The organism is Dellaglioa sp. L3N (genome assembly GCF_054941095.1).
The window spans coordinates 1,667,311-1,782,653 of sequence record NZ_CM142928.1 but is presented as its reverse complement, the minus strand read 5'-3'; the positions used below and the strand labels follow the sequence as shown (position 1 = coordinate 1,782,653).

At 34.2% G+C, this 115,343-nt stretch carries 107 protein-coding genes, 1 pseudogene and 1 riboswitch (2 of these 109 only partly in view); of the genes and pseudogenes, 76 read left to right on the top strand and 32 right to left on the bottom strand.

What is annotated here, in order from left to right; genetic code table 11:
- Nucleotides 1-2,802, top strand: the 3' portion of a protein-coding gene (locus ACVPPR_RS09130; protein ID WP_462304237.1) for a YhgE/Pip family protein. Its footprint begins 315 nt before the window's first position; 2,802 of the gene's 3,117 nt are visible here — the last part of the coding sequence; the start codon falls outside the window, past its left edge; its stop codon occupies nt 2,800-2,802.
- Nucleotides 2,803-2,862: 60 nt separating this feature from the next.
- On the opposite strand, the gene ACVPPR_RS09125 is transcribed toward ACVPPR_RS09130, so the two are convergent.
- A complete protein-coding gene (locus tag ACVPPR_RS09125; RefSeq protein WP_462304236.1) occupies nt 2,863-3,468 on the bottom strand; it encodes a TetR/AcrR family transcriptional regulator in 606 nt (201 codons plus the stop codon).
- Nucleotides 3,469-3,638: 170 nt separating this feature from the next.
- On the opposite strand from ACVPPR_RS09125, the gene ACVPPR_RS09120 reads away from it, so the two are divergent.
- The 8 genes from ACVPPR_RS09120 to ACVPPR_RS09085 all read left to right on the top strand — a co-directional run bounded on the left by ACVPPR_RS09120 (nt 3,639) and on the right by ACVPPR_RS09085 (nt 11,244).
- Complete coding sequence (locus tag ACVPPR_RS09120; protein ID WP_462304235.1) at nt 3,639-5,051, top strand: MDR family MFS transporter; 1,413 nt, start codon at nt 3,639-3,641, stop codon at nt 5,049-5,051.
- Nucleotides 5,052-5,141: 90 nt separating this feature from the next.
- Nucleotides 5,142-5,378: a hypothetical protein gene (locus tag ACVPPR_RS09115; protein WP_462298543.1), complete on the top strand. Its 237-nt coding sequence runs from the start codon at nt 5,142-5,144 to the stop codon at nt 5,376-5,378.
- 247 nt (nt 5,379-5,625) lie between these two features.
- Nucleotides 5,626-6,405 carry an AzlC family ABC transporter permease gene (locus ACVPPR_RS09110; protein ID WP_462304234.1) on the top strand — a complete coding sequence of 260 codons (780 nt, stop codon included), beginning with the start codon at nt 5,626-5,628 and terminating at the stop codon, nt 6,403-6,405.
- A 2-nt stretch (nt 6,406-6,407) separates the two neighbouring features.
- A complete protein-coding gene (locus ACVPPR_RS09105) occupies nt 6,408-6,740 on the top strand; it encodes an AzlD domain-containing protein (RefSeq protein WP_462298545.1) in 333 nt (110 codons plus the stop codon).
- Between the two features lie 128 nt (nt 6,741-6,868).
- A complete protein-coding gene (locus ACVPPR_RS09100) occupies nt 6,869-7,825 on the top strand; it encodes a hypothetical protein (protein WP_462304233.1) in 957 nt (318 codons plus the stop codon).
- Between the two features lie 100 nt (nt 7,826-7,925).
- Entirely contained in the window at nt 7,926-8,987 is a 1,062-nt protein-coding gene (locus ACVPPR_RS09095) for an ABC transporter permease family protein (protein WP_462304232.1), read from the top strand.
- Nucleotides 8,988-9,653, top strand: a complete 666-nt coding sequence (locus ACVPPR_RS09090; protein ID WP_462304231.1) for an ABC transporter ATP-binding protein — start codon at nt 8,988-8,990, stop codon at nt 9,651-9,653. It abuts the gene before it with no gap.
- A gap of 322 nt (nt 9,654-9,975) precedes the next feature.
- Complete coding sequence (locus ACVPPR_RS09085) at nt 9,976-11,244, top strand: ISL3 family transposase (protein WP_462304230.1); 1,269 nt, start codon at nt 9,976-9,978, stop codon at nt 11,242-11,244.
- Between the two features lie 67 nt (nt 11,245-11,311).
- On the opposite strand, the gene ACVPPR_RS09080 is transcribed toward ACVPPR_RS09085, so the two are convergent.
- Nucleotides 11,312-13,687, bottom strand: a complete 2,376-nt coding sequence (locus ACVPPR_RS09080; RefSeq protein ID WP_462304229.1) for a phosphoketolase family protein — start codon at nt 13,685-13,687, stop codon at nt 11,312-11,314.
- 145 nt (nt 13,688-13,832) lie between these two features.
- The gene (locus tag ACVPPR_RS09075; protein ID WP_462297906.1) at nt 13,833-14,555 is read right to left on the bottom strand and encodes a GntR family transcriptional regulator; all 723 of its coding nucleotides are present in this window, start codon (nt 14,553-14,555) and stop codon (nt 13,833-13,835) included.
- A gap of 172 nt (nt 14,556-14,727) precedes the next feature.
- On the opposite strand from ACVPPR_RS09075, the gene ACVPPR_RS09070 reads away from it, so the two are divergent.
- The 4 genes from ACVPPR_RS09070 to ACVPPR_RS09055 all read left to right on the top strand — a co-directional run bounded on the left by ACVPPR_RS09070 (nt 14,728) and on the right by ACVPPR_RS09055 (nt 19,192).
- On the top strand, nt 14,728-15,804 hold the full coding sequence (locus tag ACVPPR_RS09070) for an AI-2E family transporter (RefSeq protein WP_462297908.1): 1,077 nt from the start codon (nt 14,728-14,730) through the stop codon (nt 15,802-15,804).
- Complete coding sequence (locus ACVPPR_RS09065) at nt 15,788-16,993, top strand: MalY/PatB family protein (RefSeq protein ID WP_462304228.1); 1,206 nt, start codon at nt 15,788-15,790, stop codon at nt 16,991-16,993. Before ACVPPR_RS09070 ends, ACVPPR_RS09065 begins: the two co-directional genes overlap by 17 nt.
- 71 nt (nt 16,994-17,064) lie before the next feature.
- Entirely contained in the window at nt 17,065-17,751 is a 687-nt protein-coding gene (locus tag ACVPPR_RS09060) for a 2,3-diphosphoglycerate-dependent phosphoglycerate mutase (protein ID WP_462297911.1), read from the top strand.
- Nucleotides 17,752-18,025: 274 nt separating this feature from the next.
- Nucleotides 18,026-19,192, top strand: coding sequence for a serine hydrolase domain-containing protein (locus ACVPPR_RS09055; RefSeq protein ID WP_462304227.1), 1,167 nt, complete (start codon nt 18,026-18,028; stop codon nt 19,190-19,192).
- 281 nt (nt 19,193-19,473) lie between these two features.
- On the opposite strand, the gene ACVPPR_RS09050 is transcribed toward ACVPPR_RS09055, so the two are convergent.
- Together ACVPPR_RS09050 and ACVPPR_RS09045 are read right to left on the bottom strand one after the other, a co-directional pair.
- Entirely contained in the window at nt 19,474-19,992 is a 519-nt protein-coding gene (locus tag ACVPPR_RS09050) for a GNAT family N-acetyltransferase (protein ID WP_462304226.1), read from the bottom strand.
- A 16-nt stretch (nt 19,993-20,008) separates the two neighbouring features.
- Nucleotides 20,009-20,461 carry a MarR family winged helix-turn-helix transcriptional regulator gene (locus ACVPPR_RS09045; protein ID WP_462304225.1) on the bottom strand — a complete coding sequence of 151 codons (453 nt, stop codon included), beginning with the start codon at nt 20,459-20,461 and terminating at the stop codon, nt 20,009-20,011.
- A gap of 277 nt (nt 20,462-20,738) precedes the next feature.
- On the opposite strand from ACVPPR_RS09045, the gene ACVPPR_RS09040 reads away from it, so the two are divergent.
- Together ACVPPR_RS09040 and ACVPPR_RS09035 are read left to right on the top strand one after the other, a co-directional pair.
- Nucleotides 20,739-21,740 (top strand): agmatine deiminase family protein, encoded by a 1,002-nt coding sequence (locus ACVPPR_RS09040; protein WP_462304224.1) that lies wholly within the window; start codon nt 20,739-20,741, stop codon nt 21,738-21,740.
- Nucleotides 21,741-21,876: 136 nt separating this feature from the next.
- A complete protein-coding gene (locus tag ACVPPR_RS09035) occupies nt 21,877-23,112 on the top strand; it encodes an MFS transporter (RefSeq protein ID WP_462304223.1) in 1,236 nt (411 codons plus the stop codon).
- Between the two features lie 66 nt (nt 23,113-23,178).
- Here the strand turns inward: ACVPPR_RS09035 and ACVPPR_RS09030 are convergent, their stop codons facing one another.
- Nucleotides 23,179-24,060, bottom strand: a complete 882-nt coding sequence (locus ACVPPR_RS09030) for a polysaccharide deacetylase family protein (RefSeq protein ID WP_462304222.1) — start codon at nt 24,058-24,060, stop codon at nt 23,179-23,181.
- A 286-nt stretch (nt 24,061-24,346) separates the two neighbouring features.
- On the opposite strand from ACVPPR_RS09030, the gene ACVPPR_RS09025 reads away from it, so the two are divergent.
- On the top strand, nt 24,347-25,417 hold the full coding sequence (locus ACVPPR_RS09025) for a GRP family sugar transporter (protein WP_462304221.1): 1,071 nt from the start codon (nt 24,347-24,349) through the stop codon (nt 25,415-25,417).
- Nucleotides 25,418-25,591: 174 nt separating this feature from the next.
- Here the strand turns inward: ACVPPR_RS09025 and ACVPPR_RS09020 are convergent, their stop codons facing one another.
- Nucleotides 25,592-25,957, bottom strand: a complete 366-nt coding sequence (locus ACVPPR_RS09020; protein WP_462297930.1) for a DUF805 domain-containing protein — start codon at nt 25,955-25,957, stop codon at nt 25,592-25,594.
- Nucleotides 25,958-26,265: 308 nt separating this feature from the next.
- Between ACVPPR_RS09020 and ACVPPR_RS09015 the strand changes: the two genes are divergently transcribed.
- The 4 genes from ACVPPR_RS09015 to ACVPPR_RS09000 all read left to right on the top strand — a co-directional run bounded on the left by ACVPPR_RS09015 (nt 26,266) and on the right by ACVPPR_RS09000 (nt 30,906).
- A complete protein-coding gene (locus tag ACVPPR_RS09015; protein WP_462297932.1) occupies nt 26,266-28,080 on the top strand; it encodes a glycerophosphoryl diester phosphodiesterase membrane domain-containing protein in 1,815 nt (604 codons plus the stop codon).
- Between the two features lie 236 nt (nt 28,081-28,316).
- Entirely contained in the window at nt 28,317-29,189 is an 873-nt protein-coding gene (locus ACVPPR_RS09010; protein WP_462304220.1) for an ROK family protein, read from the top strand.
- A 13-nt stretch (nt 29,190-29,202) separates the two neighbouring features.
- Nucleotides 29,203-30,087 carry a fructokinase ScrK gene (gene scrK, locus ACVPPR_RS09005; RefSeq protein ID WP_462304219.1) on the top strand — a complete coding sequence of 295 codons (885 nt, stop codon included), beginning with the start codon at nt 29,203-29,205 and terminating at the stop codon, nt 30,085-30,087.
- Nucleotides 30,088-30,102: 15 nt separating this feature from the next.
- Nucleotides 30,103-30,906: a Cof-type HAD-IIB family hydrolase gene (locus tag ACVPPR_RS09000; protein WP_462304218.1), complete on the top strand. Its 804-nt coding sequence runs from the start codon at nt 30,103-30,105 to the stop codon at nt 30,904-30,906.
- A 58-nt stretch (nt 30,907-30,964) separates the two neighbouring features.
- Here the strand turns inward: ACVPPR_RS09000 and ACVPPR_RS08995 are convergent, their stop codons facing one another.
- Nucleotides 30,965-31,366, bottom strand: a complete 402-nt coding sequence (locus ACVPPR_RS08995) for a pyridoxamine 5'-phosphate oxidase family protein (protein ID WP_462297944.1) — start codon at nt 31,364-31,366, stop codon at nt 30,965-30,967.
- 197 nt (nt 31,367-31,563) lie between these two features.
- On the opposite strand from ACVPPR_RS08995, the gene ACVPPR_RS08990 reads away from it, so the two are divergent.
- The 8 genes from ACVPPR_RS08990 to ACVPPR_RS08955 all read left to right on the top strand — a co-directional run bounded on the left by ACVPPR_RS08990 (nt 31,564) and on the right by ACVPPR_RS08955 (nt 42,484).
- Nucleotides 31,564-32,115: a PadR family transcriptional regulator gene (locus tag ACVPPR_RS08990; protein ID WP_462304217.1), complete on the top strand. Its 552-nt coding sequence runs from the start codon at nt 31,564-31,566 to the stop codon at nt 32,113-32,115.
- On the top strand, nt 32,112-33,683 hold the full coding sequence (locus tag ACVPPR_RS08985) for an MFS transporter (protein ID WP_462304216.1): 1,572 nt from the start codon (nt 32,112-32,114) through the stop codon (nt 33,681-33,683). Before ACVPPR_RS08990 ends, ACVPPR_RS08985 begins: the two co-directional genes overlap by 4 nt.
- A gap of 812 nt (nt 33,684-34,495) precedes the next feature.
- Complete coding sequence (tyrS, locus tag ACVPPR_RS08980; protein ID WP_462304215.1) at nt 34,496-35,758, top strand: tyrosine--tRNA ligase; 1,263 nt, start codon at nt 34,496-34,498, stop codon at nt 35,756-35,758.
- A 306-nt stretch (nt 35,759-36,064) separates the two neighbouring features.
- Entirely contained in the window at nt 36,065-37,906 is a 1,842-nt protein-coding gene (gene tdc / locus ACVPPR_RS08975; RefSeq protein WP_462304214.1) for a tyrosine decarboxylase, read from the top strand.
- Between the two features lie 69 nt (nt 37,907-37,975).
- Nucleotides 37,976-39,364 (top strand): tyrosine-tyramine antiporter, encoded by a 1,389-nt coding sequence (gene tyrP, locus ACVPPR_RS08970; protein ID WP_462304213.1) that lies wholly within the window; start codon nt 37,976-37,978, stop codon nt 39,362-39,364.
- A gap of 84 nt (nt 39,365-39,448) precedes the next feature.
- Entirely contained in the window at nt 39,449-40,822 is a 1,374-nt protein-coding gene (nhaC, locus tag ACVPPR_RS08965) for a Na+/H+ antiporter NhaC (RefSeq protein ID WP_462304212.1), read from the top strand.
- Between the two features lie 41 nt (nt 40,823-40,863).
- Complete coding sequence (gene thiD / locus ACVPPR_RS08960) at nt 40,864-41,670, top strand: bifunctional hydroxymethylpyrimidine kinase/phosphomethylpyrimidine kinase (RefSeq protein WP_462304823.1); 807 nt, start codon at nt 40,864-40,866, stop codon at nt 41,668-41,670.
- A 70-nt stretch (nt 41,671-41,740) separates the two neighbouring features.
- Complete coding sequence (locus tag ACVPPR_RS08955) at nt 41,741-42,484, top strand: SDR family oxidoreductase (protein WP_462297948.1); 744 nt, start codon at nt 41,741-41,743, stop codon at nt 42,482-42,484.
- Nucleotides 42,485-42,535: 51 nt separating this feature from the next.
- Here the strand turns inward: ACVPPR_RS08955 and ACVPPR_RS08950 are convergent, their stop codons facing one another.
- A complete protein-coding gene (locus tag ACVPPR_RS08950) occupies nt 42,536-42,946 on the bottom strand; it encodes a peptide deformylase (RefSeq protein ID WP_462297958.1) in 411 nt (136 codons plus the stop codon).
- Complete coding sequence (locus tag ACVPPR_RS08945; protein WP_462297959.1) at nt 42,943-43,818, bottom strand: LysR family transcriptional regulator; 876 nt, start codon at nt 43,816-43,818, stop codon at nt 42,943-42,945. Before ACVPPR_RS08945 ends, ACVPPR_RS08950 begins: the two co-directional genes overlap by 4 nt.
- A gap of 118 nt (nt 43,819-43,936) precedes the next feature.
- Here ACVPPR_RS08945 and ACVPPR_RS08940 point away from each other — a divergent pair, with 118 nt between their 5' ends.
- The 10 genes from ACVPPR_RS08940 (at nt 43,937) to ACVPPR_RS08895 (ending at nt 52,387) form a co-directional block, all read left to right on the top strand.
- Entirely contained in the window at nt 43,937-44,671 is a 735-nt protein-coding gene (locus ACVPPR_RS08940) for an SDR family oxidoreductase (protein ID WP_462304211.1), read from the top strand.
- A 1-nt stretch (nt 44,672) separates the two neighbouring features.
- Nucleotides 44,673-45,236, top strand: a complete 564-nt coding sequence (locus ACVPPR_RS08935; RefSeq protein ID WP_462304210.1) for a sugar O-acetyltransferase — start codon at nt 44,673-44,675, stop codon at nt 45,234-45,236.
- 45 nt (nt 45,237-45,281) lie between these two features.
- Nucleotides 45,282-45,413, top strand: coding sequence for a hypothetical protein (locus ACVPPR_RS08930; RefSeq protein WP_462304209.1), 132 nt, complete (start codon nt 45,282-45,284; stop codon nt 45,411-45,413).
- A gap of 16 nt (nt 45,414-45,429) precedes the next feature.
- Nucleotides 45,430-46,341 carry a ribokinase gene (gene rbsK, locus ACVPPR_RS08925; protein ID WP_462304208.1) on the top strand — a complete coding sequence of 304 codons (912 nt, stop codon included), beginning with the start codon at nt 45,430-45,432 and terminating at the stop codon, nt 46,339-46,341.
- Between the two features lie 142 nt (nt 46,342-46,483).
- Nucleotides 46,484-47,494 carry a ribose utilization transcriptional repressor RbsR gene (gene rbsR, locus ACVPPR_RS08920; protein WP_462304207.1) on the top strand — a complete coding sequence of 337 codons (1,011 nt, stop codon included), beginning with the start codon at nt 46,484-46,486 and terminating at the stop codon, nt 47,492-47,494.
- Between the two features lie 138 nt (nt 47,495-47,632).
- Nucleotides 47,633-48,538: a ribokinase gene (gene rbsK / locus ACVPPR_RS08915; protein ID WP_462304206.1), complete on the top strand. Its 906-nt coding sequence runs from the start codon at nt 47,633-47,635 to the stop codon at nt 48,536-48,538.
- 17 nt (nt 48,539-48,555) lie between these two features.
- Nucleotides 48,556-48,951, top strand: coding sequence for a D-ribose pyranase (rbsD, locus tag ACVPPR_RS08910; RefSeq protein WP_462304205.1), 396 nt, complete (start codon nt 48,556-48,558; stop codon nt 48,949-48,951).
- A gap of 24 nt (nt 48,952-48,975) precedes the next feature.
- Nucleotides 48,976-50,466: a sugar ABC transporter ATP-binding protein gene (locus ACVPPR_RS08905; protein WP_462304204.1), complete on the top strand. Its 1,491-nt coding sequence runs from the start codon at nt 48,976-48,978 to the stop codon at nt 50,464-50,466.
- On the top strand, nt 50,459-51,439 hold the full coding sequence (locus ACVPPR_RS08900) for an ABC transporter permease (protein WP_462304203.1): 981 nt from the start codon (nt 50,459-50,461) through the stop codon (nt 51,437-51,439). The genes ACVPPR_RS08905 and ACVPPR_RS08900 overlap by 8 nt, the downstream gene beginning before the upstream one ends.
- Nucleotides 51,440-51,451: 12 nt before the next feature.
- Entirely contained in the window at nt 51,452-52,387 is a 936-nt protein-coding gene (locus ACVPPR_RS08895; protein WP_462304202.1) for a D-ribose ABC transporter substrate-binding protein, read from the top strand.
- 184 nt (nt 52,388-52,571) lie between these two features.
- Here the strand turns inward: ACVPPR_RS08895 and ACVPPR_RS08890 are convergent, their stop codons facing one another.
- Nucleotides 52,572-54,422: an FAD/NAD(P)-binding protein gene (locus tag ACVPPR_RS08890; protein ID WP_462304201.1), complete on the bottom strand. Its 1,851-nt coding sequence runs from the start codon at nt 54,420-54,422 to the stop codon at nt 52,572-52,574.
- A 168-nt stretch (nt 54,423-54,590) separates the two neighbouring features.
- On the opposite strand from ACVPPR_RS08890, the gene ACVPPR_RS08885 reads away from it, so the two are divergent.
- Both ACVPPR_RS08885 and ACVPPR_RS08880 read left to right on the top strand, forming a co-directional pair.
- Nucleotides 54,591-55,262: a YoaK family protein gene (locus ACVPPR_RS08885; protein WP_462304200.1), complete on the top strand. Its 672-nt coding sequence runs from the start codon at nt 54,591-54,593 to the stop codon at nt 55,260-55,262.
- 18 nt (nt 55,263-55,280) lie between these two features.
- A complete protein-coding gene (locus ACVPPR_RS08880; protein ID WP_462304199.1) occupies nt 55,281-55,874 on the top strand; it encodes a YdeI/OmpD-associated family protein in 594 nt (197 codons plus the stop codon).
- 51 nt (nt 55,875-55,925) lie between these two features.
- Here the strand turns inward: ACVPPR_RS08880 and ACVPPR_RS08875 are convergent, their stop codons facing one another.
- The 7 genes from ACVPPR_RS08875 to ACVPPR_RS08845 form a co-directional block, all read right to left on the bottom strand.
- A complete protein-coding gene (locus tag ACVPPR_RS08875) occupies nt 55,926-57,332 on the bottom strand; it encodes a glycoside-pentoside-hexuronide (GPH):cation symporter (RefSeq protein WP_462298085.1) in 1,407 nt (468 codons plus the stop codon).
- A gap of 38 nt (nt 57,333-57,370) precedes the next feature.
- Nucleotides 57,371-57,610 (bottom strand): hypothetical protein, encoded by a 240-nt coding sequence (locus ACVPPR_RS08870; protein ID WP_462297972.1) that lies wholly within the window; start codon nt 57,608-57,610, stop codon nt 57,371-57,373.
- A gap of 356 nt (nt 57,611-57,966) precedes the next feature.
- Complete coding sequence (locus ACVPPR_RS08865) at nt 57,967-59,028, bottom strand: linear amide C-N hydrolase (protein WP_462304198.1); 1,062 nt, start codon at nt 59,026-59,028, stop codon at nt 57,967-57,969.
- 47 nt (nt 59,029-59,075) lie between these two features.
- Nucleotides 59,076-60,065 carry a DMT family transporter gene (locus tag ACVPPR_RS08860; RefSeq protein ID WP_462304197.1) on the bottom strand — a complete coding sequence of 330 codons (990 nt, stop codon included), beginning with the start codon at nt 60,063-60,065 and terminating at the stop codon, nt 59,076-59,078.
- A 39-nt stretch (nt 60,066-60,104) separates the two neighbouring features.
- On the bottom strand, nt 60,105-60,851 hold the full coding sequence (locus ACVPPR_RS08855) for a glutamine amidotransferase (protein WP_462304196.1): 747 nt from the start codon (nt 60,849-60,851) through the stop codon (nt 60,105-60,107).
- 127 nt (nt 60,852-60,978) lie between these two features.
- Nucleotides 60,979-62,001, bottom strand: a complete 1,023-nt coding sequence (locus ACVPPR_RS08850; protein ID WP_462304195.1) for a LacI family DNA-binding transcriptional regulator — start codon at nt 61,999-62,001, stop codon at nt 60,979-60,981.
- Nucleotides 62,002-62,125: 124 nt separating this feature from the next.
- Nucleotides 62,126-62,710, bottom strand: coding sequence for a TetR/AcrR family transcriptional regulator (locus tag ACVPPR_RS08845; protein WP_462297977.1), 585 nt, complete (start codon nt 62,708-62,710; stop codon nt 62,126-62,128).
- Nucleotides 62,711-62,940: 230 nt separating this feature from the next.
- On the opposite strand from ACVPPR_RS08845, the gene ACVPPR_RS08840 reads away from it, so the two are divergent.
- Nucleotides 62,941-64,095: a YhgE/Pip domain-containing protein gene (locus ACVPPR_RS08840; RefSeq protein WP_462304194.1), complete on the top strand. Its 1,155-nt coding sequence runs from the start codon at nt 62,941-62,943 to the stop codon at nt 64,093-64,095.
- A gap of 74 nt (nt 64,096-64,169) precedes the next feature.
- Here ACVPPR_RS08840 and ACVPPR_RS08835 read toward each other — a convergent pair whose 3' ends face one another.
- Nucleotides 64,170-64,874, bottom strand: coding sequence for a GntR family transcriptional regulator (locus tag ACVPPR_RS08835; protein ID WP_462304193.1), 705 nt, complete (start codon nt 64,872-64,874; stop codon nt 64,170-64,172).
- A gap of 196 nt (nt 64,875-65,070) precedes the next feature.
- Between ACVPPR_RS08835 and ACVPPR_RS08830 the strand changes: the two genes are divergently transcribed.
- The 15 genes from ACVPPR_RS08830 to ACVPPR_RS08760 all read left to right on the top strand — a co-directional run bounded on the left by ACVPPR_RS08830 (nt 65,071) and on the right by ACVPPR_RS08760 (nt 81,917).
- Nucleotides 65,071-66,990, top strand: coding sequence for a beta-glucoside-specific PTS transporter subunit IIABC (locus ACVPPR_RS08830; protein ID WP_462297981.1), 1,920 nt, complete (start codon nt 65,071-65,073; stop codon nt 66,988-66,990).
- Nucleotides 66,991-66,992: 2 nt separating this feature from the next.
- The gene (locus tag ACVPPR_RS08825) at nt 66,993-68,432 is read left to right on the top strand and encodes a 6-phospho-beta-glucosidase (protein ID WP_462304192.1); all 1,440 of its coding nucleotides are present in this window, start codon (nt 66,993-66,995) and stop codon (nt 68,430-68,432) included.
- Between the two features lie 211 nt (nt 68,433-68,643).
- Entirely contained in the window at nt 68,644-69,525 is an 882-nt protein-coding gene (locus ACVPPR_RS08820) for a sulfite exporter TauE/SafE family protein (protein ID WP_462297985.1), read from the top strand.
- A 74-nt stretch (nt 69,526-69,599) separates the two neighbouring features.
- On the top strand, nt 69,600-69,926 hold the full coding sequence (locus ACVPPR_RS08815) for a thioredoxin family protein (protein WP_462304191.1): 327 nt from the start codon (nt 69,600-69,602) through the stop codon (nt 69,924-69,926).
- A gap of 208 nt (nt 69,927-70,134) precedes the next feature.
- Complete coding sequence (locus tag ACVPPR_RS08810) at nt 70,135-70,494, top strand: hypothetical protein (protein WP_462304190.1); 360 nt, start codon at nt 70,135-70,137, stop codon at nt 70,492-70,494.
- Nucleotides 70,494-71,279: an alpha/beta hydrolase gene (locus ACVPPR_RS08805; protein WP_462304189.1), complete on the top strand. Its 786-nt coding sequence runs from the start codon at nt 70,494-70,496 to the stop codon at nt 71,277-71,279. Before ACVPPR_RS08810 ends, ACVPPR_RS08805 begins: the two co-directional genes overlap by 1 nt.
- 346 nt (nt 71,280-71,625) lie before the next feature.
- Complete coding sequence (locus ACVPPR_RS08800; protein ID WP_462304188.1) at nt 71,626-72,936, top strand: ammonium transporter; 1,311 nt, start codon at nt 71,626-71,628, stop codon at nt 72,934-72,936.
- A gap of 340 nt (nt 72,937-73,276) precedes the next feature.
- Entirely contained in the window at nt 73,277-73,849 is a 573-nt protein-coding gene (locus ACVPPR_RS08795; RefSeq protein WP_462304187.1) for a TetR/AcrR family transcriptional regulator, read from the top strand.
- A 668-nt stretch (nt 73,850-74,517) separates the two neighbouring features.
- The gene (locus ACVPPR_RS08790) at nt 74,518-75,726 is read left to right on the top strand and encodes a PTS sugar transporter subunit IIC (RefSeq protein ID WP_462304186.1); all 1,209 of its coding nucleotides are present in this window, start codon (nt 74,518-74,520) and stop codon (nt 75,724-75,726) included.
- Between the two features lie 190 nt (nt 75,727-75,916).
- Nucleotides 75,917-76,825, top strand: coding sequence for a phosphogluconate dehydrogenase (NAD(+)-dependent, decarboxylating) (gene gnd, locus ACVPPR_RS08785; protein ID WP_462304185.1), 909 nt, complete (start codon nt 75,917-75,919; stop codon nt 76,823-76,825).
- A gap of 175 nt (nt 76,826-77,000) precedes the next feature.
- Nucleotides 77,001-77,147 carry a hypothetical protein gene (locus ACVPPR_RS08780; RefSeq protein ID WP_169787607.1) on the top strand — a complete coding sequence of 49 codons (147 nt, stop codon included), beginning with the start codon at nt 77,001-77,003 and terminating at the stop codon, nt 77,145-77,147.
- Nucleotides 77,148-77,279: 132 nt separating this feature from the next.
- Nucleotides 77,280-78,518, top strand: coding sequence for a cytosine deaminase (gene codA, locus ACVPPR_RS08775; RefSeq protein WP_462304184.1), 1,239 nt, complete (start codon nt 77,280-77,282; stop codon nt 78,516-78,518).
- 63 nt (nt 78,519-78,581) lie between these two features.
- Complete coding sequence (locus ACVPPR_RS08770) at nt 78,582-79,217, top strand: TetR family transcriptional regulator (RefSeq protein ID WP_462304183.1); 636 nt, start codon at nt 78,582-78,584, stop codon at nt 79,215-79,217.
- A 197-nt stretch (nt 79,218-79,414) separates the two neighbouring features.
- The gene (locus ACVPPR_RS08765; protein ID WP_462304182.1) at nt 79,415-80,836 is read left to right on the top strand and encodes an MDR family MFS transporter; all 1,422 of its coding nucleotides are present in this window, start codon (nt 79,415-79,417) and stop codon (nt 80,834-80,836) included.
- A 160-nt stretch (nt 80,837-80,996) separates the two neighbouring features.
- Complete coding sequence (locus tag ACVPPR_RS08760; RefSeq protein WP_462304181.1) at nt 80,997-81,917, top strand: aldo/keto reductase; 921 nt, start codon at nt 80,997-80,999, stop codon at nt 81,915-81,917.
- Nucleotides 81,918-81,976: 59 nt separating this feature from the next.
- Here ACVPPR_RS08760 and ACVPPR_RS08755 read toward each other — a convergent pair whose 3' ends face one another.
- From ACVPPR_RS08755 to ACVPPR_RS08730, 6 genes are all read right to left on the bottom strand, one after another.
- Nucleotides 81,977-82,231, bottom strand: coding sequence for a hypothetical protein (locus tag ACVPPR_RS08755; RefSeq protein WP_462298009.1), 255 nt, complete (start codon nt 82,229-82,231; stop codon nt 81,977-81,979).
- Between the two features lie 4 nt (nt 82,232-82,235).
- On the bottom strand, nt 82,236-83,501 hold the full coding sequence (locus tag ACVPPR_RS08750) for an oligosaccharide MFS transporter (RefSeq protein WP_462298011.1): 1,266 nt from the start codon (nt 83,499-83,501) through the stop codon (nt 82,236-82,238).
- 15 nt (nt 83,502-83,516) lie between these two features.
- Nucleotides 83,517-84,476: a glycoside hydrolase family 43 protein gene (locus ACVPPR_RS08745; protein WP_462304822.1), complete on the bottom strand. Its 960-nt coding sequence runs from the start codon at nt 84,474-84,476 to the stop codon at nt 83,517-83,519.
- A 374-nt stretch (nt 84,477-84,850) separates the two neighbouring features.
- Complete coding sequence (locus ACVPPR_RS08740; RefSeq protein WP_462304180.1) at nt 84,851-85,819, bottom strand: glycoside hydrolase family 43 protein; 969 nt, start codon at nt 85,817-85,819, stop codon at nt 84,851-84,853.
- Nucleotides 85,820-85,839: 20 nt separating this feature from the next.
- A complete protein-coding gene (locus ACVPPR_RS08735) occupies nt 85,840-87,081 on the bottom strand; it encodes an oligosaccharide MFS transporter (RefSeq protein WP_462298013.1) in 1,242 nt (413 codons plus the stop codon).
- Between the two features lie 27 nt (nt 87,082-87,108).
- Nucleotides 87,109-88,560, bottom strand: a complete 1,452-nt coding sequence (locus tag ACVPPR_RS08730; protein ID WP_462298015.1) for an alpha-N-arabinofuranosidase — start codon at nt 88,558-88,560, stop codon at nt 87,109-87,111.
- 207 nt (nt 88,561-88,767) lie between these two features.
- Here ACVPPR_RS08730 and ACVPPR_RS08725 point away from each other — a divergent pair, with 207 nt between their 5' ends.
- From ACVPPR_RS08725 to araA, 4 genes are all read left to right on the top strand, one after another.
- Nucleotides 88,768-89,853, top strand: a complete 1,086-nt coding sequence (locus ACVPPR_RS08725; RefSeq protein ID WP_462304179.1) for a substrate-binding domain-containing protein — start codon at nt 88,768-88,770, stop codon at nt 89,851-89,853.
- A gap of 253 nt (nt 89,854-90,106) precedes the next feature.
- Entirely contained in the window at nt 90,107-91,723 is a 1,617-nt protein-coding gene (locus tag ACVPPR_RS08720) for a xylulokinase (protein ID WP_462298019.1), read from the top strand.
- Between the two features lie 4 nt (nt 91,724-91,727).
- Complete coding sequence (locus tag ACVPPR_RS08715) at nt 91,728-92,429, top strand: L-ribulose-5-phosphate 4-epimerase (RefSeq protein ID WP_462298021.1); 702 nt, start codon at nt 91,728-91,730, stop codon at nt 92,427-92,429.
- 43 nt (nt 92,430-92,472) lie between these two features.
- Nucleotides 92,473-93,900 carry an L-arabinose isomerase gene (araA, locus tag ACVPPR_RS08710; RefSeq protein WP_462298022.1) on the top strand — a complete coding sequence of 476 codons (1,428 nt, stop codon included), beginning with the start codon at nt 92,473-92,475 and terminating at the stop codon, nt 93,898-93,900.
- A gap of 47 nt (nt 93,901-93,947) precedes the next feature.
- Here araA and ACVPPR_RS08705 read toward each other — a convergent pair whose 3' ends face one another.
- The gene (locus ACVPPR_RS08705; protein ID WP_462304178.1) at nt 93,948-95,216 is read right to left on the bottom strand and encodes an ISL3 family transposase; all 1,269 of its coding nucleotides are present in this window, start codon (nt 95,214-95,216) and stop codon (nt 93,948-93,950) included.
- Between the two features lie 377 nt (nt 95,217-95,593).
- On the opposite strand from ACVPPR_RS08705, the gene ACVPPR_RS08700 reads away from it, so the two are divergent.
- The 4 genes from ACVPPR_RS08700 (at nt 95,594) to purR (ending at nt 99,124) form a co-directional block, all read left to right on the top strand.
- Nucleotides 95,594-96,619 carry a metal ABC transporter substrate-binding protein gene (locus tag ACVPPR_RS08700; RefSeq protein WP_462298024.1) on the top strand — a complete coding sequence of 342 codons (1,026 nt, stop codon included), beginning with the start codon at nt 95,594-95,596 and terminating at the stop codon, nt 96,617-96,619.
- Nucleotides 96,620-96,628: 9 nt separating this feature from the next.
- A complete protein-coding gene (locus ACVPPR_RS08695) occupies nt 96,629-97,321 on the top strand; it encodes a metal ABC transporter ATP-binding protein (RefSeq protein ID WP_462298025.1) in 693 nt (230 codons plus the stop codon).
- On the top strand, nt 97,282-98,109 hold the full coding sequence (locus tag ACVPPR_RS08690) for a metal ABC transporter permease (RefSeq protein WP_462298026.1): 828 nt from the start codon (nt 97,282-97,284) through the stop codon (nt 98,107-98,109). The genes ACVPPR_RS08695 and ACVPPR_RS08690 overlap by 40 nt, the downstream gene beginning before the upstream one ends.
- A 184-nt stretch (nt 98,110-98,293) precedes the next feature.
- Entirely contained in the window at nt 98,294-99,124 is an 831-nt protein-coding gene (gene purR / locus ACVPPR_RS08685) for a pur operon repressor (RefSeq protein ID WP_462304177.1), read from the top strand.
- 255 nt (nt 99,125-99,379) lie between these two features.
- Here the strand turns inward: purR and ACVPPR_RS08680 are convergent, their stop codons facing one another.
- The 3 genes from ACVPPR_RS08680 to ACVPPR_RS08670 form a co-directional block, all read right to left on the bottom strand.
- Complete coding sequence (locus tag ACVPPR_RS08680; RefSeq protein ID WP_462298030.1) at nt 99,380-99,910, bottom strand: PedC/BrcD family bacteriocin maturation disulfide isomerase; 531 nt, start codon at nt 99,908-99,910, stop codon at nt 99,380-99,382.
- A gap of 52 nt (nt 99,911-99,962) precedes the next feature.
- Nucleotides 99,963-100,325: a bacteriocin immunity protein gene (locus ACVPPR_RS08675; protein WP_462298031.1), complete on the bottom strand. Its 363-nt coding sequence runs from the start codon at nt 100,323-100,325 to the stop codon at nt 99,963-99,965.
- A gap of 70 nt (nt 100,326-100,395) precedes the next feature.
- Nucleotides 100,396-100,563, bottom strand: a complete 168-nt coding sequence (locus ACVPPR_RS08670; RefSeq protein WP_462298033.1) for a leucocin A/sakacin P family class II bacteriocin — start codon at nt 100,561-100,563, stop codon at nt 100,396-100,398.
- Nucleotides 100,564-100,792: 229 nt separating this feature from the next.
- On the opposite strand from ACVPPR_RS08670, the gene ACVPPR_RS08665 reads away from it, so the two are divergent.
- From ACVPPR_RS08665 to ACVPPR_RS08635, 7 genes are all read left to right on the top strand, one after another.
- Nucleotides 100,793-100,933, top strand: coding sequence for an EntF family bacteriocin induction factor (locus tag ACVPPR_RS08665; protein WP_462304176.1), 141 nt, complete (start codon nt 100,793-100,795; stop codon nt 100,931-100,933).
- Nucleotides 100,934-100,989: 56 nt separating this feature from the next.
- Nucleotides 100,990-102,279: a sensor histidine kinase gene (locus tag ACVPPR_RS08660; RefSeq protein WP_462304175.1), complete on the top strand. Its 1,290-nt coding sequence runs from the start codon at nt 100,990-100,992 to the stop codon at nt 102,277-102,279.
- A gap of 13 nt (nt 102,280-102,292) precedes the next feature.
- Complete coding sequence (locus ACVPPR_RS08655; protein ID WP_462304174.1) at nt 102,293-103,039, top strand: response regulator transcription factor; 747 nt, start codon at nt 102,293-102,295, stop codon at nt 103,037-103,039.
- 77 nt (nt 103,040-103,116) lie between these two features.
- The gene (locus tag ACVPPR_RS08650; protein ID WP_462304173.1) at nt 103,117-105,282 is read left to right on the top strand and encodes a peptide cleavage/export ABC transporter; all 2,166 of its coding nucleotides are present in this window, start codon (nt 103,117-103,119) and stop codon (nt 105,280-105,282) included.
- A 247-nt stretch (nt 105,283-105,529) separates the two neighbouring features.
- Entirely contained in the window at nt 105,530-106,921 is a 1,392-nt protein-coding gene (gene glmU, locus ACVPPR_RS08645) for a bifunctional UDP-N-acetylglucosamine diphosphorylase/glucosamine-1-phosphate N-acetyltransferase GlmU (protein WP_462304172.1), read from the top strand.
- A gap of 90 nt (nt 106,922-107,011) precedes the next feature.
- Nucleotides 107,012-107,989 carry a ribose-phosphate diphosphokinase gene (locus tag ACVPPR_RS08640; protein ID WP_462298044.1) on the top strand — a complete coding sequence of 326 codons (978 nt, stop codon included), beginning with the start codon at nt 107,012-107,014 and terminating at the stop codon, nt 107,987-107,989.
- A gap of 624 nt (nt 107,990-108,613) precedes the next feature.
- Nucleotides 108,614-109,795 carry a class I SAM-dependent methyltransferase gene (locus tag ACVPPR_RS08635; protein WP_462298088.1) on the top strand — a complete coding sequence of 394 codons (1,182 nt, stop codon included), beginning with the start codon at nt 108,614-108,616 and terminating at the stop codon, nt 109,793-109,795.
- A 129-nt stretch (nt 109,796-109,924) separates the two neighbouring features.
- Here ACVPPR_RS08635 and metK read toward each other — a convergent pair whose 3' ends face one another.
- Nucleotides 109,925-111,112 carry a methionine adenosyltransferase gene (metK, locus tag ACVPPR_RS08630; protein WP_462304171.1) on the bottom strand — a complete coding sequence of 396 codons (1,188 nt, stop codon included), beginning with the start codon at nt 111,110-111,112 and terminating at the stop codon, nt 109,925-109,927.
- A riboswitch (SMK box riboswitch) is annotated at nt 111,110-111,224 on the bottom strand. It overlaps the preceding gene by 3 nt.
- 324 nt (nt 111,225-111,548) lie before the next feature.
- Here metK and ACVPPR_RS08625 point away from each other — a divergent pair.
- Nucleotides 111,549-111,728: a hypothetical protein gene (locus ACVPPR_RS08625; protein ID WP_462298048.1), complete on the top strand. Its 180-nt coding sequence runs from the start codon at nt 111,549-111,551 to the stop codon at nt 111,726-111,728.
- A gap of 1 nt (nt 111,729) precedes the next feature.
- The gene (locus ACVPPR_RS08620) at nt 111,730-111,930 is read left to right on the top strand and encodes a hypothetical protein (RefSeq protein WP_462304170.1); all 201 of its coding nucleotides are present in this window, start codon (nt 111,730-111,732) and stop codon (nt 111,928-111,930) included.
- Nucleotides 111,931-112,230: 300 nt separating this feature from the next.
- On the opposite strand, the gene mscL is transcribed toward ACVPPR_RS08620, so the two are convergent.
- Nucleotides 112,231-112,680, bottom strand: coding sequence for a large conductance mechanosensitive channel protein MscL (gene mscL / locus ACVPPR_RS08615; protein ID WP_462304169.1), 450 nt, complete (start codon nt 112,678-112,680; stop codon nt 112,231-112,233).
- Nucleotides 112,681-113,066: 386 nt separating this feature from the next.
- Here mscL and ACVPPR_RS08610 point away from each other — a divergent pair, with 386 nt between their 5' ends.
- The 3 genes from ACVPPR_RS08610 to ACVPPR_RS08600 all read left to right on the top strand — a co-directional run bounded on the left by ACVPPR_RS08610 (nt 113,067) and on the right by ACVPPR_RS08600 (nt 113,960).
- Nucleotides 113,067-113,423 carry a DUF3899 domain-containing protein gene (locus tag ACVPPR_RS08610; RefSeq protein WP_462298052.1) on the top strand — a complete coding sequence of 119 codons (357 nt, stop codon included), beginning with the start codon at nt 113,067-113,069 and terminating at the stop codon, nt 113,421-113,423.
- A 131-nt stretch (nt 113,424-113,554) separates the two neighbouring features.
- On the top strand, nt 113,555-113,713 hold the full coding sequence (locus ACVPPR_RS08605) for a hypothetical protein (protein ID WP_462304168.1): 159 nt from the start codon (nt 113,555-113,557) through the stop codon (nt 113,711-113,713).
- A complete protein-coding gene (locus ACVPPR_RS08600; RefSeq protein ID WP_462304167.1) occupies nt 113,700-113,960 on the top strand; it encodes a hypothetical protein in 261 nt (86 codons plus the stop codon). Before ACVPPR_RS08605 ends, ACVPPR_RS08600 begins: the two co-directional genes overlap by 14 nt.
- 82 nt (nt 113,961-114,042) lie before the next feature.
- On the opposite strand, the pseudogene ACVPPR_RS08595 reads toward ACVPPR_RS08600, so the two are convergent.
- Nucleotides 114,043-115,343 (bottom strand): annotated as a pseudogene (locus ACVPPR_RS08595) (IS3 family transposase) (it continues 72 nt past the right edge of the window).

The window sequence follows — 115,343 nt, the reverse complement described above, 5'->3', positions numbered from 1 at the left end:
ATTACGTTGCCTGAAAACTTCTCTTCTAACGCTGCAACATTGTTGGATACAAATCCTAAGAAAATGCAAATCACTTACGATACCAATGCATCACGTAACTACATTGGTGAAGTTATTAGTGAAGCAGCAGCAAAACAACTAAATAGTCAAATTCGAGAATCAGTTACGAAATCATACGCAACGGCTATTTTTGATCAAGTTAAAACAATCGGTAAAGGCTTTAAGACAGCTGCAACTGGTTCAAAAACATTATCTGATGGTACGGTAACATTGAATGATGGGTTAAATAGCTATATTACTGGTGTTGGTACTGTTAACGATGGTGTTCAAACATTATCAACGAGTGTTGTGCCATTAAAAAATGGCGTTCAAAAATTAACAACAGGTGCGGGTTCATTAAGTGCTGGATTATCGAAACTTAATGGAAGTACAGGCGAATTAGCATCAGGCGTTACGAAGTTAGATGATGGTTCAACAACATTGGCAAGTGGCGTTAAAACGTACACGAATGGTGTTGGCACTGTTAATACCGGATTACAAACATTGAATGGAAGCACTGGTGCACTAGCATCAGGTGTTACGAAGTTAAATGATGGTTCAACAACATTGGCAAGTGGTGTTAAAACGTACACGAATGGTGTTTCTTCATTGAGTGACGGTTTGGGAGAATTAAGTTCAAATTCTAAAAAATTGAACGCGGGAACAAGTGAGTTGGGAACTGGTGTTGCACAAGTTCAAGCTGGTAATCAAGCATTGACCGCAAGTCTAAAAGAATCTGCTACTAAAATTAATGAGGACTTAAAGAACCTAACTACTGTTGGTTCGGATAATACAACTGGTGAAGAAAAATTAACAGAGGGTCTTACAGCATTAGATGATGGAATAACAAAATTAAATTCTGAATTAAATGGTGCAGATACACCTGATATTGATGCTGACAAATTAACAGCAGACTTGACTCAAATTGGGGCTAATACAAAACTAGTTGGGGCTAAAGCAACGGATGCTGGTTCACAATTGAGTGCTTTAAATAATAGTCTTTATAGTACAACTAACGCTTCTAGCGTTGCTGCACAACTTAAAGGAGCACAAGGTAACATGGCTGCATTGGCTAGTTTCTTACAATCAGCTGAATTTAAAACTTTAGCAGCATCAAACCAAACCTTGGCTAAGAGTATTGCTGATTCCGTAACTGGATTAGGAGGCAATCTTAAAACTGCAGGCGAAAGTTTAACAGCATCAGGAAGCAACGTTGCAACGATTAAAACAGACTTATCTGATATGACAACACCATTGACTGACAATGGTGATAAATTGACAGATATTCAAACGCAATTAGTAGTTGTTAAAGAATTAAAACCTAAGTTACAAAAATTAAAAGATGGCGTTGCTAAGTTAGCAGCCGGAGGGGAACTCCTGAATCTCTCAAGTGATGCGATTACTCAGTTAGTCGCTGGTTTGACAACTGTTGAAACTGGATTAACACAACAAGGAAATACACAATCTACTATGGGTGCCATCCAAGCAACAGAATTATTGAATGATGGGTTAAGCCAAATCAAAACTGGATTAAATGGAACAAGCAAGACACCTGGATTGATTCCAAGTGTCCAAAAATACACAGCTGGAGTTTCAACTGCTAATGTTGGTTCTAAACAATTAGCTGGAAACAACAGTGCACTAGTATCAGGCTCAGGTCAATTAAGTACAGGCCTATCAACATTAAATGGTTCAGTACCAACCTTGACATCAGGAGTAAGTCAATTAGCAAATGGCTCATCACAATTAGCAGCAAATAGTGGTGCACTAGTATCAGGCTCAGGTCAATTAAGTACAGGATTAACAACGTTGAACGGTTCAGTACCAGCATTGACATCAGGCGTTGGTCAATTAGCGACTGGATCAGATACATTGTCAAATGGGTTAGTTAGCTTGAATGATCAAGTGCCAACACTTGTTTCAGGTGTTAGCCAATTGGCTGATGGTACTCAAAAGCTAGATGATAACTCAGATAAATTGGGTAATGGTTCTAAATCACTTAAAAAGGGTTCAAAAACGTTAGCTACTGCGCTTAAAACAGGTTCAGATACTGTAAACGGCATTAAAGCAACTAATAAAACAGCTTCAATGTTTGCTGCACCTTCAGACTTGAAACATAAGAACTATAGTTATGTCCCTAATTACGGACATGCTTTAGCACCATATGTTCTTTCACTTGCGTTATATGTTGGGGCAATCGTCTTTAACTTTGCTTTCCCAATTCGTAAGATTTCAACAGAAGGTCAATCAGCAACTGCATGGTTCTGGAGTAAAGTTGCTATCGGAACAGTTGTTGCCATTGGTATGGCGGTTATTGAAGTTACTGGTATGCTTATCTTCGGATTACAAGCAAACAGTATTGCTGAAACATACTTAATTGCAACAGTCTTCTCATTAACGTCGATGTACCTTGTTATGGCACTTGCTATGGCATTCGATAACCCTGGTCGATTCGTGGCTATGGTTCTTCTGATGTTACAACTTGGTGGTGCTGGTGGTACATTCCCAATGGAAGTGACGAATAAATTCTTTAACGCTATTCATCCTTTCTTACCAATGACGTATTCTACCTTAGGATTCCGTGAATCATTAACATCTGGAATGGGTAGTGGTCAAATTGGAACGAGTGTCTTTGTTCTTGTAATCTTCGCTGTCGTTTCATTAGTTCTACTATGGATTGCAATGCAAGTTCTCCAAAATATTGGACTTGCTGGTAAATCACAATTAGATGATAATCAAAAATTACAAGATTTAGAAAAATAAGTGCTACAAAAATAAGGTCACGCAGAATTAATTTCTGTGTGGCCTTATTTTTTTTGGTTATTATTCTTTTTGCTGTGCCAAAATAGCAGGTAAAACGATGTGATCAACAATCCGGACTGCAAAATCGGTCACAAATTGGGTAGTCATATCATTGGGCGTCATCATGGCTTGGTATTGCAATAAATTAAAAGGTAAGAGCTTAATATCATCAGTGACAGTGTGCTGAATTTCGCCATTTAATTGAGCTTGCGATAGTAATTGTTCCATTAAATATAAATTTTGTTGACGCATTTGAGTTGAATATTTTTGAACAGAGGGGGTGTCTCGGCCTAGTTCAAATAAGAAGGCACGCATGAACTGAGGGGATGCATCGAAATGACTAAGTACCGAAATTAAATTATCACGAAGTGTCTCACCAGAAAAATCAATAGATGAATAGTCAGTCACTTCATCTTCAGAGAAGTAAGTAACGGCATCTAAAAGCAAATCAAAGGGTGTTTTCCAACGTCGATAGAGAACAGGACGTCCTGTTTTGGCAAGTCGCGCCACATTTGAAAAAGTTACATTTTCATAACCTGATTCATTCAAAATAGTAATAGCCGATTGGAAAATAGCCTGGGTCAATTCTTTTTTCGTCATACGAGTTGCTCTTTCGTTATCAATCATAGTCTTCAAGTCCCTTCATTTTAGGTGAATTAAGTATAACATAAATACAGAATGAACTTAAAATAGATACACGATGTAATTAAAGTTTGCATTTTATAACAATTAAGGTTATAGTTATTTTCGTAGAAAGATACACAGTGTATCTAAAATAACTATTAGGAGATTTTTATATGAAAACTAAAAATACAAAGCTTGATCCAATTCCACGTGAATTGGTTATTATGTCATGGATTATGGTGCTTGGTATCATGGCGCCAATGCTAGATTCCACAATGGTTAATATTGCAGTTAACCAATTAAGTATCGATTTTCACGCCAGTTTAGCACTTGTTCAATGGACTGTTACCGGCTTCATTCTGGCTATGGGTGCTGCTGTACCATTTTCAAGTTGGTTAGTGATGCGTTTCTCAGGTAAGACTGTTTATCTTTGGGCAGAAATTGCTTTTGGAGTTGCTTCATTATTATCAGGTATTTCTTGGAATATCGAGTCATTAATTATTTTCCGTTTGATTCAAGGTTTCGCTGGTGGCTTACTTATGCCAGTCATGTTTACGTTATTAGTTGATTCAGTCGGTGGTAACAGAATGGGTCGTATGATGGCCATTATTGGTCTTCCAATGACACTGGGTCCAATGGTTGGTCCGATTATTGGTGGTTTGTTAGTTCAATATCTATCATGGCGCTGGATTTTCTTCGTCAATGTGCCAGTTGTTATCGTTGCTGCAATATTACTCACGTTTAAAGTGCCACAAGTTGCACCAAAGAATAAGACCATGCCATTTGATTATGTCGGTGTCGCCTTGCTTATCGCAATCTCCACGACAATTGTGTACGGTGTGGTGCAGGCCAGTACGAAAGGGACGTTTAATAATGCCACCACATTAGCTTATGTTGGTGTTGGAATGATGCTTGCGTTCATTTATATAGGTTATGCACGAATGAATAAAGAAAAGGCGGTTATGCCACTACATTTATTCAAACATCGTAACTTTTCGGGTTCAATGTTAGGTATCTTCTTATCAGGATTTGTTACATCAGGGCCTATGTTACTCTTACCTCTTTTCTTCCAAGATATTCGTGGTGAAAGTACCATCATTGCTGCAGTATCACTGATTCCACAATCAATTGGCATGTTAGTTTCACGAACAGCCATTGGTAATTTAATTGATTCATTAGGTGCGCGTTGGGTCACAATCATTGGTGTAGCTGTGACATTAGTTGGAACAATTCCGTTCATGTACTTTGATGCATCGAGTCCTTATGTATTAATTGCGTTAGTCATGTTCATTCGAGGTATCGGTGGCTCAGCAATCAAATCGGCTACTCAGGCAGATGCTTATGTTGGGTTAGATAAATCAGATTCAGCTGCAGCATCACTTAGTTCAAATCTATTCCAACAAATTGGATCTGGATTTGCGACAGCCGTCTTAGCCACAGCTGTGACAGCGTATAACACAAACCATCATGTTTCTAATATTGCCCAATTAGCGCATACGTATCAGTATGGCTTCATGTGGTCGACAGCACTTGTTATCGTCATTTTGATTCCGGCCATGATGTTAAGTCATAAAGTCAAAATATAAGTTGGGTTTAGATAATGCTAATAGTCGTAATAATAGTGGAAAAGCGTTATACTGTAAATATTAATGTTTAAACCAATAGGAGGTCAAATTATGTTAAGTCATTTTGATGAAAAGAATATTGAAGTTAACGAAAAAGGTACCCCGTTCACAGTGGATACACGAGTTAGCTTCGAAACAAATAATGAGTTCTTTACTGGCGTCGTTGAAAAACAATTAAAAAATTCGGCTATTATTAAATTCGATAAAGAATTTCTTAAGAATGAAACAGCTGAAGAATTGAAACAAAAAGTTGTTATTAATTATGCAGGATTAGAATTAATTAAGTAGGACTAGAGGCTAGCGTGCTTATTTAACGCTAACCTCTTTTTTAGATAACTAGTTGTGGGTAGGGTATTTATAGATACAAATTTTATGGTAATCTTAACGGGTCGTATCGTCGAACCAGACATATTTTTAGCAAATAGCGCATTATTGGATAACTTTTTGATTAGATTTATTAAATAAAGAGTATTAAAAAATAGATGTATGCTATAATTTATAGCGCAAAACCATTTTATGTTATTGGAGGACTATCGTGAAAGAAAAGGAAAAACGCTGGCTGACAGTTTTCAAAATTGTGATGCCACTTTGCCTGAGTTATATTCCAATTGGACTCGCATGTGGGATTTTATTACATGCAGCAGGCTTCAATACGATACTAGCAGGATTAGTTTCCGTGCTTGTTTTTTCAGGTGGTGCACAGTTTTTGATTGCATCAATGCTGACAATTCACTCACCAATCCTTTCAATTGTGACAATGTTATTTTTCCTTGAATTGCGTTACGCGTTATTAGGCGCTAGTTTATCGCAATATATTCGAGGGACTAGTCGTAAATTCTTATACATATTTGCGGCATCAATGAACGATGAAAATTACGCAGTTAATTATTTGAAGTTTGCAACAGATAAAGAATGGAAACCAAAAGATGCCTTAATGGTTGAACATTATTCATTACTATTTTGGGCAATGAGTAATGTTGTCGGTAGTTTAATTGGTGCTGGATTAAAAATTGATTTAAGTATCGTTGAATTTGCATTAACGTCATTATTTATTTATATGATTGTCATGCAACTTAAAAATTACTTAACGATTATTATTAGTATCCTATCAGGTATATTAGCCATTGTCTTTATGGCCCTATTCCAAAGTACAATGGGATTAGTTGTTGCAACATTATTAGCCTCTTTTATTGGATTCATTATAGAACATGAAATCGTCAGAAAAGGTAAACGTAATAAGTTGCTGAATACGATTAAGCCTAGAGCAAGTCGACACACAATAAATAGAAAATCTAAAGTTTCTGAGGAAAAATAATTATGGAAATGACATCAATGGAGCATCTTTTATTAATTGTTTTATCTGCAATTGTTGCTTATTTACCTCGATTTATTCCATTACGAGTTTTTTCATCTCGAGAAATTCCAGAATGGTTTAATGAATGGATGAAATATGTACCTGTTGCTTTATTTTCGGCATTAGTTTTTAAAGACCTTTTTATTAATTCAAAATTCCAATTTGTGGGTGTAGATAACGTAACAAAATTAATAGCTGCCGTAATTGTATTTGCGATAGCTTATCGAACGAGATCAATGGGTCTATCCGTTGTACTCGGACTTTGCGCAATAATGTTATTATCACTCATCTTATAAATATAAATTAAAAAAATAAGAATTCAGTTTCTCTATGAGACTGAATTCTTATTTCTGATTAGTGGTTGAAGGGCATTCCATGATATAATAACCGTAAGTTAAATATGATATTAAGAGGTGTGGTTAAGATGAAGAAATGGGTATGGGGACTAGTTGTAATCGTTATCGTAGGGATGTTCGGTGGCTACGGTTTAACGAAGCATGCAGAAGCTGCAAAAAATTATAATATAGCAATGAAAAAAGGTAAAACTGCCATTAAGAATGCAGAATATACTAAAGCTGAAAATTCTTTTGACGTTGCACTACAAAAAAAGTCAAATGATGCAACAGCACAAGCTTATAAATTACAAGTGATGCATTATAGGACGGCGCTCGATAAAGTCGAAGCCCGTCAGTATGCTAAGGCACAGGATTCAATTAGCGTCGTTTTAGCAGACCATGACGCATCAGTTGTGATTAAGAAGCGAGCAACAAATTTAAATAAAGAATTAACAACAGTGATTAAAAAACGGGCATCATTTACAAAAGATTATAATGCTGCAATGAACTTAAATGCGCAATATAGTTATACAGAATCAAACACAAAATTAGCTGAAATTTTAAAAGATAGTAATATCGATAAAAGTTATTACTCAGATTTAAAGAAAAAGGCAACAGCCTTACAACAAAATAATGATAAACAATTAGTAACTATTGGTTATCCAACAAGTAGTTCAGAAAGTTTGGTAACGTCACAAAGTAGTCGTAATAGTAGCGACAGTAGTAGTGATTCTTCTAGTGCAAAAGGGTACAGTAATCCTGCTTCTAGTGCAAAAACGAGTTCATCAGCTACATTGACATCAGAAGAACAGGCTGCTGCAAAATCGTATTCAGGTTCAAACGAATACACAACAAGTTCATCAGAGTTTGTGGATGGCAATGGTAAGAAAATCTCAGCATCTCGTATTCAGGCAGCACGTGATTCAATTAAATTTGCTGGCGTAAATCCTAATGCATTTAGTGATTCAGATGTTGCTAAAATCATTAAACAAGCTGTTAAAGAAACAATGAGTGTTAAAGCTATCGCAGCACGCGACTATAAATAAGTTAATTATTTGTAAGAGCATGATTCCTAGTTTTGTTGGGAATCATGCTCTTTTCTTAAAATTAAAGAGGTATTTCATAGTAAAAAAGGAGGAATGTTAGATGTATTTAGCTATTAAAGAGATTAAACATAACAAGTTTCGATACGGACTTATCATTTTCACTATTTTTCTAGTATCCTATCTGATTTTTTTCTTAACGGGATTAGCTTTTGGACTTGCGAATAATAACCGTTCGTCGATTGATAATTGGCACGCAGATAGTGTGGTTATCGACCAGTATGCGAATGATAATTTAGCATCTTCTGAGATACAAATGGATACACTTCCTAAAATTTCAGGCGCAAGTGCTGATTGTGCCTATTTAGGACAAATGATGGGTGTTGCTAGTCGAAGCAATGAAAAAAAAGCTGACATTAGTGTATTTGGTATTCAATTTAACCAATTTTTGAAGCCCAAATTAGTTCAAGGAAGAATGCCACAAAAGGCTAATGAAGTGGTTGTTGATAATGGGTTAGAAGCAACTAAATTAGGACAGAAAATAAAGATTAATAACGTAGATCAAGTCTATAAAGTGGTTGGGATAACGACTGGGAATAAATATACAACAGCACCAGTCGTTTACTTACGCTTAACGGATTATCAGATGTTGCGTTATGGATCGAACGATACGTCTAAAAAAATAAGTGCCGTTGTTTTGAAAAATTCGGCCAAAATCAAAAAAGATAAACAATTTGCGACATTAACGATGAAAAAATTAATCAATAACATTCCTGGATATGGTCCTGAAGTAAAGACCTTTACGTTAATGATTGGGGCATTATTCGTTATTATTGCGTTTATTGTCGGCATCTTTATGTACATTTTAACGATTGAAAAAACAGCAGTTTACGGCGTCTTGCGTGCTCAAGGAATTTCAAGTAGCACCTTAGTCAAGAGCCTTATCTGGGAATCATCGTTGTTAGGTTTAGCTGGAATTGGATTGGGAATTATTGCAGATGTGGTCACGGCGTTATCCTTGCCTGCTGCCGTACCGTTTTTAAATAATGCCTTCTTAGTTATTGGGTTCTCAGTTGTTTTATTAATGATGATTATTCTGGGCTCACTATTTTCAATTTTTAAAATCTTACGTGTTGATCCACTTGATGCAATTGGAGGTGTCTAAATGAGTTTAATGCGATTATCTAACGTTTCTAAAACATTTGGCAAAGGTGATAGTGCTAAGTTAGCGCTTAAAAATATTGATTTGGTTGTTGAACCAGGAATGTTTATTGGCTTAACAGGACCATCTGGATCAGGGAAAACGACGTTGCTAACCATTATGGGCAGTTTACAAGGGCCAAGTGAAGGCGATATTTATTTCAAAGATCGAGAAATTGGTAAATTAAGTGAAAAGGAACGAACTAGTTTACGATTTAATGAATTTGGCTTTATTTTACAGGGGTCAAATTTAGTGCCATTTTTAACTGTTTTAGAACAATTTGAATTAGTGAATAAAATGCATGTTAAAAAAGAAAATAAAAATCCTGAAACCATGTTACGTGAATTAGGCGTGTGGGATCAACGAAATCAATATCCTGGTAGTTTATCAGGTGGACAAAGACAACGTGTCGCAATTGCTAGAGCTTTGTTTGGTCAGCCAGAGTTAATCTTTGCTGATGAACCAACGGCTAGTCTGGATAGTGCCAGAGCTAAGCAAGTTGCTCAACAGTTGGCTGATATTACTAAAGCAACCGGACAAACGATTATCATGGTGTCACATGATGAAGATGTATTGGCTTATACGGATCAAACCTTCTTCATGCGAGATGGTCAATTAACAGAAGAATAGGTATTAAATAAACACAAAGTAAACAAACGTTTATATGATAAGGCTTTCAGGTTCTTCGTCAACTGTTGTTGTTGAAGAACCTGAAAAGGCATAGGAAAATAAAAAAAGACCAACTTTCGATTTTATAAAATCGAAAGTTGGTCTTTTACGGGTCTACAATATCTGTTGTTGGTAATAGAAATTAATTCTATTACTAATAACAGTTTTTTTGTATAATGACAAAAAAAGACCCAAAAGCCATAAGACTTTTGGGTACGGTTTATCCAAATCCATTATCGTTCAACCACCACAGATGAATTAATAAGAAAGAAGGAATCTCCGCATGTCTAATCATACTAAATTTTGGCTTGGAATAGAAGACAATAATCTAATGATTATTGATTATGAGACATCTAATGATGGTGTCACCAGGTTTAACGGTATTCTCGATTACCAGCCGAAGGCTTGTCCCAATTGCGGTATTAAGCACGAAGGTCAGATAATTAAGTATGGTTGGCGTCAAACAACCATTCGTTATCCTAAAGTATTAGGAAAAAATATTATTTTGTCTCTCAAACGCAGATATTTTAAATGTAACGAGTGTCAATCATACTTTTTAGCTCAAACTAGTGCAGTCCCTAAGAACTGTACGATTTCCAATACTTCTAGAAAACTCTGTTTAACTAAATTGACAGAACCCGTTTCTTTAACTCACATTGCTGATGAAATTTCGACTTCTGATTCCTTTGTAGGTCGTATTCTCATGGCCTCTGAACGGGATTTTAAACTTAATTATAAATTTTTACCCAATGTTCTACTCCTTGACGAAGTCAAGAGTACTAAATCTGCTACAGATGCCATGAGTTTTGAATTTATGGATGCTAGTAATCATGAATTAATCGATTTTTTATCTTGTCGACGACTCTACCAAATACAACGCTATTTTTATCGTTATTCAGCTACAGCTAGAAAAAACGTGAAGATTATTGTGACTGATATGAATTATACCTATCCTAAACTAGCCAAAGAAATCTTTCCTAATGCGATTGTTATTATCGATAAATTTCATATTATCAATTCAGTGAATCGTGGATTCACCAAAACTAGAATCAAACTTATGAAAGAACTGCCAACATCATCACAAGACTATAAGGCCCTAAAACGTTACTGGAAGCTCCTATTAAAACCGGCTGAAAATCTGGATTACAAGAATTTTAAAAAATGGACCTACTTTCCATACTTAACAACAGAAATTGATATCATTGACCATTTACTAAGTTTAAATCCAGAATTGAAAAAGGCATATGAACTCATGAACCAAATTAGATCAGCCCTTCACCTAAAAGATTGGAAGTCCTATGATTCAGCAATTAAAAACACCGAAGGTTGTTCCGAAGAAATGACTAAAAGTATTGAAACGTTGTTTCTTCACCATTTTGAAATTAAAAATACCTTTAATCATCATTATTCTAACGGTCCTTTAGAAGGCACAAATAATAAAATAAAGGTCATTAAACGCGTTAGTTTTGGTTTTAGAAACTTTTATAGATTTCGCATCAGAATATTTTATACCCTTAAGATTCATACAAAAAAAGGCCTAATCACTAAGTGATTAGAACCTTCATAATATCATTCACCAACAACAGTTGACGAAGAACCTCTTTTACGTTAATTTTTTATTATCTTAATGATGTCCATTTCCAGTTGTTAACTTCTGGAAGATCATCACCATGTTCGCGAATGTATGCTTCATGTTCTGCAATCTTAGCATCCATTTCTTTAACAAATGCATCGCCCATTTCGCCTAAATGACCAGCTTGTAAGACAGCATCTTTAGCAAGGTTGAAACGGTCCATTTGGTTCAAGACACGCATATCGAATGGTGTTGTGATATCACCGTTTTCACGGTAACCATGGATTGCGATGTTATGGTTGTGACGATCATAGAAGATGTCACGAACCATAGCTTCAAAGCCATGGAATGCGAATACGACTGGTTTATCAGTTGTAAAGTAACCATCAAATTCTTCATCAGAGAAACCACGAGGGTCAATCTTAGGATGACGTAATTTCAAGATATCAACAACGTTGATGAAACGAATCTTCAATTCTGGGAAGGCTGCGTTTAAAAGATCAACAGCAGCTAAAGATTCCAAGTTAGGTTCTGTACCAGCAGCAGCGATAACAATATCAACATCGTCGCCTTTAGCAGTACTTGCCCAATCAATAACTTTTAATCCATTTTCAACAAGTTCTTGAGCTTCATCAGCTGAATAGAATTGAGGACGAGGATGTTTACTTGAAACAACCAAGTTAATCATTTCTTCACTTTGAAGTGTTGTATTCATAACAGCCAATAAACTATTAGCATCAGCAGGTGTATATTCACGGATAAATTCAGGTTTCTTATCAGCTAAATGACCAAGCATACCTGGATCTTGATGAGTATAACCATTATGATCTTGTTGGAATACAGTTGATGTTGCGATAACATTCAATGATGGGTAATGTTTACGCCATGATTGTTCTTTGGCTTTACGTAACCACTTGAAATGTTGTGTTAACATTGAATCAACAACGCGTAAGAATGATTCGTAACTAGCGAAGAAACCGTGACGTCCAGTTAAGACATAACCTTCCATCCAACCTTCAGCTTGATGTTCTGATAATTGAGAATCAAGAACACGGCCTACAGGACTTTGCCATTCATCGTTACCTTCTTTGATTGGTTCTAACCATTGACGGTTAGTAGCTTCAAAGACAGCATTCAAACGGTTTGATTTTGTTTCATCAGGTCCGAAGATACGGAAGTTTTTAGGGTTTTCTTCGATAATATCACGAGCGAAGTCACCGAAAACAATCATATCTTGTGCTGTAACAGCACCTGGAGTTGATGTATCAACAGCATTTTTCTTCCAGTCAGGCATAACTAATTTTTGAGGATTAATCCCACCGTTAGTAATAGGGTTCATTGCCATACGTTGGTTGCCTTTAGGTGCCATTGCTTTTAATTCAGGAATTAATTGACCATCTTTTGTAAATAATTCTTCTGGACGGTATGATTTCATCCATTTAACAAGTGCGTCAATATGTTCCATGTGACGTTGGTCTACAGGAATTGGCACTTGGTGAGCACGGAATGAAGCTTCGATTGGTTCGTTATTCCAAACTTCTGGACCAGTCCAGCCTTTTGGTGTACGAACAATCATAACAGGCCATTTAGGCATTGTTGCTTCTTCAGCTGGGTGTTTGCGAGCTTCAGTTTGGATTGCTTTAATTTTTTCGATAGCAAGATCCATTTTTTTAGCCATTTCAGGATGGATGATCTCAGGATCAGTTCCTTCAACGAAAATTGGATCCCAACCCATACCTTCAAAGTATTTTGTTAAATCTTCATCAGATTTACGTGATAAAATTGTAGGATTTGAGATTTTGAAACCATTCATATCAAGGATTGGTAAGACAGCACCATCATTAACTGGGTTAATGAAGACATTTGAGAACCAACTTGTTGCTAATGGGCCAGTTTCTGATTCACCATCACCAATTACTGTAGCAGCAATGACGTCAGGGTTATCAAGAATAGCACCAGCAGCATGAGATAATGAATAACCTAATTCGCCACCTTCATGGATTGATCCTGGTGTTTCAGGAGCAGCATGAGAAGCGACACCACCTGGGAATGAAAATTGTTTGAACAATCTTTGCATACCAGTTAAGTCTTCAGTAATTGTAGGATAGATTTCTGTATAACTACCATCAAGGTAAGCGTTAGAAACCATAACTTGGCCACCATGACCAGGTCCTTCAATATAGAACATGTTTAAGTTGTATTTGTTAATTGCACGGTTTAAATGAGCGTAAATAAAGTTTTGGCCTGAGATTGTTCCCCAATGACCAATAGGGTTAACTTTGAGGTCTTCAGGTACGACTTCAGTTTGTAATAATGGATTTTGTTTTAAATAAAGTTGGCCAACTGAAAGGTAGTTTGCTGCACGCCACCAAGCGTCAACTTTATCTAAATACGATTTAGATGAAAAATCAGTTTCTGTCATATAATACACTCCCTAAGATTTTATTTGCTAAACTAATAGCGCTTTCTATATGTCCATAATAACAAACCTAAAACAGAAGTCAATCATTTAATTCATTGGAACGTACCAATTTTTTTAAAAAGTAAATAAAAAGCCGTCAAATCAGCTATTTAACGGACATAAAAGTATTGAATTTAGAAAATTTATAATGGAATCTCATGCTTGAATATTCAAATGGCGTACCATCATCTAAGAAAAAAATACCATCCATAATGCTGACAGGTTCGGTTGGTTTTAAATGAAGTAGTTCTTGATCATTTTCTGTAGATGGTTCAGCATAAATTGAAAGGGAGGATTTAGTGACGGCTTGATTCTGAGCGTCTTCTAAATAGTTAAAAATTGAGCCTTTAACTATTGCTCGAGATAAATTAGGCACAATTTTAATTGGAATATAACCTGTTTCAATCATAAAAGGGATTTTTTCGAATAAACGAAGTCGGACAATTTTGTAGACAAAATCATCGGTATCTAAGAAAAGGTTCCGTTGTAAGTCTTCTGATGGCGCAATGACTTCGAAGCTTAACACCTTAACTTTTGGACTTTTACCGTTCATTTCAAAGCCATCTGTGACACCCAAGTTAGACCCCTCATAATTGAAGACCGTTTTATTTTTTAAATAAAGAGGGTTGATAAAGGTGCCAGAACCACGTTTTTTAAAAATAATACCGTCACCGGCCATATGACTTAAAGCACGTTTTACTGAACTGCGACTAATAGCATAAGTTTCACTTAAACTACGTTCATCAGGGAGTTTCATGTCAGGAAATTCATTCGCAGCGATTCTTTTTTTAAGTTTACTAATCAGTTGTTTATAAATTAATTCAGCCATAAAATGTTGTTCCTTTCATAGAGTCAATAACCATAGTTAACCATAAGTTTTCAGATTCAACAAGTCGCTGATTTTAAAAAAAGATTAATATTTTAGAATAAAAAAGTAAGAAATACAGACATTCGATTGAATGTTTTGTACAATGAAGACTGTACTTAAAGGAGTGGGTCTAGTGAAGATTTGGCAAAGTTTTATTGAAAATATTAAATTACGTCGTTTTGTTGTTTTGTGTATCATTATGGGGATTATCTTCCTTGCAAAATCGGTCATTAGTATCGTTTTGTTAACCTTTATTTTTACATATTTAGTTGTTCGTTTGATAAATGTTATTCAAAAACATTTGCCGATTAACAGTCGACTGATTGTCATTGCCGTCTATTTGGCAATTCTTGCATTGCTTTATTTAGCGGTTACGAAATACTTACCGATTTTATTTACGCAAACGGCAGCCATGACGCGTTATGTGTTTGCCTTTTACCATAATCCGGGTAAAGATACCAATGTCATGATGGAATGGATTGTTAACTACCTTGGTAAATCTCAAATTGTGCCACAATTAAAGAGTGGTTTTACGCTTGTATTTAAATACGTTACAAGCGTTGGCTTTATGGCAGCAACTTTCTTATTGTCATTAATTTTGAGTTTCTTTTATACGATTGAAAAAGATCAGATGTCTCATTTCTTAAAAAACTTTTTAACAAGCGATTTTGGCTGGTTTTTTCAAGATGTTTACTATTTTGGAGAAAAATTTGTTAAGTCATTTGGTGTCGTTATTGAGGCACAATTCTTTATCGCGACTGTTAATACAGTTATTACCGTAACTGGTTTGTACTTTATGAAGATACCCCAGTTATTGCCTTTGGGTATTCTCATTTTCTTATTAAGTTTAATTCCGGTTGCCGGTGTACTAGTTTCATGTATTCCGTTGAGTTTAGTTGGTTATTCAGTTGGTGGTATTCGAGATGTTGTGTACATTTTAATTATGTTAATGGTGGTTCATCTATTAGAATCGTACGTTTTGAACCCTAAATTCATGTCGAGTCGGACAGAATTACCTATCTTCTTCACCTTTGTGATTTTGCTAGTTAGTGAAGAGTTATTTGGTACATGGGGCTTGATTGTCGGAATTCCTATTTTTACATTCTTCCTGGACATTTTGGGTGTTAAGGCAATTCCTGGAACTAAAAGACGAGGCATTAAAATTAAAGGAATAAGGAAAGGCAAGCAAACTAATGGCAAAGAAAAATAAATTTTTAGCTGAATTCAGAGTGAATAGAAAAAATACCAATTCTGTTAAATGGGACGATTTAACGGAACAATATGGTGACGATAAATTATTGCCATTGTGGGTCGCAGATATGGATTTTAAAGCGCCTAAAGCTGTTACCGATGCTCTTATGGCACGCGTACAACATGGTGTCTTTGGGTACTCAACAATTCCAGATTCATACTATGACGCCTTTTTTGAATGGCAACAATCTCGTTATGGCATTGAGATGCACAAAGAATGGATGCGTTTTGGAACGGGTGTTGTTAATTCATTGTATCAATTAGTTGATTTGATGACGGAACAAGGTGACAGTGTCTTGGTTCAAACACCCGTTTATTACCCCTTTTATAGTGCGATTGAAGACAATAACCGTCGTGTTGTTAGAACCCCTTTAAAACATGAAAATAACCAATATGAAATGGATTTTGAAGCAATTGAACGGGATATTAAAGCCAATCAAGTTAAGTTACTCATTCAATGTTCACCACATAATCCAGTGGGTCGTGTCTGGACAGAGGCTGAGTTAACACGATTACTTGAAATTTGTTGTGAAAATCATGTAATGGTTATTTCAGATGAAATTCATCAAGATTTGATTGTTGGTAATAAACCTTTCGTATCAGCTTTATCAATTGATGAAGGCCGTTACCGGGATAATATGGTCGTTGTTAATGCGCCATCGAAAACGTTTAATCTAGCTGCCTTACAAAATTCACATATCATTATCCCAAATTCTCAATTGCGGGCTAAATATGATAAATTAGTGCACCATTTGAACAAACCAGAAGGTAGTTTAATGGGTCGTGTTGCCGGTGAGGCCGCTTATCGTTCAGGTGCCGTATGGTTAGATGAAATTCTTAGTATTGTGAGAACAAATTATTTAGAAGTTAGTCATCAATTAACGGCTAAATTTCCGGACATTGGAATTAGCGAATTAGAAGGCACATACTTGATGTGGATTGATCTTTCAGCGTATGTAGAACCGACACGGATGAAGGAATTCATTCAGGATAGTTGCGGCTTAGCTGTCGATTATGGTCAGTGGTTTAGCGATGAAACACCCGGGTTTATTCGGATAAATTTGGCGACTGATTTGGGCACGGTACAAATGGCCGTTGATCAGTTGTTAAAAGGCCTTAAAACTGCGAAATTAAATCGCTTAAATTAGACTGTTAATTTAGGTCATTTCAGTGTAAAATGTACCAGTAAACTAAAAATAGAAAAAGAGGATTTTATCTTATGGCAAAATTAGTATTTATTCGTCACGGACAAAGTGAATGGAACTTATCTAACCTTTTCACAGGTTGGGTAGATGTTAACTTGAGCGAACAAGGCGTTGCTGAAGCACAAGCAGCTGGTAAAAAGATTAAAGAAGCTGGAATCGAATTTGATCAAGCTTACACATCTGTTTTAACACGTGCTATCAAAACGTTACATTACGCACTTGAAGGTTCAGACCAATTATGGGTTCCTGAAATCAAATCATGGCGCTTAAATGAACGTCATTATGGTGCATTACAAGGCCAAAACAAAGCCGAAGCAGCAGAAAAATTCGGTGAAGATCAAGTGCTTGTATGGCGTCGTTCATACGATACATTACCTCCACTTTTAAGTGCAACTGACGAAGGTTCAGCAGCTAACGATCGTCGTTATGCTGATTTAGATCCTAAAGCTATCCCAGGTGGCGAAAATTTAAAAGTTACTTTGGAACGTGTTATTCCTTTCTGGGAAGACGAAATCGCTCCTAAATTACTTGAAGGCAAAAACGTTATTGTTGCTGCACATGGTAACTCATTACGTGCCCTTACAAAATACATTGAAAACATCTCTGATGAAGACATCATGGGCGTTGAAATGGCAACTGGCGAACCAGTTGTTTACGATCTTGATGACAAATTAAACATCGTAAGTAAAATCAAACTTTAATATTGAAATGGAAGATTGTCCTTCTGGACGATCTTTTTTTTGCAGAAAAAATGTTGATTTATGACAGCTTTTTATAAAGTTTATTTGAAAATATAAGGTGTGTATACTGTAAAAAGGTTAGGGAAAAGTTATTTATAAAAAGGTAAAAAATAAGGATTTAATGTGCGTGGCTAATGTCTGTAAAATGTGAATAATTATAGATATTATCGTTAAAAAGTGCTTAATTTAATTTTTAATAATTGAAATGAATATAAAAAAGGATTTTGTAATTAAAATGAAAAAAAATATAAATATATTTCTCGCTGGTATTATTTTAGGGTTAATAGTAATGGGGGCAGGCCTTTTAGTTATTTATAGACCAATGATGCTCAAAAAAGAAAACCTTTGGAAAGAATCAGTGATTGAAAAAGTAAATAAAAGAGCAGATAAAAAAATTAAAGCAGAAGAAACAAAGACTGGAAATCCTCCAAAATTAAATAAGGATCTTCAAGTGCTTAACAATAATTTTCAAAATAAAATGAAACAAGCTGATTTTGTTGGTTCATTTTATGGTGTTAAAAATAATGAAGTATTTTCTAATACAGGTATAGGGTACGCTAACATAGGTAAAAAAATGCCAAATGATAAAGATTGTATGTACGGAATTGCGTCTATTCAAAAAGTAATGACGACAATTTTATTGGGAAAAGCGTTACTTCAGACAAAGCATAATTTGGATGAACCGCTGAGTAACTTTTTACCAGATGTACCAAATGGGAAGAATGTAACCTTGAGGTCAATGATTCAAATGATGTCCGGATATGGTATTCAATCAGCTCCAAAAAAGGAAAATTTGAGTGGCAAAAAGTTGTACAATTATGCAATAAAAAATATAAAGCTCAATGGTGTAGGGACATATGAATATGCACCTGTTAATTACTTATTGTTATCTTTTGTTATTGAAAAATTAACTGGTAAATCTTACGAAAATTATTTTGTAGAAGTAATCAAACAGCCATTAGGGTTATTACATACAGATTTTGAGGAAAATATTATTAACAGTAAAGAACGAGCAATTGGATACAAATCAACCACTGAAGGTAAGTATGGAAAAATATGGGAGCTGAATGCAGTTCAATATAATTATGAAAAAGGAACTGGAAATTTGTTTATGTCGAGTGGAGATCTTTTTAAAGTATTGAGTCAGTATTTAAAAGGGAACATATTACCAGAGTCGATGGTTAAAGAATTGAATATACCAGGGTCTCAATCAACGTATTGCGGAGGATTATATCACACAGGGACATATATTAGAGCACACGGATTGGAAAAAGGGTTTGAACCGACCGTTTTAATTTCTTATGATGGTCAAAATGGAATTGTTTCTTTAGGAAATTTACGATTGAGAAAAAATAGTAACATGAAATTACTATTAACGGTTTATCCTGTTTTATTCAAGTGAAATCAGTGTGTATACCACGATAAGGCGTAGATTCATTTAAATTTTGATTAATAATATTAGGTGCAATTTTTTCTATGTTGTGCTCCCTCTAAGGACTATAGCGTCTCGTATGCTTATGATAAATTGTATTTTTAAGATATCTTTTAAAATCAGTTGAATATTTGGACATAAAAATAACTTCACAATCGTTAGATTTATTAGACGTAGGAGTAAAGCGATAAAGATTTGTTAGATATATTAGTGAACAAAGGATAGGGTTGGGTTGTGATTTTTTTGTTTAATTAAAGCTTTTTTTGCATAATAATATCTCGTTGTTGATCAGAACCTAGTTGGAAGAAATGTTCACCAATCTCTTTAAAACCAAGCTTTGTATAAAAATGTCTAGCGGCTTGATTGTTTTCCCAGACGCCTAACCAAATAGTATCTTTTTTTTGTTGTTGAGCTGTAATAAGTACCTGATTGATTAGTTCGGTCCCTAATCCGAGTCTTTTAAAATTAGAACTAATATAAATACGTTCGACTTCTAAGGTATTTAAGCCGTAATCTTCAGATTGTGTGCCATCCCAGTTCAATTTTAAATAACCAGCAACTTGATTTTCAACATAAATAAAATAAAAAGCAGTTGTTGGTTGTTGTATTTCGTTGGATAGTTGTTTGGTACCATACGCATTTGTTAGATATGTTTCTAAGTCATCGGGTGTATTGTCTTGTCCAAAAGTATCAGAAAAAGTTTCCCGACTAATGGCTTGTAGCTTGGTAAGTTGATCTAGGTTAATTAATTGAATACGATGGTTTGTCATTATAATGAACTCCTTTTTAGTAGATTCTAGAATTACCTTTTTTGACTTGTTCCCAATCCGCGGCAACGTTGTCACTAACACGTATTAACAGCTCAGCAAGTTGTTGTTGTTCTTTTTCAGATAAGCCGTTCAGTGCAACTTGATTTGAATAATTATTTTCGGCAATAATATGTGAGTAGATGGTTAACGCTTTTTCGGTTGGAAATAGATGTTTAATTTTATTATTTTTAGCATCAGATTGACGTGAAATGAAATTATTTTTTTCTAACTTTTGTAAGGCACGGGCAGTAGTAGCTCGATCCACTTTAATTAATTCACTTAAACGTTCTTGAATAATACCGGGTTGTTCGCAAATACGAACTAAATAAAGATATTGGCCACGGGTTAAGTCGAATGCTTTGAATTCAATATTTGCAATTGAATCAAGTGCTCGAGCGATAACACCGATTGGTCTAAGAATATCTGTCATAAGGGACCTCTTTTCTTAATATGATATTAAATATAAAACATTTTTGTTGCAAATGCAACAAAAACAGAGAAATAGGACATTTTAATCTAAACTTGAGACCGTCCTTTTTAACGGTCTTTTTTTGTGGTATTTATTTGATTATATTTATAATAATTATTATAAAAAAGCTGTGTCAATAGGCAACTAAATGAGTTGTAGCAGACTTATATATTTATTATAAATATATAAAGAAAAGGCGTGATACACTGTAAAAAAATATTAAAAGGGGATCTGATTTATGAAGAAAAATGTAATAAGCTGGATTGGAATTGTGGTCACCTGTGTCATTATTTTAGGAGGGTTAATGATGTGGTTCACAACTAAGCAACAAAAAGTGAAAATGAATAAGGGCGGGGTTATTTTTACGGCGTTACCACTAAAATCGAATCACTACTATCGACCCCTGTATCCAGAATTAGTTCAGTTTAGTAATCAATTTGCAAATCAGGCTAAAGGACAGGACTCTGTTCGAACTTTGACCAAGGACTCTAAGGTTTCCAAAAGGATTAATACGGATTATGACGACATTTGGTTACGTGATGTGGCCCCAGTAGTGACCAATAAAATGGTTAAATTTCGTTATCAACCGTCTTACTTACCAAAGAAAGATGCAAAGTATCTGGATAAAATGTTTAATCGATTTTTGGATAAAAATAAAATAGAAACGCATTCATCTAAATTAATTGTAGATGGGGGTAATGTCGTTTGGAATAAAAAAGATTCTGTTGTGATGACGAATCGTGTTTTTGAAGATAATAATCAATTGACGAAAAAAGAAGTTATTCAAATGCTAAAGATACAATTAGAGGTTAAAAAAGTTATTATTATTCCAGCAGAAGAAGAGGATCCTTTGGCACATGCTGATGGCATGATTAAGTTTATTAGTCCTAAAAAAATGTTTATTAGTGATTTTCAAAAAGATACGGTATTTCAAGCTAAAGTTCGGAAAGTAATTTTGAAAGAAATGCCGGATGCTGAATTCGTTGAGCTGAAATCAGCTTACACAGAGAAAGGACAGTATGATAAAAAGATATATTCTGCTAAAGGATTATATATTAATATGTTGGAAACCGCGAATAGTATTTATGTCCCACAATTTGGATTGAAGCAGGATCATGAGATGCTAAAGTTTATTCGCAAAAATGTAGATAAACCAGTTATTCCTGTTAAAGTTGGTGACATTTCAACGATGGGTGGTGCCTTGAATTGTTTGACATGGTATTACCCGCCAGTAAAATAAGAAAATGAAATCTGAACAATCAATGAATTAAGGTAATAAATTAGGATTAACTTGTAATGTAAATGTATTAGGGCTAAAATTTAGAAGATATAAAATAAAGAGCGACAGTGAGCGCTCATTTTAGGAGGAATTGAATATGCAACAGACAGTAAAGACGAAACAGCACCAAAATCGATTAACCAGTTATCAAGGAAAGGTTGTTGCTTCAGCAACTGCAGGTTTTGGATTAGAGAATATGGATGTCTTGTTCCTGTCCTTTGCATTATCTTCAATTATTACGGAATTTCATTTAAGTGGGCCACAAGCTGGATTGATTTCATCAATTACAAATGTAGGAATGTTACTAGGTGGCGTATTTTTCGGCATATTAGCAGATCGATTTGGACGTATTAAAACGTTCACCTATACTATTTTTATATTTGCATTTGCGACGGCGGCTATGTTTTTTGCAAGTAATTTAATGGCTATTTATATTTGTCGGTTCTTTGCGGGTATCGGAGCAGGTGGCGAATATGGTATTGGGATGACCATTTTAGCGGAAAGTTTTAAGAAAAAAGAAATGGGTCGTGTCTCAGCATTTGTTGGGGTTGCCGGACAAATTGGGGCTATCCTAGCAGCGGTTTTAGCAGCTTTTATATTACCACAATTTGGTTGGAGAGCTTTATTCTTATTTGGACTAATACCAGTACTGATTACGTTCTTTGTTCGCCGTCATCTAGAGGAGAGTAAAGTATTTGAAACAAGTAAACATGATAAAAAAGGTCAATTTAAAGCTTTGTTTGCGACACGTCAATTAGCACACCAAACATTGGGATTAATGTTTATGGCAATTGTTCAAATAGCTGGTTATTTTGGACTAATGAATTGGCTACCTGCAATTATGCAGAAACAGTTGGGGTTAACAATAGCTGGTTCATCTACGTGGATGATTTCGACAATTATCGGGATGAGTGCTGGTATGTTAACGTTTGGTTGGGTTTTAGATAAATTAGGGGCTCGTCTGGCTTATGGTATTTTCTTATTGGCCTCAGCAGTAAGTGTCTACATTCTAACAATGCCAACAAATACGGCGATGATGCTTTTAGCAGGTGCATTGGTAGGTTATTTTGCTAATGGCATGTTTGCAGGATACGGTGCGGTAGTGAGTCATTTATATCCGACGGAAGTCCGTGCAACAGCTAATAATGTGATTATTAATGTGGGTCGTGCAGTCGGTGGATTTTCATCGGTTGTAATTGGATTTATCTTGGATCACTATAACGTTATGGCGGTAATGATTTTCCTATCATTACTTTATCTTGTAAGTTTTGTCGTGATGATGAGTATCAAAAATTTAAGAAGAAAAGAATATTTAGCTTTCAATCGTGATTAAAAATGAATATAGAAAAGGGTCCAAATCACTGTTTATCTAGCAGTGATTTGGACCCTTTTTTAATAGTTACATACCATGTTCTAAAAGATATTTGTACGTCATATCAGACAAATCGGGTGAAATACGAACCCGATGTAAGGTGAATAGGCCTTGATTTTCATTGGCTAGTCCAGGCGATGTTGTTAGGCCCAGTTTGTAGCCTGCAGATTTTGCAAGTTTTGGTGTTTGATCGTTAAAGCGGCCAACAGGGTAACAAATGATTGTGGTTTTTTGATGGAATTTGTTATTTAACCATTTTTTTGAATTCACAAATTCAAAAGTTTGCTGCGCATCAGTCATTTGATTGAGTTCTTCATGATGGACAGTGTGGCTTTCAATCGTGATTAAACCGGATCGGCGCATTTCATTCATTTGTGGCAGTGTTAATTTATTTTTATGACCAAAATGACTCGTAATATAATTAATAGTGGCTTTTTGATGATACTTTTTGAGCGTAGGATAAGCACCTTCGTAGTTATCTTTATAACCATCATCAAAGGTAATCCAAACGATTTTAGCGGCAGGTTTTTTATGCGTTTTAAAAACCTCGATAGCTTCAGCGGGTGTTAAAGTGTAATACCCATTTTTATGTAACCATTGCATTTGATGCGCAAATTGTGCTCTAGGGATGCGCAGTGAATTACCAACAGAAATACTGTGATACATTAAAATTGGAAACTCAGTTTGTCCTTTAAAAGATTGCCATTTAGAACTATCCACCTTATTTTTTGAGATGACCTTTTTCTGTTTGTTACTCTTTTTTGGAGTAGCGGATTTTACTTTTTTTGATGACTTATTTTGTCGGTTAGGGCTGGCAGGTGTATGTGACCTCTGTGAGAGAGAAAATAATAGACCAATGCTAATGATGATAAATAATAAAATAACCCAAACTTTTTTTTGCTTTAACATAATGAACTCCTTTATTTTAAACGCTGATCACTTATTTAAAGGTTTAATTTAGATAAGTGTCATACGAGTTGAAAATATTCCCATTAGTATTATAAAGCATTTTAAAAAATAAATGTAATGATTTTTATGATAATGATAACGTTTTAATAAAAGTATGGAAAGCGGTTGCGAAATAAAAAGAATGTATTATACTGTATTAATTGAAGACGCTTCATAATTTATCGCGGATGAATAAATCAATGAGAAACGTCGGATAAAAATACTAGAGAATTGAAGGATAAAGATAATGGCAAAAATTATTACTGTTTTAGGATCAACTAATATTGATAAGGTTATTTCTGTACCACGTTTTGCAAAAAGCGGGGAAACTTTGCATACTTCAAATCATCAAATTGAAGCGATGGGTGGAAAAGGATTAAACCAAGGCGTTGCTGCTGCACGTTCTGGTGCAAAGACGAACATGATTACTAAAGTTGGTAAGGAATTTGATACTTCAAAAAATATGAATGTTGAAAATTTAAGTACTGATCATGTAATGGTTTCAGAAACTGAGGAGACAGGACAAGCTTATATTACTGTTTCAGCTGAAACAGGCGATAACATTATTCATATTTATGGTGGGGCTAATGCTGATATGACAGCTTCTGATGTACGTGCACACGCAGCTGCTATTGCTGAATCAGATTTTTTAATTACACAATTAGAAGTACCAATGGAAGCAGTTATTGAAGGTTTCAAGATTGCTCGTGAAAATGGTGTGAAAACGATTTTGAACCCAGCGCCAATGCCTGAAAATGGTAACTGGGGCCCAGTTTCATCAAAAACTTATGGATTTATGGCCGTTATCATTATCTTGATTGGTGCTTATTTAACTACTTATCAAGAAAAGAAATCTGCTGGTAATAAAGAATTATTGACAAAGGCAGTTGGTGTCTTATTAATTGCTCAAGTAGGTTACTCTCTCTATGGAATCCTCCCACAGTATACTAAAGGAACTGATGGGATGCATATGTTCTTAGCGCAAGCAATGGGTATGGCGGCCTTTGGATTGATTCTTGGACTTTATGAAGTAATGAAGAATAAGAATAATATCTTTTCACAAAGTATTACGTACAAACAAATTTTTTCAGGCTTCTTTTTTGCGATGGCAGCTTTGGGTTACTTAGTTTCTGCCCAACCTGCAATGCTTGGATTAGCAACTGGATTTGTTCTTTCTCAAGTATCGATTGTTGGTGCAACAATTTCAGGGATTCTTGTAATGCGGACTAAAAAAACAGGTAAGGAATGGTTAGTTATTGCAATTGGGTTGGTATTGATTGTGATTGCTGCTGCCGTAACGGTTTTCTTGAAGAATTAAATTATCATTTGAGTTGAATGGGAAAATTTTATGTTATTACTATATGTTGGTGAAGATGCAATTGAGAAATCTGTTAGTTAATAATAGATTTCTTTTTTTGTATTATCTTATAAAAAAACTGCTGCTAGCGATAGAATTCCTATCACCAACAACAGTTATTTTGGACCTAATAAATTAGCTCCAGCGATTTCCTTTTCCTGGTAAAACCATCAAAATTAAGAACCAGATGGTCCCAATTAATGGGATAATTTGAATGAAGATCCACCAACCCGAACGATCAGTATCATGTAAACGACGAACAGATACTGATAAATTCGCAAGCCATACTAGGAATACGACAATGTTTCTGCCAGTAGCAAAAGCAAGATCATTAAAATTGTAGATATCCGTTATAGGATGCCCCGCCAAAATTGTATAAATATTAACAATTAAAAAGCCTAGAATAGCATTAATAACAGCTGGCCACCAGAAGTCTGATCTATGTGCTGTATCGGAAAAATTAGTGATATTGTTCCAAAAATTTTTATATGATTCAATCATGATAATAATCCCCCTTTTTTAGTAAAGCTTTTAAAGTCATCATTATGGACTTATTAATAGTTAACTATAAAAAATTAAATATTAGTATTTAAATATAGTTTACTATTTTACGTTTTGTAAGTATATTAATATGCTTTACTAATAGTATCATTGGGCATTTTAGATAAGTATAAGAAGCCAGTTGTTAAACTGATTAACATTAATAACTGATTAATATAATAACTATTATAAGAGCTATTATAAATGTTAAAAAATAAGTTTGTGATATTATATAAGGTATCTATTAAATATCTGATTGGAGGATGGTCATGCGTCGAACATTGCATTTTTTAAATCAAAGTTATCGAGTCTTTTTTCGTCACTGGATGTTATATCTTTTTTTAGTAATAGGAACTAATTTTGTTTTAGCACAAATTATTCAGCCAATATTAACGTTCTTGATGGGTAAAATTCTGAGTAGCAACCACGTTGAATATTTAACTTATACCAATCTTGTCTCTGTACTTACACATCAGCCAATACTGCTGATTGAACTGATTCTAGTAGTGTTAATTATTTTAGGAATTGTTTACGTTCAGATGGCTTTCATGATCAGAAGTATTCGATCGATTCGTTATGATTTAAAAATTGGATATAAAGTTCTATTAAAAGAATCTATTCATGACGTTCTTGCGTTACGTCCCATGACTACACTGCTTGTAACTTGGTACTTTGTCTTGGTTTTACCATTTGGAGAAGTTTTATTTAAATCTTCTTTATTGAGTAAAGTAACGATTCCCGACTTTATAATCCAAGATATGTGGACAAGCCCCAAGATATGGGGTCCGATACTAGTCGTTTATGGATTAGCTTTTTTCTTTTCTATACGTTTAATTAGTTTTTTACCAACCTTACTATTTAGTTCAGAAAAAAGAACGGGTCGGCTCATTAAATTAAGTTGGGATGCGTCTCGTGGAAGATTTGTTGTTACCTTAATTAAGGCCTTAACTATTACGATGTCTGTAGCTATTTTAGCTGCAATTAGTCAAACGGGTTTATATTTAATTCAAAATTATGTGGATAACCATTTTCAAAATCAGGCATTGCCAATAGCTGTATTTAATTTATTATTGTTAGAATTTGTTGGACAAATTATTCTTGCTTTGAGTGTTACTTTATTGTTAGGTATTGCTTTGGATATTTTTGAACGCCACCAGCCACAATTAGAGCCTATTCAAAAAAATGATTCTAAAAAGAAACGATTGACATGGCTTCGGAAAATAGGTGTCGTTGTTGTTATTTTATTAATTGCAGGTGCCGCTTCTGCTTATAATTTTGTTTATTTGAAAGGACTTTTAGATGATTATCCAGCCCTTATTTCGCATAGAGGGGTGGATAATGAAAATGGGGTACAAAATACTATACCAGCTTTAGAAAAAACGTCTGCTGAGAAACCTGACTATGTTGAGATGGATATTCAAGAGACAAAAGATCGACAATTTGTCGTGATGCATGACCCTAACTTGAAAGCCTTGGCAGGTGTTAACCGCAATGTTCATGATCTGACATTGGCTGAATTAACAGCACTAACGGTTAGTGAAAATGGTTATTCGGCTAAAATTCCGAGTTTTGATCACTATTTAAAGGCAGCTGAACGATACCATCAAAAATTATTAGTTGAAATTAAGGTGTCTCCACAAGATAGTCCAAATATGACTAAAAATTTTGTGGAAAAATATCAAAAAAGATTACTGGCTAATAAAGATCGTATTCATTCTTTAAGTTATGATGTCGTTTCACAGATAAAAAAACAGGCACCAAAACTCTACACTAGTTTTATAATACCGTACAATATTTCTTTCCCAGAAACGCCAGCAAATGCGTATACAATGGAAGCAACAACTTTAAATGATTCGTTTGTGAGCCAAGCGCATAAGCAAAATCAAGATGTCTATGCTTGGACTGTGAATGATGAAAACGTTATGCAAAGTATGCTATTTATGGGTGTTGATGGGATTATTACGGATGATTTAAGTACGCTTAAACAAGTTGTTCAATCTAATAATGATCATCCAAGTTTTGCAAGTAAACTTTCGTTATTTTCGAACCAATTATCTGGGTTTAGTACGGCAGATGAAAACTAAAGATTAACTGTTGTTTGTGAAGATGAAATTAAGCTTGGATATGCAAAAAAATCGTAGCATAAATAAAATTTAAGTATAAATTAGAATCGTGAGGGACCTCTTTCTTTTGGGCTAGTTAGTCATAAAAGAAAATGAAGGTCCTTTTTAGGATTATCATTTCGTTGCAACCGTTTACACTAGTGACCTTGAATGCTATTCTATTAAGGTATGAATAAAGATGATTGAGGTGACAGTTAGTGGAAAATGGATTATTAGTTTTAGATATTGGTGGCACATCGATTAAACGGGGATATTGGGTGAATGATGAGCTTGTAACCTTGGATGGGGTGAGGACACCAGAGACATGGGATGAAATGAAATCTATGATCAAGAAGTGGTGTCAAGAAGTTCCGTTTGATTTAAAAGGTTTAGCAATCAGTGCTCCTGGATCAGTTGATGTTGAATCAGGAATTATTTATGGACTGAGTGCCATACCGTATATTCATAGGTTTCCGATAAGGGATGAACTTGCTGGAGTAATAGGCAAGCCAGTATCGATTCAAAATGATGCTAATTGTGTGGCGCTTGCTGAAGTTTGGCGTGGGAATGCTAAAGACGTTGATGACAGTGCTTTTATGATTCTTGGAACTGGTGTTGGTGGCGCAATTGTGAATAATCGAAAATTACATCCCGGGGCACATTTATTTGGTGGGGAATACGGGAACTCGGTTATTAACTTTAAAACGGGTGAAACATTAAGCCAATTAGCGAGTCCTGTCAATATGGCTACACGATTTAATGAGAAAAATAAGACAAATTTGTCGGGCGAAGAAATATTTATAAAGTCAGATTCAGGTGATGTACATGCCAAAGAGGTAATTGAAGACATGTACCAAGCGATTGCCATTGGTATTTATAATCTTGCTGTAACATTTGATCCAGATAGAATCTTAATTGGTGGTGGCATTTCGCGTCGCGCTGGATTAGTTTCTGAAATTAAAAAGTTTGTTGATCGAATTTTAATTAGTCATGAATTTACTGACTTGAAAGTTGATATTCAAGCTTGTCATTTTCAAGATGAAGCTAATTTAGTCGGGGCTGTTTATCAATATCAGTTAAATAATGGATAGGGGAGCGTACATAATGACAAAAGATTTATTTGGGAGTATTGAGGCTGGCGGGACTAAGTTTGTTTGTGCCGTGGGTGATGAAATTAATGGTGTTAAAGAACAAGTGACATTTCCAACAACGACACCAGTAGAGACCCTTGATCAGACGGTCGCATTTTTTGAAAAATTTCCTGAACTAAAGGCACTGGCAATTGGTTCTTTTGGTCCAATTGAATTGCGTCAAGAATCTGCTAAATATGGTTATGTCACAACAACACCAAAAAAAGGGTGGACGGATACTAATTTTTTAGGTTACTTAAAAAAACGTTTTTCATTTCCAATCGCTTTTACGACGGATGTTAATTCATCAGCCTATGGTGAATATGTGTCAGCAAAGAAAGCAAAACAAAAAGTTGATTCATTGGTTTATTATACGTTTGGAACAGGTGTTGGCGCGGGAGCCATCGTAAATGGTAAAATGTTGGGGACAATTGGTCATCCAGAAATGGGACACGTATTTGTTAAACGCCATCCAGATGATGTTGATTTTGAAGGCGTTTGTCCTTATCATAAAGATTGTTTAGAAGGATTAGCAGCTGGACCAACGTTTGAAGCACGGACAGGGAAAAAGGGCCAATTTATTCCGCTGACTGAACCAGTTTGGGATATCGTTGCATACTATGTTGCGCAGGCTGCAGTACAACAAACTTTAATTTTGCGTCCAAATAAGATAGTCTTTGGAGGTGGTATTATGAGTGAGGCCTTTTTAATGAAAGTTCGTGAACAATTCAAAGGGTTATTGAACGGATATGTTGATGTTCCTAATTTGGAAGAATACATCACAATGCCTATGAGTGAGGGTAATGGCTCAGCTACGTTAGGTAACTTTGCTTTAGCATTGAAAGAATATAATAAATAGGAGTGTACAGCCACTATGATTAAAATTATCGCATCAGATATGGACGGCACATTATTAAATAATGAAAATAGTATTTCTGAGGGTAATGTAGCAGCTATTAAAAAGGCTCAAGCGTTAGGCGTCACTTTTGTTGTTGCAACCGGACGGAGTTACGATGAAGTCAAACCATTGATTGATGCAGCTGGTATCAGCGCGCCAATGATTAATTTTAATGGGGGTGCGACAACCACTGAGGCAGGAGAACAAATTCATGGTTTTCCAATTGCAAAAGAAGAGGCACAAAGTCTTATTAAGTTCTTGAAAGAAGAGCAAGCCTTTTTTAAAGTGATGACATCAAATGGTGTTTATTCAGATGATCCACTTAGATATGATGAAGCTGTTGTAAAGTTACAATTAAGCCCCATTCATTATGTAGATGATTATAGTGAAATTATTACGGATTCAGAGTTAGATTTATTTAAATTTCTTATTCGAAAAACTGACGAATCGGATGATTTATCAGTGATTAAAAGAAAAATTGAAGAAACGACTTCACTTGTTGTAACGTCTTCAGGAGATAATAATCTTGAAGTTAATCATAGTAACGCACAAAAAGGAATTGCGCTAAAACGTTTTGCAGATGATCTGGGTGTGCCAATGTCAGAAGTAATGGCAATTGGGGATAATCTGAATGATATCTCAATGTTGAAGGCTGTAGGTGTCAGTTATGCAATGGAGAATGGCCATCAAGAAAATAAAGATGTTGCCAACCATCGTGCAAAAACGAATGCAGAAGATGGTGTTGGATTAGCTATTTTAGAACAATTAGCTCAGGATTAAAAAAATAAAAGGACTAAATCCCATGTTTTACGGGATTTAGTCCTTTTTCATATAAAAGTTAATCAGCGATTAAGTCGCCAGCAGTTGGACCAGCATCTAATTTGTAAATGCGTTCAATATCAATCACTACTGCGTAATGTGTTTCTGGTAAATGACGTTCTTGTCCGAATGCAACAGCATCATCAAAAATGTCACCAGAATTAATTAAGTGTGCTGTGCCTTCAAAACGAAATCCTTTTAGATTAGGACGATCAACAACGGCAACAGCGGCATGACCATTATCTTGAAGGTTGTGTAAGGCTTGTTTTGCCGTTTCTTCATTGTAAATTAAATGAGTATCATCAAAAACACGCATTGATCCTTTAGGACCAACTTGTGGAAGTCCATTTTCATCTGCGGTTGAGAGAAAATTGAGTTGTTCCGAAATCATTTTCTTCATATCTTCTGTTAATTTTACCATTGTAAGATCTCCTTATTTATTAAATTATTGTACCTTAAACTTAGCATAATAAAAAAATATTGGCAAAGAATCAGTCTTGTAAGCGGATAAATGAATTAAGAGATAAAAAAACTTGCAAATAGGTCTAAAAGTACTATACTTATATAAGTCTAATAGACAGGTCTAAAAGAACGATTGGAGAAAGGATTTAAATTATTATGTATGAATTATTAATTCTATCAGCATTGATGAGTCGAAATATGTCGGGATACAAAATCCGTTTGATATTGGAGAATGCAATGTCGCCAAGAAGAAAAATATCAAATGGTATTTTATATCCTGTTTTGGATAAATTAGAAGTTAAAGGGTATATTGGGTTTGACGAAGATAAAGATTCGCGTGGCACTAAAATCGCACATATTACTGAACTAGGACGCGGCTATTTCCAAGAATTAATGGAAAAACCGGTTGTTCATGATTCGAAATGGGATGATACCTATCGATTTAAAATGCGCGGGATGAATTATATTAGTGCGGTAGATCAAATGACCATTTTACAGGATTATTTTAATGAACTAGATGATGATTTACATGTTTATATTGTTGTTAAACAACATTTAACGGATCTAAGGGAAGCCAATCCAACTGTTGAGGATTACTATCAATGGCAGATACGGTCAACTGATTTTGTAATGGCAATTCTTGAAACAAAGATGGATTGGCTTCAAACACAAATAAATGAGATACAGAAAATGGAGAATAAAAGATGAAAAAAGAAACAAATCGCTGGGTAGCTTTATTCGCTATGAGTTTAGGTATTTTTATGGGACTTCTAGATGTCACAGTAGTGAACGTTGCATTGCCAAGTATGGCCATTGATTTTAAAACCACCTTTAGTAATTTACAATGGATTTTAAATGCTTATACGTTAATGTTCGCAGTCAGTTTATTAATTGTCTCAAAATTAGGGGATATGTTTGGTCGGAAAAAAATATTTATTGTAAGTATGATCATATTTACAATCGCATCAGTTGTGAATGGGCTAGCACAAAATTTGCTTGTTCTAGATATTGGTCGAGCCGTTCAAGCAATAGGTGGCTCAGGCATGATGAGTTTATCAATGGCATTGGTGGCCTCTAACTTTTCAGGACGTGAACGTGGGACCGCACTGGGTATTTTAGGTTCAGTTATTGGCTTTTCAACAGCAATCGGACCTTTAGTTGGTGGCTTCTTGGTTGAAAACTTTGGTTGGCCTTCAATTTTCTTTGTTAATTTACCAGTTGGGATTATTGCGGTTTACTTGGTTTTCAGAAATGTAAAAGAAACACCTGCATATGGCGCTGGAGAATCAATTGATTTTATGGGTATGATTCTTTCAGCAACTGGATTGTTCTCTGGTATATATGGGTTAATTCAAAAAGAACAACACATGCATTGGGCATGGACAGATATGCGCGTTATGGGATGGTTAATCGCTTCAATTTTAATTTTAGCAGTCTTCGTTTTTGTGGAATTAAAAGTTAAATCACCGATGATGAATTTAAAATTATTAACGAATCGTCATTTTGTAGGGGTCATTATTCTAGCCTTTACACTTGGTGCGGGTATTTTTGCATTAGCTGCTTACCAAACGAGTTTGATGCAAAATTATATGGGTTACTCGGCTTTCTCTACTGGATTGCATCAATTACCAATGAGTTTATGGTCGCTTGTTATCGGGCCTTTTACGGGTGCTCTGGGGTACAAGTTCGGTAAAAAATGGATGATTGCATTTGGATTTATCATTGCCTCACTAGGTTTATTTACGTTTAGCCAAGTGACAACAACTGATTTTACTTATATGCAATTATTGCCCCTTCTTGTTTTAACAGGATTAGGGAATGCAATCATTAATCCAATGATTAATACGGCGGCTATGGATAATATTAATCCTAAAGAAATTGGGATGGCATCTGGCTTACTAAATGTTTTCCGTCAAATTGGTATTACAGTAGGGGTTGTTATCCTTGGGTTAGCACAAACTAAAGCCTATGAATCAAGCCTAGCAACAGGATTCAGTGCCAGCCAGCTACCTAATGCAGCATCGAATGGTATTCATCAAGCCTTAGTCAACGCAGGTGCTTTTTCTGGGCACATGGTTGCATGGAGCCAAAAGATGATTGCGACGCCTTATGCTGATAAGGTTCAAAGTATTGTACTAACGGCATTTGATAAGGGTATGATTCAGGTTGTCTTAACCGCATTAGTTATTATGATTATTGGAATTTTAGCAGCTGTTTTCTTATTAAGAGAGACAAAAAGTGTTGACCAGAAATTGGAAGTGCAACAAAAAAGTTAGACATTTAAATATTTTTAATTGGAAGGTGTATTGCTAAAAAATTTTGATACAAATATAAATAACTTTAAAATTAATGTGTATGTTTTTTATTTTATTGGCATTGAGTGAGTACCAAAATAATAGAGTACAAATTATTATTAATATTGGACTATTCGGTTTAGAAAGTAGTATTTATTAACAATAATTATTTTCTAAATTAATAGAATATGCATAAATAAGCTAATTTCATCGAAATATAAATGATTAAAAGTGCACAAGCAAGACTATATAAAAATAATTAAATATACAAATTAAATACATTTAATTGTATAAATAATTAAATGTGTAATTAAATTTCATTAAATTAATTGCGTAATTTTCATAATTGGTATAGGTATGAGTAATAGCTATTTTTAATGATTAATTTAAAATTTTGATGTGCAATAAATTTGATTTGAAATAAGTGAAAAATTTAAAAAATTAGAATTGTAATTATTGTTTTTTTAAAATTAAAAAAATTTAATGTAAATGTTTGACATTCTCATAATATAGATTTATAGTATAGCCATAGATAAGAAATACGGTTACAAGAAAAGTAGTTAACATGTTTTCTGCTCAGAAAGATATCGGATAATGTGAGATATCAAAACTTTGTTAATGAATTACATCTTGGGTAAAATACCGCGGGTCACTTTCGTTAACAAGTGTAATGAAGTGGTACGTACAACTAGGTTGGCGTGCAATTAGGGTGGTAACACGGTGTATTCGTCCCTTTGACTGGTAGCAGTCGAAGGGGCTTTTTTTGTATAAAAAATTATTAGGAGGATACTAAAATGACAAATAATATTATTAATGAATTAACATGGCGTGATGCTGTAAATCAGCAAACAGATGCGGAAGGTCTAGCAAAATTGGTTTCAGGTAAAAAAATATCATTGTACTGTGGGGTAGATCCTACTGGTGGAAGTATGCATATTGGACATTTAATTCCTTTTATGATGATGAAAAGATTTCAGTTAATGGGTCATCATCCTATAATTTTAATAGGAGGAGGAACAGGTACTATTGGGGATCCTAGTGGTCGAAAAACTGAAAGACAGCTGCAGACTATTGAACAAGTTCAAGAAAATGTTGATAGTTTATCGAAACAAATGAAAAAGCTTTTTGGAGCCGGAGCTGATATTCGTATGGTTAATAACCGTGATTGGTTAAAAGATATTTCTTTATTAGATTTTCTGAGAGATTACGGAAAGAATTTTAATGTAAATACAATGTTAGCTAAGGATATTGTAGCAAGTCGTCTAGAAGGTGGAATCTCGTTCACCGAGTTTACATACCAAATTCTTCAGTCAATTGATTTTAAACACTTACACGATACAATGGATGTTCAACTTCAAATTGGTGGTGCTGATCAGTGGGGAAATATTACCAGTGGTATAGATTTAATTCATAAGGTTGAAGGGTCAGATGAGCCTGTTTTTGGATTAACTATTCCGCTTATGTTAAAAGCAGATGGTACTAAGTTTGGCAAGACTGCTGGAGGTGCAATTTGGCTTGATCCGAAAAGAACTTCACCTTTTGAATTTTACCAATTTTGGTTAAACCAAGATGACAGAGATGTTTTAAAATACTTAAAATTCTTTACCTTCTTGGATGAGGAAACAATTAATGAATTAGGCCGTAAATTGGTGTCTGAACCTGAAAAAAGAGCTGCTCAATTAGCTCTAGCTTCTGAAGTTACGAGATTTGTTCATGGTGATGCAGAATTGAAAGAAGCTGAAAAAATAACTAAAGTTCTTTTTTCAGGAGATATTCGCAAATTAAGTGTCGCTGAATTGGAAGTTGCATTCGAAAAAATGCCTAAAATTTCTGTTGATGCTGAGTCTAAAAATATTGTTAATTGGTTGGTTGATACAGGTGTTGTGGATTCTAAACGTCAAGCGCGCGAAGATGTCACTAATGGGGCAATATCAATTAATGGAGATAAAATAACGGAATTAGATTTTATTGTTAATCCGAGTGCTAATTTTGAAGGTAAATTAGTTATCACAAAACGTGGTAAGAAAAATTACTTTGTCGCGGAAATTTCTAAATAGTATCAACTTAAATAGTTTATAGAATGAATATCATTTTGACATGACATTCCTATAAAAAAACCAATGGGAAGCTAATTTATATTTAGCTTCTTTTTTATATGAATAAAAATTCATTTTTTATATAATTTTATTGTGTTTTTTTTAAAAGTGTTAGCATGAAAGGGTAATCACAAGGGAGTTAAGGCAAACGGTTTGATATAAAATGTAATTGATGAATGCAATATAAAGCGCATACATTACAATTTGTATTTCCATTGGTTGGTCGTTTGTTAAAATTTCTCAAAAAAAATTTGGAGGTTATATGTCATGTCAAAAGATTCTATGGATTTGAAAGCCTTATTTATTGGTGATAAGGGAGAAAATGCCAGTTTATATAAGGAAATGTTGAATAAATTGGTGGACGAACATGTTGGATGGCGTCAAAATTATATGCCACAAGATATGCCTGTTATTTCGGAGGAAGATAAACAAACAGAGGGATTTACGTCTTCTGTGAATAAGATGAAGAGCGTTTTAGATGAGGTATCATCAAAATTACGTTCAGAATCAGTTCCATGGCACACAGCGGGTCGTTACTTAGGTCATATGAATACTGAAACGCTAATGCCTGCTATTCTTGCATATCAATTTGCAATGTTATGGAATGGTAATAATGTTGCTTATGAATCATCACCTGCAACTTCACAAATGGAAGAAGAAGTTGGAGCTGAATTTGCTCAATTATTAGGATTAAAAAATGGATGGGGACATATAGTTGCGGATGGATCTTTAGCAAATCTTGAAGGTTTATGGTATGCACGTAATATGAAATCTCTTCCATTAGCAATTTCTGAAGTTGTACCAGACGTAGTTTCTGGTAAAACAGAGTGGGAATTGTTAAATATGAGAATGGAAGATGTCTTAGATATTTTAGACAACGTTACGGATGAACAATTTGATGAAATAAAGACTAAGTCAGCCCGTAGTGGTAAAAATCTTTCTAAGTTAGGAAAATGGTTAGTTCCTCAAACAAAACATTATTCTTGGTTAAAAGCAGCTGATATTATTGGTATTGGATTGGATCAAGTTGTACCTATTCCTGTTGATAATAGTTATCGTATTGATGTAAAAGAATTGGAGAGCTTAGTTCGAAGTCTTGCAGCTGATAAAACACCAATATTAGGTGTTGTAGGTGTTGTAGGTTCTACAGAAGAAGGCGCAGTGGATCCAATTCATGAAATTGTTAAATTGAGAGAGAAACTATTTAAGGAAAATATTTATTTCTATATTCATGCGGATGCTGCATATGGTGGCTACGCGCGCTCAATTTTCTTGGATGAGAATAATGAAGTTATTCCTTATGAGAAGCTGAAAGACACATATAAGGAATATAATATTTTTAATTCTGATGTAACAATTAAGCGTGATGTGTATGATGCATTCGTTGCGATTGGTGAATGTGAATCTGTAACGATTGATCCACATAAAATGGGATATATTCCATATTCTGCTGGTGGTATTGGAATTAAAGATATTAGGATGCGTAATATTATTTCTTACTTTGCAACATATGTTTTTGAAAAGAATTCAGTAGCACCATCAATGCTGGGTGCATATATTCTTGAAGGATCAAAAGCTGGAGCTACTGCCGCCGCTGTTTGGGCAGCTCACCATGTATTGCCATTAAATGTTTCTGGTTATGGTAAGTTGATTGGTGCAAGTATAGAATCAGCAACTAGATTCTATAAATTTTTAAGTGATTTAGAATTCAATATAAGAGGACATAAAATTAAGGTAACACCTTTGATTAATCCCGATTTCAATATGGTTGATTACACATTTAATGAAGTTGGTAATACTGATTTAACGATTATGAATAAATTAAATCATGATTTTTATGATCAAGCATCATTTGTAACGGGGAGTTTGTATAGTAATGAATTTATGACATCACATACTGACTTTGCAATTCCAGATTATGGTAATAGCCCATTTAAGTATGTTTCTGGTCTTGGGTTTAGTAAAACAGAGTGGGAAAAAGTAGGAAAAGTAACAGTTTTAAGAGCTTCTGTTATGACGCCATATTTAAATAATGATAAGGTTGCTGATGAGTACTTTAATAAAATAAAATTAGCAATGAAATCTAAATTGGAAAATATTTTAGAATAATATTTTAGTTAAAGGTTCACTTTTTGATGTGGGTCTTTAACTTTTTGTTTAAAAAGGAGAGGTGTTAAAATGTCAGATACAACTAAAAAAATTGGTTTAGGTACATTTGTTGGGATGACTATGGCGCTTTGCGCAACAGTTAGAAGTATTCCAACGCTCGCTGCTGTTGGTTGGACTTTAATTTCATTTTCATTATTCGCTATCATTTTTTTTGCTGGACCAATTTCAATTGTTTCCGGTGAATTGTCAACAATGTATCCTCAAGCTGGAGGCCCACAATTATGGGTAAAAAAAGCTCTAGGTGAAAAATGGGGTTTTGTAGTAGCATGGTTATTATGGGTTCAAATGTTTCCAGGGATGGTAATGGTGGCTTCAACTATTGGCCCACTGTTAGGAAATACTTTTGGAAACATTAGTTTGGGCGCAAATCATTGGTTTAATTTATTTTGTATTCTGTTCTTTTATTGGATAGTTACATTATTGAATATAAAATTTGATATGGCTAAAGTAGGTGGAAGTATCGGTGTTTGGCTTGGTGTCTATATTCCAGTGGCGGTAATGTTCATACTTGGATTTGCATCATTAGCAAAAATGGGTATTAACGCAAATGGGTATCTTGGAGCATTTTCATGGGCAAAAGTTATTCCTAGTTTAAAAAATTTAGATACACTAAAATATTTGGCAGGGATTTCATTTATTTTTGTTGGAATTGAAATGTCATCGGTATATATTCCCAAATTAAAAGATGCAACTAAAAACTATACAAAAGGTGTATTTATTGCATTGATTGGTTTAGTTTTGTTAAATGTATTAAATGCGTTGACAGTTGCAAATGTTGTTCCAGCAGGTAAAATGGAATTAGCAAACATTACACAACCTATCTTGCTTTACTGTCAAGTATTAGGATTACCAACAATTATTGCTAATATATTTAGTTTTATGGTATTTATTGGTGTGATGTTGCAATTATCTGCGTGGGTTACGGGTCCTTCAGCAACAATTATTCAAGTTGCAAAAGATGGATTACTTCCCGAAAAATTTGGATATACTAAAGTTAATAAATATGGTGTTTCCAAAAATGTTGTGTTAACACAATCAATTGTTATTTCTTGTTTTGCGTTATTGTATGGATTTATTTCAGACGTAAATGCGGTGTTCTTAATTTTAACGAATGCTACAACGGTTATTTATAGTGTTGTGTACGTACTGATTGCAATTGCTTTAATTAAATTGAGACATACTCAACCAGATATAGAACGTCCTTACCGTATTGGAAAATCAGGTAACGGGTTGGCCTATGTTGTAGCTGCAATGTTATTATTTGCAATATTTATTGTAGTTTTAGCAACATTAATTTCATCAACTGCATTAAACGGATTTTTAGTTGCGGCTGTAACAATAGTATTCTTAATACCACCATTTTTAATATATGCAAGAACTAAAAAGAATGATAAATAACTTGTAACGGAAAAGTGCGCTTCACTTATGATACTAAAGGTGTAGCGGGCTTTTTTTATGTGATAATAATTGGAGGTATGCAAAATGAAAAAATATAAGATCTCATTTGTTGAGGCACTAGGGGTATTAATTGTTATATTTGGAATTTTGAGTTATTTTATTATCGGACAACAAATGACACCACATGTACCAATTTTATTGGCTTTTACAGTTTTGATGTTTTATGGAAAAATTAAAGGGTTTTCATGGGATGAAATACATGATGGTATTGTGGAAGGTGTGAAACCTGGTATAATTCCAATAATTATTTTCCTTCTAATAGGGGTTCTTGTAGCGTCTTGGATTGCAGCGGGAACAATACCAACTATAATGGTTTTTGGCTTTAAAATTATTTCAGTAAGATGGTTTCTACCAACAGTTTTTGTAACGTGTTCTATTGTTGGATTAACAGTTGGTAGCTCATTTACGACAATTTCAACTATCGGTATTGCATTTTTGGGTATTGGTGGTATTCTTGGATATAATTCAGCGATGACTACTGGTGCTATTGTATCAGGAGCATTTCTGGGGAATAATATATCGCCATTATCAGATACAACAAATTTGGCATCAGGTATTGGTAGGGTTAATCTTTTTGATCATATAAAAAATGAATTTTGGACTGTCGTTCCAGCTGCAATTATTTCTTTAGTTGGATTCGTAGTAATTGGTAGGATGCCACAAGGAAGTAGTTTAGGAAAAATAGCTGAAATGAGTAAAATTTTGGAAAATCATTTTTGGGTTTCTCCTATTACACTTTTGCCGGTGCTTATTTTACTTATTTTTGCTTGGAAAAAGGTACCGGCTATACCTACGTTGCTTACTGGATCTATCGTTGCAATAGGGTTAAATATTATTAATAGCTCTCATATTACGGCGGCAAGGATAGGCTATATTGTGATGAATGGGTACGTTGCTCACACAGGATCAAAAGACATTGATAGTTTGCTCACACGTGGGGGGATTACTAGTATGTTGGGTTCTGTGAGTCTTATTATTCTGGCACTCGCGTTGGGAGGTCTGCTAGTTAAATTTAAGATTGTAACGACGTTAATAAATAAATTATCAAAATATGTAAATAATATTGGTCGCCTTATCTTGGTAACTGCGATTAGTTCAATTGGTATTAATTTTTTGATTGGTGAACAATATTTATCAATAATTTTGCCTGGTGAAACATTTAAAGAAACTTTTGAAAAAAATAATATTGATAAAAAATATTTAACTAGAACACTGGCAGATGCTGGAGCTGCTGTTAATTCACTTGTTCCATGGGGAGTTAGCGGGACATTTATTTCTGGTGCATTGAAAATAAATCCATTCGAATTTTTACCATATGCATTCTTTCCAATTTTGTGTCCAATAATAACTATTTTAACTGGATATATTGTTTTAAAACCAAAATATAAAAATTTTTGAACATAAATAATAATTTAAAAAGGAGTTTCAATATGACAAAAATGATTCCTAAAGTTTTAACAATTGCTGGTAGTGATGCTAGTGGTGGTGCTGGTATGGAGGCTGATTTAAAGACATTTGAAGAGTTTGATACCTATGGAATGGTTGCGCTAACTTCCATTGTTACGATGGATCCAGATGCAGGTTGGTCGCACAATGTCACCGTTATGGATTCTGAGTTAGTTAAAGCGCAATTGAAAACAACTGGTGCTGGTGGTAAAATAGCTGCCGTAAAAACGGGTATGCTTGGAAGTGTTGCAATTACGGAAATAGCTCGTGAAAACATTTTAGAAAATGAAATTAAAAATGTTGTGATTGATCCTGTTATGGTCTGCAAAGGTGAAGATGAAGTACTGAATCCAGAAGCGGCAGATGCCATTCGAGACTTGCTGATTCCAGTAGCAACGGTTACGACACCTAATTTATTTGAAGCAGGTGTCTTATCAGGGATGGGAACTTTAAAGTCACTTGATGATATGAAACAAGCAGCCGTTAAGATTCATGAATTAGGAGCAATAAATGTTGTTGTCAAGGGCGGAAAAGCATTAAAAGGAAAGAAAGCCATTGATTTATTTTACGATGGGACTAATTTCAAAGTTTTAGAGACTGATAAAATTATACCCGCGTATAATCATGGTGCGGGGTGTACATTTGCAGCGGCAGTTACTGCAGGTCTTGCAAATGGATTATCAGTTAAAGAAGCGGTTTATAAAGCGAAAGATTTCGTAACAGCTGGGATTAAATCTGGTTTTGCATTTAATGAATATGTTGGCCCCTTATATCATGCTGCGTATCGTTTAAATAATTAGTCCTTTTGATTGACTTAGAGTGCACTTTAACGTGTAAACTGAGTTTATAAATCGAATGGAGGACAAAAATATGTCATTAGAAAATAAAGTAGTTGTGATTACAGGTGCATCAAGCGGAATCGGTGAAGCAACAGCTAGAATGTTAGCTGAAGGTGGAGCTAAAGTTGTTTTAGGTGCTCGTCGTGAAGAAAAATTAGCTAAAATTGTTAAAGAAATCAAAAGTAACGGTGGGCAGGCGACTTATGCCGTAACTGATGTTACTAAAGCAGAGGATGTTAAAGCGTTAGTGGCTTTAGCTCAATCAGAATTTGGGGCCATTGATGTCATCTTTAATAATGCTGGTATCATGCCTAGTTCACCTTTATCAGCTTTAAAAACGGATGAATGGAACGACATGATTGATATCAATATTAAAGGTGTATTGAACGGGATTGCTGCCGTCTTGCCCACATTTATTGAACAAAAGCACGGGCATGTGATTACAACATCTTCTGTTGCCGGAATTAAATCATTCCCAGGTTCTGGGGTTTATGGCGCAACTAAATTTGCTGTTCGTAACGTAATGGAAGTTTTACGGACAGAAAGTGCTATGGAAAAAACGAATATCAGAACTTCAACTTTATATCCAGCTGCAATTAATACAGAGTTGTTAAGTACGATTACTGATGAACAAACACTTTCTGGCATGACGTCATTCTACAAACAAGTGGGTATCGATCCAGTCGCAATTGCACGTGTTGTTAAATTTGCAATTGACCAACCTGAAGAAGTTAATGTTAATGAGTTTACTATTTATCCAACTGCACAAGCTTAATTTTAAGTAATGAAAAAAGTATCGAGAATCTAATTCTCGATACTTTTTTGTTTAAATGATAATACCGTCACAATGGTCAACTTCATGTTGAATAATTTGTGCCATCCAGCCAGAAAATTTTTGTGTCTGAGGTTGGAATGATTTATCTAAGTAAGAAACGGTGATTGAGTCATAGCGTTGTGCTGGACGTTCGCCGATTAATGATAGACAACCTTCATTAATGGTATAATGGCCTGATTTTTTTGTGATTTTTGGATTGATAAAGGGGACATTTAGAGCACCAAATTGGCAGACGATAATTCGTTTATTGACGCCAATCATGTTGGCAGCCATGCCAACGCAAACTTCTTTGTTAGCTTCCAGCGTGTCTAATAAATCAGTAACAATTGAGCTATCAGCTTTCGTTGCAATTTCGGCTTTTTGTGCGAGAAATGTTTCATCATGCATAATAGATTTTATCATTTTTTCTCCTGTTGAATTAATTTTTCTAAAAACTTCTGTGCCGCATTTGAAAGAATAGTATTCTTTTTCCAAATTAAACTTAAACTCGATTCCAGCTTTGGTTCTAATGGAATAAAGGTTAAATTCGTGCCATTAGTATTGATTATATCAGAGATAGCGAGTGCAGAACCAGTTCCGGATTTTACAAATAGGGATGCGTTAAATAATAAATTATATGTTGCGATAACTTGGTAATTCAAAATGCTGTCACCAAGCCATTCAGATATTTGATGACTGACTAGTGATTGCTGTGATACAAGTAAAGGCTCTCTCTTTATATCGGCAGGTGTGATGGTTTTTTGGTTGGCTAAGGGATTGGCACGGTTAACCAATAGTCCCCAAGTATCTGTTGCAGATATTTTGATAGTGTCATACTTTTGTTTATCGGTCGGGTTAATAACAAATCCAAAATCTAAAGTCCCTGCATCTAATTTTTGCATGATTTCGTCAGCATTTCCGCTGTAAAGGCTCATCTTGATTTCTGGATAAATTTTGTGTAACTCAAATAGAGTATCTGATACTGATCGCATGGCTTGTGATTCGCCGCTACCAATGAATACTTCGCCACTCATCACATCTGGGGTCATTAAATTGGCTGCCGTTTTATCGACTAATTTGATGATTTCCTTTGCATGATTATACAAGTAATCGCCTTTTTCAGTCAGGATGACTTCGCGGTTACCTCGAATAAATAATTGATCACCAATTTCTTCTTCTAAATCTTTGATTTGTCGAGAAAGAGTGGGTTGAGATAAGTGTAATTTTTCAGCTGCCTTTGTAATATTTTTTTCTTGGACAATAGCGATAAAGTAGTTTAAGACACGTAATTCCATATTAGTTTCCTCTATAGGTTAAAAGTATAGTTGGTGATTCATGATAGGTATTAGACATTCTCAGTATAACGGTTATGCTGAAGTCAGTAAATAAAAACGAATTAATGGAGGAAATAACATGTCAGTTAAAGATAAAGTTATTGTGATTATGGGTGCTTCAAGTGGAATTGGTGAAGCAACAGCTAATTTATTAGCTCAAAAAGGGGCTAAATTAGTTTTAGCAGCACGTCGTGAAGATAGATTAAAAGCGATTCAAGAGGCTAACAAAGCAACAGAAATTGTCTATCAAGTAGCAGATGTTACAAATTTTGATGATGTTCAAAAAGTGATTGATTTAGCCATATCAACGTTTGGTAAAATCGATGTCTTATATAATAATGCTGGGATTATGCCAACAGCACCATTAAGTGAAGGCCGTCGTGATGAATGGAAAAAGATGCTCGACATTAATGTCATGGGTGTTTTAAATGGAATCTCAGCGGTATTACCAATTATGATTGAACAAAAATCAGGTCATATTATTGCGACAGACTCTGTTGCAGGTCATGTTGTTTACCCTGATTCAGCCGTTTACTGTGGTACTAAATTTGCTGTCCGGGCCATTATGGAAGGATTGAGACAGGAACAACGTGTAAATAATATTAAATCAACGATTGTTTCACCAGGTGCGGTTCAAACGGAACTTTACAATACAATTAGTGATAAAAAAGTGGCTAAGGGCTTACATGAAGCGCAACTCGAATGGGGTCTAACGGCTGATGATATTGCTCAAGGTGTTGTTTATGCAATTGACACACCAGACCGTGTTTCAGTAAGTGAATTAGTGATTTGTCCAACACAACAAGAGGTTTAAAATGGCTAAAAATATATTTAAACAAGAGTTATCTCAAAAAACGATTCTACCTGAAGATGAAGTCTATGCTGACATTCATAAAGTTTTACATGACAACGAAAAAAATGTTGCCGAATTAAATACTGGCTATCATGAAGAGTCAGAAATAAAGGCTATTTTTAGTCAAATAATTGGCGAAAAGGTTGATGATTCTTTTACGGTATTACCCCCATTTTATACCGATTTTGGTAAGCATATTTCTGTTGGTAAAGATGTTTTTATCAATCGAGAGACAATGTTTACGGATTTGGGCGGTATCACGTTGGAAGATCACGTTTTAATTGGACCCAAAGCTAGTTTAATAACGGTTAATCATCCGATTGATCCATTGAAAAGACGCGGCTTAGAAGTTAGCCCAATTCTCATTAAAGAAAATGCATGGGTTGGTGCTGGCGCAACTATTTTACCTGGGGTGACCATTGGTAAAAATGCGATTGTTGCAGCAAGTGCCACGGTAACAAAAGATGTACCAGATAATGTGATTGTTGCGGGAATCCCTGCGAAAATTATTAAAAAAATTGATTAAATAGCGAGAATTAAAGAATGTTTCCTGATTAATGGGGAACATTTTTTGTTTGAAAAAATTGTTGCAAGTGTCTTGGTAAAAGAAATGATTGACCCAAATCTAGAACAATTGGATAATGTAGAGGGATGGATAATTGAAGGGAAATTTAAATGTCACCTTATTCAAACATTATTTTAGAAATGGAGAGTGCAAAATGAAAAAAGTGGTTGTTTTAGGTTCAACGAATGTAGATACTATTTTAAATGTCCAACGGTTTCCACAACCAGGTGAAACCTTAGCTATGGATTCAATGGCTGTTGCTGGCGGTGGTAAAGGGGCTAATCAGGCAATTGCTTCTGTTCGATCAGGTGCAGACACAACTTTTATTAGTAAAGTTGGCAATGAAGGTGCTGCTGATTTTATGATGGATACCTTAAAAAAAGATGATATGAATATTGACCATGTGACAACATCAAAGACGGCTGGAACTGGTCAAGCCTATATTATGGTAGATGAATCTGGTCAAAATAGTATCTTAATTTATGGTGGCGCAAACCAAGATGTGACGGTTGAAGACATTCAAGCCGCTGAAGCTAGTATTAAAGCATCTGATAGAATTGTTGCGCAATTCGAAGTGCCGATTCCTTCTGTCATTGAAGCGTTCAAAATTGCTCGTGCAAATGGGGTTCAAACGATTTTAAATCCAGCACCAGCAATCAAAAATATTCCAGATGAATTATTAGCTGTTACAGATATGATTGTACCTAATGAAACAGAATCTGAAATTATTACAGGAATTAAAGTCACTGATGAAGCGTCGATGGAAGCCAACGCCAAGGTGCTATTTGAAATGGGTGTTAAAGCAGTTATTATTACAGTTGGTGATAAAGGGTCATTTTACGCAACGTCAGAACAGTCTGGTTTCGTTAAGGCTTTTAAAGTAAGCGCAGTGGATACAACGGCTGCGGGTGATACTTTTATTGGCGCATTAAGTTCGAAACTTGAACGGGATTATAGTAATCTTGAAGAAGCAATGACTTATGCTAACAAAGCATCGTCGTTAGCCGTTCAAATAAAAGGGGCTCAAAATTCAATTCCCTATGCAAAAGATATTTTATCTGATTAGCTAGATAAAACGGACTGATATGTTGGCTTTTAATGGTCGAGATAACAGTCCGTTTTAAGTATAAAATTATTTACGTTGCTATTTTGTGGTTTTTAGATATGATTAACATAACTTAAAATTTAAATAAAAATGAGGAGATCATATGAGTGGTCAAAAGACAACAATTAAAGATGTTGCTCGTGTTGCTGGGGTATCAATCACGACGGTTTCCCAGATATTAAATGGAAAATCGGATCGATTTAGTAAAGATACCATTGAAAAAGTAAAAAAAGCAAAATCTGATTTAGGTTATGAGCCTAATTTTTTTGCCCAAAGTATGATTTTAAAGCAAACTAATACCATTGGTGTACTGGTTCCGGATATTTCAAATCCTTTTTTCAATAGTATGATGCATGGTATTGAAGAGGCGTTGTACGAGCAAAATTTTATGGCTATTCTTTGTAGTGCAGATGGTGATCAGTTAAGGGAATTTCGCTACTTAGAGGAGTTATCAAGACGATCAGTTGATGGATTCATTATAGCTAGTTCTGCTGTGAGTAATGATGCAATTAGTAAGAGTTTAATTGCTAAGAAAAAGCCATTTATTTTGTTGGATCAAAAAACGGGAAACAATGTGAGTGATGGAATCCAGATTGATGATTTCGAAGGTGGCAAGTTAGCAGCAATACACCTTTTATCGTTAGGACATCGAAAAATTGTGATTGTGTTACCTTCGTTGGAACAAAGACCTAAAAATATACATAATCGGTTGGCAGGTTTTACTGAGGAAGTAACTAAGTATGAGAACACTAAATTAATTTTGATTGAAACACCTATGAATCCTATGGGGGGGTATCAAATTGTTGATGAAGTTATAAATTCAACTGCAACTGCGATATTTGCTATTAATGATGAATTGGCTATTGGATTATACCGTGGTCTTTTTGAAGCGGGAAAGTCAATTCCAAATGACTATAGCGTAGTAGGATTTGATAACATTGAAATGACTGAATTTTTATCACCTAAATTAACGACTGTTTCTCAACCAATTCAAAAAATTGGTAAAGTAGCTGCACAAATTGTGATGGCTCGTGTTGCTAATTCAGACTTACCAATTAGGCATGAAAAATTAAATGTTGAGTTAATGATTCGAGAATCGACGAAAAAAATTTAAAAAATAGTTGAAAGGGCTTACAAATGATGTTATAGTGATTTTGTTAAGTAAAACGTTTTATTAATGAATCATTATTTTTGTAAGTTATATTTTTTTACATATTTAGTAAAACGTTTTAAAAATTTTGGAGGATTAATTATGAACAAAATAACAGTTATAGGTAGCATTAACGTTGATACGATTTTGCGTATTCCAAGATTACCTTTACCCGGTGAAACATTGGGTATGTTTGATCAAAGTAATGCCGGTGGTGGTAAGGGAGCAAATCAAGTGATTGCTGCAGCTAGGTCTGGTGCAAAAACGACCTTTATAGGTAAGGTTGGTCAAGATCAAAACGGAGACTTCATGTTAAATAACATGGATGAAGATGGGATTTTAACAGAATTTATTGTAAAAAGCTCAGAAGTAAAAACGGGGCAAGCGTACATTTTGTTAGATCAAGAAGGTGAGAATAGTATTTTGTTATATGCGGGTGCAAATAACAAAATTACAGATACAGATGTTAAAGCAGCATATTTGCCGATTCGAGAATCCGATTTTATAGTTGGACAACTTGAAAGTAATGTTTCTGCAACGATATTGGCATTTGAAGAAGCACGTAAATTTAATGTGATTACTATTTTGAATCCAGCTCCTGCCAAGGAAAAAATATCAGCAGAATTATTATCTTTAACAGATGTGATTGTTCCTAATGAAACAGAAAGTGAAATAATTACTGGAATTAAGGTTGAAGATGAAGAAAGCCAAATTCAGGCGGCAAAAAAAATGTTGGAATTAGGAGTTAAAATAGTTGTTATTACATTGGGAAGCAAAGGTGCATTTTATTATACAAGCACTGGATTTGGTATGGTTCCAGCTTTTAAGGTTAAAGCAGTTGATACAACAGCAGCTGGGGATACATTCATTGGTGCAATGATTTCAAAATTGAGCCCAGATTTTAGTAATCTTGAAGAAGCAATTCGGTTTGGAAATAAAGCATCATCATTAACAGTTCAAAAACTAGGGGCACAACCATCAATTCCATATTTAAAAGACATAGAGTAGAGAAGGCATAGATAATTATGAAGAAAACAGCAGTTATTAATTCAAATCTTTCACGGGTTATTTCTAAAATGGGACATTATGATACTTTGGCGATTGGTGATGCAGGGATGCCAGTTCCAGACGGGACAGAAAAAATTGATTTGGCAGTGACAAATGGCATTCCAAGTTTTATGGATGTATTAGATAATATATTAGAAGAACTAGAAGTTCAGAAAATTTATTTAGCTAATGAAATAAAAATAAAAAATCCTGAAATATTAGACCAAATTAAAAGAAGAATGAGTGGAGTTCAGATTGATTTTATTCCTCACGAAAAAATGAAAAAGGACTTACAAACTGCGCATGCATTTGTGAGAACGGGTGAAATGACACCATTTGCTAACATTATTCTAGTTAGTGGAGTTGTGTTTTGATAAGATCATAAATGAGGTGAAAAAATGAAAGTAGAAATGAAAGGTATCCATAAAGCGTTTGGTCCTAACAAAGTATTAGAAGGTGTTGATTTTACTTTAGAGTCTGGAGAAGTTCATGCTTTAATGGGTGAAAATGGGGCCGGTAAATCAACTTTGATGAATATGTTAACTGGTTTATTGAAGGTTGATAAAGGACAAATTTTTATTGATGGAAAAGAGACATATTATGAGAGTGTTAAGGTAGCTGAAATGAATGGTGTTAGTTTTATTCACCAAGAAATGAATAATTTTAGTGAAATGACAGTTTTGGATAATATGTATATGAACCGTGAGATTAAAAATAAAATGGGTGTGATTCAAGAAAATAAAATGCGACAAAATGCGCAACAATACCTTGGACAACTGGGAGCAAATATTGATTTAAATGTAGAGATTGGTTCATTAAGTGTTGGTAAACAACAAATGATTGAAATTGCTAAATCGCTTATGTCTGACGCCAAAGTTATTATTATGGATGAACCAACTGCTGCTTTAACTGAAAAGGAAATCCATAGTTTGTTTGAAATTATACAAAATTTACAAAAGAAAGGCGTTTCAATTGTTTATATTTCACATCGAATGGAAGAAATATTTGAAATTTGTGATCGAGTAACTGTTATGCGAGATGGTATTTCGATTAGCACATACAAAATTTCAGAGACAAACATGCAACAGATTGTTCATGACATGGTTGGACGTGAACTTAATGATTTTTATCCGGATAGACTACCTAAATTAGGTGAAGAATTTTTCAGGGTAGAACATTTATCAAATAAAGGAAAATTTAATGATATAAATTTTGATGTTAAGTCTGGTGAAATATTGGCATTTTCAGGTTTGATGGGTGCAGGTAGAACAGAAATAATGCGTTCTATTTTTGGAATTGACCCTATTACAGATGGTCATGTATTTATTAAAGGTAAGGAAGTTCATATAAAGGATCCGCAAGATGCGATTGATAAAGGAATTGGATTTTTAACGGAAAATCGTAAAGACGAAGGATTGATTCTCGATTTTTCTTTATCAGATAATATTGTACTTCCAAGTGTTAAGGGGTTTGTTAAACATGGAATTGTTGATACTAAAAGTGAATCTGATTTTGTTGATATGCTAATGAAACGTTTAAACGTCAAAGCAATGAATGCTGATGTTACGGCTGGAAGTTTGTCAGGAGGTAATCAACAAAAAGTGGTGTTAGCGAAATGGATTGGTACAGGCCCGCAAGTATTAATATTGGATGAACCAACCCGTGGTATTGATGTTGGCGCAAAACGTGAAATATATAATTTAATGAACGAGTTAACTGACCGTGGAGTAGCAATTATTATGATTTCAAGTGATTTACCAGAAGTTTTAGGGATGAGTGATCGAATTGCGGTTATTCATGAAGGAAATTTAAAGGGAATTGTTGAAACTAAGAAAGCCACACAAGAATCAGTGATGGCGTTAGCAACGGGAGGTAGTAAAAATGGATAATGTTAAGAAAAGTGAAGAAAAAAAGGGATTTGATTTTAAAAAATTTATTTCTAAGTTAGGGCCAGTTGTTGCGTTAGTATTTTTAGTTATAATTGTAAGCGCTTTAAATTCTAGCTTTTTAACTTCAACAAACTTATTAAACTTATTACGACAAGTTTCAATTAATGCATTAATTGCATTTGGAATGACGTTTGTTATTTTAACTGGTGGGATTGATTTATCCGTTGGGTCAATATTGGGATTAAGTGGTGCTATTTCGGCTCAATTGATGGTTTCTGGATATCCAGCTTTTGTTGCAATTTTAGGTGGTATTTTAGCTGGTGCTCTATTTGGATCAGTCAATGGATTGTTAATTGCATATGGGAAAATGGCACCATTTATAGCAACTTTAGCTACAATGACTATTTTTCGGGGAGCAACATATGTATTTACTAATGGGAACCCAATTACAGGTGAAAAATTAAGTAATAGTTTCTTATTCCAATTTATGGGGAGAGGTTACTTATTCGGTATTCCTGTGCCAATCCTTATCATGGTAATTGCATATTTAATTTTATTTATGGTATTGCACAAAATGTCGTTTGGTCGCAAAACATATGCATTAGGTGGAAATGAAAAAGCAGCCTTTGTTGCTGGAGTAAAAGTTGATAGAATTCAATTAATTATTTATACGATTTCTGGATTAATGGCTTCTATAGCGGGTGTTATTTTGACATCTAGATTGAATTCAGCTCAACCTAATGCAGGAACTTCATATGAAATGGATGCAATCGCTGCCGTAGTTTTAGGAGGGACGAGTTTATCGGGTGGTAAGGGTCGTATTTTTGGAACTTTAATTGGTGCATTAATCATTGGAACATTAAACAATGGTTTAAACTTGTTAGGAGTATCAAGTTTTTACCAACAAATTGTTAAAGGGATAGTTATTATTATTGCAGTATTATTGGATCGAAAAAAAACAAATAACAATTAAGGGGAGATAATAATGAAAAAAATAGTAACGTTAGTTTCAGTTTTCGCATTGGCAGTAGTCGTATTGGCAGGTTGTGGTGCATCATTAGATAATGGAAGCAGTGATAAAACAACTAAGACAGCAAAAATTGCACCTAAAAAGTTGAAAATTGGAGTTTCATTATCAACATTGAGTAATCCGTTTTTTGTTTCTGTTAAATCAGGTATAACATCTGTTGCTACTAAAAATGGAACGAATGTTGAGGTGATGGATGCACAAGATGATAGTGCTAAACAGAGTAATGATATTGAAGATTTAATTCAGAAAAAGGTAGATATTATTATTGTCAATCCAGTTGACTCTGATGCAATTACACCTGAAATCAAGAATGCGAATGACGCAAATATTCCTGTTATTGCATTGGATCGTTCAAGTACTGGTGGAAAAGTTTTGACACTTGTAGCATCAGATAATGTTAAAGGTGGTAAAATGGCTGCTGAATATATGTCAAAGAAGCTTGGTAAAAATGCTAAAGTAGCAGAATTACAAGGAACACCAGGTGCATCCGCAACACGTGAACGTGGTAAAGGATTTGATGAAAATGTTAAAGGAAAATTAGATGTTGTAACGAAACAATCAGCTAATTTTGACCGTGCAAAAGGTTTGTCAGTAATGGAAAATCTTTTACAATCTAATCCTGATATTAAAGGTGTATTCTCTCAAAATGATGAAATGGCTCTAGGGGCAATTGAAGCTGCAAAGAGTGCAGGAAAATCAGATCTTGTTATTGTAGGATTTGACGGTAGTGTAGATGGATTAAAGTCAGTTAAAATGGGTAAACTTACGGCAACTGTTGCACAACAACCTAAAGAAATGGGTAAAATTGCAATTAAGGCCGCTTATGATCACTTTAATGGTAAAAAACTAGATAAGAAAATTAGTTCACCACTTGAATTAGTAACTAAATAGTATTTTTAAATATTAAAATGGATAACTTAAATGTAAAAAAAGAAAAATTAATAAGTCTATCATGAATAGTTAAACCGTAGAGTACTCATTTTCTTGTTTTTAATAAATCTATTACCAAGAATAGTTGCAATAGAAAAAAGAGTCACATATTCTGTTTTGAAACAGAATATGTGACTCTTTTTGATTAATTTTTAGCTATTTCTTTTTCAAAAATATCTTTAACAATGTCATTAGCTGTACGTAAACTAACATCATTCACAAAAGGTCTTGGACTTGCGGCAGTTAACCAGTGGACACCATCCGTTGGAACACCCCAGAAGTACAATCCGGGTTGTGGTGTCTGATTTTCATCTAACAATAAATTGTTGACGGGGTCAACATTAACGGCACCATCTATTACTGGTGCACCTTTAGTAGGATTTAAAATTAATGGATTGGCAATTTTAGTTTCAAGCAACTGTTTCATTAATGGACTTGTTGCCGTTGTGGCATGAACAGCAGGGACTCGTGCCTCAATTAAAGTGGTTGCTAAGTAATGTTGGTCTGGCGTATTGGCACTATATGTGTCAAATTGGTCATCTTTAGTATCGACGACCATCCCAGGTTCCAATAGTGTGACAACGTCGGCTTCAACAAGTGCACGTAATTGTTCAATTCGAATAGCAGGTGGTCCAATTGTTAAAAAGTTATTTAGTGAGTTAAACCAGCCTAAAAAGTCTGTTAAATACTCATCGTCCGTTAAAAGACGGTTATCAATTAGCTGTCTAACGGGAAGACGTAAGTCACGTAAGACTTCAAGTGCACTGGTCAATGGACCGGTTTTTGTTCCAAGTTTTGCGTCTGTGGCATCTTTTTGTAAGTGCTCTAACATGATTGTTTTGAAATCTGTGTTAGGCTTTTTGGTCATTGGATTGCCTAAATGAGCCCAATTGAATTTATCAGCCTCCATAATGATTGAACGTTCAATAGTCATTTCAGGATTTCTTAAGAAATCTAATTGAAAGGTTGTTAAATCAATTGTTGGATAACTTTCGGCGACAAGTAGTGAGTAGTAATGGTATTCAACATCATGACTTAATAATTGCCAAAATTCAGCAAAGGGAACTGAACCATTTTCCAAAAAGACGGCCATTTTAGCAGCTGTTATAAAATGAGCTTTGGATTCCTCACCAGGTGCTTTTTGATTATCACCTTTTGCATGATAAGGCCATCCACGGCGTGATCCGGCCACAATATGCGGTTCGCTACCATTTGCATGATACTGTAATTTTCCGTTCTCTAAACGCTCAAATTTGCCACCGCGTTCAACGGTTAAGCGTGTGATTAAGTCAAAGAAACTTAAACCTAAGCCACGTAAGATGACGGTGTCTTCATGTGTGATGTGGTCGAGTTCTGTTTCGTTTGGAAATCCTGGTAAGACATAAGTTAACTTGTTTTTTGTTGCAAAATCAGCCAATTTTTGTTGTCCGGCAGATAATTCATTTTCAAGATTTCCTAGGGACATGATGACATAATCAACAATGTCAGTTGAAGGCAAGGCAGTTGTGATTTCAAATTGGTCCGATAGTTTAGAAACTTGCGTAACCGTAACTTTATTTAAATTAATTTTTATATTTTTAGGTGCACGTTTAAGTAACTCAGCGTAATACCATTGAATATAAACGCCGAAAAGGGCTCTTGTAGCATAATCATTCGGTTTTAAATGGGTAATTTCATTTAAAAAATCGACTGAATAATCATTTTTTTCGATAAAATGATGCGCAGCGGATTGTGCCCATTCAAAAATATTAGGGCCGGTAACCATTGGTCCAACAGATTGGACACTTGTCCCGTAGAATAAGCTAATTTGTTGGGCCGCTGTGTTCATGATTAATTCATGAGGTTGTTTTGGGGTCCATACACGGCCGCCAACACCGTGTGGATCGTATAAATCAATTGTAAGTGGTTTGTTTAAATGGTTTGTCTGTTGCCAAGCAATAAGTCGTTCAAGTGTTATCATGCCTCGTGGTCCAGCACCAATAATGGCTAAATGCATAAAAATAATCCCCCTTGATATATGTAAAAACTAGCTTTATTATAAGCCTTAAAGTGAAAAAAATCGCTTGATAACCTTTTTGAATGGATAATTCTTGTTAACTTCTGATAATTTAGTATACTTAAAATTGAAAGAACAATTTTAAGTATAGACTGAAAGAAGGATTTGATGAAAAAACCAATGTCACTGCTGGATAGGCTGCTGTTTGCTGGATTGATATTTGCCGGTGGTGGTTTTGACGCGTACACGTATCTTGTACACGATGGTGTTTTCGCGGGCATGCAAACGGGGAATCTAATTATATTAGGGACGAATTTAGGCCAAATGAAGTGGGATGCCATAGTTAATCATCTGATTCCAATTTTTGCCTTTATGATTGGTATTATTGTGACTCGGAATTTACAACATCGGTTTAAGGAAGAAGATTCTATTAATAAGCGACAACGATTTGTGATTGGCATTGAAGCTATTCTTTTAATTATTGTTGCAGTTATTCCAAAAAGTTGGCCAACACAGTTATCTACGGGAATTGTGTCAATGGTCGCGGCAGCACAACTTCAAGAATTTAGACAAATTAATGGAGGGCCATTTACGTCATTTATGATGACCGGTAATTTGAGAACGATGGCTGAAAGTTTTTATGATGGAATCGTTAAAAACAATGTGATTGCGATGGCTAAAGGTTGGCGCATGTTGGGTGTTGTTCTAGCTTTTCTTTTTGGGGCAGTTTCAATGGGCGCTATGGTACCAATAATGGGGACAAAAACGATTTTATTAGCGGCGTTCTTCCTATTATGCTCATTAATCGGGCTACAATTGAATCCAGATAAAAGACTATAAAATAAAGGGGTTAGTATAATGACAGAAATTAAAAAGAATCCAAAAGTTGATTTATATTTAGAAAAAGCAACACAATGGAAAGAAGAAATGAGTCAATTAAGAGAATTTGCGCTTGAAACAGGTCTAGTTGAAACCTTTAAATGGGGAAAGCCTTGTTATACATTGAATGGTAAAAATATCGTCTTAATTCAAGGATTTAAAGAATATATGGCGTTACTTTTCTTAAAAGGGACTCTGATTGACGACGGTAAAGGTATTTTAATTCGAACGGGTGAAAATACTGAAGTTGGTCGTCAAATCAGATTTCATAGTTTAAAAGAAGTGACAGATTTGAAGGCAGAAATCGGTGATTATATTCAAAAAGCAATTAACGCTGAAAAAGCAGGCTTGAAAGTTCCTAAGGGCAAGCCAACGGAACTTGTTTTACCTGTTGAATTTCAGAAAAAAATGAATGAAATGCCCGAACTAGAAGAATTTTTTGAAACGTTAACGCCAGGTCGTCAAAAAACATATGCCCGTTACTTCGCAGATGCTAAGCGAACAGAAACGCGTGAAGCTCGAATTATCAAATATATTCCTAAGATTCTTGAAGGCAAAGGACTGAACGATTAGATAGCAAAACGGCGACCAGATAAAAATCTGATCGCCGCTTTTTTGTTTATTTTAATCTAAATTCTTTTTTAATTCAGAAACAATTTCAGCATGTTTAGCTTCAGTCAATTTAATTTTTGACATGAAGATAAATGCAGCAACAAGTAATAATGCCATTGGAACAAAGAACATGTACGTTCTGAATTGTAGTAAATCACCATGTGTAATATCGCTTGCTGTAGCGCTACCAGTCATTCCTGCATGAATTGCAGCAAAACCAACAACACCATTAGCGAAAGCACCAGCTAATTTATCCAATAAAGGACGAACTGCTAAAGTGACGGATTCATGACGCGTGCCACCTTTTAATTGACCGTATTCAACACTATCAGTAATTGTCATTAAGGCTGCTAGGAAAACAAGTGGGTATGGGAAGAAGAATAACCCAACGGCAATTAAGACGACAATAAGATTACTACCGGCAAATAAGAAGAGGATGTAACCCAATAACATGACCACAATTCCGCCAAGATAGATGGCGCGACGATGAATCAATGAAACTAAAGTTGGGAACAAAGCAACTGAGATAATACCTAAAATAACTGTCAAAATTCCGACAATTGAGAAGGCTGCTGAACGACCTAAAACATATTTGAAGTAGTAAATCAAAAGTGAGTTAGTAATAACATAACTAAATGCGAATAAGAAATATGATAGTGATAACCACATTAATTGATCGTTTTTACCAATAACTTTGAAAACATCACGGAAACGAATTTTTTCAGTGTTTTCACGAATCGCATTCTTTTCTTCTTTAGTTCCTAAAATAGTTGCTAAAGCACCGAAGAATGAAACTAAACCAATAACAACAGCGAAGCCGAACCAACCGGCTTTAGTTTGTGTATTACCATGTGTCCCTGAGAATAATTTTGAGAAGAAGACAACCATTGGAACGATAATGATAATAACACCTTGTGCACCTAAAGTTGATCCAAAACGAGCAACTGCCCCGAATTTAGTTCTTTTTTCAGAATCAAAAGTTAAAGCAGGTAGCATTGACCAAAATGAAATATCTTTAAATGAATAGAAAATATCTAAAATAACAAATGCGACTGCAAAAAGAGCTAAGTATAGATAAGGACTGCTTGTTGCCAAACCACCAAAGTCGGTGAAAATAATAACTAAACCAATTGAACTGACAATTGCACCAACTAATAACCAAGGTTTGAATTTACCCCAACGAGAACGGGTATTATCGACAACACCACCGATTAATGGATCGAAAGCGATTTCGACAATTCGAATGATAACCATTAAAGAGGTTACATAACCAATCATTTTGGCATTAAAACCTGCATTGTTTGTATCGAATAATTGACTTGTTACAAAAATCATAAAATAAGTGCTAAGTGTTGCGTAAAATGCATCATGTCCAAATGCCCCGAAAGCATAAGAACTATATTGTTTGAGATCTTTCATATTTTTCATTAGTTAAGCCCTTTCAAATTTATTTAAAACTAATTGTATCTATGCTCAATAATCTTATTTAAAATGTCTTGTCGTTGTTTTTCTTTAGCAGAACCTAATTGGTTCTCTTCTAATGAATTAAAATCATTGGCTAACAAAACTGATTCAAGGTACAACGTTAATTGACGTTTGATGTAAACCTTGTTATCTTCGTTTGTTTGCTTAGGATTTCCGGCAATAATGGCAGCTGCAAATTGCTCAGCACTAATCGTTAATTTATTTGCATTCATTCTGATGACCTCTTTCTATGTAGCAGATTTTTTGATGAAAGAAACGATTATTCAATGTAATCGTATTCTTTTAGTTAACAAGTACAGTTTACTAAACTTTTACTAAAATGTAAACGCTTTATACTGATAATGTGAAAATAAGTGTTTTTAATAAGTAATTTTGAAAGAATATGTCAGTTAAAATATATTTGATATAAAAATTATCTATATATAAATGAAAGAATAATGAAAAGCTTTGTATATTTTGAAGTTTTATATCTTCTATGAAATTGGTAAATAAAAATAGATTGATATTTATGGAGACACTCTCCATGAATATCGATCTATTTTCAGCATTTAATTTGATATGTTTAACTTTATGATAAGGTATTTTCTCCTGCTTTCCAAGTATTTTTTTCAATGAAAGGCGTTGTTGTTTGGATACTGTTGAAGCTAAAATATCTAATATCTTTTCCCCATTCTTTAGGGTCACCATATTGTAATTCTTGCATGTTACGGTTATTATACGTGAACGCATATAATATTTTATTTTTAATATCGTACCCTGAAGTATACTGTGTCCAAGCGACGATGGTAGAGACATCTTGTTTAATTCTTAATACTCCTTTTGGAGTATTAACCGTTGTTAGGAGTTGAAATATTTGATTTAGAGCGTTATCGTCATTAACGGTAACGGAAAGTAATTTTGAGATTGAAGCCCGTAAAAATCGTGATTCGGGTTTGTAATCCATTGGGATACTAAGGAGTCCTCCGGCAGTTTCATCAAAATTTATGGGGGTGATTAATTCATTATTAGTATACGAGTACTTTCTTTCGGTAGTTTTTTCTAATTGATGTTTAAGATTAGTAAGATGCCAATCAAAAGTAGGAGCATTTGTAAAAATGCCTAGAGTATTTTCAAATATTTTAAATCCATCTTTTACCGACGGCTCAACGACGATGGAACGACCAGTCTCATCTTGAAATACGCAATGTTGGGGGACTGACATATTCATCATGGGTCCTATTTCATTGGTTATACCAATGTCTTTATTAACGCTAGTTATAATTTCGTCTAAGCTTTTGTAATGCGTTAAAATCCATGTACATAGTTCTTCTCCACGAATTGCAATTTTTGATTGAGCACGAATTTTTTTTGTTTCAGCGTAGAGGTAGTTATGATCGAAATAGAAGGATCCACCACAAATTCCGTAATCATTTATTCCATCTAATAAAACAGGAGAAGTATGGATATCCTCTGCCCAAACTATTCCCATAACATTAATTTTTGTGATAAATGGAGTAAAGGTTGAAGAAAATTTATAACCTACTGGAATTTTTACGCCTGAATATTCAAATTGTTGTTCGAAGTCTTGGGTTCGTCCCCAATAAGGGTTTCCCTGATTACTAATAAGTTCAATTCCTGTACACATATCCATAACTTCCCTTCTTTTAATTGAGAAATACTTCTATAAATTCGTTAAGACTACTCTATATTTGATGCTTTTGAGTATTTAGAAGTTGATGGGAGCATGGCTATACCGGCTCCTATTAACGCGACAATAGCACCAATTACTGTTACTAGGTAGATTTGACTGCCCAATGAAGGTATGAGGAGATCTATTAAGATTGAACCAATCAATTGGCCCGCAGTTGAGGCTAAGCCTAACAGTAGAAGGCCTAGGCCTCTGACTAATAAAGCCATAAGACCAATTGATAGTAAGCCCAGTGGCCCACCTAGGTACATCCACCAATTAGCTGGAAAAGTAAATGATACCTGTCCTATTAGAACTCGGATAAGTAGAACAGCACCGAGAATGACAAAGCCAACTATGAAGTTCCAAGTGATAGAAACTAACATTGAACCGGTTTCTTTAGCTACCGCAGAGTTACCTGCAGGCTGCCATCCTGCAAGTAATCCTGCAAGAAATGGTAAGATTGCGAGAATAAGGACTTTTGGTGCTTGCCAACTTGGTATAACAACAAGAACAGTAGCAACGATTGCGAGAATTGCACCTAAAATTCTTGGTACGTTAAAAGGTTGTTTGGACTGACCGCCAATTCCTAAACGATCGCAGACTAAACCAGAAATTACCATACCAGAAATTAAGGTTGTTTGAAATGTTGCAACGCCTAAGGCTGAAGCGGTTGCTCCCTCAGAAAATACGACCATTGCTCCGCAACACCCAGCCAACCAGTTCCACCAAGGAATTGAACGCGATGATATCTTTTTAGGGATTGATGAAAATTGTTTTCTTGTACCTCTGCGGGCTAGAATAATAATGGTCATTACTACTAACCCGGACCCAAATGAAATTACTGCGGATGCGTTACCATCACCTAAAAATTTACCAACTTGACCATTTACGGCAGATTGCATGGGTGAAAGCATTCCTACGAAAATTGTAGTTAATAAAAGTAACGGAACGACAATTTTTTTTTCAGTTGAGTTCAATTTTTTTTTTGAATCATTCATTAGTATCTCTCCTTAAAAAAATTAATTTATGTCTAATTGTTATAATTCATTTGTAAGCCACTTAATACAACGTGAAAAAAATTCTCCGTAGTTTTTCCAATCCATGAATTCTTGGGATGCCCAGTGGGGGGCGATATCCGTCATATATGCCATAGTACGGCCGCTGCTGTATTCTCCCGTTACTAAGAAAGGATCTTTTTCTCCAATAGTCATTAGAATATTGCTATTTATTTTAGGAGTTACTTGTTGATATCCTAAAATAATAGGGAGTGTGCCTAAATCGGAGCTAATACTATTACTATTATTTTCTACGGGCACTATTCCCTGTGGACACTCGATTCTGTCATCATAGGGTAAAATATTGACGGGTAAAATTTCTTCAATTGGTGTGCCATGATAATGACCTTTTCCTTCAAATCCACCAAAAGATAAATAACCGCCAGCCATCATTAGGGAACCACCTTGTTGAACCCATTCTTTTAGTAATTGCAGTCTGTTTACAGTTGCTTGTCCCTCTGAAAAAACTTTATTAGATAGTGTGAACGAGTTTGAACCAATATCAGATAAAATAATTACATCATATTTATTTAATTCACTTATTGTCCAGGGGAATTTTTCAGGTACGTCATGTGCAAGTAAATGAACAACTTCATGATTTAAAGAACGTAGTGAATCTAGTAAGTATTCACAGCCAATTTCTAATTTAGTACTTGTAAATGAATCATAACCTTTGTATTCTGTTGTGGAAGAAATCCAAGATTCTCCTGCTAAAAGTATTTTTGCCATAATAATTAAACCTCCATTATTTTTTGGTAAAGCGCTTTACCAAAATCGGAAATAAAAAAAGCGTTTTGAAACCGCTTTCTATCTCATTTGTATAATATCATTAATTTGTGAACTGTCAACATTTTTTTTAATATTTTATTAGATCATGAACGGATTCGCGTTGTATGAGGATGGGATCAATAACTACATGTTCAACTTTTGTGGAAGGATGTTGAATTTTATGCAGTAACATTTTAATCGCTTTTGTTGCCATTTTTTCAGTATCTTGATCTATTGTTGTTAGAGGTAATTCTAAAATTTCATCATATGGATTATTATCAAAGCCAACCATTGATATCTTATTGGATATGTTTACTTGATTTACTTTTGCCCACTTAATTATACCAAATAGCATTAGGTCATTTGAACTAACAATTGCCGTTATGTTAGGGTTATTGAGTATATTAGGAGCAATATCGTAACCACTTTGAATGCTATAATCACCAGAAAAAATAAGGTTCTTGTCAAATCTAATTTTATTTTTTAAAAGTATATTTTGGTATCCTTGGTATCGTTCTATTGCATTTACGAAGTGATCATGTCCCTTAATAAAAGCAATTTTTTTGTGTCCGTGATCAATTAATTCTTGAGTAGCTAATTCGGCACCTTTAATGTTGTCAAAATTTACATAGCTAATTTTTTTGTCTGTGTATGCGTTAAGTAATACAAGCGGCTTATCAATATTGGAAAACAATTCATTAAATTCGATGACTTCTATTGAAAATAATTCATTTGAGGGTATTAGAAGAAATCCATCTGTGCCTGTTGATATTGAACTTTTAATGGCAGATTTTTCATCATTATATGAGTTATTACTATCAAATATTAATACATTATATTTTTTTTCATTTAATTTTTTGATTATAACTTTTATTAGTTTAGCAAAAAATGGATTTGTAATATCTGGGACAATTAAAGCGATATTATAACTAATGTGTGTACTTAGTGCGACTGCTGCTGAATTTGGACGATAGTCATTATCTTCAGCTATTTGTTTTATTTCTTTTTTTTTCGTTTCTGAAATGCGTGATATTTTGTTGTTTAGAACTAGCGAAACAGTTGTAAGTGAAACATTTGCTTCTTTTGCAATATCTTTAATACCAAATTTCATAACTGTTCAATTCCTTTTCTGTAAACTATTTATTAATACCAGGGAGAGAACGTTGGTATTTTAAATGTATTGATAATCGTAGTAGAATATTAAAATTTTTTTTGCAGATAATTGAGAGTTCACTTTAAACGCTAAGAGCCTTAATTAAAGCGTCAGTTGAATGAGTAATACTTTCTTCTGTTAATGGTTGATCAAATAAGAGATACCCTAAAACAATACCACCAATAATTGACCAGATAACCTTAAGAATTTCGAGATTATCCCAATCGACAATTAAATTTTTTTCTTTTAATACGTCAATAGTTGAGTTGATTGATGTCCAGTAAGGAGCGGGCGCATTTTCCAATAATTGGGTAACAACAGCTTTATCGTAGAGTAACTCTGAAATGAAAATTTTGAGAACTTTAGCATTTTCTTGCAAAAAGGTAACTCTGTTTTTTAGTAAGGGGCGAATTAATGAATCTAAAGTCATCTTTGAATGATCTGTGGATTCATTTAGTAAATCATGCATTGCAGTTGGCAAAATAGATTTAATAACTGGTGTAATAATAGCGTTCAATAACCCTTGTTTACTAGTGTATTTGCTGAAAATATTACCTTCAGCGACACCAGCTTTTTTAGCAATTTCTTTGGTACTTGTATTTGCGTAACCTTTTTCTGAAAATAATTCAATTGAAGCAATTAAAATTTGTATTTGCTTATCTGTCATATCTTTAAATAAATCCGAGTCGGCATACAGCTTTAATTCAGACTTTTTGATAATAATCACCATCCTATCGCTGTCCTTATTATGCCACAATTGGTAGCGATAACAAAAGGGAAAATAATTATTTCTGGACTGCTCATTTAAAAGTTAGGGTTGACTAAACTTTTAAATGAGCTATAATCAAACTTGTAATTGATTGAGCGCTCACTCAAAAAGAAAGAAGGAATAAAATTATGTTTAAAAATAAATTTTTTGGCTTTGCTATTTTAGTTTCAGTTTTACTTACATTCATTATGGTTGTGATGCAAATTCCGTCTGTTAAATCAGAACTCAAGGATGTTCCTGTCGCCATTGTTAACGAAGATAATGGTAACCAAGGTAATAAAATTGTACAAAATTTAACTAGTAGTAAAAATAAAACATTGGATTGGCATGTTGTTAAGAGTGAAAAAAAGCTTAACAAAGCAATGGACAAGCAACATTACTATGCTGCTATTGTCATTCCAAAAGATTTCTCGTTGGCGATTGGAAAATTAGCTGATCCAACTTCAAAAAAAGCTGCAAGTATCACCGTCATGACAAATGAAGCAAAAAATGCAACATTATCAACAACAGTAGGGTCAACGTTATCAACAATTATCACAAAAATGGGTGGGGGTATTTCAGCTGGAATTTTAACCAATATGGTAAAAAATAATAGTAGTGTTCCTGCCGCAACTGCCTTGAAATTGAATCACCCCATTACGGTAAAAACAATTGTTAGACATTCAACTTCTGGCTTATCGGCAGCAAATAGTTCTTTCTTTCAGCCCATCTGGATTGCCAGCATGGTTATCAGTTTGTTGTTATTCTACGCTGGAGATGCACTAGAATTTAAATCGATGAAGCATAAATTTTCATATAAATCATCTTTTATTATTTCAGCAATTACGCTTGCAGTCTTAACTGGATTCGCAACTGCTACTTATGCCACTTGGATTCTAGGCTTTAATTTTACGCATTTTATAACAATTGCGTCATTTTTATCGTTTACGAGTTTTGCTTTTATCATGTTATTTTCAGGAGTACTTACGTGGATTGGTTTTCCAGGGGTTATTGTATTCGTGCTCTTACTATTCTTCTCAATTCCTTTATTGGCGATGGCACAACCGTTAGTCCCTCAGTTTTATCAAGATTGGGTTCTTCCTTGGTTGCCAATGCGCTTCTTATATGATGGTGCTCGCAGCATTCTCTACTACGGTGCCTCATTCTGGAATAGTGCAACAGTTGGATTAACTTATGTATTAGCTATTGGCAGTGTCTTGTTCTTTGCTGAAGGAGTCTCATCGAAACATCGCAAAGTTGAACAAAAAATCAATGAAAATATTAAAGTTATAGAAGCAAAATAAAATAAAACTTAGAGTAATCACAAAAATAAGTGATTATTCTAAGTTTTATTTTTAGTATGAGTTATGTTAAAAATCTATTTTTGTCCACTTTGAATGAAAAAATTAGCATGTTTATAATTATAAATAGTTTGAGAAAGGTCAAATGGTTCACCATTTACTGTATAAAAGAGTTCATCGATATAGAACCCTGGCGAATTTTTTGGTAGCTCAAGAAGTTGTGCTTCTGTTTCTTTAAGTGTATCTGTTTGCAGGTACTTATCGGAGAAACCTATTTTTAACTTTAGAACTTCTGTTAGATAATTAAAAATAGAATCACTAATAATTTCTCGATTGAGGTAAGAAACTATTTTTTTTCGGTAGTATGATTGTTCAATACAGAGAACATGATTATCAATGTAACGAATTCTTTTTATAAAATAGACTTTTTCATCCGGAGCACAATTTAATTCCCTAGCTACTTTAGCATTGGGGGTTTCAATTTTTAAATCAATTACTTTTGTAGATAATTTACTATTTTTTAAATCTTTCGTGAAACCCATGTTTGTCATTAGGGCAATGTAGCCTTCTCTTTTCTGACGACGAACGAAAGTGCCACTACCTTGAACTTGATAAATGATTCCTTTATCTTCTAAAGTTGTGAGAGCTTTTATAAGAGTAGTCTTACTGACTGCATATTGAGCTATTAATTCATTTAGACTAGGTAGTCGCGTTCCTTGATTTAATTTTTTATGTTTAATTGCTAATTCGATTTGGTCAGCAACTTCTTGATACTTTAACATGCGATTCCTCCATTAAAATTCTATAGGCCTTATTGTATAACAATGCCACGTTCTTGTACATCCGTGTGAAAAGGGTTACAAAAACTTGTTGACAAAGTGTACACGTACAATTAATATGTACATATACAAATATTTGTAAGGGGATACATAATTTTTTATTTAGCAGTAGTGTGCTTTTATCTGAGGAGGAAAAAATATGGCAAGTAAGGTTAGAGATTATACGAAATTAGCGACAGATATTTTAGAAGCAGTTGGTGGTGAAACAAATTTAGCTGGAGCAACACATTGTGCAACCCGGTTGCGATTGGTATTACATGAAGTTCCAGCAGACGCTAAAGAAAAAATATCAGCAATGGCGGGTGTTATTACTGTTGTTGAAAGTGGTGGACAATTCCAAGTGGTTATTGGACCACATGTGGGGGAAGTTTATGACGCTTTTTCAGCAATGATTGACTCTTCTGGAGTGGAAGAAGTAGAAGCTCCCAAAATGAGTATAATGAATCGAATTATTGCAACGATGTCTGCTGTTTTTGCACCCTTTGTTTATATATTAGCAGCAGCAGGTATTATTCAAGGAATCTTAATTTTAATTACTTTAGCAATGCCAAGTTTTCCTAAAAGTGGTACATACCAAGTTCTGAGTTTTATTTCATGGGCTCCATTTACATTTTTACCAATATTTATTGCTATAACGGCGTCTAAACATTTTAAAACAAACAGTCTAATTGCTGTTGCATGTTGTGCAGCATTAGTCAGTCCCACGTGGGCAGAGATGGCTGGAACTATTGCAAGTGGTACAAGTATTAATTTTATGGGGATTCCATTATCTCAAACAGTTTATACGTCATCTGTATTGCCACCACTATTTTTAGTTTGGATTCTTTCTTATCTTGAACGATTTTTAAATAAAAAAGTCCCTGAAATTGTTAAAGAGCTTGTTGTTCCATTATTATGTTTATTAATTATGGTTCCGTTAACAATTCTAATTATTGGACCACTTTCTTCTCTTGGAGCTGAAGGTATTGCAAAAGGTTATAACTATTTAGTTGCAGTTGCACCACCTTTAGCAGGCGTTATCATTGGTGGTTTCTGGGAAGTTCTTGTTATCTTTGGTATCCATTGGGGAGTTACACCGATGGTCATGGCTAACTTTAAAATGTATGGCATGGATTCATTTCAAGCATTTCAAACAATTGCTGTTGTTGCGCAAGTTGGTGCCGTTTTAGGTGTATTTATTAAATCTAAAAATAAAGAATTAAAAAATATTTCGCTTTCAGCATTTATTACAGGATTATTTGGGATTACAGAACCAGCAATTTATGGTGTTACCTTAAGATTTAAAAAGCCATTTATTTTTGGTTGTATTTCAGGGGCTGTCGGTGCATTAATTACAAGTTTCTTTAATTCGAATTACTTTGCTTATGCTGGACTACCAAGTTTACTAACAATTGTGAATGCAATTAGTCCTAAAATTCCAAGTTCATTTATCGGGATGGTTATTGGATGTAGTGTTGCTATTATAGGTTCAGTAATGCTAGTTCAAATATTTGGAACAGGTGAAACAGTTAGTGAAGTAGCAACTATGGAAGCACAATTAGATGATGCACCAGCTAAGGTAGCACCAGTTATGAGTGCCCCAGTAATTAATGCACCAGGTGTTGTTAATAGCCCTACAACTGGGACAGTAATGGCGTTATCGGAGGTAAAAGATCAAGTTTTTGCTTCTGGCGCAATGGGTAAAGGCGTTGCTATCGACCCAACTGACAATAAAATCTATGCACCATTTGACGGTCAGGTTGTTATGACAACAGAAACCCAACATGCTATTGGGTTGAAGTCTGTTGATGGTGTGGAAGTTTTAATTCATATTGGAATGGATACAGTTGAATTAAAAGGGAAATATTTTTCAACGCAAGTTCAAAATCAGGATCATGTGAAAATGGGTGATCTACTTGTTGAATTTGATCAAGATAAAATAAAAGAAGCAGGTTATTCAGTTGTGACACCTGTGATTGTGACTAATTCAGATGACTATGAAGACGTTATCGCATATACGCAAAATGAAATTCATCATGGAGAACCAATTATGGAATTAATTCCAAAAGGAGAAAAATAACTATGGCGAAATTACCGAAAGATTTTTTATGGGGTGGTGCGTTAGCTGCTCATCAATTTGAAGGCGGCTGGGATGCTGATGGAAAAGGACCAAGTGTAATTGATGTAATGACGGCGGGAGCAAACGGTGTTCCACGTGAAATTACAGAAACTGTAGAAGCAGATAAATTTTATCCGAACCATGAAGCAATTGATTTTTATCATCATTACAAGGAAGATATTCAATTATTTTCTGAAATGGGATTGAAGTGCTTACGGACATCTATTGCGTGGTCACGCATTTTCCCAATGGGCGATGAGAGTGAACCAAATGAAGCTGGATTACAATTTTATGATGACGTTTTTGATGAGTTATTAAAAAAGGGGATTCAGCCTGTCATTACTTTGTCACACTTTGAAATGCCACTTCATTTAGCTAAAGAATATGGTGGATTTAGAAATCGTAAATTAATTGATTTTTTTGAAAAGTTTGCATCAGTCTGCTTTAAACGTTATCAATCTAAAGTGAAATATTGGATGACATTTAATGAAATAAATAATCAAATGGATACAAATAATCCCATATTTTTGTGGACGAATTCCGGAGTTATTGTGAATGACGGTGAAAATCCAAAAGAAATTATGTATCGTGTTGCACATAATGAACTTTTAGCCAGCGCTAAGGCTGTTATCGTTGGTAAAAAAATTAACCCTAATTTTGAAATTGGATGTATGGTCTCGCACGTGCCAATTTATCCTTATTCATGTGACCCAGAAGATATTATGGCTGCTGAAGAGGCAATGCATCAGCGTTTCTTTTTTCCAGATGTTCATGTTCGGGGAGAGTATCCACGTTATGCACTAAAAGAGTTCGAACGTCATCATTATGATGTTGGAATTCAAGAAGGTGATATGGAGATATTGAAAAAAGGAACGGTTGATTATCTAGGTTTTAGTTACTATATGTCAACAGTTGTTAAAGCAGATGCTGAGGCAGATCACTTGGGAGATGTTGTAAATGGTGGTTTACCAAATGGAGTTCCTAATCCTTATATTAAATCTAGCGATTGGGGCTGGGCAATTGATCCAGACGGATTACGCTATACATTGAATAGATTGTATGATCGTTATCAACTACCATTATTTATTGTTGAAAATGGGTTTGGCGCAATTGATAAGCTTGAAGAGAATCATAAAATTCATGATCCTGAACGTGTAAATTATATAAAAGAACATATTCAGGCTATTGAAAAAGCAGTCGATTATGATGGTGTAGAAGTTTTGGGCTATACGCCGTGGGGAGTGATTGATTTAGTATCATTTACAACTGGAGAGATGAAAAAACGTTATGGCATGATTTATGTTGATCGTGATAACGAAGGTAATGGGTCAATGAAACGTTATAAAAAAGATTCATTTGTTTGGTATAAAAATGTAATTGAAACAAATGGAGAAAATCTCTAAAAACTGTACTTGAAGTGTCTAACTAATCCTTATAAATGAAAAGACTAATCTCTATTTATTATTAGAGGTTAGTCTTTTCATTTGTTTTGGTTATTTAATAACATTTTCTCATATTTGGTTTAATCTTTAAAATACTAATTATATAGTATAAAATGAAGTATTCGATATAATGAATGTTTTTTATGAGTAAATTGAACAAGGAGATTTAAGCATGCAAAAAATATTGATTGCAGCAATTATTAGTGTTAATTTTACATTTATTTATTTTTTTGTACGAGATTTAATCAAACATAAATCAGATGTTATGAAAGAACCAGCAAGTTCAATCTGGACGCCGATAACACAAATTGTCATTTTTTTCTTTTCAACGTTTGGCATATCTGATTTTGCGATATCAACGGCCATATTTCCAAAAGCTAATTGGGTTTCTATGAAAAAGCTGCCGGGAACCTTAAATGCGCAGGATGTTATTCCTATCTTTGTTATGTCGTTGGCTTATATTACAAGTATTAGCGTTGGTATTAAAACGTTGCTTGTTTGTATCATTTGCCAGGTAATGGGCGCTTATATTGGGCCAAGATTTGTTGTTAAGTTACCTGAAAGGACTATTAGATCATTTGTGATTGTTGGATTACTTGTGGCAACAATGCTGATTATTGCAGGTAAAGTTGGGTTAATTACTGCGAATGGGACTGCCACGGAACTATTTGGGTGGAAACTAGTGGTGACTGGATTTTTATTATTTGTTTATGGCGCCTTAAATAATATTGGCATTGGGTCATTTTCCTTAACGATGGCAACTGTTTATGCGATGGGCATGGATCCAATTGCTGCATTTCCAATTATGATGGGTGGATGCGCATTTTCTTTGCCAATTGGAAGTATGCAATTTATTAAATTAGATCAATATTCAAGAAAAATAACGTTATTTTCTGTTTTCGGAATTATCGGTGTTTTAATTGCCGTATTTTTGGTAAAAAGCATTAATACCAGTGTTATTCAATGGATTGTCATCGTTGTGTTGTTATATTCTGCGTTTAGTTTATATCTTGGGAATAAAAAAACTAAATTAATCGGAGATAACGATTATTAATGAGCATATTATGATTGTAAATGGGTTAATTTGATGTATACTTACTTAAAGTAAGTTAGCAGGAGGTAATAAAAATGAAAAGTATCGAAAAAGTAACGAATGAAAAAGAATTGATGGATCAACTTAAAGATGGTAAATATATGCTCTTCTTTTCTGCGACATGGTGTCCAGATTGTGCTTTTATTAAACCTGAAATGGCTAATATTGAAGCAGCATATCCAGAATATACATTCTTAGGTGTAGATCGAGATGAGAATATAGATTTAGCTATGGATTTAGGCATTTTCGGTATTCCAAGTTTTATTGCTTATGAAAATGGGAAAGAAACAGGACGATTAGTCAATAAAGAACGCAAAACAAGAGTAGAAGTAGAAAGCTTTATTGACGGTATTCCCGCGTAATAAGAGTGGATTTTCTATATTAAAATAAAATGCTGATTAAGTAGACAGGGTTTGGATTAACCTGGTTACTTGGTCGGTATTTTTTAAATTAATAAATAAATGAAGGGTTATTTTTTTACTAAATAAAGTCAAATTATTGGTCATAAAATCAATTTTTAGTTACACTGTATATGCGTTAAAAATGATAGGTTAATAGGGGGATTCTAATATGATAGATGTCAAAGATTCGTTAGATAAATTACAGTGGACGGCAGAGCATCATTATTTACATATTATTGCTAAACACGATTTTATGCGGGCTTGGGCGGTTCAATTTGAACTAGCTTATACTGATTTTCGCGCTATTCAAATGGCATTACAGTTGTCGGGAAAACAACATCCAACATTAGCTAAGTTTACAGATGCCTATGACCGTCTTTATGGATTCGAGTATGAATTTGCGGCAAACGGCTTAGATGCGTTTTATTCAAAATTCACGACTCAAAAAGATTTAGATAATTATGAAAAGGCAAAGAATGATTTATTGGCTCAAATTTTAATCATTCAAAAATTAGGAGCTGATGACTAATGATTAAAGTTAAAAATGATATTAGATATGGCGATAAAGCCGAATTGACGCTTGATATGTATGAACCTGATGATAGACCTATCGTTGGGACGGTTATTGATATTCATGGCGGCGGTTGGTTCCGTGGGGATAAAAAGACAGAGACTGACCTTGGCCATTTTCTTGGCGAAGAAGGGTACTTAGTGGTCGCGCCTAATTATCGAATCGGACCAGACAATACTTATCCAGCACCTTTAGAAGATATGGATCAGTTGATGAACTGGCTAACTAAACAAGGTTTGTCTGATAATGTGGCCGTTTTAGGGTCTTCAGCTGGTGGTAATATGTCAGTTGAAATGGGTATCAAATATGGATTTCCAGCTATTTCATTATCTGGTATTTTAGATTTTGATGAATGGTTACAATTACACCAAAGTGTTGTTGCTGCTCAAAATCAAACGCAAGATTTGGATGAACTACAAAAAACAGCTGGTATTAATCAAGATGGTGCCAATGATCCTTTTTACAAATGGTTTAGTTTAAATTATTTGAATGGTGATTTATCGTTAGCAAGTATTGCGACACCTTACCACAAAATTACTGAAAAAACAGGGCCTGTGTTTTTAGCTAATTCGTTAAATGAATTTGTTCCAAACAGTGGCGTGCTAAAATTTGCGGAACGTTTAACGCAATTGAATGTGCCTGTAACAACTAGATTCATGGTAGGATCTGAACACGCTAAGGGCTATTTAGAAGCTGTGAAACCAGATATTGTAAACTTTTTGGCAGATAATCTTAAAAAATAGAAACAAGCAAATTTGAAGTGAACGCTACGCTAGTAGTGGTACTTTTTTAGATATTAAAACTGTAAATGCTTTTAGAGCAACACCAACTATTCCAACAAAATAATAAATTTTTGAAATAAATAAGGTCTTAGATAACGTTAATTCTAGTTATCTGAGACCTTTTTCTATTTATATTGATTAAATGATAAAAAATATGACACGCTTGAGTAGAAAATTTGGATTTAAGTGACGAATAACCAAATTTTAAGACCATTTCATCTGAACTACTTGACGATATGAGTTCTTGATGTTATGTTTTATGACATAAGAAGTAGTTGTTACTTTAAAGGTAGGGGAGAGGACGCATTTGAACGAAGCAAATACATCATTTTTAGTTTTAGCAAGTATCTTGGTATTGTTTATGACGCCTGGGTTGGCGTTTTTCTATGGTGGACTCGTATCAAAGCGTAATGTTGTCAATACAATGCTTTCAGTTTTTTTTATTACTGGTTTAGCTATTCTACTTTGGATTTTCTGTGGGTATAGCCTCGCTTTCCATGGTGATCATTTTGGAATGTTTGGTGATTTGCACCAATTCTTTCTCCGAAATTTTAGCATGACAAAGATGTCTATGACGACAACGAAGATTCCGGATGGGTTATTTGCCGTTTTTGAGATGATGTTTGCTGTGATTACACCTGCTCTATTTGTTGGAGCCGTTGTTGGACGGATAAAATTTAAATTTTTATTTCTATTCATTATCTTTTGGTCAATTTTAGTTTATTATCCTATGGTTCATATGGTTTGGAGTGCAAATGGCATTCTTGCCAAAATGGGTACGCTTGATTTTGCGGGTGGAACTGTTGTACATATAAATGCGGGGATTACAGCTCTTATTCTCTCGATTTTTCTGGGTAAACGTGCCGAATATAAAGAACCAGAACATTATAATTTACCTTGGGTTTTATTAGGAACAACTATTCTCTGGATTGGTTGGTATGGATTCAATGCTGGAAGTGCGTTTGGTATTTCCAATGTTGCGATTCAAGCGACAATGACCACTACGGTTGCTGCGGCCTCAGGGATGATTTCGTACATGATGATTGATGTTTTTAGAACGGGTAAACCGACGTTGGTTGGTGTCTGTACTGGAACTTTGTGTGGATTGGTTGCGATAACACCAGCTTGTGGGTATGTTACTGTGGCAGGTGCATTTTCTATTGGGATTATTGGAACGTGTGCCAGTTACTTCTTTATTAATTATCTTAAAATAAAATTAGGTGTTGATGATACGTTAGACGCTTTTGGTGCTCACGGGTTAAGTGGCATTATTGGTAGCATTGCAACTGGACTTTTTGCGACTAAATCAGTTAATTCGGCCGTGACTAACAACGGATTATTTTATGGTGGTGGCTTTAAGTTATTTGGGACGCAGTTAATTGCAACTGTACTGACAATTGGTTTCGTTTCAATTATGGTGATTGTGATTGCAGTGATTCTAAAAGCCATTGTGCCAATGCGTGTTTCTGGAAAAGAGGAAAAACAAGGATTGGACTTTGGCGAACATGGCGAGCGGGCTGATTATACGGTTGTTACGGAAGTTGATTCAAATATTGGAACATTCCGCGATGAATTCAAAGGGCAACTTGCACAATTGAAGGGTAGAAAAAATAAGTAGGAAGCGGTTATTCGGGTCTTATTGAATACGATTTTCAGTAAATTTAATAACGTAAAAAATATGTTGTTGATAGGTTTCTCTACCAACAACATATTTTTTTACGCTTATTTTAATTCCTACTTCATATCCATTCCTTTTAATGTCACAAGTGTAATAAAAGTTGTGATGCAAATAAGCGCAGTCATAATAACCAAAGCGATAGGCATTGTCATGAAATTATCCTTTCTAATTAACAGTGTTAACTTATGGATTTTATATTAACACTGTTAATTAATTGTGTCAATTATTTAGCTGTAATGGTGTTATAATTAATTAACAGCATTAATTTATGGAGGCAGATATGAAATTAACTAAAGTATTAATTGTAGAATCAGCTATTGAAATTTTGCATGAAAAAGGCCTAGAATCTGTTTCAATGCGTTCTATTGCAACCAGATTGGATGTTAAAGCACCAGCTTTGTATAATCATGTTCAAAATAAACAGGATATTTTGGAGCTGATTTCTGAAGAAATTTCAAAGAAAGTATTGGCACGTGTTGATGAAAACGATAGTATGGCATCATTTTCATTAGTTCTTAGGGATGAATTGAAGAAAATCAGAGATTCATGGAAAATTTTTACGGAAACAAGTCCAATGACACCAGTCAGAATGCAAATGATAGCCATGTTCTTAACGATTTTGGAGCGATTAGGTACCGGTGAAGAATCAGCTATGATTGGAAATATGATCAATAATTTTATTTTATCCTTTGTAGCGGACGAATATCTATTTTCCAACACCGCATCGCCGGTTGAGATGGTTGATATACCAAGTATTTTTAAAATGCCAGAAATGTCGATTGAATCTCAATTTTTGGTTCAATTAAATATTATACTTGATGGCGTAATGAAGCGAGTTACGGCAAAGAGGTAGAAAAATTTAAACTAGTTAAGGAATAAAGTGAAGTCTTATATTTAAGAATACGTAGCAAATAAAGCGGATATTGGAAAAGGGATCTTTTATAAGCACTATTTAGACAAATATGATTTAGCTAAGCAGATTGTTGATAGTGAAATTAGCGATTACAAACAATTACTCAAACAACGAATGGGCGATCTTGAAACTAATGATAATGCCGATCTAAATCTGTTTTTTAATAACAGGTTTCTTTTTTTGTTAAAATTTAATCTGCCCATTAGTTTTAATAGAAATTTCCAATATCATTTTAATCGTTTATAGGATTGGAAATTTATCGCAAGTTTTAATTCAGAGATTTAGGGCACAGCCCTCTTGGGATGATTAACTAATATAACGATAAGTTATAATTAGCGGCATCGGACAATATTTTTGACAGCGTTTTCAATAGATGTTATTGTTTATTTGTTATAGCATGTAAGGAATATGCCCAATAAACAATAACGATAGATAAAATAATAGAATTAATATTGCCCGTGTGTTAAATGTACGGACAAAAATATCGTTAAAAATTTAACTTACTTTTGATTTAGAAACATATTTAATAAATTTTTTTAATTATTTTGAACAAGTGTAGAAAGGTTATGGGGATATCAGGGTTTAAAATTTGGAAGAGGTAAAACAGTATGTCCAATAAAATTGAAGAGAAAAAAGATACAGAATATGTACGTATGGCAAAAGAAAGTGCACCAGTTGCTTTTAATGGCCAAACCGATTTACATTTGAAAGATTTCTTTTTTAAAGTTTTATCTGGTTCTGCGCAGGGAATCTTGATTGGTGTTTTGCCATCGGCTGTTATGAAATACATTATTCAGTACTCAGGGTTGGGTACAACAGCATTTGGAACAGATTTAAGTGCTATTTTAACGCTATTTACATCGTTAATTCCCTTTTTAATTGGTATGGCTGTTGCCTTACAATTTAAAATGAAAATTTTAGATGTTGGGGTTGTTGCAATTGCTACAATGGTGTCATCAGGCTCAATTAAATGGGCAGTTGCACCTGTCGGATGGGAAAATCCGGTGACGGGAGTAAACTCTGTGGTGCCCATGAATACTTATATTGCTTCTGGATCAGGCGATGTCATTAATGCGATGATTGTTGCATCTATTGCTGTTGTAACTGTTTGGTTAGTTGCCCATTATTTAAAAGGATTTGGATCAGTCGCGATTATTCTAAGTCCAATTTTTGTGGGTGGCGGCGTTGGTCTACTTGGTAAAGTAATTGCGCCTTATGTTGGTGACGTTACGGCGTGGATTGGTCAATTAGTTGAGGTGTTTACAAAGTTTGCGCCTGTTCCAATGTCAATATTAATTGCTATGGCATTTTCAATTATTATTATTACACCAGTTTCAACGGTTGGAATTGCTTTGGCAATTAGTTTGTCGGGTATTGGTTCTGGGGCCGCTGCCATGGGTGTTGTCGCAACAACAATCGTTTTATTAATTAATTCGTGGAAAGTTAATAAAACGGGAGTTACTGTTGGAATTGCTTTGGGGGCGATGAAGGGAATGATGCCTTCAGTATTTGCAAAGCCGGTTACGATGTTACCATTTTTATTATCAGCCGCTATATCAAGTATTCCTGTTGCGTTATTTAACATTCAGGGGACACCAACTACTGCGGGATTTGGTTTTATCGGATTAGTTTCGCCCATTCAATCAATAGTTAAAGATTCTACAGTTCCTTCGTCAGTTATGAACCATTTTATTAGTCCGTTAATTGGAATTTTTGCGTGGCTAATTATACCGATTGTTGCTGGATTTATTGCACAATTCATATTTAGCAAGTTATTAAAACTGTATACACCAATGGATTTTCAACAAGACTTATAAAGTAGTGATTAGTTAAAATTTAAATAATGGCAGATTATTTTTGGGTTAGACTATAGACTTCAGCAGACACATCTAAATTCCTCAATCAAACGTGAGGAAAGTGTGTTTATGATGTGAATAATAATATTATTTGTAAGTTAATAAAAAATTTAATTTAAAATAGAAAATAACTGAAAGAAGGATTATTAATATGCGTGTTGGAATGATTGGACTTGGTAAGATGGGGTTAAGCTTAACAAAGAATATGCTTGATAATGGAATAGAGGTTGTTGGATTCGACTTAGCAACTGAAAACGTAAAGGCTGCGGAAGATGCGGGTGCAATTTCAGCTTCAAGTCTTGAAGACTTTGTTTCTAAATTAGGTTCTACTAAGATTACATGGTTGTTGTTGCCAGCTGGTGCACCAACAGATGCGACTATCGTCAAATTGACGGGACTGCTTAGCAAGGATGATTTAATTGTTGATGGCGGTAATTCAAATTTTAAAGATTCACTTAGACATAATAAAATCGTGACGGAAGCCGGAATGAAATTTTTTGATTGCGGGACATCAGGAGGTCAATCAGGCGCTCGTAATGGTGGAAACTTCATGATTGGTGGGGATGATGCGGATGCATTTAATCGATATCTTGATCCAATTTTTAAATTGATTTCTGAAAAAGATGGTTATCTTTATACTGGGGCAGCAGGTTCTGGTCATTACTTGAAAATGGTGCATAATGGGATTGAATATGGAATGATGCAAGCAATTGGCGAAGGATTTGACGTTCTTGAGAGTGGCCAATATGATTATGATAATGAAGCCGTAGCTAAATTATGGAATCATGGGTCAGTTATTCGCAGTTGGTTAATGGAACTTGTAGAAGATGCATTTTCTGACGATGCACATCTAGACGAACTGCTTGGACGCATGCATTCATCAGGTGAAGGGCAGTGGACGTTACAAGAAGCACTTGATAGCAAAGTTCCAACGCCAGTTATTGCATTGTCAGTGATGATGCGCTACGAATCGATGAGAAACGTTGATGCGAATTTTACAGGTAAAGTTGTTGCTGCAATGCGTCATGGTTTTGGAGGACATGTTGTAGATAAATCGTAGGCTATTATTTTTAACATGACGAGTGTACCCTGTTAGAGTTGAAGTTATTTTTAAAAATGTGATGTCAATTTGTTAATAAAATTTATTTAATTTGTGCCACTTTGCTGAAAGAGGACTATAATTAAGAGTGAAGTTAAAAGACATTTAACTGTCCAAATCAAAAGAGGCGATAGCAATGGCAAAGTTGAGTAAAGAACAACGCAAAGCAATGGCTCAAAAAGCAATGGACGAACGTGCTAAACATCCACAAGCTGAAAAAAAACAATCAGGTTTTAAATTTATCGAAGAAGAATCAGCTAAATTAGAATCAGAAAAAAACTAATAACAAAATTTAAAGGATTAATTCTAAGTGGCTCTTAGGATTAATTCTTTTTTATTTGACTAAATAAATATTAAAATAGGTGTGAGTCATGTACAATTTGGATGATAAAGAATTTAATGAGGAGTGATAACGATGTTAATTAAGCAAGTACATATTGAAAATGAAGCAAAATTACAGGATGTTCGCGTAGAAGGTGGAATATTCACTGAAATTGGATTGAATTTACAACCTAATTCTGACGAACAAGTTATTGATGCAACCAATCAATTGATGTTACCACCATTTGTTGATCCGCATGTTCATTTGGATTCAACTTTGACAGCCGGAGAACCGGAATGGAATGAATCTGGAACCTTATTTGATGGTATTCGTATTTGGTCTGAGCGTAAAAAAACGTTAACTCGTGAAGATGTGAAAGAACGTGCGATTAAAGCATTGAAAATGCAGGCAGCTCACGGCGTTCAGTTCGTCCGTTCGCATGTTGATGTAACTGATCCACAATTAGTGGCTTTGAAAGCTTTAATTGAAGTTCGTGAAGAAGTGAAATCTTGGATGGAATTACAGTTGGTTGCTTTCCCACAAGAAGGTATTTTATCATTTCCAAATGGTAAAGAATTAATGACGGAAGCTGCTGAGTTAGGAGTAGATGCAATTGGGGCGATTCCTCATTTTGAATTTAATCGTGAATATGCAGTAGAATCCCTTCATTTTGCCTTTGAATTAGCACAAAAATATAACTTATTGTTTGATGCACATACAGATGAAATTGATGATCCCAGTTCTCGTAGCCTAGAAACAGTTGCGACATTGGCATTAGAAACAGGGATGAAAGACAAAGTGACCGCTTCGCATACCACGGCAATGGGGTCATATAATGATGCTTATTTATACAAATTAATGCACTTATTAAAAATGTCAGAAATGAACTTTATTGCGAATCCATTAGTAAATATGTTTTTAGGTGGCCGTTTTGATACATATCCAAAACGTCGTGGATTAACACGGGTTAAAGAGTTGGATGAAAATGGTTTAAATGTAGCTTTTGGTGAGGATGATATTAAAGATCCTTGGTATCCAATGGGAGACGGAAATATGTTGGACGCCTTACATATGGGGTTACATGCCACGCAAATTATGGGTTATAGTCAAATTATGAATTCGTATAGATTCGTAACAACTAATGGTGCTAAAGCGATGCATCTTATGGATCATTATGGTATTGAAGTTGGTAAACCAGCTAGTTTTGTGATTATGGCTAGTGATAATTTTTATGATGCGTTGAATACGCGTGCTGCTGTTACGTTGTCAGTACATAACGGAGATATGATTAGTGAGACTAAGCCAGCGGAAATTAAGTTATATATTAGCTAAAAAATACATAATGTAGGTGATTACTAAACTGATAGTATTTATATAATATAGAGGTGAATGATTATGGCAGATTCAGTAAATCAAGAACAAATTGTGCAAGCATCCTGGGAATTGTTGGCAGAAGATGGGATTAACACTTTTTCTATGCGCAAGTTGGCTAAAAAGGTGGATTTATCGGTATCAACATTATATTGGCATTTTGAAAATAAAAATGCTATTTTTAATGAATTGATAAATGAGGTAGCAGGTTCTGCTGGAAAAAGATTTAAAAAGAATGGAACTTGGCAAGAACGATTACTTCAAGATGGTATTATCTTAGCGCAAGAATTGAGAAAAAGGCCTTATTCGGCAGAATTAATGCTTAGTTTACCGCCAGATACCGATAACTATTGGTTGGTAACTGAACAACTTCTTGTCGTAATTGATGACCTTAAATTGAGTGATGGTGAAAAATTTAATGCTATTTCAATTTTATTGAATTATATTTTAGCATTTGAACGTGATTTTTTAGTTCAAAAAATAAATGTAACACAAATGCCAATTGGAAAATTGGCGATAAATAAACAAATAGGCTCACAGATTACAATCTTAAAAAGACTCTATCAGAAGGGGTTGTTCCAACAAATGGGGACAGAAGCAGCCTTAACTTGGAGTTTACAAACAATCATAGCGGGGTTAGATCAACAACAAAATAATTAAATCGAAATCATCTGTTAGTTTAGCTAACGGATGATTTTTTTTATTTAATTACTAGATAAAAAGGCAGTATTTTAAAGTGATTTAAGCATATTTATGATAATTAATCGAATTATTTTTATGAAGAAAGGTTTACTTCTTTCTAGAACGGTGTTAGAGTGATTGCTATAGAACGATGTTCTAGAAAGGAGTTTTAAATTTTGAAAGCAAAAGTAGAAACAAAAGAATTTTCTTTAAAGGCAGTTTTACCAGCAATATTAACAGTTGCTCTGGCGATGTTGTTAGTAATGATGGATACAACAATTATGAATGTGGCAATCCCATCATTACAACACGTTTTTTCAACGCAACTTAGTACAGTACAGTGGTCTGTAACAGGTTATACACTTGCTTTAGCAGCTATTACACCAATAGCTGGATGGTTATCTGATCGATTTGGTGCAAGGCGCGTTATCTTTCTTGCAATCCTTTGGTTCACTATCTTCTCCGTTCTTTGTTCAATGTCAAATTCAATTGAAATGTTGATTGTATTTCGTTGCTTGCAAGGTATGGCAGGTGGTTTAGTTGGACCAATTGGTATGGCAGAATCTTGGAAATTAGTACCAGCCGATAAACGTGGTTCGTTAATGGCATTATTGGGCTTACCAATGGTAATTGCACCAATTGCAGGACCAGTTTTAGCTGGATGGTTATTGAGCTACGCCAGCTGGCATGCAATTTTCTATATTAATTTACCAATTGGTATTGTTGCAGCAATTTGTGTTCTGAGATACTTACCTAAGCGAGCATTGATTAAAGATGAGCGGTTAGATATTTTAGGAGCAATATTATCACCATTAGCCTTTGTGACGTTAATCTACGGCGTTCATCGTTTAGGAGACTATGCTTTAACAGATTGGACAACATCATCGATATTATTAATTGGGATCATTTTATTAATATCGTTTGTCTATGTTGAGCTAAAACAGGAACATCCTTTAATGGCGTTAAGTGCATTTAAGGCAGATCGTTTTAGAAGGGGAATTTTAGTTAGTTGGTTAAATCAAATCGTATTATTTGGGGCAACTTTATTAATTCCACTTTTCCTACAAACAGCTAAAGGATTTTCTCCTTTACATGCCGGTGAAATGATTGCACCACAGGCGTTGGCTTCTTTTGTAGGGATGTTTATAGGTGGGCAATTATTTGATCGTTGGGGAGTTAGGGCTGCTGCTTTACCTGGTATTAGTTTAATGTTTGTCGGGATTATTCGTTTAGCACAACTAACATTACAAACGAATACAACAACATTGTTAATCACGATTGTTATTTTAGGGTTAGGACAAGGAATGACAATGATGCAGATTAGTACTTATAATCTTAGTTCTGCACCAAAGGCTGTTGTTTCGAGACTAACACCTTTAATTAATTCAGCAATGCAAATTATTAATTCCCTAGCAGTTGTTTGGTTAACTAATGTATTGAGTCAAAATTTAGTTAGTGAGACTAAAATAGCGACGGCGGATACAATAAAAAATCATGTAGTATTAGCATACGGACAAACATTTACGATGCTTTTAGGAATATTGGTCCTCAGTTTTATTGTGACGACAACGTTGAATAAAGTTAAAAAAATAAAATAATATTAAAAACACAATACTAATCATTATATTTAATAATTAGTATTGTGTTTTGCTTTATGTAAAATATACTGTAGACGTAATATATTTTACAATGGTTATTGATAGCGCTTTATAAGTGTAACTGATAAAATTGAAGCAACATATGAAAAGGGGCAATAAAATGAAAATGATTAATTTGGGTGGTAGTGATCTTCAAGTTTCATCTGTCGGATTAGGCTGCATGCGCATGCCAGAATTATCGACCAGACAAGCAGCAGAAATGATTCAAACATCAGTTGACCATGGAATTAATTTCTTTGATCACGCCGATATTTATGGTGCAGGGAAAGCTGAAGAAGTTTTTTCAGCAGGATTTGCTGAAACTGGGCTTTCTCGTGAAGATGTTATTCTTCAATCAAAATGTGGAATTGTGCCAGGTGTGGAATATAATTTTACGGCTGAACATATTGAAAAAAGTGTAGATGGCATTTTAAAACGCTTGAATACAGAATACATTGATAGTTTATTGTTACATAGACCTGATACCTTGATGGAACCTGAAGAAATTGCGCGCGTATTTGAAAAATTACAAGTCTCTGGTAAGGTTCGTCACTTTGGGGTTAGTAATTTTTATCCAGGACAAGTTGAATTATTACAACAAGCTTTAGATATGAAGTTGTTGGTAAACCAACTTCAATTTGGCGTTATGCATACTGGGATGATTGATTTGGGAACCAATGTGAATATGGTTAATGATGCTGGAATTAACCGTGATGGTGGTATTTTAGAGTACTCACGTCTCAAAAAAATGACGATTCAAGCATGGTCGCCATTCCAATACGGCTTTTTTGAGGGGACATTCTTGGACAATCCTAAGTTTGCCGAATTGAATGAAGTCTTAAACCGTTTGGCTAAAGAAAAAGGGACAACCAATACTGGAATTGCGACGGCATTTATCTTACGTCATCCAGCTAAAATGCAGGTGATTGCGGGGACAATGAATGCAAGTCGAATCGTTGAAATTGCTGATGCTTCAGAAATTGAATTAACACATCAAGAATGGTATGAGATTTATCGTGCTGCTGGTAATAAATTACCTTAATATGGTAATAAAAAAATAATGGATTAACTATGAGATATCTCGTAGTTAATCCATTATTTTTATTTATGGCTACTGAATGATGAAAGTGCCATTGTTTGTAGTCGTGCAATTGTCATATCGTAATCTGCTAAAACGTCAGGTTTGAAGGCTTCTTCTTCAATATCGTTGAAACGTTCTGCTAAGACTTTTGCAGTTAAGAATAAGGTTAAATTTGCTTTTGCAGTCGCTTCTGGTGTATCACGCAAGCATGATTCTGATTGCATAACTAATTTAGCAAATTCCTCTGGATCAATTTTTAATTTATCAGATTTCATTAGTTTACTCCTTTTGTTTTTTATAGGCAGCTGCTTCTCGTTGAACTGAGATATGATCATTCTTCAGTGAGAATACTGAGAATAATGTGATTGTTAAGACAATTGCGGCAATAATAAAGTAAGAATCTTTGTAGCCTAGTGATGTATACATTGTACCAGCAACAGTAGAAAAAATCATGATTGATAACTGTTTAGCAAAATTAAATGCGAGTAAGTAAATCGTTGCTGATAGACGCATATCGAATGCGCCAGTGATATATTTCATAATTGATACAAGTAATAATGGCATTTCAAATGCTGCAATCAATCTAACTAAAGATAAAATAAGGGCATTTGGTGCAATTGCACTCCCTGAAATTCTAACGAATGTCAAAAGACCAAACAAAAGTAAGCCTTTTTTTGCGCCAATCTTGTTGATTAATGCTGGCATGAAAATCATAACGATAGCTTCAAGACCAGTTTGTAAGGATACTAACCGACTGAACATTGTTGTGCCGTATGAAGCTGAATCGAAAAACGTTTTGTAATAGTTAGGGAATTGTTGATCGAAAACATCATACATACATGCAGAACCAATAATGAAAAGTGATAACATCCAAAAGTTTTTAATTTTGAAGATATTTAAAATGGTTTCTTTTGTTAATGGAACTGAATTTTCTCCGACAACACGGTCTAAATGATTTGTGTTAATTTTGAAAGTAAACATTAAAATAAATAAAATGATAGCTGAAACTGTTCCTAACCAAAAAATACTGTAAGGGTTCATAACGAATATGATACCACCCACTAATGAAGCTGTAGCACCGGCAATTGAGCCGAATAAACGAGCTCGTCCATATTCAAATCCGTTAGCACGACTTGCGCGTTCAATATAAGATTCAATAACACCGACTCCAGCGTAAAAGACAAAACTCAAATAAAAACTGGCTACAATTGCACCGAAAATAACATTAATGTCTAATAAGGGAATGAAGACCCATTGGAAGAAAGGTCCCATGAACATTGCAGCAACAACGATAGTGCCAAATAGATTCTTTTTAAAGACTAATTTATCGGATAAGATACCGAAAAATGGTTGGTAAATTAATGCAACGAATGCCATTGCTGAGAAAACGAAACCTGATTCACTAGTGTTTAAACCAGCTTGTTCTTCTAACCAAATAGGTAAGAAGGTAAGGACGATGGCCCAAACGAAGAAGTAGAAGAAGAATCCTCCTCCAAAGGTCCAGAAATGTTTATTTTCTTTTGGTGATGTTGATGTATTATTCATATTATAATCCTCCGTCTATAAGTAGTTGTATGGGACTGGTTTTCCAAAGAAAGGTTTACCATCTTTAGTCCAAGAAAATTCTTGAACTTTGGTATGACGATTTGGATCGTAAAGTGGGTCGCCTTTAATTTCTGTATAATCACGACAATGGTAAACCAGGATATCTGTTTTGCCATCTTCTGAAACTGTAAATGAATTATGTCCAGGACCAAATTGATTAGTTGATAAGTCACTTTGGAAAATAGGGTCTTTTGATTTTTCCCAATTAGCCATATCAAGGACATCAGCGTCTGAGTCGCATGAAATCATACCCATTGCATAGTTTTCATCTGTTGCACTTGCAGAATAAGTAATGAAGATTTTACCATTTCGTTCAATGACAGCAGGACCTTCATTGACCCAAAAACCAACTGTTTCCCAATCGTATTCAGGTTTTGTTAACATTAATGGCTTTGTTTTTAAAGTCCAAGGATTTTCCATTTCGGAAATATAGAGGTTTGAATTACCTCGAATAGCATTATCTTTTTGAGCCCAAACATAATATAATTTTCCGTTATGTTCGAATGTTGTTGCATCTAAGCAGAAAGTATCTTTGTCAGTAACGACTTGACCTTTTTCTACCCAATCTTCATCGTTCATTGGGCTTTCTGCATCACATTCAATACAGTACATTCTGTGCGTGAATAGGTTATCAACGATATCTTCTGTAGCTGCAGCTGCAAAGTAGATATACCATTTATTGTTAATGAAATGGATTTCCGGTGCCCAAATTAATTTACTCATTTCGCCTTCATCATGTTTAAACCAAATTGTTCTTGGAGCAGCATGGGCCAAACCGGCAATTGTTTTTGCACGGCGAATTTCAATTAAATTGTAAGCTGGTACTGATGCAGTAAAGTAGTAGTAACCATCCGTATGTTTGTAAATGAATGGATCGGCTCTTTGAATAATAAGTGGATTTGTAAATGCTTCCATCGTCATGATAGAGACCTCCTAATTTTTTGGAAACGTTTTCTTAATAAAAGAATAAAACTTATACGGATAAATGTCAATATATTTATTTGTTCGCATAAATTAATGAGCAGGTAGTATTTCGCAAAGAATAATTTTTTTAGATTGTGAAAACGTTAGGATGATACTAAATCATCATGGTAGGTTAATGATGAATAGATATTGAAAGATACATAAAAAAGAGTATATTTATTGAGATTTAAAGGTTTAATTATTGTTAAATGGTTATTTTTAACCTCTTAAGTTCTGTTTGACTAATTATAGAATATGTTTCATAACAAAAATACGTTATTGATGGATAGAAGATTCTATCATCAACAACGTATTTTTTAGAGTATTTAATTTTGAACAAATTTAGTGGGTTTTCCAAATACAGGATACCCTCGATTATCAAAACTTATTTCTTGAACCATTGTATGTCTATTTGGATCATATAACGGATCACCTTTAATATCAGTATAGTTTCTAATGTGATAGACCATTAAATCATGTTTATTATCTTCTGAAATGGTAAATGAATTATGACCTGGTCCAAATAAACCATTAGCAATGTCTGATTCAAATACTGGTTCTTTTTGCTTAACCCAAGAATCTGCATTCAAAATATCGTCAGAATCATTCGCAACGAGCATACCCATACAGTAGTTTTCATCTGTAGCACTTCCAGAGTAAGTCATAAATAATTTACCATTTTTGTGCAATACTGCTGGTCCTTCATTAACTGAAAATACACGTGTTTCCCAGTCATATTCTGGTTTTGATAGCATAATTGGCGTACCTTTAATAGTCCAGGGATTTAACATTTCAGCAATATACAAATTAGAATTTCCCTTAATATCAAAATCTTTTTGAGCCCAAACATAATATAATTTATTTTGAAGTTCAAAAACTGTGGCGTCTAAGGAAAAAGAGTCCAGAGGTGTTTCAATTTGACCTTTTTCGGTCCAGTCATCTTCAGAAATCATGGGGTCCGATGCGTCACATTCAATACAAAACATTCTGTGTTGAAACATACCGTTTTTATCGAATTCCGTAGTATGAGAGGCTGCATAGTAGATGTACCATTTATTATTTATAAAGTGAATTTCGGGCGCCCAAATAAGTTCACTTTGTTTTCCAGATCCAGTAGGGTGTTTTCGCCATACTGTTCGTGGCATTGCATTTTGTAAACCTTCAATTGTTTTAGAACGACGTAATTCAATTAAATCATAAGCTGGTACAGAGGCACTAAAATAGTAATAGCCATCTGTATGTTTATATATATATGGATCGGCTCTTTGCAATATTAATGGGGTACTATAAGTCATTGTATTTTCTCCTTTAGAATTTAAAGTTTTTTAATTTCATATCCTGGTTTTCTAGTATTTTCTAATATAAAGAAAGTAAGTATAGTTATAATCAGCACTAAAGCTGCGAACCAAATATAAGTGTGCTTGAATCCAATAGTATCGTATGAACTTCCAGCTATCATAGAAAAAATAGCTAAAGATGCTTGTTTAGCAAAGTTAAATGCTAAAGCATAAACTGTTGCATAAACTTTACCGTCAAATGCTTCATTGATATATTCCATGACACTAATCAAAAGTAAAGGCATTTCTAATCCAGATAGCAAGATTAATCCAGCTAATTCATACCAATTTGTTGCCATTGATGATCCGAAAATTCGGATGATAGTAATTGCAGCAAATAAAATTAATCCGTTTTTTGGACCTATTTTTTTAATAATGAAAGGCATTGGGATCATTAAAACTAGTTCAATTCCGGTAGCAATAGAACTCATATTTGCTAACATAACGATTGCATCGGCATTTGATTTGAAAAATGTTTCAAAATAAAAAATGAATTGTTGGTTAAATACATCATAAATTGCAGCAGCCCCAACAAAGAAAATTGAGAGCATCCAGAAATTTACAGATTTCAAAATAGCAAAAACATCTGCCTTACTAATTTTGTCTTTTGGTGTGGTAGCAGCATCTGAATTGTCGGTATCTATATTAACTTTAGTTGAAAAAATATATAACAGCGTTAAAATAAGCGCAATTACAGATTCTGCCCAGAAAACTGAATATGGATTCCAAACAAACATTCTTGATCCAACAAGTGCTGCAACAACTCCAGCTAGAGAGCCTCCTAGACGAGAGTGACCATATTCAAAATGATTAGCAATTGATGCACGTTCGATATATTGTTCAATAACAGCTACACCTGCAGATAAAACAAAAGCAAAAAGCGTTGCAGCGATTATAGTTCCCAATAAAACTGATTGATGTAATAGTGGTAAAAATAGCCATTGTATAAATGGACCAATAAATATACCAACAGAAGAAATAGCTATTAATAGTGTCTTTTTGAATTGTAATTTATCGGAAATTATTCCAAATACTGGTTGAAATGCTAATGAAATAGCTGACATCCAAGTAAATACTAATCCTATTTCAACACCATTCAGATGGGCAACTTGCCCTAACCACATAGTTAAATTACCATTTAATGCCCATATTAAGAAAAATGAAAAATGAGCTCCCGCAAATCCCCAAAAATGTTTTGATTCTTTTTTTACTGTATTCATAATTAATATTCTCCTTAATTTATTAGCTTATTTAAAAGGAACTTTAATAGTCACAATAGACATTTTTGGTAAGGGAATAGATAATGTATTATTTTTTAAAGAATAATCTTTATATTCTGATAATTGGATTGAATCTGGATTATCAAATGTATTATGAGCATTCATTTTATTAGAATGTAACCAATTTGAGAAACTAATGTCACCTAGTACGCCTGCCAACTCTATATCTACTTCATGATCTTCGCCAGCACTCATGTTAGTAGCAGAGATAATATATTCATTATCCTTTTGTGAGATAGTGTAAGTAATATCATCACCAAGATCATGGTATGATTCGATTAATTCAGCATCTTGATGGTGCTTGTATAAATCGAATGCATAGTAAGTAGGTGTGAGAATCATTTGATCATTTTTTGTCAAAACCATTGCTTGTAAAACATTAACCATTTGAGCGATATTTGCCATTTTTACTCTATCTGCATGTTTATAAAAAATATTCATTGTTAATGCAACAACAATAGCATCTAACATGGTATTTTGTTGATAGAGATGTCCAGGAACGGATCCTTCTTCTGCTTCAAACCAATTTCCCCATTCATCAACAACCAATTCAACACGTTTATTTGGATCATATCTATCCATGATTCTTGAATGTTGTGTAATAAGATAATCCATCCGTCGTGCATTGTATAATAATGAATTCCATTCTTTTTCTTCGAAATTAACAGCATCACCCTTATCTTCCCAAACAATACCTGTTGTAGCATAAAAGTGAAGACTTAGAGCATCCATAAATGGAGCTGATTCTTTCATAACAACATCTGTCCAATGGAAATCATCTACATTGGGTCCACATGCAACTTTCTTAAATGGTTCTTTTTGATTGTCTCGAACAAACGTTTGAAATTGTTTGTATAAATCAGAGTAATATTCAGGACGCATATTACCACCACAACCCCAATTTTCATTACCAATACCCAGATATTTCAATGACCAAGGTTCTGGGTGACCATTTTTAGCTCTTAAGTTTGAGAATGATGAGCCCTCATTTGCTGTCATATATTCAATCCAATCGGCCATATTTTTAATCGTACCAGAGCCAACGTTAGCATTAATATATGGATCACAACCAATTTGTTCGCATAATTCCATAAATTCATGCGTTCCAAATGAATTATCTTCAGTAGTACCACCCCACCAGTTATTAACAATTAATCGACGTTTTTTAGAATCCCCAACACCGTCTTTCCAATCATATTCGTCAGCGAATAATCCACCTGGCCAACGTAAAATGGGAACTTGAATATTTTTTAATGCATCAACAACATCTTTTCTAATACCATTTCTGTTAGGAATGGAACTATCTTTTCCAACCCATAATCCTTCGTAAATCCCTCGGCCTAAATGTTCGGAAAACTGGCCTTGAACATTTTTGTTTAATATAATCCCTGTAGATGTGTTAGAAACTTTTAAATGCATAATAATATCTCCTCCTGATATTTTTTTGTAAACGTTTTCACAAATAAAATATAAAACTTATACGGACGAATGTCAACAACTTTATTTATTCGTATAAATAAATGCTTTTAAGACTTAATTTTTATTAAATCATGAAAAAGAGTTAGTATATTGTCGGTGTTGCGCTAATTGATATGGTAAGATAATTATAAATGGGTGGTGAAAGATATGGAAAACAAGTATGAGCATGTTTATCGTGAAATTAAAGATAAAATTATAGCGGGTGAATATGATATTAATGATAAACTGATGACGGAATCAGAATTGATGTCTGTGTATTCAGTTAGTCGATATACAGTGAGAAAAGCAATTGGAGACTTAGAAAATGCGGGATACGTCTATCGAATTCAAGGTGGCGGTATCTTTGTTAATGATTGGCATACGGGGAAAAAAGCGACACAAAATAATAAAATGATTGGGGTTGTGACAACCCATATTGCAGACTATATTTTTCCAAGTATTATCACAGGCATTGATCGTGTTATTTCTGAAGAGGGGTACACAATTATTTTGAGTAACACTTTAGATACTCCGGATAAAGAGAGAACAAGTCTCTTGAAAATGTTAGAAATGGATTTGTCGGGGTTGATTATTGAGCCAACTCAGAGTGCGCTTATTAATAAAAATAAAGATTTATATGAAAAAATATTAGAACTTAAAATACCAACCTTATTTATTAATGCACATTATGATGATATTGATATTCCGTATCTGGAATTAAATGATTTTAAGGGTAGTCAAATGGGAACTGAATATTTAATAGAGAATGGGCATGAAAAGATACTAGGCGTTTTTAAAGTCGATGATAAACAAGGATTATTACGAATGAACGGATTTGTTCAGGCTTACATGGGGCATGCTGCAATCTCATATCAAAGTGAGATATTGATGTATCAATCGACAGACCCTTTACAAAATATTTATCAAAAAATCGAAAAAATACTACACCGTTCCGATAGGCCAACGGCAATTATTTGTTACAATGATCAGTTGGCTATTAAATTGATGGATATTGTGAAATCAATGAATATGAAAATTCCAGAGGATGTTTCTATTATTGGATTTGATGATTATCAATTATCAAAATACATGTCACCAAAATTGACAACAATTAGGCACCCAAAAGAAAAGATGGGCCGTCAAGTGGCTATGATGCTGCTGAAAATGATTAAAAATAAAAATACAAAAGTTGAGCCGGTTGTCTACGACGCTAAGCTGATTAGCCGAGAAAGTGTTCAAAAACGAAATCAATAAGTTGCCTGATAATTAGGTGACTTATTTTTTATATTTTATTTATTCATCCGAATGAATAAATAAAAAGTTGATTTATTCGGATGAATATGAGAAAATAGTTTTGTTGATAATGTAAGCGGTTTAAGAAATGTTTTTTCTTAAACGAATCTAACCTACATTAGTACGCTATTAAAATACCGAATTACAAGGTATTCATTAAAGAAAAAAAGACATATAAAATATAAGTAACATATAAGTTAGGAGAGTAATTGACATGGATTTAGTAAAAACAATTCAAGCAATTAAAAAAGGTCAAGTATCACTTGGAATTGAATTAGGATCAACACGGATAAAAGCGGTTTTAGTGACGGATGACTTCAAGACAATTGCGACAGGGAGTTTCAACTGGGAAAACCAATTAGAGGATGGTCTTTGGACTTATTCGCTTGAACAAGTTTGGCTTGGGATTCAAACAAGTTACAGACAAATGGCAGCAAATGTTCAAAGTAAATATCATGAACCATTAACAAAAATTGATTCAATTGGCGTTAGTGCCATGATGCATGGATACCTTGTTTTTTCAGAAAAGGATGATTTATTAGTGCCATTTAGAACATGGCGCAATAATAATACAGAACAATCAGCTGATGAATTAACAGAATTGTTGAATTTTAATATTCCTCAACGCTGGAGTATTGCGCATTTATATCAAGCTATTTTAAATGATGAAGCTCATGTAAATGATATTTCTCATCTAGAAACGTTATCAAGTTATGTTCATTACAAGTTATCTGGTAAAAAAGTCATTGGAATTGGGGATGCCTCAGGTATTTTCCCAATTGATGAAAAAACAGGAACTTATGATGCTGATATGCTAAATAAATTCAGTGAAATTAAAAAAGTTGCTGGGTATGACTGGAATGTTAAAGACATCTTACCCACTGTTTTAAGAGCTGGCGAGAATGCCGGATCATTAACAGACGAAGGGGCTAAATTACTTGATGCTAGTGGTAAACTTGAAAGTGGTAGCTTGATGGCACCACCTGAAGGAGACGCTGGCACAGGAATGGTTGGGACAAACAGTGTTCGTAAAAGAACAGGTAATATCTCAGTAGGGACATCTGCTTTTTCTATGACTGTTTTAGATCAACCAATGAAAAAAGTTTACAAGGACATCGATATTGTGACAACACCAAGTGGTGCACCAGTTGCAATGGTTCATGTGAATAATAGCTCGTCAGATATTAACGCTTGGGCTTCTATCTTTGGCGAATTTGCAGCGAAGTTAGGTGTTCAGTTAACGCCTGATCAGTTGTATGAACGCTTATTCTTAGAATCAACTCATGCTGATGCTGATGCGGGTGGCTTGATTAATTACAGTTATTTATCAGGTGAAAACATCACGCATATGTCTGAAGGTCGTCCATTGTTTGTAAGAACACCTAATAGTAACTTTACGTTACCTAACTTTATTCAAACACAATTATATGCGGCATTTGCGCCACTAAAAATTGGAATGGATATTTTAAGCCAAGAAGAACATATCCAAACCGACGTTATGATTGCTCAAGGTGGTATTTTGAAAACAGCTGTTATTGGTCAACAAGTACTAGCCAATACGCTGAACATTCCAATTACTGTTATGAGTACAGCCGGTGAAGGTGGCCCTTGGGGAATGGCAGTCTTAGCAATTTTTGCTAAGAGAAATAATAATGGTCAAAGCTTAGAAGACTTTTTAGATCAAGAAGTTTTCGTAGATCCAGAAAGCATGACATTAAGCCCAGAACCCAAAGGTGTTGAAGGCTACAACAAATTTATATCTAGGTATGAAGCTGGCTTGTCAGTTGAGTCAGAAGCAATAAAAACAATTAAGGAAGAAAAGAGGAACTAGTATTATGTTAGAAAAGTTAAAACAAGAAGTGTACGATGCTAACATGCTGTTACCTAAGTACAACTTAATTACCTTTACATGGGGTAACGTGAGTGGAATTGATCGTGAAAAAGGGTTATTCGTTATTAAACCATCTGGTGTTGATTATGATGATTTAAAACCAGAAGACATGGTCGTTGTTGATTTAGAAGGTAAAAAAATTGAAGGAGATATGAATCCTTCAAGCGATACGGAAACACATCGTATTCTATACAACAATTTCCCTAATATTAAAGGTGTTGTTCATACACATTCACCTTGGGCTGTTTCATTTGCACAAGCAGGGTTGGATATTCCAGCTGCTGGCACAACGCATGCTGATACATTCTACGGCTCAGTTCCAGCAAGTCGTATTATGAACGAAGCTGAAGTTGTTACAGAATATGAAAAACAAACGGGTGATGTGATTGTTGAAACATTTAAAAAACGTCATCTTGATCCTGACCAAATTCCAGCTGTCTTAGTTAATGATCATGGTCCATTTACATGGGGATCATCAGCTTTAGACGCTGTTCATAATGCAGTTGTTTTGGAAGAAGTTGCAAAAATGACTTATCATACATTGCAATTAAATCCACATGCAATTGACATGCCTCAATACTTATTGGATAAACATTTCTTAAGAAAACATGGTAAAAATGCTTATTACGGTCAAATTAAACACTAGAACGTGGTCTTTAAAATAGAAAACTATTAGGAGAAATTATATTATGTTAAAAGTTAGCGAAAAAGAATTCTGGTTCGTTGTTGGTAGTCAAGGTTTATACGGTCAAGATGTTTTAGATGTTGTCCAAAGTGATGCAGAAAAAATTATCGAGAACTTAAATGCTAATGGATCACTTCCATACAAAATTGTTTTTAAAGAAGTCGCTACAACTGCTGAAGTCATTACTCAAATTATGAAAGAAGCTAACTTTGAAGATAAAGTTGCTGGTGTGATTACTTGGATGCATACGTTCTCTCCAGCTAAAAACTGGATTCGCGGAACAAAATTATTACAAAAACCATTACTACATTTAGCAACACAATTTGGTGAAAATATTCCTTGGTCAACAATTGATATGAATTACATGAATACAAACCAAAGTGCTCATGGAGACCGTGAATACGGCTTTATCAATGCACGTCTTCAAAAACACAATAAAGTGGTTGTTGGTTACTGGAAAGATGCAGAAGTTCAATCACAAATTGCTGACTGGATGGACGTTGCTGTTGCTTATGGCGAAAGCTTTAACATTAAAGTTGCTCGTTTTGGTGATAACATGCGTAATGTTGCCGTTACAGATGGTGATAAAGTTGAAGCACAAATCAAATTTGGCTGGACTGTTGATTACTTTGGTATTGGTGATTTAGTTGCTGAAATGAAAGAAGTAACAGACGCTGAAATTAACGCAACATACAAAGAATGTGAAGGCATGTACGATATGGTTGTTGGTGACAATGATCCTGCTTTCTACGAAGAACATGTTAAAGAACAAATTAAAATTGAAATTGCCTTACGTCGTTTCTTAGAACGTGGCGGCTACACAGCATTCACATCTAACTTCGAAGATCTTTGGGGTATGAAACAATTACCAGGTATGGCTGTTCAACGTTTGAACGCTGAAGGTTATGGTTTTGCTGGTGAAGGTGATTGGAAGACGGCTGCAATTGATCGTTTGATGAAAGTTCTTTCACATAATAAAGTAACTGGATTTATGGAAGATTACACATACGATTTACGTGCAGGCCATGAAGTTACTCTTGGTTCACATATGTTAGAAGTTGATCCTACATTAGCTTCAACAAAACCACGTGTGGAAGTACATCCATTAGATATTGGTGACCGTGAAGATCCAGCTCGTTTGATCTTTGATGGTTCAAATGGTAAAGGTGTTGTTGTTTCAATGTCTGATTTTGGTACTGAATACAAGCTATTAATTAACGCTGTTGAAGGTCAAAAACCAGAAGTTGAAGCACCTAACTTGCCAGTAGCTCGTCAACTATGGATTCCAGAACCAACCTTTAAAGAAGGCGTTCACTCATGGATTGAAAATGGTGGTGGTCATCATACTGTTATTTCAATGAACGTGAAGGAACAACAAGTTGTTGATCTTGCTAAAATGTTTGACGTAGCATACGTTGAAATTAAAAAATAAGGTTCTTCGTCAACTGTTGTTGGTGGATAATATTATGAAGGTTCTAATCACTTAGTGATTAGGCCTTTTTTTGTATGAATCTTAAGGGTATAAAATATTCTGATGCGAAATCTATAAAAGTTTCTAAAACTAAAACTAACGCGTTTAATGACCTTTATTTTATTATTTGTGCCTTCTAAAGGACCGTTAGAATAATGATGATTAAAGGTATTTTTAATTTCAAAATGGTGAAGAAACAACGTTTCAATACTTTTAGTCATTTCTTCGGAACAACCTTCGGTGTTTTTAATTGCTGAATCATAGGACTTCCAATCTTTTAGGTGAAGGGCTGATCTAATTTGGTTCATGAGTTCATATGCCTTTTTCAATTCTGGATTTAAACTTAGTAAATGGTCAATGATATCAATTTCTGTTGTTAAGTATGGAAAGTAGGTCCATTTTTTAAAATTCTTGTAATCCAGATTTTCAGCCGGTTTTAATAGGAGCTTCCAGTAACGTTTTAGGGCCTTATAGTCTTGTGATGATGTTGGCAGTTCTTTCATAAGTTTGATTCTAGTTTTGGTGAATCCACGATTCACTGAATTGATAATATGAAATTTATCGATAATAACAATCGCATTAGGAAAGATTTCTTTGGCTAGTTTAGGATAGGTATAATTCATATCAGTCACAATAATCTTCACGTTTTTTCTAGCTGTAGCTGAATAACGATAAAAATAGCGTTGTATTTGGTAGAGTCGTCGACAAGATAAAAAATCGATTAATTCATGATTACTAGCATCCATAAATTCAAAACTCATGGCATCTGTAGCAGATTTAGTACTCTTGACTTCGTCAAGGAGTAGAACATTGGGTAAAAATTTATAATTAGGTTTAAAATCCCGTTCAGAGGCCATGAGAATACGACCTACAAAGGAATCAGAAGTCGAAATTTCATCAGCAATGTGAGTTAAAGAAACGGGTTCTGTCAATTTAGTTAAACAGAGTTTTCTAGAAGTATTGGAAATCGTACAGTTCTTAGGGACTGCACTAGTTTGAGCTAAAAAGTATGATTGACACTCGTTACATTTAAAATATCTGCGTTTGAGAGACAAAATAATATTTTTTCCTAATACCTTAGGATAACGAATGGTTGTTTGACGCCAACCATACTTAATTATCTGACCTTCGTGCTTAATACCGCAGTTGGGACAAGCCTTCGGCTGGTAATCGAGAATACCGTTAAACCTGGTGACACCATCATTAGATGTCTCATAATCAATAATCATTAGATTATTGTCTTCTATTCCAAGCCAAAATTTAGTATGATTAGACATGCGGAGATTCCTTCTTTCTTATTAATTCATCTGTGGTGGTTGAACGATAATGGATTTGGATAAACCGTACCCAAAAGTCTTATGGCTTTTGGGTCTTTTTTTGTCATTATACAAAAAAACTGTTATTAGTAATAGAATTAATTTCTATTACCAACAACAGATATTGTAGACCCAAAAATAATTAGTTTTTAAAAGGGTATCGCTGATAAAGTGGTACTTTTTTTTTTTGTTAATTAACAGACGTTGTAAACGGTTACTATTCTATTGTTTCAGTATTCACAAAAATTTAACGAACGAACTTAACCTGTCAAACCTTAGTTAACCGATAGTTAAGGCAGATTAAAAGTTGACGTCACCTCGTCTAAAATGATATTCTAATGCTTGTTGGTAATGGTATTGATTACTATTTAGATTACGATTTGAAAAATGAGGGAGAAATCATGAATAAAAAATCGGTTTTAGCGGGCTTATTGCTCATGCTATTAGTCGTTGTATTGGCCGGGTGTGGGCAAACAGCAACTAAAAAAGAGTCTAGTAAGCTACAGGTTATTACGACATTTTACCCCATATATGAATTTACTAAAGCAGTTGCTGGTGATAAAGCAGACGTTACAATGTTGATGCCTGCTGGCACAGAGCCACATGATTATGAACCTAGCGCGAAGGATATCGGCAAAATTTCAAAGTCAGATGTTTTTATTTATAGCAGTAATAACATGGAAACGTGGGTCAAGAGTTTGAAATCAAGTATTGATGAAAAACAGACTAACGTTTTAAATGCCAGTCATTCAATTAAGATGATTGATGAGAATACCGAACTAAAAAGTGAAGATGCTGAATTAGCTAATAAAGAAGAGGCTAGCTCATTTGAATCAACTAGTAACTATGATCCCCATATTTGGCTGGATCCTGTGAACGCTAAAGAAATGGTTAGAAATATTTCAAAAGAGTTGATTGAACAAGACCCTAAGCATAAAAGCTACTATACAAAACGAACAAATAGTTATTTGAAAAAATTAACAGTGTTGAATCATGAATATGAAACAACATTAAAAAAGGCTAAGAATAAAACGTTTGTTACCCAACATGCAGCATTTGCTTATTTAGCAAAACAATATGGGCTGACGCAGGTCGCAATTGCCGGGATTTCGTCTGATGAAGAACCTAGCCCAAGCCGTTTAGCGGAATTACAAACGTATATTAAAAAGTATAAGGTTGATACAATCTTTACTGAAGCCAATGACTCAAGTAAAATTGCGAATATGTTGGCGAAAGAGACTGATATTAAGGTCAAAGGGTTAAATCCAATTGAGGGGCTATCAAAAGCTCAAATTGCAAGTGGAGAAACTTACCTTTCAGTCATGCAAGACAATTTAAAATCGTTAAAAACGGTTGTTAAATAAGGAGAACAGATGAAATATATTGAAGTCAAAGACCTTACTTTCTATTATGATGAAGAACCCGTGTTACAAGATATCAACTTCCACATTGATTCAGGCGAATTTGTTATTTTAACTGGTGAAAATGGTGCAGCAAAATCAACCTTAATCAGAAATGTCCTTGGGTTATTACATCCTGCAAAAGGAACTGCTGAAATTTCTAAAACTAATTTAGAAGATAAAAAAATGCGCGTTGGTTATATTCCACAGGAAATATCATCTTTTAATGCGGGCTTTCCATCAACCGTCTATGAATTGGTCTCATCGGGTCGTTATCAACAGAATCGCTGGTTAAAACGGCTAACTAAAAATGATCGTAAGCATATCAAAAAAGCACTTGAAACGGTCAATATGTGGAACTTCAGAAACCATAAAATTGGTGAATTATCTGGTGGTCAAAAACAACGTGTTTGTTTAGCTCGTATCTTTGCGGCAGATCCTGATTTATTCATTTTAGATGAGCCGACGACAGGGATGGATGAACAATCTCGTCATGATTTCTATGAATTATTACAACACGAAGCACATACGCATCATAAAGGTATTTTGATGATTACGCATGATCATGAAGATGTTTCAGACTATATTGATCGCCACATTAAGTTGGTTAGAAAGGAGGACTCACAATGGAGATGTTTCTCTATGGATTCATGCAGCGAGCTTTAATTGCTTCATTATTGATGGCAGTTATCACGCCGTTACTCGGTTTATTCTTAGTTTTAAGAAGACAGTCGCTTTTAGCAGATACGCTGTCACATGTTTCATTGGCTGGGGTTGCATTGGGATTGTTTGTTAATATTAATCCGACAGTGACGACCTTAGTTGTTGTACTGATTGCGTCGGTCTTAATTGAATTTTTGAGTAACCTATATCGGACCTATTCAGAAGTTTCAATCGCCATTATGATGTCCGCTGGATTATCAATTGCGTTAGTTTTGATGAGCTTAAATCAAGGTGCAAGTTCAATGAGCGTGCAACAATATTTATTCGGATCAATTGTCACAATTAGTTCGGCACAAGTCATTATTTTAGCTGTTTTAACGGTTTTAATTTTAGTTCTTTTCTTACTATTCAAAAAACCAATGTACGTGCTAACATTTGATGAAGAAACAGCTTTTGCTGAAGGGTTACCCGTTAGATTGATGTCAATCATTTTTAACGCGGTTACAGGGGTCACAATTGCGATTATGATGCCAATTGCGGGGGCATTACTGGTTTCCGCAATCATGATTTTACCAGCCGCAATTGCGATGCGTTTGGGTCGTAGTTTTAACCTAGTTATTTTAATTGGTGTGATCGTCGGTATTATTGGGATGGTGGGCGGCTTGATGTCCTCATACCAATTCAATACACCGCCTGGAGCAACAATTACGCTATTGTTTATTGCCATTTTTATTATTTGTAGTTTTGTTAAATTAATCTCGGTTAAATTACGAGTTGATAAACAAAAATAAAACCGAATATTAACAATCAACAAGCTAGTTTAAGAAATAGCTTGTTTTTTTATTAAAAAACCATTAAAAGACGAACTTTGATAAACTTTTTTTGGCTTTTTACTGTTAATCTTCGGGAAAACAGGTTATAATTGAAAACACGCTTGAATACTAGAAATGTTTAAAAAAGAAAGGCCTGATATAAATGAAAGCAAGAAGAAGCGATCGATTAATTGATATGACCCGTTACTTACTAGAAAGACCACATACGTTGGTTTCTTTGACGTATTTTTCCAAACGTTATGAGTCAGCTAAGTCATCAATTAGTGAGGATCTCGCAATTGTAAAACGCACTGTTAAAGAACGAGGTACAGGAATTTTGGAAACAATTCCTGGTGCTGCTGGTGGTGCCCGTTTTATTCCATCTATTGATGAAGCAGAAGCACGTGAATTTATCGAATCAATGACGGAAGCATTGTCAGAAAAAGACCGCTTACTACCAGGTGGTTATGTCTATTTATCTGATTTACTTGGTCGTCCTGATGTTTTACGTCAAGTGGGTCGCTTAATTGCGACGGAGTACTTAGACCAGAAAATTGATGCCGTTATGACCGTTGCAACTAAAGGGGTACCAATTGCCCAAAGTGTTTCAACATTCTTGAATGTCCCATTTGTTATTGTGCGTCGTGATTCAAAAATCACTGAAGGCTCAACGGTTAGTGTGAACTATGTGTCTGGGTCAAGTGAACGGATCGAAAAAATGGAACTTTCAAAACGTAGCTTAAAACGTGGTGCTAATGTGTTAATCGTTGATGATTTCATGAAGGGTGGCGGCACGGTTAACGGAATGAAGAGTTTGATTGAAGAATTCGAAGCTAACCTAGTCGGCATTTCCGTCTTCGCTGAAGGTGCCTTTAATGGTGATCGAATCGTTGATGATTACAGTTCATTATTGAAAGTTGATAAAATTAATCATACAGACAAAACGATTCATGTTAGTGAAGGAAATTACTTATCAAAAACGTTTAAGAAATAAAGTTATTAGTAAGTACTACCAGTGCCTTGTCATGATTGGACAATAAAGTCTAATCATGACAAGGTATTTTTATAGCCCAAATTAAAAAGCATGAATCCGATAGAACATCGAAAACATGCTTTAGTTGATTACCTGAAAATAGCTTCGATATTAAAGTTTGGTCTAATATTTATATTCATGGATTTTCAACTTAAAAGATAAAGGTATTCTTTTAAAAATAGACTAATTATAATTTTAAGCATAGATAGATTAAGTTTAATTATTTGAATTAGAATCATTTAGTAACAAGGTTAAATCATTTAATGTAGTGTCATCGCCAACTGTCATCGAAATTAGTTTACCTTTGTTGTAAAGAGCGACAGTAGGCGTACCAGCAAATTCAAAAGGTTGATTAAAACTATTATAAAAATTATTTATCATAGTTTTTGTTGCAGTTGTAAATGTTCCAGTTTGTCCATAGTCAAGATAGTATATTGGTTGATTAGCTTTTTGGATGAATTCTTTAAGAATGGGTGACAATCGTCGGCAGTGTGGACAAGATTTGAAACCAATATAAGATATAAATTTATCTCCATTTGAAACTTTTTGAAGATATTGGTTTAAAGAAATTGGTGTAACTCCAGTAATATTTTTTTCATATTGTTCTTCAGTTACCCCGTCATTTATTGGAGATATTTGAGTAGAAACTGTTTTCCGTGGAATTATTTGAGCATTTACGGATGTGTATACTGTAAACAAAGTTAGTAGGCTAGCTACGCCAAGTAAAAAAGCTAAATATTTTTTCATGAAAGCATCTCTTCTTTGATTTATTTATATAATTGCTAGATGGTTGATAAATTTAATTTCGATTAGGCATTTTTTCGAGATAACTATAAAACTGTGATTTATCAGAAAAATCAGCCATATATAAACCATTTAAGCCAGCTTTTTGACCAATAACACCTAATTCTATGATTAAACTTTCTTCATTTGATGGGAAATGAATTTTACCTTTAATGCTGATACTGCGTATATAGTTAACAAGTCTATTAATTAGTGCGGGTGGATTTTTGGCCGAATCTAATTTTTTATAAACTTGTGACAAGACATCAATGATATCTAGAAGTTCTGGTGATTGATTTTGGCGTAATTTTAAAGTAGAAATTAAGTCATAAATATATTTTTTTGCTACTTTTTGTTCATTCTTAGAATCAGTTGACATAAATAAATTACCTCCAATTTTATAAATTACTTAGAAAAAAAAGCAAACATTTCTGCTTGCCTTTTTTGTATTAACATTTTCCATGGCCACCATTAGCCAAGTGAGTAATACCGCAAGTTCCGGCTTGTCCCCAGTTTACGCTACAAGAATGTTTTGTACAGCTAACACCGTTACCGTAATATTTTCCCCCCTTAATTTCTTTTAGTTCAATAATACTTAATTCTTTTACATTCTTCATACCTAAATTTCTCCTTTGTTACTACTTTATTTTTAGTACAAATGAAATTTAACATAAATGATTTGATTATGGATAAAGTCTTCTTAAACGGTAGTGAAAAGATTCTTGAACCTTATAATATATTAAAATTACCATTGAGGAATAATTTTTATGGGGTTCAGGAATGATTTTTAAATAAGAATAAAAATATGACATACTAAATACAATAAAAGAAAGAAGGAACTCAATAATGGAATTAAAAGATATTCAAAAAAAACAATTAACAAAAAATGAGTTGAAGTCGATTAAAGGGGGGAAAAAGTCCGCAGATTTTGGTGAATCAGCTAAGAATATTGGACGATGTGTTATATCGTTATTTAAAAAATGCTAAAATTTTCTGAAATAACTCTCTAATTTGGTATACTTTTTAAAAAGGAGGGGTTGCTGTTGCTAACAATAGATACAAAAGCATACATATTAAGATTTTTCATAGATATTGTTTTATTTTATGTGCTATTTTTTATGCTGAATAAGCAGGGAACAAAAAAGAACCGGATATTATTTACGCTTATTTTTTTACCAATCACTTTTTTTGTAGGATTGTACAGTAGTTTCTCAGATATTATTCTAATTGTATTCGGCTATATTTTTTTAAAGCGAAAACATGAAAAGGATTATTACCTTTTAAGTAGCTTAATAGTGTGTATGCTAGTTCTATATATTGTTGATATCGTCAGCTCAACTGTAATGGTTTCAGTAATTTCTAATGATCACATAGTCGGTTTTTTTGAAATTTTTATACAAATCGGTATAAAAATAGCCTTAATCGGGCTTTTTTACTTTTTTTATCAAAAAATGCATATGTATCAATTTATAAAAAAATTTAGTTCTGAATCATCAGTATTTTTGTTAATATATTTGTTTCTCGTCACGTTATTAATAACTTATGCGGCTCATTACTATGCGGCTTATGACCATTTTGTCATTGGCATTATAATTTTTTTAATTATCCAAACTGGGTTTGTATTTTTTTTGTTTTTACGAATCCTCAATAAGCAAAAAGAAAAATATGAAGCTCAAATAGAAAGACAAGAATTAGATAATTTAAAAACATATACAGAAGAATTAGAAAAAAAGCAACAAAAGATAGCTAAATTTAGACACGATTACAATAATTTATTGCTTAGCTTTAGAGAGTCAGTTAGCTCCGGACAGGACTTTAAAATAGTCGAACAAATTGAAGAACTTGAACATTATTCAGACACGTATCTCTCTAAGGATGAGTTTGATTATAAAGCGTTTTATAATATTCACAATAGTTTTATAAAAAGTCTCTTAATTGCAAAATTTCATCAAGCAAGAGAATTAAAGATACAATGTCATTTCGAATGTTCGACCCCGGTAGATAACGTACCTATTCCAACATTTGATTGTGTTCGAATATTAGGAATTTTACTAGACAATGCGATAGAAGCAGCAACAGAAAGTACCGATAAGGTAATTAATTTAATGGTTTATCAGGACGATTCGCAAATAGAATTTTTAATTAAGAATACTTACAAAAATTCAAATATCTCAATAGATAAGTTACAAAATAAAGGCTTATCTACAAAAGAAGGGCATTTAGGCCTCGGCTTAAACACGATTCAAGACTTTAATCAAAAATATCCCAATATATTTGTGCAATATCAACGGGAAAATTTATTATTTTCTACTCAAGTCATTCTAATAAAATAGTGGAGGTATAGTGTTGGCTTATCCAATTGTTCTTTGTGAGGATCAAATTGTACAATTGAATCAACTAGAGATAATTGTACAAAATTATATTCTTTTTCATAATGATTTATTTAAAATCCAATTAAAAACGCAGGGGCCTACTGAAGTAATTGAATATCTAGAAAAATTTAATCCAAAACAAGGCATTTATTTTTTAGATATTGATTTAGAAAATTCAATAGATGGGATTGATTTAGCTGAGAAAATTCGCGAAAGTGATGTACAGGCTAAAATTATTTTTGTGACAACACACGATGAAATGATTCCTTTGACGGTTCAACGTCGTGTTGAAACATTAGGGTTTATTTTGAAAGACCAACCATTAGATGATTATCGTGCAGAAGTTGTTGAATTATTGACGCTTGCACGACAAAGAATTGATGCCACAAGAGATAGTCAACAACGAGCATTTACTTTTTCAATTGGCTCACAAACCTTTTCGATTGATAGGCAAGACATCTATTTTATCGAACCGTCAAATTTACCACATCGTGTTTTTTTAAATACAAAAAATGGAAGATATGAATTTTACGGTAACTTAAACGATTTAGAAGAAAAACAGCCAATGTTATTTCGTATCAATCGCAATTGTTTAGTGAATTTAAAAAATATGACCGAAATTAACTTTAAATCACGTGAAATTTATTTTGGAGCTGATTTATTCAGGCAATTTTCTAGAGGAAAGGCAAATAAGATAAAAAGCCTATTAAAAGCCTATTAAAAGCCTATTAAAAGCCTATTAAAAGCCTATTAAAAGCGTAATAATCTTAAAAAAAATATAAAAACAACTTAAAGAGGATGTTAATGTTATCTTATAAAAATACTTATGTTGCACAAGTTGATGAAATGGATTGTGGAGTAGCGGCTCTGTCGATGATTCTTAAATATTATGCTTCTTCTTATTCGCTAGCTTATTTGCGTCAAAAAGCTAAAACGGATCTAGAGGGTACTTCAGCTCTAGGTCTAATGAAAACTGCTGAAGACTTAGGCTTTGAAACTAAAGCAGTTCAAGCTGACATGAGTCTATTTGATGTGAAAGATGTACCGTTTCCTTTTATTGCTCATGTTTTAAAAAATGGAGAATTACTTCACTATTATGTTGTATTAAGTGTAGAACGCGATAAATTGTTAATTGCTGACCCCAATCCAACGGTTGGGGTTACAAAACTTAGTAAAGAAGAGTTTGCATCTGAATGGACAGGAGTTGTACTATTTATTTCGCCAAAGACAACGTATAAACCTGTTAAAGAAACTAAAAAGATTTCATTATTGTCATTTATTCCTGTTTTGTTAAAGCAGAAAAAATTAGTGATTAATATTTCTATAGCTGCTTTATTAATTATGGTTATTAGTATTTTGGGTTCTTATTTTCTTCAAACTGTAATTGATACTTATATCCCCAACAATATGCAAAGCACCTTAGCGATTGTTTCGCTAGGACTACTTGTTTTTTACGGCTTTCAATCAATGTTTACATATATCCAAAACTTTTTATTAGCGATTCTTAGACAACGGCTATCGATTGAAATTATTTTAAGTTACTTAAGGCATGTCTTTGAATTACCTATGTCTTTTTTCGCGACACGTAAAATTGGTGAAATTATTTCACGATTTAATGATGCAAATAAGATTATTGATGCACTTGCAAGTTCTATTATTTCAATCTGTTTAGATGTTACTATTGTTATGATTATGGGAATTATTTTGGTGGTTCAAAATAGTACCCTATTTTGGATTACTTTAATGGTTATTCCTGTTTATATTGCTGTAATTACTATTTTTGTTAAGCCATTTGAAAAGTTAAATCAAAAAGAAATGCAAAGTAATGCGTTGTTGAACTCATTAATCATTGAAGACCTTCATGGGATTGAAACGATTAAAGCGCTCAGCAGCGAAAATGAACGATACCAAAAAATTGATAATGCGTTTATTGATTATCTCAAAAAAAATTTTAACTACGTTAAAATAGACATTTTACAGCAAACTATTAAATTTTTTATTCAACTTAGTTTAGACTTAATTATTCTTTGGGTTGGGGCAATTATGGTTATCCATAGTCGACTATCTATTGGTCAGCTGATGACTTATAATGCTTTATTAGCTTATTTTGTGAATCCTTTACAAAATATTATTAATCTACAACCTAAGGTGCAAAGTGCTAAAGTAGCCAACAATCGACTGAATGAAGTTTATTTAGTTAATTCAGAGTTTACTGAAAATCGGCTAATTAAGAAGTCTGAACAACTAATGGGATTAATTGAGATTAAAAATGTCAGTTATTGTTATGGGTATGGCGAAAACGTCCTCGAACAAATCAATTTAGCAATTCAACCTGGCGAAAAGTTAACAATTGTTGGTATGAGTGGATCAGGAAAATCAACGCTTGTTAAATTATTGGTGGATTTTTTTCAGCCTGTAGAAGGGAAAATTACAATAAATCAACATAATATTAAGACTATTGATAAGAAAATTCTTCGTAAATTTATTAATTATATTCCTCAAAATCCTTATCTTTTTTCAGGAACTATTCTAGATAATTTAAGGCTTGGAAATCGGGCTAATATCGTTCTAGAAGACATCGTTAAAGCCTGTGAAATTGCTGAAATTAAGTATGATATTGAAAAAATGCCTTTACAATTTGAAACGTTACTGGATGAAGAGGGAAATACTTTATCCGGTGGTCAAAAACAACGATTAACGATAGCCAGAGCCATATTATCACCCGCAGAAGTGCTAATTTTTGATGAATCAACAAGTGGCTTAGATGCGATTACTGAAAGTCGGTTAGTTGAACATTTAATAGCATTAACCGATAAGACTATTATTTTTATTGCCCATCGGTTATCGATTGCGAGAAAGACAAATAATGTCATCGTTATGGAAAATGGTCGTATTATCGAAGCGGGATCACATGAAGCATTAATCGCAAAAAAAGGTACATATTATCAATTTATTAATGGTTAAGTTGGATAAACGTAAAATAGTGATTGAATATTTTTACATCTGAATAATGAATTTAAAAATAGTGGATCAGTCAATTTTTGAACTTCCACCTAATATAACAACTATTTTTAATAATTAACTACCATTTTTTCATAAATAGTGAACAAATGTATCTTAATTTAAGCCATTTGGCATACTGGCTAATCTTGCAACACATGCGTGACTAAGCTATTATTAGAGAAGAATATAAATTGGAGGAGACTATCTAATGACAGTTGCTAAATATGCAATTATTCTTGCTGCCGGTAAGGGTACAAGAATGAAATCTAAACTATATAAAGTGTTACATCCGATTGCTGGACGGCCAATGGTTGACCATGTTTTATCGGAAATTGAAGCAAATAATATGGATGAAGTCGTCACAATTGTGGGACATGGTGCTGAACAAGTTGAAGAAACTTTAGGTGATCACTCAGAATATGCACTTCAAGCAGAACAATTAGGAACGGGTCATGCGGTCCTTCAAGCAGAGAAAATTTTAAAAGATAAAGAAGGAATGACCATTATTGCTAATGGTGATACCCCATTATTGACTGCCAAAACATTTGGCGAATTGTTTGAATATCATAAAGAAAAAGGTGCTGCTGCTACTGTTCTAACAGCACAAGCGGAAGATCCAACGGGTTATGGTCGAATTATCCGTAATGACATTGGGATTGTCGAAAAAATTGTTGAACAAAAGGATGCTACTATCCAAGAAGCAAACGTTCAAGAAATCAATACGGGTGTTTACTGTTTTGATAACCAGACGTTATTTGCTGCTTTACACGAAGTGACAAATGATAACGCTCAAGGCGAATATTATTTAACTGATGTGATGGAAATCCTCAAAAAACAAGGTAAAATTGTCGCAGCTTACCGGATGAAAGATTTCTCTGAATCAATGGGTGTTAATGATCGAGTGGCTTTATCTGCTGCTACTAAGGTCATGCAACGTCGTATTAATGAAAAACATATGCGTAACGGGGTAACCTTGGTTGATCCTGAGAATACATACATTGAATATAATGTTAAAATTGGGTCAGATACAGTGATTGAACCAGGCGTTTACTTAAAAGGCAACACAGTGATTGGCGAAGATTGTTTCATTGGGGCCCATTCTGAAATTATCAATAGTATCATTCATGATAATGTAACCGTTACGGCTTCATACCTTGAAGATTCTGAAATGGACACACAAAGTAACATTGGACCATACAGTCATTTACGTCCTGATGCACACATTGGTGAAGCTGTTCATATTGGTAATTTTGTGGAAATTAAAAACGCTTCTATTGGTAAGAGTACAAAGGTTGGCCATTTAACTTACGTTGGGGATGCAACTTTGGGCAAAGATATTAATGTTGGTTGTGGCGTTGTCTTCGTTAACTATGATGGTGTTAACAAGCACCATACCAATATAGGTGATCATTCATTTATCGGTAGTGGCTCTAACTTGGTTGCCCCACTTGAAGTAGGAAATCACGCATTTATTGCGGCTGGTTCAACCATTACAGATGATGTTGAGTCACATGATTTAGGTATTGCTCGTGGTCGCCAAGTGAATAAAAAAGGCTATTTTGATAAATTACCAGTTGCTCAAGCACCAGAAATTGATTAGTAAGCGAATTCTTATCGGATTTTAACTTGCAATTTACTTGATTAATATTTAAAATTTTAAGTAGGGAAAATTAAATAACTGGAGGCACATATGTCAGAACATTATTTTGATCCAAAGTTGAAAATTTTTGCTTTGAACTCGAATAAACCATTGGCTGAAAAAATTGCTGATGCTGTTGGTGTTAAATTAGGTAAAACCTCTGTAGATCGCTTTAGTGATGGTGAAATCAGAATTAATATTGAAGAAAGTATTCGTGGAGACCATGTTTACATTGTTCAATCAACGTCTGATCCGGTTAATGACAATATTATGGAATTATTAATCATGATTGATGCTTTGCGTCGTGCAAGTGCTAAGTCAATTAATGTCGTGATTCCTTATTACGGTTATGCTCGCCAAGATCGTAAAGCACGCTCACGTGAACCAATTACAGCAAAATTAGTTGCTGACATGTTAGAAAAAGCTGGCGCAACAAGAATTTTAGCCCTTGATTTACATGCTGCTCAAATTCAAGGATTCTTCGATATTCCAGTTGATCATTTGATGGGTGCACCTTTATTGGCTGATTACTTCTTAACTGAAGGATTAGATAAAGATGCTGTTGTTGTGTCACCTGATCATGGTGGTGTAACACGTGCTCGTAAATTAGCAGAATTCTTGAAGGCACCAATCGCAATCATCGATAAACGTCGCCCTAAAGCCAATGTTGCTGAAGTCATGAACATCATTGGAACTGTTGAAGGTAAACGTTGTATCTTGATCGATGATATGGTTGATACAGCCGGAACAATCACGCTTGCTGCGCAAGCTTTGATGGATGCAGGTGCAACTGAAGTGTACGCAAGTGCAACTCACCCTGTTTTATCAGGTCCAGCTGTTGAAAGAATTGCCAAATCACCAATTAAACAATTCATCGTAACCGATTCAATTCGATTACCTGAAGATAAAAAGATTGATAAGTTAGTTCAAATTTCAGTGGGTCAATTAATTGGGGATGCAATCACGAGAATTCATGAAAACAAACCAGTTAGTCCATTATTTAAAAATCGTTTCCACAACGAAAAATAGATTTTAGGAAGTTAGATGACGAAAGTTGTCTAACTTTTTTTGTATGGATTTTTAGACATTTGAAGTAGCTATATTTTAACAACACTAAATTATTGACGGGTAAAATAATCAAGGTTACAATAAAAATGTTTTAAGAGGGGTATTAGATTATATCTGAGAAGGGGATAATATGATGAAAAAAAGAATCTCTGTTTTCTTGGAAACAATAAAGAACAAACCCATTAAATGGTACGTGATAAAAATAGCTATGACACTTTGTATCTTGTGTGGATATGGTGGTGTCTTAGTAGAAAATGTTCCTTATCTACTAAGATATTATGTGGCCACAGGTTTTTTAATATTTTTAATAAGGTATGAAAAAAATATGAATTTATAGTCATTTAATTTTAAAAAATTGTACTAAAATTGATATAATAACGATGAAAAATTAAAGTTGGTATTTAATAAAAGTTTTTACTGGCCCTTCGTTAAATAGTATTAGTGGATATAGCTTAAACCCGATTATAGTAGGTTAGATGACGAAAGTTGTCTAACCTTTTTTATGTGAACTTAACATATGCATCAAAATTAAAAATGGCGTATAATAATCAAGATAATTCGGAAATTTGGAAAGGACCTAATGACATGCTAACAAAAACATTTTATAAAACATTTTTAAGCAAAACCTTTAATATTCCAGTTAAAGTGGTTTATTGGGATGGAACCAGTGACGTATATGGTGAAGGCGAACCACAAGTAACGATTACACTTCATGAGGCTATCCCTGTAAAAGAGATTACGCGTAATGCTTCGATTGCATTGGGTGAAGCTTACATGGATGGAAAAATAGAAATAGATGGTAGTATTCAACTGTTAATCAAGTCGGCTTATGAGAATGCGGGAAGTTTTTTCCATAATTCAAAATTCATTAAGTTCTTACCAAAACAAGGTCATTCAGAAAAAGATAGTAAAGATGATGTTCAAAGTCATTATGATGTCGGAAACGATTTTTACAAATTATGGCTTGATGACACCTTAACTTATTCTTGTGCTTACTTCACTAACGGTAACTATGATAATTTAGAACAAGCACAAATTGACAAGGTCGATCATATCATTACTAAACTTAACCCACAACCTGGTAAACGGTTATTAGATATTGGCTGTGGTTGGGGAACACTGATGTTACGAGGCGCTCAAAAATATGGGCTTAAGGTGACTGGTGTAACGCTAAGTCAGGAACAATATGATTTAGTTAATCAACGAATCAAAGATGAAGGCTTACAGAATGTGGCTGATGTACGATTAGTTGATTACCGTGAACTAGGTAATGAACAGTGGGATTATATTACTTCAGTTGGTATGTTTGAACATGTTGGCGCAGAAAACCTTGGGGAATATTTCAAAGATATTAACCGTTATTTAACTGATGATGGGGTTGCCTTAATTCATGGAATTACACGTCAACAAGGTGGCGCAAACAATGGTTGGATTAATAAATATATATTCCCAGGTGGCTATGTACCTGGATTAAATGAAATGGTTACAAATATTATTAGTAATGATATGCAACTGTTTGATGTTGAAACGCTACGTCGTCATTATCAACGTACTTTGGAACTTTGGAGTCAAAACTTTTTGGCACAACGAGATAAAGTTGAAGAACTAGAAGGTGTTCGATTTACACGCATGTGGGACCTATATCTACAAGCTTGTGCAGCGTCATTTGAATCTGGAAATATTGATGTTATGCAGTTCTTAATGACTAAAGGAACTTCAGGACAGACATTACCAATGACTCGTGATTACATGTATGAAACTAAATAGTTAAGATAAAAGGGCAGTACAATTAAATTTGTACTGTTTTTTTGTGGATTTAAATGGTATAAAAAAGCTCAGTTATTTGTAGGATTTCAAATAACTGAGCTTTAAATTTATTAAGTTAGTGGCTTGAGTTTAGCCTAATTCTGCTTTTAATGCATCAATTTTGTCTAAATGTTCCCAAGGTAAATCAATATCTGTTCGACCAAAATGACCGTATGCAGCAGTTTGTTTGTAGATAGGTCGTTTTAAATCTAACATTTGGATAATACCAGCAGGTCGTAAATCAAATACCTTGCGGATTGCAGCGGTTAAATCTGATTCTTTAACGTTGCCAGTTCCAAATGTATCAACTGAAATTGAGACAGGTTTGGCCACACCAATTGCGTAGGCTAACTGAACTTCGACTTTAGAAGCGTAGCCAGCTGCAACAATATTTTTGGCAATATATCTAGCGGCATAACTAGCAGAACGATCAACTTTCGTTGCATCCTTACCTGAGAAAGCCCCACCACCATGATGAGCAGCCCCACCATAAGTATCCACAATTATTTTACGTCCCGTTAAGCCAGCATCTCCTTGTGGCCCACCAATAACAAAGCGGCCAGTTGGGTTAATGAAATACTTTGTTTGATCATCTAGGTACTTCGCAGGAATAACGTCGTTAATAACGTGTTCGATAACGTCTTTTCGAATTTGTTCTAATGAAACATCTGGATCATGTTGTGTACTAATAACAACAGTATCAATACGATCAGGAATGTTGTTTTCATTATATTCAACAGTAATTTCAGCTTTGGCATCTGGGCGAAGATAAGGTAATTCCCCAGATTTTCGTAAATGAGCCATACGTTGCATTAATTTATGGCTTAATGAACTGGCTAATGGCATCAATTCAGGTGTTTCATCAACGGCATAACCAAACATTAAACCTTGGTCACCGGCGCCAATTTGGTCAAGTGGATCAACACCACCTTCGCGGCGTTCAATAGCATCGTCAACACCTTGAGCAATATCAGGTGATTGTTCATCTAATGCGACTAATACGGCACAAGTATCACCATCGAAGCCATATTTGGCATTCGTATAGCCAATTTCTTTAATGGTTTCACGAACGACATGTTGAATATCAACATAAGCGGTCGTAGAAATTTCACCGAAGACCAGTACTAAACCGGTCGTTACTGAAGTTTCACAAGCGACACGTGCTTCTGGATCTTGTGTTAAAATGGCATCCAAAATGGCATCACTAATTTGATCTGCAATTTTATCTGGATGGCCTTCTGAAACTGATTCTGATGTAAATAAGTGTCTTTCTGACATCTTTAATTCCCCCATTAATTTTAGAACAATTTTCATGTTCTTATTTTGCGGTTACGAGGTATCTTCACGTCACATGACAGTGAATCCTATCGGGAACTAACCTATAACAGTAATCATCCTAGCATAAAATGGCTAAATTAATCAAGTACGATAGGTAATAATAGTCTTTTAATATGGAATTTGATGACAAAAAAACCGCCAGTCCGGGGAGACTGACGGAAAAAGGAGTAGAATAAGTAATTCCAGGGGAGAAATGACTTATTTATTAACTTAATTTGTTCGGGGAAACAAATTAAAATTTAAAAGTTGTTATTTAAGGTATGAATATATAATAACAATCAGTTGTGAAGAAATTGTGACGTAAAAAAGAAAAAACAAAAGCAATTTATTAATTACTTGTTGTGATAAAATAATTATTATTTGAAAGGAGAACATCATGATTCTAGAAAACCTATTTTGGGTAGTGTTTATTTTATTTATTATTAGCTGTTTAGTATTTAGTGTTCAAATAAGGAAAGAAACACAAAAAATGGTTAAATTAAATAAAGAAATGAAAAATAAAAAGCACAAAATTATTGAGTTATTAGATGATTTGGATAGAGAGGCTGGTAACTAATATGAGTTACGATGACATTTTATTTTCATATAGCGCATTATTGATAGGAAACATGCTATTAATCTTTGTTTTCATTTTTGCACTGATTAAATTATATCTTTCAATAAATAAGTCAGTCAACAAAGCTCGTGAAGCTGCGCAAAAAAATATCGCAACATATGATCGTATACAGAAACGATTAGAAGAATTAAAAGATAAATAGTTAACGCCTAATTGAAAGGCGTTGACTATTTTTTCACAAAAAAACCGCCAGTCCGGGGAGACTGACGGAAAAAGGGTAGGATAAGTTATTTCCGGGGAGAAATGACTTATTTGTTAACTTAATCTATTCGGGGAAACAAATTAAGTTTTAAAAGTTATTATTTAAGGTATGAATATATAATAACAATCAGTTGTGAAGAAATTGTGATGTAAAAGAGAAAAATATGTATCATTCGTCATATAATAAAAAGCTTAATTTCGATTAAACACCGAAATTAAGCCATTGTTAGCAATTATTTATTTAATCTTCTTTGGCGATTTTTTCTTCAATCTTTTTAGATGCTTCTCGAGGCAAGTCGCTATTTCTTTCAGCTAATAAGTTCCGAATATCTTTTAAATATTCTTCTGTAGGTGTTAATGTGACCTCTAAATTTTCATCTTCTTGATTGCTAGATTTGCTGGTTGCATTTCTGAGCGCTGTGATTCCTTTGAGTAGCATGAAAATAACAAATGCAATGATTACAAAGTTGATGACATCGTCTAAAAATTGTCCGATTTTGAAAGTTGTATCACCGATTGTGAGTACAATTCCTGACAAATCAACCTTACCGACAACAAGTGCAATGATAGGGCTGATGATGTTAGTTGTGAAAGATTTAACGATTGTTGTAAATGCGCCACCAATAATAACAGCGACTGCTAAATCCATCACATTCCCACGAGTGATAAAATCTCTAAATTCCTTTAACATGTTTGATGAGTCTCCTTTAATTTGTTTAACTTGCCTTTTAAATTATAACGGATTTGAAGGCATAAGTGAACTAGAAATTGTGAGTTGGCAGGGGTGAATGCACTGATGTTCATAATTTTAATAAAAAGTCATTAAAGCGTTAGCGATGTGCTAAAATATAAATTATAAAGATGAGCTTGATGCTCAAAATGTAGATTTAGAATCTTTTGATAGTGAAAACATAAATTTCAGATTAAAAAAATTAATACGCGTTTATCGAGATGTATATGAATATGATTTGGGTCCTACACTAGCATCACAAAAATTATTAGATCATGATTATTAAAAATAAAATCAGTGTAGTATAATCTAAGTTAAAATTAAAAGTGAGCAAGGAGCTAACTGATATGAATCAGATCAAAAGAAATGTGTCACTTTTAATAAGTGGACTTGTTGCAATTATCGCGATTGTTTGGATTCGTGCTGGAGGGAATAGCTTGTTTATATCGAATGCTTATTTCTACATAGGAATTATTTTAATTCTATTAGGAGTTATTCTCATTTTAAGTCAGGCACAATTGTTTGCTGGCTGGTTTAAGCGACGAGATAAAGGTGAATCTAAAGAAGATTATGCTGAACGTAAAATAGATGTTCGAAGTGTGGGTAGTAAAAAGAATCGACCTCTTAAAATCTCACCATTTATGCGGGGATGTTTTATTGTTGGGACTGTGATGATTGTGGTTGCTGTATTTGTGACAATTTAAAACAGCTATAAAATGGCCATTTAGAAGTCGATGTAAAGCAATAGATGCGGAATGCAAGCAATGGTTGCCCCTCCTAGTATAACGAGATAGGTATACTGAAAAGTAGAAATAAAAACTAGGAGGGCTCAATTTTGAAACGAAAATTAATGATTATTTTCTTTTTTGGAATAGGGATTATGCAGTGTACTTTTGCAATTTTTGATAATTATGACCTGTTTCATAAAATTGGAGAATTATTTATGGGATTATTAGCGCTTTTTATTGGGTATGTGACATATGATGAGAGATGATATTGTAGGGTGGTTATTACCCGTTGTATTGATTATTAGTAGTTTAATACCTAAATCATATCAAAACTGGATTTTTATTAAATTTGGGATGTATCGCTACTTTATTATTGTACCAATGTTTGGCGTTATTCTAGCGATGCTTTGGAGTGATGCTCGACCACTCGTTCCGATAATGACACTTATTTCAATAGTTGCTATTTATTGGGATTGGCGAACGATGCAGAAGATAAAAAAAGATGCAAAGTAAATTTTTAGATTGATGATAGATATATTTAAAAAAAGCACTGCCTTTTGTGGTATGAAGTGAACCCCAAATATTGGACGAAACTTTATGCGACTTTCTGAGTTGTAGAAAGTCGGTATTCAACCGGACTTTTATAACCCAGTTTTGTTTTAATTCTTAAAAAATTATAATCTTTCACCCAAATCGATATTTGTGAAACTAACGTTTCATAGGTATCGGTTTCTTTTTGATAGAATGCTTCAGCTTTCATAATATGGAAAAAACTTTCCATCGCAGCGTTATCTAAACAATTGGCTTTGCGAGACATACTTTGAAATATCTTGTTTTCTTTTAAAATACGAACCCATTTTTTATTTTGGTATTGAAATCCTTGGTCAGAGTGAATAGTCGTTCGGTAAGATAATTTGTTTGAAATTTGTTTAATCGCTTCTTTTAAAACATTAGTTGTAAACTTTATACTTGGACTCTTACTAATATTAGAACTTAATATTTCACCTGAATATAAATCATAAATACATGTAAAGTATGCACGTTCTTCAATTGTTTTATTTCCCCAACGAACTTCTGTAACATCTGTTGTTAGTTTTTGATAAGGGCGATCTGTATAGAATCGGCGCCTTACTAAATTTTTAGCAACTGTTCCAACAGTTCCTTTGTATGAATTATATTTGCGTGATTTCTTATTAAAGGCTCTTGATAATAAATTAAGGTCGCACATCAATCGATAAACTTTTTTATGATTAATTGTAAATCCAAGATTTTTTAACTCTCCAGTAACTCGTCGATATCCATATGCTGGATGACTCTTTTTGATAGATTTAATTGTTTCTTCAATATTCTTGTTGTCGATGGAGCCGTAAGGCTCCTTATGTTTAAGCGTATATAAATACGAACTTTTTGCTATGCCAATTAATTTTAATAGATTAACAAGCTTGTATTTACGCCTTAATTCAGTGACTATTTGTGCTTTTTGTCTGTTCGTGATTGAACTAAGGCTTTTAGTTTTTTTAGATAGTCATTCTCCATTTTAAGGAGTTCATTCTCTTCTTCAAGGCGTTCAAGTCTAGTCTTTTTATCTGTATTTTTAGATTGTTTATCAGCTGTCATTATCTTTGACCGTCCTTTGGATCGATACAGAGCGTTGATACCTTCAACTTCAAAAATATGTTACCATTGCCAGATAGTCCCTACATTTGAGATGTTGAAATGTAGAGCAGTTTCTGGATATGAAGCTCTGTTCGTTTTCATCCATTTTAAAGCATCTACTTTAAAAGAGCCACCAAAAACTTTCTTAGATGTCGAGGCATCTAATCCTGATGAGCCAAAGGCTCGATATCGTTGAACCCATGAAATCACTAATGAACGACTTTTAATATTGTATTTACG

What these genes read in the sequence shown, in the direction of transcription:
- scrK (WP_462304219.1), top strand. Translation starts at nt 29,203, where the DNA reads ATGACAAAAGATTTATTTGGGAGTATTGAGGCTGGCGGGACTAAGTTT.
- gnd (WP_462304185.1), top strand. Translation starts at nt 75,917, where the DNA reads ATGCGTGTTGGAATGATTGGACTTGGTAAGATGGGGTTAAGCTTAACA.
- ACVPPR_RS08745 (WP_462304822.1), bottom strand. Translation starts at nt 84,476, where the DNA reads ATGGAAGCATTTACAAATCCACTTATTATTCAAAGAGCCGATCCATTC.
- araA (WP_462298022.1), top strand. Translation starts at nt 92,473, where the DNA reads ATGTTAAAAGTTAGCGAAAAAGAATTCTGGTTCGTTGTTGGTAGTCAA.
- ACVPPR_RS08780 (WP_169787607.1), top strand. Translation starts at nt 77,001, where the DNA reads ATGGCAAAGTTGAGTAAAGAACAACGCAAAGCAATGGCTCAAAAAGCA.
- ACVPPR_RS09060 (WP_462297911.1), top strand. Translation starts at nt 17,065, where the DNA reads ATGGCAAAATTAGTATTTATTCGTCACGGACAAAGTGAATGGAACTTA.
- ACVPPR_RS08795 (WP_462304187.1), top strand. Translation starts at nt 73,277, where the DNA reads ATGAAATTAACTAAAGTATTAATTGTAGAATCAGCTATTGAAATTTTG.
- ACVPPR_RS08700 (WP_462298024.1), top strand. Translation starts at nt 95,594, where the DNA reads ATGCTTGTTGGTAATGGTATTGATTACTATTTAGATTACGATTTGAAA.
- ACVPPR_RS09075 (WP_462297906.1), bottom strand. Translation starts at nt 14,555, where the DNA reads ATGGCTGAATTAATTTATAAACAACTGATTAGTAAACTTAAAAAAAGA.
- ACVPPR_RS09090 (WP_462304231.1), top strand. Translation starts at nt 8,988, where the DNA reads ATGAGTTTAATGCGATTATCTAACGTTTCTAAAACATTTGGCAAAGGT.
- thiD (WP_462304823.1), top strand. Translation starts at nt 40,864, where the DNA reads ATGATTCCTAAAGTTTTAACAATTGCTGGTAGTGATGCTAGTGGTGGT.
- ACVPPR_RS08610 (WP_462298052.1), top strand. Translation starts at nt 113,067, where the DNA reads ATGAATCAGATCAAAAGAAATGTGTCACTTTTAATAAGTGGACTTGTT.
- ACVPPR_RS09020 (WP_462297930.1), bottom strand. Translation starts at nt 25,957, where the DNA reads ATGATTGAATCATATAAAAATTTTTGGAACAATATCACTAATTTTTCC.
- ACVPPR_RS08900 (WP_462304203.1), top strand. Translation starts at nt 50,459, where the DNA reads ATGGATAATGTTAAGAAAAGTGAAGAAAAAAAGGGATTTGATTTTAAA.
- ACVPPR_RS08840 (WP_462304194.1), top strand. Translation starts at nt 62,941, where the DNA reads ATGTTTAAAAATAAATTTTTTGGCTTTGCTATTTTAGTTTCAGTTTTA.
- ACVPPR_RS09040 (WP_462304224.1), top strand. Translation starts at nt 20,739, where the DNA reads ATGAAGAAAAATGTAATAAGCTGGATTGGAATTGTGGTCACCTGTGTC.
- ACVPPR_RS08805 (WP_462304189.1), top strand. Translation starts at nt 70,494, where the DNA reads ATGATTAAAGTTAAAAATGATATTAGATATGGCGATAAAGCCGAATTG.
- ACVPPR_RS09100 (WP_462304233.1), top strand. Translation starts at nt 6,869, where the DNA reads ATGAAGAAATGGGTATGGGGACTAGTTGTAATCGTTATCGTAGGGATG.
- nhaC (WP_462304212.1), top strand. Translation starts at nt 39,449, where the DNA reads ATGAAAAAATATAAGATCTCATTTGTTGAGGCACTAGGGGTATTAATT.
- ACVPPR_RS08855 (WP_462304196.1), bottom strand. Translation starts at nt 60,851, where the DNA reads ATGGCAAAAATACTTTTAGCAGGAGAATCTTGGATTTCTTCCACAACA.
- ACVPPR_RS08875 (WP_462298085.1), bottom strand. Translation starts at nt 57,332, where the DNA reads ATGAAAGATCTCAAACAATATAGTTCTTATGCTTTCGGGGCATTTGGA.
- ACVPPR_RS08650 (WP_462304173.1), top strand. Translation starts at nt 103,117, where the DNA reads ATGTTAATGTTATCTTATAAAAATACTTATGTTGCACAAGTTGATGAA.
- ACVPPR_RS08905 (WP_462304204.1), top strand. Translation starts at nt 48,976, where the DNA reads ATGAAAGTAGAAATGAAAGGTATCCATAAAGCGTTTGGTCCTAACAAA.
- ACVPPR_RS09035 (WP_462304223.1), top strand. Translation starts at nt 21,877, where the DNA reads ATGCAACAGACAGTAAAGACGAAACAGCACCAAAATCGATTAACCAGT.
- ACVPPR_RS08715 (WP_462298021.1), top strand. Translation starts at nt 91,728, where the DNA reads ATGTTAGAAAAGTTAAAACAAGAAGTGTACGATGCTAACATGCTGTTA.
- ACVPPR_RS08725 (WP_462304179.1), top strand. Translation starts at nt 88,768, where the DNA reads ATGGAAAACAAGTATGAGCATGTTTATCGTGAAATTAAAGATAAAATT.
- ACVPPR_RS08880 (WP_462304199.1), top strand. Translation starts at nt 55,281, where the DNA reads ATGACAGAAATTAAAAAGAATCCAAAAGTTGATTTATATTTAGAAAAA.
- ACVPPR_RS09000 (WP_462304218.1), top strand. Translation starts at nt 30,103, where the DNA reads ATGATTAAAATTATCGCATCAGATATGGACGGCACATTATTAAATAAT.
- ACVPPR_RS08750 (WP_462298011.1), bottom strand. Translation starts at nt 83,501, where the DNA reads ATGAATAATACATCAACATCACCAAAAGAAAATAAACATTTCTGGACC.
- ACVPPR_RS08820 (WP_462297985.1), top strand. Translation starts at nt 68,644, where the DNA reads ATGCAAAAAATATTGATTGCAGCAATTATTAGTGTTAATTTTACATTT.
- ACVPPR_RS09105 (WP_462298545.1), top strand. Translation starts at nt 6,408, where the DNA reads ATGGAAATGACATCAATGGAGCATCTTTTATTAATTGTTTTATCTGCA.
- ACVPPR_RS08740 (WP_462304180.1), bottom strand. Translation starts at nt 85,819, where the DNA reads ATGACTTATAGTACCCCATTAATATTGCAAAGAGCCGATCCATATATA.
- ACVPPR_RS08675 (WP_462298031.1), bottom strand. Translation starts at nt 100,325, where the DNA reads ATGTCAACTGATTCTAAGAATGAACAAAAAGTAGCAAAAAAATATATT.
- ACVPPR_RS08690 (WP_462298026.1), top strand. Translation starts at nt 97,282, where the DNA reads ATGGAGATGTTTCTCTATGGATTCATGCAGCGAGCTTTAATTGCTTCA.
- ACVPPR_RS08895 (WP_462304202.1), top strand. Translation starts at nt 51,452, where the DNA reads ATGAAAAAAATAGTAACGTTAGTTTCAGTTTTCGCATTGGCAGTAGTC.
- ACVPPR_RS08620 (WP_462304170.1), top strand. Translation starts at nt 111,730, where the DNA reads ATGAGTTACGATGACATTTTATTTTCATATAGCGCATTATTGATAGGA.
- rbsR (WP_462304207.1), top strand. Translation starts at nt 46,484, where the DNA reads ATGAGTGGTCAAAAGACAACAATTAAAGATGTTGCTCGTGTTGCTGGG.
- ACVPPR_RS08870 (WP_462297972.1), bottom strand. Translation starts at nt 57,610, where the DNA reads ATGAATGCAAATAAATTAACGATTAGTGCTGAGCAATTTGCAGCTGCC.
- ACVPPR_RS08600 (WP_462304167.1), top strand. Translation starts at nt 113,700, where the DNA reads ATGATGAGAGATGATATTGTAGGGTGGTTATTACCCGTTGTATTGATT.
- ACVPPR_RS08935 (WP_462304210.1), top strand. Translation starts at nt 44,673, where the DNA reads ATGGCTAAAAATATATTTAAACAAGAGTTATCTCAAAAAACGATTCTA.
- ACVPPR_RS08850 (WP_462304195.1), bottom strand. Translation starts at nt 62,001, where the DNA reads ATGAAATTTGGTATTAAAGATATTGCAAAAGAAGCAAATGTTTCACTT.
- codA (WP_462304184.1), top strand. Translation starts at nt 77,280, where the DNA reads ATGTTAATTAAGCAAGTACATATTGAAAATGAAGCAAAATTACAGGAT.
- ACVPPR_RS08835 (WP_462304193.1), bottom strand. Translation starts at nt 64,874, where the DNA reads ATGTTAAAGTATCAAGAAGTTGCTGACCAAATCGAATTAGCAATTAAA.
- ACVPPR_RS08760 (WP_462304181.1), top strand. Translation starts at nt 80,997, where the DNA reads ATGAAAATGATTAATTTGGGTGGTAGTGATCTTCAAGTTTCATCTGTC.
- ACVPPR_RS08885 (WP_462304200.1), top strand. Translation starts at nt 54,591, where the DNA reads ATGAAAAAACCAATGTCACTGCTGGATAGGCTGCTGTTTGCTGGATTG.
- ACVPPR_RS08865 (WP_462304198.1), bottom strand. Translation starts at nt 59,028, where the DNA reads ATGGATATGTGTACAGGAATTGAACTTATTAGTAATCAGGGAAACCCT.
- ACVPPR_RS08695 (WP_462298025.1), top strand. Translation starts at nt 96,629, where the DNA reads ATGAAATATATTGAAGTCAAAGACCTTACTTTCTATTATGATGAAGAA.
- tyrS (WP_462304215.1), top strand. Translation starts at nt 34,496, where the DNA reads ATGACAAATAATATTATTAATGAATTAACATGGCGTGATGCTGTAAAT.
- ACVPPR_RS08985 (WP_462304216.1), top strand. Translation starts at nt 32,112, where the DNA reads ATGAAAAAAGAAACAAATCGCTGGGTAGCTTTATTCGCTATGAGTTTA.
- ACVPPR_RS09065 (WP_462304228.1), top strand. Translation starts at nt 15,788, where the DNA reads ATGGCAAAGAAAAATAAATTTTTAGCTGAATTCAGAGTGAATAGAAAA.
- ACVPPR_RS08990 (WP_462304217.1), top strand. Translation starts at nt 31,564, where the DNA reads ATGTATGAATTATTAATTCTATCAGCATTGATGAGTCGAAATATGTCG.
- ACVPPR_RS09095 (WP_462304232.1), top strand. Translation starts at nt 7,926, where the DNA reads ATGTATTTAGCTATTAAAGAGATTAAACATAACAAGTTTCGATACGGA.
- ACVPPR_RS08625 (WP_462298048.1), top strand. Translation starts at nt 111,549, where the DNA reads ATGATTCTAGAAAACCTATTTTGGGTAGTGTTTATTTTATTTATTATT.
- ACVPPR_RS09015 (WP_462297932.1), top strand. Translation starts at nt 26,266, where the DNA reads ATGCGTCGAACATTGCATTTTTTAAATCAAAGTTATCGAGTCTTTTTT.
- ACVPPR_RS09120 (WP_462304235.1), top strand. Translation starts at nt 3,639, where the DNA reads ATGAAAACTAAAAATACAAAGCTTGATCCAATTCCACGTGAATTGGTT.
- ACVPPR_RS09030 (WP_462304222.1), bottom strand. Translation starts at nt 24,060, where the DNA reads ATGTTAAAGCAAAAAAAAGTTTGGGTTATTTTATTATTTATCATCATT.
- ACVPPR_RS08845 (WP_462297977.1), bottom strand. Translation starts at nt 62,710, where the DNA reads ATGACAGATAAGCAAATACAAATTTTAATTGCTTCAATTGAATTATTT.
- ACVPPR_RS09125 (WP_462304236.1), bottom strand. Translation starts at nt 3,468, where the DNA reads ATGATTGATAACGAAAGAGCAACTCGTATGACGAAAAAAGAATTGACC.
- ACVPPR_RS08705 (WP_462304178.1), bottom strand. Translation starts at nt 95,216, where the DNA reads ATGTCTAATCATACTAAATTTTGGCTTGGAATAGAAGACAATAATCTA.
- ACVPPR_RS08890 (WP_462304201.1), bottom strand. Translation starts at nt 54,422, where the DNA reads ATGCATTTAGCCATTATTGGTGCTGGACCACGAGGCATGATAACACTT.
- ACVPPR_RS08730 (WP_462298015.1), bottom strand. Translation starts at nt 88,560, where the DNA reads ATGCATTTAAAAGTTTCTAACACATCTACAGGGATTATATTAAACAAA.
- metK (WP_462304171.1), bottom strand. Translation starts at nt 111,112, where the DNA reads ATGTCAGAAAGACACTTATTTACATCAGAATCAGTTTCAGAAGGCCAT.
- ACVPPR_RS09115 (WP_462298543.1), top strand. Translation starts at nt 5,142, where the DNA reads ATGTTAAGTCATTTTGATGAAAAGAATATTGAAGTTAACGAAAAAGGT.
- tdc (WP_462304214.1), top strand. Translation starts at nt 36,065, where the DNA reads ATGTCAAAAGATTCTATGGATTTGAAAGCCTTATTTATTGGTGATAAG.
- ACVPPR_RS09025 (WP_462304221.1), top strand. Translation starts at nt 24,347, where the DNA reads ATGGCAAAAATTATTACTGTTTTAGGATCAACTAATATTGATAAGGTT.
- ACVPPR_RS08830 (WP_462297981.1), top strand. Translation starts at nt 65,071, where the DNA reads ATGGCAAGTAAGGTTAGAGATTATACGAAATTAGCGACAGATATTTTA.
- ACVPPR_RS08815 (WP_462304191.1), top strand. Translation starts at nt 69,600, where the DNA reads ATGAAAAGTATCGAAAAAGTAACGAATGAAAAAGAATTGATGGATCAA.
- ACVPPR_RS08945 (WP_462297959.1), bottom strand. Translation starts at nt 43,818, where the DNA reads ATGGAATTACGTGTCTTAAACTACTTTATCGCTATTGTCCAAGAAAAA.
- ACVPPR_RS09045 (WP_462304225.1), bottom strand. Translation starts at nt 20,461, where the DNA reads ATGACAGATATTCTTAGACCAATCGGTGTTATCGCTCGAGCACTTGAT.
- purR (WP_462304177.1), top strand. Translation starts at nt 98,294, where the DNA reads ATGAAAGCAAGAAGAAGCGATCGATTAATTGATATGACCCGTTACTTA.
- ACVPPR_RS09085 (WP_462304230.1), top strand. Translation starts at nt 9,976, where the DNA reads ATGTCTAATCATACTAAATTTTGGCTTGGAATAGAAGACAATAATCTA.
- ACVPPR_RS08735 (WP_462298013.1), bottom strand. Translation starts at nt 87,081, where the DNA reads ATGAATACAGTAAAAAAAGAATCAAAACATTTTTGGGGATTTGCGGGA.
- ACVPPR_RS09055 (WP_462304227.1), top strand. Translation starts at nt 18,026, where the DNA reads ATGAAAAAAAATATAAATATATTTCTCGCTGGTATTATTTTAGGGTTA.
- mscL (WP_462304169.1), bottom strand. Translation starts at nt 112,680, where the DNA reads ATGTTAAAGGAATTTAGAGATTTTATCACTCGTGGGAATGTGATGGAT.
- ACVPPR_RS08825 (WP_462304192.1), top strand. Translation starts at nt 66,993, where the DNA reads ATGGCGAAATTACCGAAAGATTTTTTATGGGGTGGTGCGTTAGCTGCT.
- ACVPPR_RS08635 (WP_462298088.1), top strand. Translation starts at nt 108,614, where the DNA reads ATGCTAACAAAAACATTTTATAAAACATTTTTAAGCAAAACCTTTAAT.
- ACVPPR_RS08790 (WP_462304186.1), top strand. Translation starts at nt 74,518, where the DNA reads ATGTCCAATAAAATTGAAGAGAAAAAAGATACAGAATATGTACGTATG.
- ACVPPR_RS08640 (WP_462298044.1), top strand. Translation starts at nt 107,012, where the DNA reads ATGTCAGAACATTATTTTGATCCAAAGTTGAAAATTTTTGCTTTGAAC.
- ACVPPR_RS08940 (WP_462304211.1), top strand. Translation starts at nt 43,937, where the DNA reads ATGTCAGTTAAAGATAAAGTTATTGTGATTATGGGTGCTTCAAGTGGA.
- ACVPPR_RS08665 (WP_462304176.1), top strand. Translation starts at nt 100,793, where the DNA reads ATGGAATTAAAAGATATTCAAAAAAAACAATTAACAAAAAATGAGTTG.
- rbsK (WP_462304206.1), top strand. Translation starts at nt 47,633, where the DNA reads ATGAACAAAATAACAGTTATAGGTAGCATTAACGTTGATACGATTTTG.
- ACVPPR_RS09050 (WP_462304226.1), bottom strand. Translation starts at nt 19,992, where the DNA reads ATGACAAACCATCGTATTCAATTAATTAACCTAGATCAACTTACCAAG.
- glmU (WP_462304172.1), top strand. Translation starts at nt 105,530, where the DNA reads ATGACAGTTGCTAAATATGCAATTATTCTTGCTGCCGGTAAGGGTACA.
- ACVPPR_RS08955 (WP_462297948.1), top strand. Translation starts at nt 41,741, where the DNA reads ATGTCATTAGAAAATAAAGTAGTTGTGATTACAGGTGCATCAAGCGGA.
- ACVPPR_RS08995 (WP_462297944.1), bottom strand. Translation starts at nt 31,366, where the DNA reads ATGGTAAAATTAACAGAAGATATGAAGAAAATGATTTCGGAACAACTC.
- tyrP (WP_462304213.1), top strand. Translation starts at nt 37,976, where the DNA reads ATGTCAGATACAACTAAAAAAATTGGTTTAGGTACATTTGTTGGGATG.
- ACVPPR_RS09080 (WP_462304229.1), bottom strand. Translation starts at nt 13,687, where the DNA reads ATGACAGAAACTGATTTTTCATCTAAATCGTATTTAGATAAAGTTGAC.
- ACVPPR_RS08950 (WP_462297958.1), bottom strand. Translation starts at nt 42,946, where the DNA reads ATGATAAAATCTATTATGCATGATGAAACATTTCTCGCACAAAAAGCC.
- rbsK (WP_462304208.1), top strand. Translation starts at nt 45,430, where the DNA reads ATGAAAAAAGTGGTTGTTTTAGGTTCAACGAATGTAGATACTATTTTA.
- ACVPPR_RS08755 (WP_462298009.1), bottom strand. Translation starts at nt 82,231, where the DNA reads ATGAAATCTGATAAATTAAAAATTGATCCAGAGGAATTTGCTAAATTA.
- ACVPPR_RS08810 (WP_462304190.1), top strand. Translation starts at nt 70,135, where the DNA reads ATGATAGATGTCAAAGATTCGTTAGATAAATTACAGTGGACGGCAGAG.
- ACVPPR_RS08680 (WP_462298030.1), bottom strand. Translation starts at nt 99,910, where the DNA reads ATGAAAAAATATTTAGCTTTTTTACTTGGCGTAGCTAGCCTACTAACT.
- ACVPPR_RS08770 (WP_462304183.1), top strand. Translation starts at nt 78,582, where the DNA reads ATGGCAGATTCAGTAAATCAAGAACAAATTGTGCAAGCATCCTGGGAA.
- ACVPPR_RS08860 (WP_462304197.1), bottom strand. Translation starts at nt 60,065, where the DNA reads ATGAATGATTCAAAAAAAAAATTGAACTCAACTGAAAAAAAAATTGTC.
- rbsD (WP_462304205.1), top strand. Translation starts at nt 48,556, where the DNA reads ATGAAGAAAACAGCAGTTATTAATTCAAATCTTTCACGGGTTATTTCT.
- ACVPPR_RS08720 (WP_462298019.1), top strand. Translation starts at nt 90,107, where the DNA reads ATGGATTTAGTAAAAACAATTCAAGCAATTAAAAAAGGTCAAGTATCA.
- ACVPPR_RS08670 (WP_462298033.1), bottom strand. Translation starts at nt 100,563, where the DNA reads ATGAAGAATGTAAAAGAATTAAGTATTATTGAACTAAAAGAAATTAAG.